The sequence below is a fragment of the Ruegeria sp. YTSA144 genome, assembly GCF_059610125.1.
On the sequence record NZ_JBXWNA010000002.1, the window covers coordinates 281,995 to 393,435 of the forward strand.

The 111,441-nt window shown below is 58.1% G+C and carries 92 protein-coding genes (1 of these 92 only partly in view); 53 read left to right on the forward strand and 39 right to left on the reverse strand.

The window, feature by feature from the left end:
- Positions 1–396, forward strand: partial view of a 1,2-phenylacetyl-CoA epoxidase subunit PaaE gene (gene paaE / locus AC2FF8_RS08340; protein ID WP_496879423.1) — the 3' portion only. The gene continues 678 nt to the left of window position 1, outside the view; the window shows 396 of its 1,074 coding nt (coding positions 679–1,074); the start codon falls outside the window, past its left edge; the stop codon is at positions 394–396.
- A gap of 13 nt (positions 397–409) precedes the next feature.
- Positions 410–1,171 (forward strand): Phenylacetic acid catabolic protein, encoded by a 762-nt coding sequence (locus AC2FF8_RS08345; RefSeq protein WP_170346881.1) that lies wholly within the window; start codon positions 410–412, stop codon positions 1,169–1,171.
- Positions 1,172–1,425: 254 nt separating this feature from the next.
- Here the strand turns inward: AC2FF8_RS08345 and AC2FF8_RS08350 are convergent, their stop codons facing one another.
- On the reverse strand, positions 1,426–2,478 hold the full coding sequence (locus tag AC2FF8_RS08350; protein WP_496879424.1) for a zinc ABC transporter substrate-binding protein: 1,053 nt from the start codon (positions 2,476–2,478) through the stop codon (positions 1,426–1,428).
- Between the two features lie 57 nt (positions 2,479–2,535).
- Here AC2FF8_RS08350 and AC2FF8_RS08355 point away from each other — a divergent pair, with 57 nt between their 5' ends.
- From AC2FF8_RS08355 to AC2FF8_RS08365, 3 genes are read left to right on the forward strand one after another with little or no spacing between them, the layout of a single operon-like run.
- Positions 2,536–3,048, forward strand: a complete 513-nt coding sequence (locus AC2FF8_RS08355) for a Fur family transcriptional regulator (RefSeq protein WP_170346883.1) — start codon at positions 2,536–2,538, stop codon at positions 3,046–3,048.
- Between the two features lie 2 nt (positions 3,049–3,050).
- Positions 3,051–3,791, forward strand: coding sequence for a metal ABC transporter ATP-binding protein (locus AC2FF8_RS08360; protein ID WP_496879425.1), 741 nt, complete (start codon positions 3,051–3,053; stop codon positions 3,789–3,791).
- On the forward strand, positions 3,791–4,588 hold the full coding sequence (locus tag AC2FF8_RS08365) for a metal ABC transporter permease (protein ID WP_496879470.1): 798 nt from the start codon (positions 3,791–3,793) through the stop codon (positions 4,586–4,588). Before AC2FF8_RS08360 ends, AC2FF8_RS08365 begins: the two co-directional genes overlap by 1 nt.
- A 117-nt stretch (positions 4,589–4,705) precedes the next feature.
- Here AC2FF8_RS08365 and AC2FF8_RS08370 read toward each other — a convergent pair whose 3' ends face one another.
- The 7 genes from AC2FF8_RS08370 to xdhA all read right to left on the reverse strand — a co-directional run bounded on the left by AC2FF8_RS08370 (position 4,706) and on the right by xdhA (position 14,090).
- Positions 4,706–5,779, reverse strand: coding sequence for a BMP family ABC transporter substrate-binding protein (locus AC2FF8_RS08370; protein ID WP_170346885.1), 1,074 nt, complete (start codon positions 5,777–5,779; stop codon positions 4,706–4,708).
- 31 nt (positions 5,780–5,810) lie between these two features.
- Positions 5,811–6,731 carry an ABC transporter permease gene (locus AC2FF8_RS08375; RefSeq protein WP_170346886.1) on the reverse strand — a complete coding sequence of 307 codons (921 nt, stop codon included), beginning with the start codon at positions 6,729–6,731 and terminating at the stop codon, positions 5,811–5,813.
- 3 nt (positions 6,732–6,734) lie between these two features.
- Positions 6,735–7,817: an ABC transporter permease gene (locus tag AC2FF8_RS08380; RefSeq protein WP_170346887.1), complete on the reverse strand. Its 1,083-nt coding sequence runs from the start codon at positions 7,815–7,817 to the stop codon at positions 6,735–6,737.
- A 63-nt stretch (positions 7,818–7,880) separates the two neighbouring features.
- Positions 7,881–9,398, reverse strand: coding sequence for an ABC transporter ATP-binding protein (locus AC2FF8_RS08385; RefSeq protein WP_170346888.1), 1,518 nt, complete (start codon positions 9,396–9,398; stop codon positions 7,881–7,883).
- Positions 9,395–10,330 (reverse strand): xanthine dehydrogenase accessory protein XdhC, encoded by a 936-nt coding sequence (gene xdhC / locus AC2FF8_RS08390; RefSeq protein WP_496879426.1) that lies wholly within the window; start codon positions 10,328–10,330, stop codon positions 9,395–9,397. Before xdhC ends, AC2FF8_RS08385 begins: the two co-directional genes overlap by 4 nt.
- Positions 10,330–12,732 carry a xanthine dehydrogenase molybdopterin binding subunit gene (xdhB, locus tag AC2FF8_RS08395; RefSeq protein ID WP_496879427.1) on the reverse strand — a complete coding sequence of 801 codons (2,403 nt, stop codon included), beginning with the start codon at positions 12,730–12,732 and terminating at the stop codon, positions 10,330–10,332. The genes xdhC and xdhB overlap by 1 nt, the downstream gene beginning before the upstream one ends.
- On the reverse strand, positions 12,729–14,090 hold the full coding sequence (gene xdhA, locus AC2FF8_RS08400) for a xanthine dehydrogenase small subunit (protein ID WP_496879428.1): 1,362 nt from the start codon (positions 14,088–14,090) through the stop codon (positions 12,729–12,731). The genes xdhB and xdhA overlap by 4 nt, the downstream gene beginning before the upstream one ends.
- A gap of 344 nt (positions 14,091–14,434) precedes the next feature.
- On the opposite strand from xdhA, the gene dnaE reads away from it, so the two are divergent.
- The 3 genes from dnaE to AC2FF8_RS08415 all read left to right on the forward strand — a co-directional run bounded on the left by dnaE (position 14,435) and on the right by AC2FF8_RS08415 (position 18,624).
- Positions 14,435–17,935: a DNA polymerase III subunit alpha gene (gene dnaE / locus AC2FF8_RS08405; RefSeq protein WP_496879429.1), complete on the forward strand. Its 3,501-nt coding sequence runs from the start codon at positions 14,435–14,437 to the stop codon at positions 17,933–17,935.
- An 85-nt stretch (positions 17,936–18,020) separates the two neighbouring features.
- Positions 18,021–18,239, forward strand: a complete 219-nt coding sequence (locus AC2FF8_RS08410) for a YMGG-like glycine zipper-containing protein (protein WP_170346894.1) — start codon at positions 18,021–18,023, stop codon at positions 18,237–18,239.
- Positions 18,240–18,255: 16 nt separating this feature from the next.
- On the forward strand, positions 18,256–18,624 hold the full coding sequence (locus AC2FF8_RS08415) for a hypothetical protein (protein WP_254440087.1): 369 nt from the start codon (positions 18,256–18,258) through the stop codon (positions 18,622–18,624).
- Between the two features lie 4 nt (positions 18,625–18,628).
- On the opposite strand, the gene AC2FF8_RS08420 is transcribed toward AC2FF8_RS08415, so the two are convergent.
- The gene (locus AC2FF8_RS08420; RefSeq protein WP_170346895.1) at positions 18,629–18,823 is read right to left on the reverse strand and encodes a SlyX family protein; all 195 of its coding nucleotides are present in this window, start codon (positions 18,821–18,823) and stop codon (positions 18,629–18,631) included.
- Positions 18,824–18,952: 129 nt separating this feature from the next.
- Between AC2FF8_RS08420 and hisS the strand changes: the two genes are divergently transcribed.
- The 3 genes from hisS to hisG are packed head-to-tail and all read left to right on the forward strand — an operon-like array spanning position 18,953 to position 22,218.
- The gene (hisS, locus tag AC2FF8_RS08425; protein WP_496879430.1) at positions 18,953–20,440 is read left to right on the forward strand and encodes a histidine--tRNA ligase; all 1,488 of its coding nucleotides are present in this window, start codon (positions 18,953–18,955) and stop codon (positions 20,438–20,440) included.
- A 3-nt stretch (positions 20,441–20,443) separates the two neighbouring features.
- The gene (locus AC2FF8_RS08430; RefSeq protein ID WP_496879431.1) at positions 20,444–21,532 is read left to right on the forward strand and encodes an ATP phosphoribosyltransferase regulatory subunit; all 1,089 of its coding nucleotides are present in this window, start codon (positions 20,444–20,446) and stop codon (positions 21,530–21,532) included.
- Positions 21,529–22,218 (forward strand): ATP phosphoribosyltransferase, encoded by a 690-nt coding sequence (hisG, locus tag AC2FF8_RS08435; protein ID WP_257601235.1) that lies wholly within the window; start codon positions 21,529–21,531, stop codon positions 22,216–22,218. Before AC2FF8_RS08430 ends, hisG begins: the two co-directional genes overlap by 4 nt.
- Here hisG and AC2FF8_RS08440 read toward each other — a convergent pair whose 3' ends face one another.
- A complete protein-coding gene (locus tag AC2FF8_RS08440; RefSeq protein ID WP_496879432.1) occupies positions 22,219–22,650 on the reverse strand; it encodes a DUF1489 family protein in 432 nt (143 codons plus the stop codon).
- A 260-nt stretch (positions 22,651–22,910) separates the two neighbouring features.
- On the opposite strand from AC2FF8_RS08440, the gene AC2FF8_RS08445 reads away from it, so the two are divergent.
- The 4 genes from AC2FF8_RS08445 to AC2FF8_RS08460 all read left to right on the forward strand — a co-directional run bounded on the left by AC2FF8_RS08445 (position 22,911) and on the right by AC2FF8_RS08460 (position 27,046).
- Positions 22,911–25,193 carry an adenosylcobalamin-dependent ribonucleoside-diphosphate reductase gene (locus AC2FF8_RS08445; protein WP_496879433.1) on the forward strand — a complete coding sequence of 761 codons (2,283 nt, stop codon included), beginning with the start codon at positions 22,911–22,913 and terminating at the stop codon, positions 25,191–25,193.
- Positions 25,194–25,549: 356 nt separating this feature from the next.
- Positions 25,550–25,735 carry a hypothetical protein gene (locus AC2FF8_RS08450; RefSeq protein WP_170347595.1) on the forward strand — a complete coding sequence of 62 codons (186 nt, stop codon included), beginning with the start codon at positions 25,550–25,552 and terminating at the stop codon, positions 25,733–25,735.
- Between the two features lie 148 nt (positions 25,736–25,883).
- Positions 25,884–26,282: a hypothetical protein gene (locus tag AC2FF8_RS08455; RefSeq protein WP_254440127.1), complete on the forward strand. Its 399-nt coding sequence runs from the start codon at positions 25,884–25,886 to the stop codon at positions 26,280–26,282.
- A gap of 17 nt (positions 26,283–26,299) precedes the next feature.
- Positions 26,300–27,046: an outer membrane protein gene (locus AC2FF8_RS08460; protein ID WP_257601260.1), complete on the forward strand. Its 747-nt coding sequence runs from the start codon at positions 26,300–26,302 to the stop codon at positions 27,044–27,046.
- Positions 27,047–27,304: 258 nt separating this feature from the next.
- On the opposite strand, the gene AC2FF8_RS08465 is transcribed toward AC2FF8_RS08460, so the two are convergent.
- From AC2FF8_RS08465 to AC2FF8_RS08480, 4 genes are all read right to left on the reverse strand, one after another.
- Positions 27,305–28,375, reverse strand: coding sequence for a DUF2793 domain-containing protein (locus AC2FF8_RS08465; RefSeq protein WP_496879434.1), 1,071 nt, complete (start codon positions 28,373–28,375; stop codon positions 27,305–27,307).
- Positions 28,376–28,544: 169 nt separating this feature from the next.
- Entirely contained in the window at positions 28,545–29,984 is a 1,440-nt protein-coding gene (locus AC2FF8_RS08470) for a mannose-1-phosphate guanylyltransferase/mannose-6-phosphate isomerase (protein ID WP_496872692.1), read from the reverse strand.
- Positions 29,985–30,053: 69 nt separating this feature from the next.
- Entirely contained in the window at positions 30,054–30,947 is an 894-nt protein-coding gene (gene galU, locus AC2FF8_RS08475; protein WP_170347094.1) for a UTP--glucose-1-phosphate uridylyltransferase GalU, read from the reverse strand.
- Between the two features lie 660 nt (positions 30,948–31,607).
- Positions 31,608–32,843, reverse strand: coding sequence for a lytic murein transglycosylase (locus AC2FF8_RS08480; protein WP_496879471.1), 1,236 nt, complete (start codon positions 32,841–32,843; stop codon positions 31,608–31,610).
- A gap of 187 nt (positions 32,844–33,030) precedes the next feature.
- On the opposite strand from AC2FF8_RS08480, the gene AC2FF8_RS08485 reads away from it, so the two are divergent.
- The 5 genes from AC2FF8_RS08485 to AC2FF8_RS08505 all read left to right on the forward strand — a co-directional run bounded on the left by AC2FF8_RS08485 (position 33,031) and on the right by AC2FF8_RS08505 (position 37,604).
- Complete coding sequence (locus AC2FF8_RS08485) at positions 33,031–33,990, forward strand: cytochrome ubiquinol oxidase subunit II (protein ID WP_496879435.1); 960 nt, start codon at positions 33,031–33,033, stop codon at positions 33,988–33,990.
- Entirely contained in the window at positions 33,987–36,077 is a 2,091-nt protein-coding gene (locus AC2FF8_RS08490; RefSeq protein ID WP_496879436.1) for a cbb3-type cytochrome c oxidase subunit I, read from the forward strand. The genes AC2FF8_RS08485 and AC2FF8_RS08490 overlap by 4 nt, the downstream gene beginning before the upstream one ends.
- The gene (locus AC2FF8_RS08495; RefSeq protein ID WP_170347099.1) at positions 36,074–36,706 is read left to right on the forward strand and encodes a cytochrome c oxidase subunit 3; all 633 of its coding nucleotides are present in this window, start codon (positions 36,074–36,076) and stop codon (positions 36,704–36,706) included. Before AC2FF8_RS08490 ends, AC2FF8_RS08495 begins: the two co-directional genes overlap by 4 nt.
- Complete coding sequence (locus tag AC2FF8_RS08500; RefSeq protein WP_254440049.1) at positions 36,699–37,025, forward strand: cytochrome o ubiquinol oxidase subunit IV; 327 nt, start codon at positions 36,699–36,701, stop codon at positions 37,023–37,025. Before AC2FF8_RS08495 ends, AC2FF8_RS08500 begins: the two co-directional genes overlap by 8 nt.
- A gap of 321 nt (positions 37,026–37,346) precedes the next feature.
- Entirely contained in the window at positions 37,347–37,604 is a 258-nt protein-coding gene (locus AC2FF8_RS08505; protein WP_496879437.1) for a hypothetical protein, read from the forward strand.
- Here the strand turns inward: AC2FF8_RS08505 and crcB are convergent.
- Both crcB and AC2FF8_RS08515 read right to left on the reverse strand, forming a co-directional pair.
- Positions 37,601–37,963 (reverse strand): fluoride efflux transporter CrcB, encoded by a 363-nt coding sequence (gene crcB / locus AC2FF8_RS08510; RefSeq protein WP_170347103.1) that lies wholly within the window; start codon positions 37,961–37,963, stop codon positions 37,601–37,603. The genes AC2FF8_RS08505 and crcB overlap by 4 nt on opposite strands.
- A complete protein-coding gene (locus AC2FF8_RS08515) occupies positions 37,960–38,328 on the reverse strand; it encodes a fluoride efflux transporter FluC (protein ID WP_257601267.1) in 369 nt (122 codons plus the stop codon). The genes crcB and AC2FF8_RS08515 overlap by 4 nt, the downstream gene beginning before the upstream one ends.
- A 249-nt stretch (positions 38,329–38,577) precedes the next feature.
- Here AC2FF8_RS08515 and AC2FF8_RS08520 point away from each other — a divergent pair, with 249 nt between their 5' ends.
- Positions 38,578–40,158, forward strand: a complete 1,581-nt coding sequence (locus AC2FF8_RS08520) for an FMN-binding glutamate synthase family protein (protein WP_425079084.1) — start codon at positions 38,578–38,580, stop codon at positions 40,156–40,158.
- Between the two features lie 86 nt (positions 40,159–40,244).
- Here the strand turns inward: AC2FF8_RS08520 and AC2FF8_RS08525 are convergent, their stop codons facing one another.
- From AC2FF8_RS08525 to AC2FF8_RS08540, 4 genes are read right to left on the reverse strand one after another with little or no spacing between them, the layout of a single operon-like run.
- The gene (locus AC2FF8_RS08525; protein WP_170347110.1) at positions 40,245–40,901 is read right to left on the reverse strand and encodes an ABC-type transport auxiliary lipoprotein family protein; all 657 of its coding nucleotides are present in this window, start codon (positions 40,899–40,901) and stop codon (positions 40,245–40,247) included.
- On the reverse strand, positions 40,898–42,214 hold the full coding sequence (locus AC2FF8_RS08530; protein ID WP_496879438.1) for an MlaD family protein: 1,317 nt from the start codon (positions 42,212–42,214) through the stop codon (positions 40,898–40,900). Before AC2FF8_RS08530 ends, AC2FF8_RS08525 begins: the two co-directional genes overlap by 4 nt.
- Positions 42,215–42,219: 5 nt before the next feature.
- Positions 42,220–43,035 (reverse strand): ABC transporter ATP-binding protein, encoded by an 816-nt coding sequence (locus AC2FF8_RS08535; RefSeq protein WP_170347114.1) that lies wholly within the window; start codon positions 43,033–43,035, stop codon positions 42,220–42,222.
- 1 nt (position 43,036) lies between these two features.
- Positions 43,037–44,161, reverse strand: coding sequence for an ABC transporter permease (locus tag AC2FF8_RS08540; protein ID WP_257601272.1), 1,125 nt, complete (start codon positions 44,159–44,161; stop codon positions 43,037–43,039).
- Between the two features lie 261 nt (positions 44,162–44,422).
- Here AC2FF8_RS08540 and AC2FF8_RS08545 point away from each other — a divergent pair, with 261 nt between their 5' ends.
- From AC2FF8_RS08545 to AC2FF8_RS08555, 3 genes are all read left to right on the forward strand, one after another.
- Positions 44,423–45,955, forward strand: coding sequence for an alkaline phosphatase family protein (locus AC2FF8_RS08545; protein ID WP_496879439.1), 1,533 nt, complete (start codon positions 44,423–44,425; stop codon positions 45,953–45,955).
- A 158-nt stretch (positions 45,956–46,113) separates the two neighbouring features.
- On the forward strand, positions 46,114–47,979 hold the full coding sequence (locus AC2FF8_RS08550) for a PAS-domain containing protein (protein WP_496879472.1): 1,866 nt from the start codon (positions 46,114–46,116) through the stop codon (positions 47,977–47,979).
- Positions 47,979–48,680: a response regulator transcription factor gene (locus tag AC2FF8_RS08555; RefSeq protein WP_170347119.1), complete on the forward strand. Its 702-nt coding sequence runs from the start codon at positions 47,979–47,981 to the stop codon at positions 48,678–48,680. The genes AC2FF8_RS08550 and AC2FF8_RS08555 overlap by 1 nt, the downstream gene beginning before the upstream one ends.
- 139 nt (positions 48,681–48,819) lie before the next feature.
- Here the strand turns inward: AC2FF8_RS08555 and AC2FF8_RS08560 are convergent, their stop codons facing one another.
- From AC2FF8_RS08560 to AC2FF8_RS08580, 5 genes are read right to left on the reverse strand one after another with little or no spacing between them, the layout of a single operon-like run.
- On the reverse strand, positions 48,820–50,130 hold the full coding sequence (locus AC2FF8_RS08560) for an HlyD family type I secretion periplasmic adaptor subunit (protein WP_170347121.1): 1,311 nt from the start codon (positions 50,128–50,130) through the stop codon (positions 48,820–48,822).
- The gene (locus AC2FF8_RS08565; protein WP_496879440.1) at positions 50,114–52,225 is read right to left on the reverse strand and encodes a type I secretion system permease/ATPase; all 2,112 of its coding nucleotides are present in this window, start codon (positions 52,223–52,225) and stop codon (positions 50,114–50,116) included. Before AC2FF8_RS08565 ends, AC2FF8_RS08560 begins: the two co-directional genes overlap by 17 nt.
- Before the next feature lie 32 nt (positions 52,226–52,257).
- Positions 52,258–53,601 carry a TolC family protein gene (locus AC2FF8_RS08570; RefSeq protein ID WP_496879441.1) on the reverse strand — a complete coding sequence of 448 codons (1,344 nt, stop codon included), beginning with the start codon at positions 53,599–53,601 and terminating at the stop codon, positions 52,258–52,260.
- Positions 53,588–54,421, reverse strand: coding sequence for a SapC family protein (locus AC2FF8_RS08575; RefSeq protein ID WP_496879442.1), 834 nt, complete (start codon positions 54,419–54,421; stop codon positions 53,588–53,590). The genes AC2FF8_RS08570 and AC2FF8_RS08575 overlap by 14 nt, the downstream gene beginning before the upstream one ends.
- A 47-nt stretch (positions 54,422–54,468) precedes the next feature.
- Positions 54,469–58,374, reverse strand: coding sequence for an Ig-like domain-containing protein (locus tag AC2FF8_RS08580; protein WP_496879443.1), 3,906 nt, complete (start codon positions 58,372–58,374; stop codon positions 54,469–54,471).
- 160 nt (positions 58,375–58,534) lie between these two features.
- On the opposite strand from AC2FF8_RS08580, the gene AC2FF8_RS08585 reads away from it, so the two are divergent.
- The 5 genes from AC2FF8_RS08585 (at position 58,535) to rfbA (ending at position 64,312) form a co-directional block, all read left to right on the forward strand.
- Positions 58,535–60,583, forward strand: a complete 2,049-nt coding sequence (locus AC2FF8_RS08585) for a dockerin type I domain-containing protein (RefSeq protein ID WP_496879444.1) — start codon at positions 58,535–58,537, stop codon at positions 60,581–60,583.
- A 377-nt stretch (positions 60,584–60,960) separates the two neighbouring features.
- The gene (rfbC, locus tag AC2FF8_RS08590; protein ID WP_496879445.1) at positions 60,961–61,530 is read left to right on the forward strand and encodes a dTDP-4-dehydrorhamnose 3,5-epimerase; all 570 of its coding nucleotides are present in this window, start codon (positions 60,961–60,963) and stop codon (positions 61,528–61,530) included.
- Positions 61,527–62,567: a dTDP-glucose 4,6-dehydratase gene (gene rfbB / locus AC2FF8_RS08595; RefSeq protein ID WP_496879446.1), complete on the forward strand. Its 1,041-nt coding sequence runs from the start codon at positions 61,527–61,529 to the stop codon at positions 62,565–62,567. The genes rfbC and rfbB overlap by 4 nt, the downstream gene beginning before the upstream one ends.
- Positions 62,564–63,427 carry a dTDP-4-dehydrorhamnose reductase gene (rfbD, locus tag AC2FF8_RS08600; RefSeq protein ID WP_496879447.1) on the forward strand — a complete coding sequence of 288 codons (864 nt, stop codon included), beginning with the start codon at positions 62,564–62,566 and terminating at the stop codon, positions 63,425–63,427. The genes rfbB and rfbD overlap by 4 nt, the downstream gene beginning before the upstream one ends.
- Before the next feature lie 18 nt (positions 63,428–63,445).
- The gene (gene rfbA / locus AC2FF8_RS08605) at positions 63,446–64,312 is read left to right on the forward strand and encodes a glucose-1-phosphate thymidylyltransferase RfbA (protein ID WP_496879448.1); all 867 of its coding nucleotides are present in this window, start codon (positions 63,446–63,448) and stop codon (positions 64,310–64,312) included.
- Between the two features lie 73 nt (positions 64,313–64,385).
- On the opposite strand, the gene AC2FF8_RS08610 is transcribed toward rfbA, so the two are convergent.
- Entirely contained in the window at positions 64,386–65,240 is an 855-nt protein-coding gene (locus AC2FF8_RS08610; RefSeq protein ID WP_170347134.1) for a glycosyltransferase family 2 protein, read from the reverse strand.
- Between the two features lie 697 nt (positions 65,241–65,937).
- On the opposite strand from AC2FF8_RS08610, the gene AC2FF8_RS08615 reads away from it, so the two are divergent.
- The 3 genes from AC2FF8_RS08615 (at position 65,938) to AC2FF8_RS08625 (ending at position 69,722) form a co-directional block, all read left to right on the forward strand.
- Positions 65,938–67,032: a class I SAM-dependent methyltransferase gene (locus AC2FF8_RS08615; protein WP_496879449.1), complete on the forward strand. Its 1,095-nt coding sequence runs from the start codon at positions 65,938–65,940 to the stop codon at positions 67,030–67,032.
- Positions 67,032–68,297, forward strand: coding sequence for a glycosyltransferase WbsX family protein (locus AC2FF8_RS08620; RefSeq protein ID WP_496879450.1), 1,266 nt, complete (start codon positions 67,032–67,034; stop codon positions 68,295–68,297). Before AC2FF8_RS08615 ends, AC2FF8_RS08620 begins: the two co-directional genes overlap by 1 nt.
- Before the next feature lie 129 nt (positions 68,298–68,426).
- On the forward strand, positions 68,427–69,722 hold the full coding sequence (locus AC2FF8_RS08625; protein ID WP_496879451.1) for a glycosyltransferase WbsX family protein: 1,296 nt from the start codon (positions 68,427–68,429) through the stop codon (positions 69,720–69,722).
- 80 nt (positions 69,723–69,802) lie between these two features.
- On the opposite strand, the gene AC2FF8_RS08630 is transcribed toward AC2FF8_RS08625, so the two are convergent.
- Entirely contained in the window at positions 69,803–70,738 is a 936-nt protein-coding gene (locus AC2FF8_RS08630; protein ID WP_496879452.1) for a LysR family transcriptional regulator, read from the reverse strand.
- A 103-nt stretch (positions 70,739–70,841) separates the two neighbouring features.
- Here AC2FF8_RS08630 and AC2FF8_RS08635 point away from each other — a divergent pair, with 103 nt between their 5' ends.
- Both AC2FF8_RS08635 and AC2FF8_RS08640 read left to right on the forward strand, forming a co-directional pair.
- Entirely contained in the window at positions 70,842–71,876 is a 1,035-nt protein-coding gene (locus tag AC2FF8_RS08635; protein ID WP_170347144.1) for a phosphotransferase family protein, read from the forward strand.
- Positions 71,877–71,887: 11 nt separating this feature from the next.
- Positions 71,888–73,129 (forward strand): acyl-CoA dehydrogenase family protein, encoded by a 1,242-nt coding sequence (locus tag AC2FF8_RS08640; RefSeq protein ID WP_170347145.1) that lies wholly within the window; start codon positions 71,888–71,890, stop codon positions 73,127–73,129.
- A 93-nt stretch (positions 73,130–73,222) separates the two neighbouring features.
- Here AC2FF8_RS08640 and AC2FF8_RS08645 read toward each other — a convergent pair whose 3' ends face one another.
- A complete protein-coding gene (locus AC2FF8_RS08645) occupies positions 73,223–74,818 on the reverse strand; it encodes a GMC family oxidoreductase (protein ID WP_496879453.1) in 1,596 nt (531 codons plus the stop codon).
- Between the two features lie 109 nt (positions 74,819–74,927).
- On the opposite strand from AC2FF8_RS08645, the gene AC2FF8_RS08650 reads away from it, so the two are divergent.
- From AC2FF8_RS08650 to AC2FF8_RS08665, 4 genes are all read left to right on the forward strand, one after another.
- Positions 74,928–76,166, forward strand: coding sequence for a TRAP transporter substrate-binding protein (locus tag AC2FF8_RS08650; RefSeq protein ID WP_170347147.1), 1,239 nt, complete (start codon positions 74,928–74,930; stop codon positions 76,164–76,166).
- A 64-nt stretch (positions 76,167–76,230) separates the two neighbouring features.
- On the forward strand, positions 76,231–76,896 hold the full coding sequence (locus tag AC2FF8_RS08655) for a TRAP transporter small permease (RefSeq protein WP_170347149.1): 666 nt from the start codon (positions 76,231–76,233) through the stop codon (positions 76,894–76,896).
- Entirely contained in the window at positions 76,896–78,254 is a 1,359-nt protein-coding gene (locus AC2FF8_RS08660) for a TRAP transporter large permease (RefSeq protein WP_170347151.1), read from the forward strand. The genes AC2FF8_RS08655 and AC2FF8_RS08660 overlap by 1 nt, the downstream gene beginning before the upstream one ends.
- Positions 78,255–78,265: 11 nt before the next feature.
- The gene (locus AC2FF8_RS08665; protein ID WP_496879454.1) at positions 78,266–79,045 is read left to right on the forward strand and encodes an IclR family transcriptional regulator; all 780 of its coding nucleotides are present in this window, start codon (positions 78,266–78,268) and stop codon (positions 79,043–79,045) included.
- Between the two features lie 217 nt (positions 79,046–79,262).
- Here AC2FF8_RS08665 and amaB read toward each other — a convergent pair whose 3' ends face one another.
- A complete protein-coding gene (amaB, locus tag AC2FF8_RS08670; RefSeq protein WP_496879473.1) occupies positions 79,263–80,759 on the reverse strand; it encodes an L-piperidine-6-carboxylate dehydrogenase in 1,497 nt (498 codons plus the stop codon).
- An 18-nt stretch (positions 80,760–80,777) separates the two neighbouring features.
- Positions 80,778–81,884 carry a saccharopine dehydrogenase family protein gene (locus tag AC2FF8_RS08675; RefSeq protein WP_496879455.1) on the reverse strand — a complete coding sequence of 369 codons (1,107 nt, stop codon included), beginning with the start codon at positions 81,882–81,884 and terminating at the stop codon, positions 80,778–80,780.
- Between the two features lie 519 nt (positions 81,885–82,403).
- Here AC2FF8_RS08675 and AC2FF8_RS08680 point away from each other — a divergent pair.
- The 3 genes from AC2FF8_RS08680 (at position 82,404) to AC2FF8_RS08690 (ending at position 88,814) form a co-directional block, all read left to right on the forward strand.
- Positions 82,404–84,878 (forward strand): CoA transferase, encoded by a 2,475-nt coding sequence (locus AC2FF8_RS08680; RefSeq protein ID WP_496879456.1) that lies wholly within the window; start codon positions 82,404–82,406, stop codon positions 84,876–84,878.
- Positions 84,879–85,118: 240 nt separating this feature from the next.
- Positions 85,119–86,369 (forward strand): aminotransferase class V-fold PLP-dependent enzyme, encoded by a 1,251-nt coding sequence (locus tag AC2FF8_RS08685; protein WP_496879457.1) that lies wholly within the window; start codon positions 85,119–85,121, stop codon positions 86,367–86,369.
- Between the two features lie 27 nt (positions 86,370–86,396).
- Positions 86,397–88,814 (forward strand): GcvT family protein, encoded by a 2,418-nt coding sequence (locus AC2FF8_RS08690; RefSeq protein ID WP_496879458.1) that lies wholly within the window; start codon positions 86,397–86,399, stop codon positions 88,812–88,814.
- A 61-nt stretch (positions 88,815–88,875) separates the two neighbouring features.
- On the opposite strand, the gene AC2FF8_RS08695 is transcribed toward AC2FF8_RS08690, so the two are convergent.
- Positions 88,876–89,493: a UbiX family flavin prenyltransferase gene (locus tag AC2FF8_RS08695; protein WP_496879459.1), complete on the reverse strand. Its 618-nt coding sequence runs from the start codon at positions 89,491–89,493 to the stop codon at positions 88,876–88,878.
- Positions 89,490–90,998: a UbiD family decarboxylase gene (locus tag AC2FF8_RS08700; protein WP_496879474.1), complete on the reverse strand. Its 1,509-nt coding sequence runs from the start codon at positions 90,996–90,998 to the stop codon at positions 89,490–89,492. The genes AC2FF8_RS08695 and AC2FF8_RS08700 overlap by 4 nt, the downstream gene beginning before the upstream one ends.
- 137 nt (positions 90,999–91,135) lie before the next feature.
- Here AC2FF8_RS08700 and ubiT point away from each other — a divergent pair, with 137 nt between their 5' ends.
- From ubiT to AC2FF8_RS08720, 4 genes are read left to right on the forward strand one after another with little or no spacing between them, the layout of a single operon-like run.
- Positions 91,136–91,678, forward strand: coding sequence for a ubiquinone anaerobic biosynthesis accessory factor UbiT (ubiT, locus tag AC2FF8_RS08705; RefSeq protein WP_306980657.1), 543 nt, complete (start codon positions 91,136–91,138; stop codon positions 91,676–91,678).
- On the forward strand, positions 91,678–92,655 hold the full coding sequence (ubiU, locus tag AC2FF8_RS08710) for a ubiquinone anaerobic biosynthesis protein UbiU (RefSeq protein WP_496879475.1): 978 nt from the start codon (positions 91,678–91,680) through the stop codon (positions 92,653–92,655). Before ubiT ends, ubiU begins: the two co-directional genes overlap by 1 nt.
- Before the next feature lie 4 nt (positions 92,656–92,659).
- On the forward strand, positions 92,660–93,577 hold the full coding sequence (ubiV, locus tag AC2FF8_RS08715) for a ubiquinone anaerobic biosynthesis protein UbiV (protein ID WP_496879460.1): 918 nt from the start codon (positions 92,660–92,662) through the stop codon (positions 93,575–93,577).
- Positions 93,574–94,818, forward strand: coding sequence for an NnrS family protein (locus tag AC2FF8_RS08720; protein ID WP_496879461.1), 1,245 nt, complete (start codon positions 93,574–93,576; stop codon positions 94,816–94,818). The genes ubiV and AC2FF8_RS08720 overlap by 4 nt, the downstream gene beginning before the upstream one ends.
- A gap of 162 nt (positions 94,819–94,980) precedes the next feature.
- Here AC2FF8_RS08720 and AC2FF8_RS08725 read toward each other — a convergent pair whose 3' ends face one another.
- From AC2FF8_RS08725 to AC2FF8_RS08740, 4 genes are all read right to left on the reverse strand, one after another.
- Complete coding sequence (locus tag AC2FF8_RS08725; RefSeq protein ID WP_425079061.1) at positions 94,981–95,115, reverse strand: hypothetical protein; 135 nt, start codon at positions 95,113–95,115, stop codon at positions 94,981–94,983.
- Positions 95,116–95,454: 339 nt separating this feature from the next.
- Positions 95,455–96,708: an MFS transporter gene (locus AC2FF8_RS08730; protein ID WP_425079060.1), complete on the reverse strand. Its 1,254-nt coding sequence runs from the start codon at positions 96,706–96,708 to the stop codon at positions 95,455–95,457.
- Between the two features lie 141 nt (positions 96,709–96,849).
- Positions 96,850–98,022 carry a diaminopropionate ammonia-lyase gene (locus AC2FF8_RS08735; protein ID WP_496879462.1) on the reverse strand — a complete coding sequence of 391 codons (1,173 nt, stop codon included), beginning with the start codon at positions 98,020–98,022 and terminating at the stop codon, positions 96,850–96,852.
- A gap of 14 nt (positions 98,023–98,036) precedes the next feature.
- Positions 98,037–99,179, reverse strand: coding sequence for an amidohydrolase (locus tag AC2FF8_RS08740; RefSeq protein ID WP_496879463.1), 1,143 nt, complete (start codon positions 99,177–99,179; stop codon positions 98,037–98,039).
- Between the two features lie 82 nt (positions 99,180–99,261).
- Between AC2FF8_RS08740 and AC2FF8_RS08745 the strand changes: the two genes are divergently transcribed.
- Entirely contained in the window at positions 99,262–99,750 is a 489-nt protein-coding gene (locus tag AC2FF8_RS08745) for an Lrp/AsnC family transcriptional regulator (protein WP_217355951.1), read from the forward strand.
- A 132-nt stretch (positions 99,751–99,882) separates the two neighbouring features.
- On the opposite strand, the gene AC2FF8_RS08750 is transcribed toward AC2FF8_RS08745, so the two are convergent.
- On the reverse strand, positions 99,883–101,901 hold the full coding sequence (locus AC2FF8_RS08750; protein WP_425079057.1) for a CocE/NonD family hydrolase: 2,019 nt from the start codon (positions 101,899–101,901) through the stop codon (positions 99,883–99,885).
- A gap of 86 nt (positions 101,902–101,987) precedes the next feature.
- Positions 101,988–104,027, reverse strand: a complete 2,040-nt coding sequence (locus AC2FF8_RS08755; protein ID WP_496879464.1) for an oxidoreductase — start codon at positions 104,025–104,027, stop codon at positions 101,988–101,990.
- Between the two features lie 450 nt (positions 104,028–104,477).
- On the opposite strand from AC2FF8_RS08755, the gene AC2FF8_RS08760 reads away from it, so the two are divergent.
- On the forward strand, positions 104,478–104,822 hold the full coding sequence (locus tag AC2FF8_RS08760; protein WP_496872741.1) for a RidA family protein: 345 nt from the start codon (positions 104,478–104,480) through the stop codon (positions 104,820–104,822).
- Positions 104,823–104,898: 76 nt separating this feature from the next.
- Here AC2FF8_RS08760 and AC2FF8_RS08765 read toward each other — a convergent pair whose 3' ends face one another.
- Positions 104,899–105,825, reverse strand: a complete 927-nt coding sequence (locus AC2FF8_RS08765) for a LysR family transcriptional regulator (protein ID WP_496879465.1) — start codon at positions 105,823–105,825, stop codon at positions 104,899–104,901.
- 157 nt (positions 105,826–105,982) lie between these two features.
- Here AC2FF8_RS08765 and AC2FF8_RS08770 point away from each other — a divergent pair, with 157 nt between their 5' ends.
- The 6 genes from AC2FF8_RS08770 (at position 105,983) to AC2FF8_RS08795 (ending at position 111,326) form a co-directional block, all read left to right on the forward strand.
- A complete protein-coding gene (locus AC2FF8_RS08770) occupies positions 105,983–106,999 on the forward strand; it encodes a TRAP transporter substrate-binding protein (RefSeq protein WP_425079055.1) in 1,017 nt (338 codons plus the stop codon).
- Between the two features lie 67 nt (positions 107,000–107,066).
- Positions 107,067–107,603, forward strand: coding sequence for a TRAP transporter small permease (locus AC2FF8_RS08775; protein WP_170347177.1), 537 nt, complete (start codon positions 107,067–107,069; stop codon positions 107,601–107,603).
- Positions 107,604–107,620: 17 nt separating this feature from the next.
- A complete protein-coding gene (locus AC2FF8_RS08780; protein ID WP_170347178.1) occupies positions 107,621–108,961 on the forward strand; it encodes a TRAP transporter large permease in 1,341 nt (446 codons plus the stop codon).
- A gap of 17 nt (positions 108,962–108,978) precedes the next feature.
- Positions 108,979–109,473 carry a universal stress protein gene (locus AC2FF8_RS08785; protein ID WP_170347179.1) on the forward strand — a complete coding sequence of 165 codons (495 nt, stop codon included), beginning with the start codon at positions 108,979–108,981 and terminating at the stop codon, positions 109,471–109,473.
- Positions 109,474–109,499: 26 nt separating this feature from the next.
- The gene (locus AC2FF8_RS08790; RefSeq protein WP_217355952.1) at positions 109,500–109,886 is read left to right on the forward strand and encodes a nuclear transport factor 2 family protein; all 387 of its coding nucleotides are present in this window, start codon (positions 109,500–109,502) and stop codon (positions 109,884–109,886) included.
- A gap of 36 nt (positions 109,887–109,922) precedes the next feature.
- Positions 109,923–111,326: an NAD(P)/FAD-dependent oxidoreductase gene (locus tag AC2FF8_RS08795; RefSeq protein ID WP_496879466.1), complete on the forward strand. Its 1,404-nt coding sequence runs from the start codon at positions 109,923–109,925 to the stop codon at positions 111,324–111,326.
- Positions 111,327–111,441 lie beyond the last annotated feature (115 nt).

The following is a 111,441-nucleotide window of genomic DNA, read 5'->3' on the forward strand; positions in this document are numbered from 1 at the left end:
GCCGCTCTGCGGGAACACGGTCTTGAGGACAGCCAGATCAAGTTCGAACTCTTTGCCAGCGCCCAGCCGGGTCGGGCCAAGCGCGAGACAAGTGCGGCCGACGCAGGCACGCAGGCAAACCAGACCAGCGCTTTGATCACATTGGATGGCGCGACGCAGACCGTGACCTTGCCGAAAGATCAGTCCATTCTGGATGCAGCCTTGGAAAATGCCATGGACGCGCCTTACGCCTGCAAAGCCGGGGTTTGTTCGACCTGCCGCTGCCGTGTTCTTGAGGGCGAGGTCGAGATGCTCGCCAATCACGCGCTGGAAGATTACGAGGTCGAAAAAGGTTACGTGCTGAGTTGTCAGGCTTACCCGGTGACCGACCGCGTGGTCGTGGACTACGACCAGTAAAGGGAGAGGATCAATGACCGACGCCATGACACTCGACAGCTACCTGGCCGCAGGCGGAGTGCTGACCAATCCGACCAACGTACCGCCGCGTTACCGCGCCGAGCTGATGAAACTGATGGCTACGTTTGTGGACAGCGAACTCGCAGGTGCCGCAGGCTTTGCTGATGTCATCAACCAGGGCCCTGGCATAAAGGAACGTATCGCGGCGGCGAAGATCGTGCTGGAAAAGACGGACCACGCGGACCGGGTTCTGAAAATCATGGGTGAGTTCGGCGCCGACACGGATCGTTATGCCACGCATCACCCCTGGACTGCCCGGTTGGATCGAAAAGCGGATATCGGCGCGACCCGCAGCGAACATGACATGCGGCTTGCGGTGTTCAATTATCCGATTGCCGGTTGGACTGACGCCGTCGTCATGAACCTGCTGATGAGCCGTGCCGTGGCAGAGCAACTGGCGGAGTTCTCGACCGTCTCTTATCAACCACTCGCCGAGGCTTTCCGGCAGATCGCACCGATCGAGGCGCATCACGGCGAACTGGCGTTGGAAGGTGCTGTTAAGCTGGTTGAAAACGGAGAGTCGCAAGATATGCAAGACGCTGTGGACTATTGGTGGCCCCGCGTAGCTGTGTCTTTCGGGAGGGATGACCCGAAACGATTTGAGCATCTGAGATCACTTGGCTTGCGCCACAGCACCAACGCTGCCCTTCGGGAAAGGTGGACGCGGGCAGCGGATGCAGCCCTGAAAAAGCTGGGTTTGAAATCACCTTCCTAAAAGCACGTCTCAAGGAGTGAGACCAATCCGTTTCCGAGGCGATCTGACAAGCGCGTTGGCGATTGAGATGTGTTCCTGAAGGATCGTTTGGCTGCAACACGCTGGGTCAGAGAAGCGGTAGTGTCAGGTTTCCCTGACATTGCCGTCGGACATGATGCAGCTGCTGGTTTTTTCGGTCTGCGCGCTGATCCGCCCTGTTTCCTGAAAGGTTGAACCCGGCCGGTTTCTCAACCCGAGCCGGGTTTGCAACGGGGTTAGAGACACTCGGCCAGAGTTTTTGCCATGTTGAGAATGACTTGCGGGTAGAGATCCGCTCCGGGTTCCAGATCAGAGCCCAGCGGATCGATTACGCCCGTTTTGGCCTCGGTCCCGTCCAGCACGGTTTTGACGATGCCGGGGTTGAACTGTGGCTCGGCCAGAACGCAGCTGATACCTTCTTCGCGGATACGGCTTTGAATCTCGGCGATACGAGCCGGGCTCGGGTCCGAGGCGTCGGCGATGGAAATCGCACCTGCGGCTGGAAAGTCAAATGCATCCTCGAAATACTGGTAGGCGTCGTGGAACACGACGAAGCTTCCTCCGCGAACCGGTCCAAGCGTCTCGGCCACTTGTGCAGACAGCGCGGCCATTTCAGCGCGCGCGGCTGCGGCATTGGCAAAATATGCACCTGCATTGTCCGGATCGGCAGACGACAGCTGTGCGGCGATCAGGTTCAGCCAGGTTTCTGCATTTGCGGGTGAAAGCCATGCATGTGGATCGTGCTCGCCATGCGCGTGATCGTGATGCTCATCATGCTTTTCTTGATCGGCATGTTCTTCGTGATCGTGGTCATCATCCTTGGCGTGGTCGTCGTGACCATGTTCATGATCATCATGATCGTGCCCGTCGTCTTCGACGTGCTCATCTTCATGATCATGTTCCTCTTCGCCGGCATGATCATGTGCCTCGAAAACGGCGCTTTCGCGGAACTCCAGAAGAACCGTACCATCGGCGTCAAGTAGGGACGTGACCGTCGCACTGTCGGCAAGGGTTTCGATGGCACTTTCCATCCAAGGTGTCAGGTCTTCTCCCACCCAGAACACCAGATCGGCATCCTGCAATGCGGCCGCCTCGGACGGGCGCAGGTTGTATTCATGAGGCGAGGCACCTGGTGCGACGATCAGGGCCGGTGTTCCGACGCCGTCCATAACCCGGGAAACAAGCGAGTGGATAGGCGCGATATCGACCGCAACGTTCGGAACGTCCGCGATGGCGGTTCCTCCCATCAATGCAACCGTGATCGAAACTGGAAGAAGCTTTCTGGACATCAGACCCTCTGTGTGATTTTATAACGTTACGAGTGGCAATACATGAAATGAAATAACATGACAAGTGATACGAATCCTGTCTCTGTCGATGAGGCGGCCCCGGTCGGGTTTCAGGAACATGACCACCAGACTTGCGTCAAAACGGCGTTGCTATCCGCCGAGGCACGGTGCAAGGGCGAGGGGCTGCGCCTGACGCCGGTTCGCCGCAAGGTCTTGGAAATGCTGCTGCAAGAGCATCGGGCCCTTGGTGCCTATGCCATCCTTGACCGATTGCGAGAGGAAGGGTTCGGATCTCAACCACCGGTCGCCTATCGGGCGCTTGATTTCCTTGTTCAAAACGGGTTCGTTCACAAGATCGAGCGCCTGAATGCGTTCGTCGCCTGTTCTCATCCCGGCGCGTCGCATTCTCCGGCATTCATGATTTGCAGGAAGTGCGATGCGGTTGCCGAGGCGCAGTCCGCGCCGGCTAAAGGTGTTCTTGGTGCTGCTGCGCGCGCTGCGGGTTTCGAGATCGAGCGAACGGTTGTAGAAGCCGAGGGACTTTGCCCCGACTGCACCGAAAAGGCCTGAAAATGACGCTCGTCTGTGTCGAGAATCTCAGTGTGCGCTACGGCGCCAATACTGTTCTGAGCCATGTGGATATGGCAGTCGAACCTGGTGAGATCGTCACCATCGTCGGGCCAAACGGATCGGGTAAAACCAGCCTGTTGCGCGCCATCATTGGCGCGACCAGGCCATGTGCCGGGCGTGTATCACTGAAACCCGGATTGAAGGTCGGATATGTGCCGCAGAAACTGCATGTGGATCCCACCTTGCCAATCTCGGTCGAGAGGTTCATGCGCCTGACGGATCGCGTTTCACGTCGCCAATGCGTCGAGGCGCTGGAAACGGCGGGCGTCCCGGATCTGTTGAAACGTCAGATGTCGCAACTGTCGGGCGGTCAGTTTCAGCGTGTGTTGCTGGCGCGGGCGCTGATCAACAAACCTGACCTTCTGCTGCTGGATGAGGCGACCCAAGGGCTGGACCAGCGCGGTTCGGCGAGTTTCTACCAGCAAATCGAGGCCGTACGCCGCGAAACCGGATGTGCAATCCTGATGATCAGTCACGAATTGCACGTGGTCATGAGCGCCTCGGACAGGGTGATTTGTCTCAACGGGCATGTCTGCTGTGAAGGATCGCCGGCGGTGGTCGCTTCGGCACCCGAATACCGGGCCTTGTTCGGAACGGGAACAGGCGGTGCGCTTGCCCTGTACCGGCACGAGCACGATCACAATCACGACCATGATGCAAACCCTCAGGAAGCGGCGGAATGATGCTTGACGATTTCATGATGCGGGCAACGCTCGCAGGTATCGGTGTTGCGTTTGCGGCTGCTCCTCTTGGGTGTTTCGTGGTGTGGCGCCGCATGGCGTATTTCGGTGACGCAACCGCACATGCCGCAATTCTGGGCGTGGCCCTGTCGCTGACCTTTCAGATGTCGATCTTCACCGGAGCGCTGGCCGTTGCACTGATTATGGCGCTGACGGTCACCTTGTTGGCCGGTCGTGGCTATGCGATGGACACGCTGCTGGGGGTCCTGGCGCATTCCGCTTTGGCCTTCGGTCTGGTTGCTGTCTCGTTTTTGTCCGGCGTCCGCATAGATTTGATGGCGTATCTGTTCGGGGATATTCTTGCGGTTTCCCGATCGGATCTGCTGGTGATCTGGGGCGGCGCCGCGCTTGTCGTGGCGCTGATCGCCTGGCGATGGGCTCAGCTTTTGACGGCCACATTGAATGAGGAACTGGCCTATGCCAGTGGTTTCGACCCGAGACGGGAACAGTTGATCCTGACCCTGTCTCTGGCGGTAACCGTGGCTGTTGCGATCAAGGTCGTGGGGGTATTGCTGATTGCGGCGATGTTGATCATTCCCGCGGCGGCGGCACGAAATCTGGCCCGATCGCCCGAAGCAATGGCATTGATAGCGGCCGCAATAGGCGCGTTTTCCGCGATTGCGGGGCTCAGAGCGGCTTATGTGTTCGATACTCCGGCGGGGCCTTCGATAGTCTGCGTGGCCGCTGTTTTGTTTGCCTGTCTCAGCCTGGTGGGGTGGCGAACGCAGGGCAGGGCTTGATCGACCCGGGCGGTATGCGAACGTCATTCACGCTAACCAGATTTTGTCCGATGCCGGTGCGCATAAAAAAGGCCCGCAGACCAGGTGCGGGCCTAATTCATTCCTTGATGAAAAAGCTTACTGCGGAATCTCGCCTTCCAGCCCTTCAACATAGAAGTTCATGCCAGCCAGCGTGCCATCGTCAGCGGTTTCGCCTTCAGCCAGCCAGTCGCTTCCGTCCTGCTTCTTCAGCGGACCGGTGAACGCGTGATAGCTGCCATCTGCAAGCGCCGCCTTCAGGGCCAGCGCCTCTTCTTTGACATCTGCGGGAACCGCGTCCGAAATCTCGCCGATTTCGACCATTCCTGCTCCGATACCGTCCCAGGTGTTGGAGGATGTCCATGTCCCGTCCATTACCGCTTTAGTCCGCGCGATGTAATAGGGGGCCCAGTTGTCGATGATCGATGACACACGCGGGAGCGGTGCGTATTCGCTCATGTCCGATGCCTGACCGAAGGTGATCACGTTGCCGGCCTCTTGCGCCGCTGCTTGCGGTGCTGTCGAGTCGGTGTGTTGCAGGATTACGTCCGCGCCCTGTTCGATCAAAACGGTGGCGGCGTCAGCTTCTTTCGCCGGGTCGAACCACGTGTAGGCCCAGACGATCTTGAACTCGACATCCGGGTTCACCTTCTTGGCGTGGATATAGGCCGAGTTGATGCCGCGGATCACCTCGGGGATCGGGTAGGACCCGATATAGCCGATGATGTTCGACTTGGTCATTTTACCGGCGATGTGGCCCTGAACCGCGCGGCCTTCGTAGAAGCGGGCCGAGTAGACCGAGACGTTGTCGGCGGTTTTATAGCCGGTTGCATGCTCGAATTTAACGTTCGGGAATTTCTTGGCCACGTTGATGGTCGGGTCCATGTAACCGAACGAAGTGGTAAAGATCAGATCCGCGCCTTCCAGCGCCATCTGCGTCATCACACGCTCGGCGTCCGGGCCTTCGGGAACCGATTCAACGAATACGGTTTCAACCTTGTCGCCGAACTCTTTTTCAACGGCCTGCCGGCCCTTGTCATGTTCATAGGTCCAGCCGCCATCGCCGACCGGGCCGACATAGACGAAACCGACTTTGGTCTTGTCTTCGGCCATGGCCCCCGAGGCCAGACCCAGCGCCATGGCGGCGCTCGTCAGAAGTGCGGTGAATTTCATGTGTTACTCCCCAAATTGGTACTGTTGGCCCCTAGTGTGAGGCATGGAATATCCGGCCCAGCGAAGCAGGCGCGCTGCTCTTGTCGGCCGAAAGGATCACAAGCACAAGGATCGTGATGATATAGGGCGACATTGCCAGATACTCGACGGGAATGGCAACGCCTGCCGCCTGCAAATTAAGCTGCAACACGGTAATGCCGCCGAACAAATAGGCACCCAACAGGACCCGCCACGGTTTCCAGCTTGCAAAGACAACAAGGGCCAATGCGATCCAGCCGACGCCGGCGGTCATGCCCTCGGTCCACTGCGGCACGCGGATCAGGCTGATATAGGCCCCGCCCAGACCGGCGCAGGCGCCGCCGAACATGATGGCCAGAATGCGGATCTTGATCACCTTGTAGCCAAGCGCATGCGCGGCATCGTGGTTTTCACCGACGGCCCGCAGGATCAGACCAACACGCGTGTATTTCAGCACCGCCCAGACGGTCGCCGTGATCGCGATGCCCAGGTACAGGATCGGGTCATGTTGGAACAGGATCGGGCCGACAACCGGGATATCGCTGATCAGCGGAATATGGATGTCGCCCATACTGGGGGGTTTGATCCCCACATAGCTCTGCCCGATCAGTGCGCTGAACCCAAGGCCAAACAGGGTCAGAGCCAGACCGCTGGCCACCTGATTGGCCAATGCAAACTGCGTCAACAAGACGAACAGCAGCGAAAGAACAGCGCCGCCGATGGCGGCAGCGACAAAGCCCAGCCAGGGCGAGCCGGTCTCGACCGAGATGGCAAAGCCGCTGATCGCACCCACGATCATCATGCCTTCGACGCCGAGGTTCAGAACACCTGACTTTTCGACGACCAGCTCTCCGATTGCTGCAAGCAGCAGGGGCGTTGCGGCCACCATCAGTGAGGCGACCAGAAGTACGGGGTTGATTTGGCCAAGATCCATGAGTCACGCCACCTCTTTTCGGGCCGCACGGATGCGGTAGTTGGTCAACAGGTCTAGGGCCAGCAGGAAGAACAGAAGCATGCCCTGGAACACCTGAATGGCGGCGGCTGGCAGGCCCAGCTGAGACTGCGCGATTTCACCGCCGATATAGGTGAGCGCCATCAGAAACCCGGCAAGAAGTATGCCTACCGGGTGCAGGCGGCCCAGAAAGGCCACGATGATTGCTGTGAAACCATAGCCGACGTTGAAATCAATGCTGACCTGACCCGAAGGCCCGGATACTTCGAACATCCCGGCCAGACCGGCCAGAGCGCCGGACATCCCAAGACAGAACAGGATCAGGCGGGCGGGGTTTACACCCGCAAACTTGGCCGCACGGGGTGCTTCACCCGTCAAACGAATGTGGAAGCCCAACATGTGACGATTGAGCAGCACATAGGCAAAAATCACCGCGATGAAAGCCGCGACCACACCCCAGTGCATCCCGGAACCGATGATCAATTCAGCATTGTGAGCACTTTCATAAGATTGCAGGTTGCGCGATCCCGGAAAGCCGAACCCCTCGGGGTTTTTCAGCAACCCCAGCGAAACCGAGGCCAGCATCTGCTCGGCCACGTAAACCAGCATCAGCGACACGAGGATTTCGTTGGTGCCAAAGCGTACTTTCAGAACAGCCGGGATCATTGCCCACAGCCAGCCACCGAAGGCACCTGCGATGACCATGATCGGGAAAATGTACCATGCCTCAAGCGGGTAGAATGCCAGCCCGGCACCCGCACCGAAGATGGCGCCCATGATATACTGGCCTTCGGCCCCGATGTTCCAGATGCCTGCCCGAAACCCCAACGAAAGGCCGATGGCGATCAGCACCAGCGGCGCGCCTTTCACCAACAGCTGCGGGCGGTAATAAAAGGCGAATTCACCAAAAAGAGGTTCCCAGAAGATGGTGCCGATGGCCTCGACCGGATTCTTGCCCAGTATGGCGAACAACAAACCACCAAAAAACATCGTCGCCAAAACTGCAACCAACGGCGTCGCATAAGACCAGACCCTGGAAGGCTGAGGACGTTTCTCCAGCACAATCATCAGCTCGTTCCTCTGACTTCTTCATCTTTTTTCAAATACTCTCGCCGAAGGCGGCCCAACAGATCACACATGCGCCACCTCCATTCCGTGGGCACCGCCCATCATCAGCCCGATCTCGTCCACTGTCAGTCCGGTCGTCGGACGTGGCGCGCTCAGGCGGCCCTCGTTCAGCGCAGCAAAGCTGTCCGAGATTTCCATCAACTCATCCAGATCCTGAGAGATGCAGACAACCGCCGTTCCCTTTGCCGCCAGGTCGAGGATTGCCTGCCGGATCGACGCGGCCGCTGCGGCATCCACGCCCCAGGTTGGCTGGTTCACCACCAGCACATCCGGGTTTTGCAGCACTTCGCGTCCGATCACGAATTTCTGTAGGTTCCCCCCGGACAAAGACCGTGCCGCGTTGTCCGGGCCGGGTGTCCGGACGTCAAAAACCTCGATGATCTTCTCCGCAAAGCTCCTGGTCTCGGTCCATTTCAGAAAGCCGTTGCTTTCCAGACCCTCTCGAACCGAACCGGTCAACAGGGCGTTTTCGGTCAGGCTCATGTTCGGGGCAGCGGCATGGCCCAGCCGTTCTTCGGGCGCGGTCAACACGCCAAGTTTGCGTCGCGCTGTTGGGCCCAGCTTACCAATCGCCTGACCGTTGAATTTGATCGCATCGGCCGTCGTCAGGATTTCACCAGATAAAACGCCCAGCAATTCATCCTGCCCGTTGCCCGCAACACCACCAATGCCCAGAACCTCGCCCTTGCGGACGGTCAAATGCACGTTGCGCAATGCGGTACCGAATTCTGACGGAGAAGGCACCGACAGCCCGCTGACATCCAGCGCCACAGCGCCAAAATCACGCCCGGAACGTTCCGGGGTTTGCAGGGCCGTTCCCACCATCAGTTCGGCCATGTCGCGGGCCGAGGTCTCAGAGGGGACGCACTCGCCGACATTTTTCCCAAGCCGCAGGATCGTGGCGTGGTCACACAGGGTCCGAATCTCTTCCAGCTTGTGCGAGATATACAGGATCGACGTACCCTCGGACCGCAACTTGTTCAGCGTTTCGAACAGGATCTCGACCTCCTGCGGGGTCAGTACCGAGGTCGGTTCGTCCATGATCAGCAGTTTCGGGTCTTGCAGCAGGCAACGGATAATTTCGACACGCTGGCGTTCGCCGGCGGACAGATCGCCCACAGTACGGAACGGATCCAGCGGCAGGCCGTAGGTTTCGGACACTTCGCGGATGCGCGAGGCCAGATCACCCATGGCGGGCGGGTTTTCCATCCCCAAGGCGATGTTTTCGGCCACGTTCAGGGCGTCAAACAGCGAAAAATGCTGAAACACCATCGCAATTCCGTCAGCCCGCGCGGCGCGGGGTTCAGGCGGCGCAAAAGGCTGACCGCGCAACAGCATGGTGCCACTGTCAGGTTTCACCAGCCCATAGATCATCTTGACCAGCGTGGATTTCCCGGCCCCGTTTTCCCCCAACAAGGCGTGAACTTCGCCCTCACCGATGTCAAAGGACACCTGATCATTGGCCACGACACCGGGATAGGCTTTGGTCAACCCTTGCAGGCTCAGCAATGGAGTGGTCACGCGCTCAGGTCCTTCTTCAACTCGTTCTGCCGGGCCGGACGCAGCAGGTGCGCTGCGACGCCCACGGCGATCATCTGCGGGTGTTTGCCCAGCGACGGGTCACCAATTGGGCAGGTTATCCGGCTTATCCGGTCGGGCGGATGCCCAAGGGCCGCCAGCCGCGATCGGAACCGCGCCCATTTGGTAGCCGAGCCAATCAGTCCCGCAAAGCGGAAATCGTGCAAAAGCAGCCTGTTGCACAGTTCCAGATCCAGATTGTGTGAATAAGTCAGCACAAGGTGCTCGGCATTGGCCGGTGCATGTCGCACAAGGTCGGCCGGTTTCGTCGCTGGCAGATCGGTCACGCCTTGGGGAATCACGTCGGGAAAGCGCTCGGGGCCGGTATCGACCCAAGTGATCGCAAGATCGGGCAGGGGGGACAGAACATCCACCAGCGCCCGCCCGACGTGACCTGCGCCCCAGATCCACAGGTTTCGCGCCGGTTTATGCACCGGTTCGATCATCCAGCCGTCGATCAGGCGCGGTTCGGGTGCAATGCCCTGACTGCGTGCCGCCGCCAGCATTCGCTTGACGGAAAGAGGCATGGCGCCCCCCGAAGCTGATCGTGCAATGATCGTATCATCCAGCGTTTCAACCGTCTTGAGATCATAGACCTCGCTGAACAAAGAGACTGCTCCGCCGCAACATTGCCCCATGTCCGGTCCCAGCGTGTGATGCGTCAGGCGCGTGGCCACTGTTTGCGTTCGTGCGGCCTCTGCGGCCTGGTATTCCAGCGTTCCACCGCCGATGGTTCCGCTTTGCCCGTCTTTCCAGACCAGCATTGCAGCACCCACCTCGCGCGGGGACGACCCTTTGATCCCGGCGATGACCACCCGAACCACTTTCCCGTGGGTTTTGACCGCCTCCCTCAAAGCCTCAAGGTCAAATCCCATCAGATGCCTCCCTTCATCCTCTGGACCCCGCGCCAAACCTCTTCGGCCGTGGCCGGAGCGTTCAGGGCCGGGTACTTGTCTCCGCAGGCGGCAACTGCGTTCGACAGCGCCAGCCATGCGGAAATACCAAGCATGAAAGGCGGCTCGCCTACAGCTTTCGAGCGATAGATCGTGTCCTCGCGGTTTTCGCCATCCCAAAGCGTGACGTTGAAGATGTCCGGCCGGTCCGAGCAGGCCGGGATCTTGTAGGTCGAGGGCGCGTGCGTGCGCAGGTTTCCTTTGCCGTCCCACACGAGTTCCTCGGTCGTCAGCCACCCCGCGCCCTGCACATAACCGCCTTCGACCTGACCTATGTCCAAAGCCGGGTTCAGCGACGCGCCCGCATCATGCAGGATATCCGTTCGCAGAATGCGGTTTTCACCGGTCAGAGTGTCCACCGCCACCTCGGTAACGGAAGCGCCGTAGGCAAAGTAGAAGAAGGGGCGACCGCGCCCGGCGATCCGGTCCCATTCGATCTTGGGTGTTTTGTAGAAGCCCGTGGCCGACAGGCTGACGCGCCCTTGATAGGCCAGTGCGGCGGCTTCGGCGAAAGTATAGCGTTCTTCTGAGACCGAGACATACCCATCCGTGAACGTGACCGTCGATGGATCGGCCTGATGACGCTCTGCAAGATAGACGGCCATCCGATCACGGATCGTGTCGCAAGCGGCCTTCACCGCCATACCGTTCAGGTCACTTCCCGAAGATGCCGCCGTCGCAGACGTGTTTGGTACTTTCGCCGTGTCGGTTGCGGTGATTTTCACCATCTCCAGCGGTATGCCAAAGCGCGACGCGGCGACCTGAGCGACCTTCTGGAACAGGCCCTGGCCCATCTCGGTGCCACCGTGATTCAGGTGGACTGATCCGTCCTGATAGACATGTACCAGCGCACCCGCCTGATTCAGGTGAGTCAACGTGAACGAGATACCAAACTTGACCGGGGAAAAGGCGATGCCCTTTTTGATTACGCTGTTTTCGGCGTTCCATTGCGCGATGGCCGCCTTACGCGCGGCATAGTCGCTGGATTTCAGCAACGCCTCGGTCATGCCGTGCAGTTCGAAATCGCTGACCTCCATCCCATAGGGTGTGGTGTTGCCGCCGGCGGGCAGAGGACGCACCGGTGCGTCGCCCATTTCAACGGCGCCGCGGCTGGTCAGGTCTTCGTGCGGATCGGGATGCCCCAGTGGTTTTTCTGTCGGTGTGCTCTCGGCCACGGCGTGCGCGGGTGCATAGTAATTCCGGCGGCGCAGCTCAACGGGATCCAAACCCAGTTCATGCGCGGCATGGTCCATGACCCGTTCGATGCCGACCATGCCCTGGGGGCCGCCGAACCCGCGATAGGCCGTGGCAGATTGGGTGTTGGTCTTCAACCGGTGGCTTTCGATCCGGGCGTTCGGCAAAAGGTAGGCGTTGTCCGAGTGCAGCATCGCCCGGTCCGCCACGGGCAACGACAGGTCCTGCGCCCAGCCGCAGATCGCATAGTGGTGGAGTGAGAGGCCCTGTATATGTCCATTCTCATCGAAGCCAGCACGGTACGAGATGCGAAAGGCGTGGCGCTTGCCGGTGATGATCATGTCATCGTCGCGGTCATAGCGCATCTTGCACGCCTTGCCGGTTGCGCGGGCGGCCACGGCGCAGGCCACGGCCAGCGCATTGCCCTGACTTTCCTTGCCGCCAAATCCTCCGCCCATGCGGCGGGTCTCGACCCGGACGGCGTGCATCGGAACGCCCAGAGCGTCGGCCACTTTGTGCTGAATCTCGGTCGGGTGCTGGGTCGAGCTGTGCACCAGCATATCCGCACCTTCATTCGGCACGGCCAGCGCGGCCTGACCTTCCAGATAGAAATGCTCCTGCCCGCCCAGTTCAAACGAACCTTCGATCACATGCGGTGCATTGGCAATGGCCGCATCCGCATCGCCCTTGGCATAGATGCGTGGACCGTCTTCAAACCGGCTGTCGGCGGCCAGCGCCTCTTCGATCGTCAGGATCGGCACGTCTTCGGCGTAGTCGACCTTACCCAATCGCGCCGCTTTGCGGGCTGCCAGATGGCTGGTGGCAACGACCAGGAACACGGGCTGACCGATATAGTGCACCGAGCCGTCCGACAGCAGCGGCTCATCGTGGATCGAGGGCGAGACATCGTTGGCAAATGGCAGATCCTGTGCCGTCATGACCATCACGACACCCTCGGCGTTTTTGACAGCCGACAGATCCATTGCGGTGATCTTGCCCCTGGCGATCGGGCTCAGGCCAAAGGCCAGATGCAGCGTGCCCTTGGGTGTCGGGATGTCATCCACGTACCGTGCCGCGCCCGAAACGTGCAATGGGGCGGCGTCGTGGGGCAGGGCTTGCGTCACACTCATGCCGACACCTCCAGCACATTGGTGATCTCACCCTGATCTTCCAGCAAATACCGTTGCAGCATCGCCTTGGCGGTTTCCAGACGATACAGGGCCGAGGCGCGCATATCCGTGAGTGGCGAAAAGTCGTCGGCAAAGGAAGGCAGCGCGGCGTCTACGGTCTTGCGCGTCCACGGTTTGCCGATCAAAGCGGCCTCGACATGGGTTGCCCGTTTCGGAGTACCGGCCATGCCACCAAACGCGATGCGCGCCTGTATGACGCTGCCCTCCGAAACGGTTATGTTGAAACAGCCGCAGACGGCCGAGATATCCTGATCGAACCGTTTGCTGAGCTTGTAGACCTTCAGGCGATCTGGTTGGCGCGGGAAGCTGACGGCTTCGACAAACTCGCCCGGAACCCGATCCTGTTTGCCGTAGTCGATGAAGAACTCTTCCAGCGGGATCGACCGCCGATCGTTGCCCTTGCGCAGGTGCAGTGTCGCGTTCAATGCGATCAGCGCGGGCGGGTTGTCCCCGATGGGCGAGCCGTTGGCGATATTGCCTCCGACCGTGGCCGCATGGCGAACCTGAACGCTCGCATAGCGTCGGATCATCTCGGCATAGGAGGGATGCAGATCGACCAATGCATCTGCCATGCGATTCATGTCGACCATGGCACCAAAGCGGACTTCTTCACTGCCGAGCGTGATCTTCTTCAAATCATCACAGCGGTTGAGGAAGATCACCGGGTCAAGTTCACGCAATTGTTTCGTGACCCAAAGGCCCACATCGGTCGCACCAGCGACCAGAGTCGCATTCGGGTTCTCGGCATACACGGCGGCCAATTCGTCGGATGAGGTTGGCAGCATGCGCGAAGCGGCAATCGTTGCAGGTGGGCTATCTTTGACCCAAACCGGAACGGGCTGTTCCTCGGCCGCTTTCGCCGCGCGAATGATCGGCGCATAGCCGGTGCAGCGGCAAAGGTTGCCTGCAAGCAAAGTGTCATGGTCCGTTGCACCATTCGTGTGCCCGGCGACCATCGACATGACGAACCCGGGTGTGCAGAAGCCGCATTGCGAGCCGTGCAGATCGACCATTGCCTGCTGGACCGGGTGCGCTTCGCCATTCGGGCCACTTGCGCCTTCAACTGTTCGGACGGCCTTGCCATGCAATTGCGGCAGAAACAGAATGCACGAGTTCAGGGCCTTGGCGCCTTGGTCATCCGTCACCATCACGGTGCAAGCCCCGCAATCGCCTTCGTTGCAGCCTTCTTTGGTGCCGGTCAGACCGCGATCTTCGCGCAGCCAATCCAGCAGGGTGGCTGTCGGATCAACACCAGCCAACTCCACTGTCTCTCCGTTCAGAAGAAACGTGATGTTCATTCGAGAAACCCGTCGCCTTACCCAGTTGCGCCCCTGCGGCCCTCCTTCGATGCGACGTAGAAAGAGTGGCGGGCGAATTGCTTGCCATGAGATGTTAGAAACAGCGCGGCTTGTCTGGCAAGAAAAACCGCCTCTGTTATACACCATTAGACGTATTCGGCCTGTTGCCGTCTTGTCTGATTAATGGGCAGCCACTTGTAAATAAAGCAGTTTTTAATTGCGGCGCCCAGTCAATCCCGAAGCACCTTCTGAAAAAGCCGAATAATCAATGGCGATTTTTTTTGCGGCAAACGTGGCGCGGTTCCGCCTTTTGTCGCGCAGCCGGCTGGGGTAGCTTGGGTGTCATGAGCAGCTCTCCACGATTCATCCACCTCCGCGTTCACACTGAATATTCCCTTCTGGAAGGCGCCGTGCGGCTGAAAAAGCTGCCGGGCCTGTGCGAGAAGATGGAGATGCCAGCCGTTGCCGTAACGGATACCAATTCGATGTTTTCGGCGCTGGAATTCGCGGTCACCGCAAGCGGGGCCGGGGTGCAGCCGATCATGGGGTGCCAGGTCGATCTGACCTATGTTCAGGCCCAGCCCGGCGAGAAGCCGAAGACACCCGCGCCTCTGGTGCTGCTGGCGCAGTCCGAGACCGGGTACGAAAACCTGATGAAGCTCAGCACTTGCCTCTATGTGGACAAGGGCGGGCAACTGCCTCAGGTCACTTTGGAAGAATTGGCTGAGCGATCCGAAGGGTTGATCTGCCTGTCCGGTGGACCCGACGGCCCGGTCGGGATGCTGCTGCAACAGGGTCAGCGTCCGGCGGCCGACGCGTTGGTCGATCGGTTGGCGGCAATGTTCCCCGATCGGTTTTACATCGAGCTCCAGCGTCATCCGGGTGAGGATGGCCAGCCTGAGGCCGAGCGCCTGACCGAGCGCGGCCATGTCGAGATGGCCTATGCCAAGAACCTGCCGCTGGTCGCCACGAATGACGTCTATTTCCCGACGCCGGACATGTACGAAGCTCATGACGCGCTGATCTGCATATCGGAAGGGGCCTATGTCGACCAGCAGGAAGGCCGCCGTCGCCTGACGGCTCAGCACTATTTCAAGTCGCAACAAGAGATGGCGACCCTGTTCGCGGACTTGCCCGAGGCCATCGAAAACACTGTCGAGATCGCCAGACGCTGCGCTTTCATGGCCTATCGGCGCGACCCGATCCTGCCGAAATTCGCGGATGACGAGGTGGCCGAGCTGCGGCGCATCGCCAATGAGGGCTTGCAGAAACGTCTGGCCGTGATCCCGCATGCGGTGACGCCCGAGGAATACCAGGAACGTCTGGATTTCGAACTGGGCATCATCGAAAGCATGGGTTTCCCCGGCTACTTCCTGATCGTCGCGGATTTCATCCAATGGGCCAAGGATCACGACATTCCCGTCGGGCCGGGGCGGGGCTCGGGCGCGGGGTCACTGGTGGCCTATGCGCTGACGATCACCGACCTCGATCCGCTGCGCTACAGCCTGCTGTTCGAACGCTTCCTGAACCCCGAACGGGTGTCGATGCCCGACTTCGATATCGACTTCTGCATGGACCGCCGCGAAGAGGTGATCCGCTATGTGCAGCAGAAATACGGGCGCGACAAGGTGGGGCAGATCATCACCTTCGGGGCCTTGCTGTCAAAGGCCGCCGTGCGCGACATCGGGCGGGTGCTGCAAATGCCGTATGGGCAGGTGGACCGCCTATCCAAGATGATCCCGGTCGAAGGCGTCAAGCCGGTCTCGATCGAAAAGGCCCTGAAAGACGAACCCCGCCTGCGCGAGGCCGCGCGCGAGGAAGAAGTGGTCGACCGCCTGCTGACCTATGGCCAGCAGGTCGAGGGGTTGCTGCGGAATGCTTCGACCCACGCGGCGGGGGTGGTGATCGGCGACCGGCCTCTGGATGCGCTGGTGCCGATCTATCAGGACCCGCGTTCCGACATGCCCGCGACCCAGTTCAACATGAAATGGGTGGAACAGGCCGGGCTGGTGAAGTTCGACTTTCTGGGTCTGAAGACCCTGACCGTGATCCAGAACGCGATGGACCTGATCTTCAAATCCGGACGTCCCTTGCACATCGCCGCCGATGGAACCGAGCTTTATGAACCCGCCGAGGGGGCTGAAAACCAGATCAACGCCATCCCGCTGGATGATGAGGCGACCTATAAGCTTTACTCAGCAGCCAAAACCGTGGCGGTGTTCCAGGTTGAAAGCTCGGGCATGATGGATGCGCTCAAGCGCATGAAACCCACCTGCATCGAGGATATCGTGGCCCTTGTGGCGCTGTATCGCCCCGGCCCGATGGAGAACATCCCGACCTATTGCGAGGTCAAGAACGGCCAGCGCGAGATCACCTCGGTCCACCCGCTGATCGACCATATCCTGGAAGAAACGCAGGGCATCATCGTCTACCAGGAACAGGTGATGCAGATCGCGCAGGTCATGGCGGGATACAGCCTTGGCGGCGCCGACCTGCTGCGCCGCGCGATGGGCAAGAAGATCAAGGAGGCGATGGACGCCGAACGCCCGAAATTCGAGGCCGGCGCGGCCAAGAACGGCGTGGACGCCAAGAAGGCCTCTGAGGTGTTCGACCTGCTGGAGAAATTCGCCAATTACGGCTTCAACAAATCCCACGCGGCGGCCTATGCGGTGGTCAGCTACCAGACCGGATGGCTCAAGGCGAACCACCCGGTCGAGTTCATGGCCGGCGTCATGAACTGCGACATCCACCTGACCGACAAGCTGGCAGTGTATTTCGAAGAGGTCCGCAAGGGGCTGGGCCTGCCTTACGTGCCGCCCTGCGTGAACCGCTCGCTGGCGACCTTCGACGTGGTGGATGGTCAGCTGGTCTATGCGCTGGGCGCGCTCAAAAATGTCGGCGTCGAGGCGATGAATCTGGTGGTACAGGGCAGGGGAGACAAGCCGTTCGTCAACCTCTTTGACTTTGCCCGCCGGGTCGATCTGAAAAAAGTCGGCAAACGTCCGCTGGAAATGCTGGCGCGTGCCGGGGCCTTTGATGAGCTCGACAAGAACCGCCGCCGCGTGTTCGAAAGCCTTGACCGCCTGGTGCAGTATTCGGCGGCGATCCATGAACAGAAAAACTCCAATCAGGTGTCTCTGTTCGGCGAGGCAGGCGATGACCTGCCCGAACCGCGCCTGTCGCCGACGCCGGACTGGCTGCCGGCCGAACGCCTCAGCGAGGAATTCAAGGCCATCGGCTTCTACCTGTCGGGGCACCCGCTGGACGATTACATGCCCGCGCTGAAACGCAAGCAGGTTATGACGCTGGACGAGGTTACGGAAAAGGCCCGGTCTGGCCCGTTCATCGCCAAGATGGCCGGGGTTGTCGCCGGTCGGCAGGAGCGGAAATCGGCCAAGGGCAACCGTTTTGCCTTCGCTCAGCTGTCTGATCCCACCGGCGCCTATGAGGTCACGCTGTTTTCGGACACGTTGGAGAAGTGTCGCGAGTTTCTGGAAACCGGCGCGCAGGTTGTCCTGACTGCCGAGGCGACGATGGAAGCCGATCAGCTCAAGCTGCTGGGCCGCTCGGTTGGCCCTGCGGATTCCCTCGTGGCCGAGGCCGGGGCAACCGGGCTGCGAATTTACGTTGACGAAGCGCAGGCTGTGCCAACGGTCGCCAAGGTGCTGGAAGACGCCGCCTCTGCCGCGAAAGGGGCCGCACGGGGGCCAATCCAGTTCATGTTGCTGGACCCAAGCCTGCCCGGCGATGTCGAAATGGATCTGGGGCGCGAGTTCCCGATCAACCCGCAGATCAAGGGCGCGATCAAATCCCTTGAAGGCGTGATGACCGTCGAAGAGATATGACGCCGCTTTGTTGCCAGTTGATTGGCGCCTCGCTAGGCTGACCTGACAGAGATGTCATTAGGTCATGCCACGGGAGGGCGTTGTTATGGCAATAGCAGGTCTCAAGTTCAGAAAGATTGTATTTGTTGCAGCGGCATCGCTGGCCTTGGTTTCGGCCTCAGCTGGGCTGGCGGATGACAAGAAAAAGGAAAACACGATCAAAGGCGCTGTGATCGGCGCAGGTGTCGGTGCCCTGATCGGCGACGGCAAGGGTGCTGCCGCAGGTGCAGTGGCTGGTGCGCTGATCGGCGCAAATTCCAAGTGAGTGGAGGAGAAGGAAGATGCGTATGAATTCGCTGAAGCGAGCGGCCTCTGCCTTGCTGATCGCAGCCCCCGGATTGGCCTTTGCTGACGAGGAAGCCGAACAGATGATGCAGAACGCGCTGCCGGTGATGTATCACACCTGCGCCTCTGTCGTCGAAGAGGCTGACGGGAACGAAGAGTACATTCTGGACGTGGTCGGGAAGATGACGGCCCTGTCGCTTTACAACCGACAGGTCGATATCGAGGCCCACGCGACTTCGGACGAGGAAAAGGCCGCTTTGCGCGAAACTTTTTTGGCCGCTTTGAAAGAGGGCTGTGCCGGGGACGAAAACGCCTTGTTGGGTGGTGTCGTGGACAATGCCGTGAAATCGACATTGGGGCTGTAATGTATCAGTAGTGAGGCGGCCGTTCGTCACCAAGGACTATGCCGCCGGATCCTTCCTGCGCCCGTTCTGCTTCGCGCTGCAACAGCAATTCAACCCGTTGGGTCAGCCGGTCGATTTCCGTCTGCTGTCTGGTGACGACCGTGTTCAACTCGTCCACGGTACGGGTCAGATGGGCGATCTCTTCTTCCAGATGCTGCATAAGTGACTCCTGTCTTGCGCTGGTCATAGCGACACAGTCGGCCCAAGGCCAGAGAAAGCGCGCCTTGCCCCGATGCGGACCTTGGGATAGACCGCGCGCGGAACAAGGACTCTCCCAAGGACGCCCCACATGGCCAAGCCCAAGAAACAGCCCCGCCCCAAGGCCGTCACGCCGAAAGGGTTCCGCGACTATTTCGGTGAGGAAGTCACGCAGCGCACCGAGATGCTGCGGACGATTGCGGGCGTGTATCATCGTTACGGGTTCGACGCGTTGGAAAGCAGTGCGGTCGAGACCGTCGAGGCGCTGGGCAAGTTCCTGCCTGACGTCGATCGCCCGAACGAAGGCGTATTCGCCTGGCAGGAGTTTGACGAGGGCGGCAATGGCGACTGGATGGCGCTGCGCTATGACCTGACCGCGCCGCTGGCCCGGGTCTATGCCCAGCACCGCAACGATCTGCCCACGCCCTATCGCCGTTATGCGATGGGTCCGGTCTGGCGCAACGAAAAGCCGGGGCCGGGGCGGTATCGCCAATTCTATCAGTGTGATGCGGATACGGTGGGGACGGCCAGCATGGCCGCCGATGCCGAAATCTGCGCCATGCTGTCGGATACGCTGGAAACCGTGGGCATTCCGCGCGGTGACTATCTGGTGCGGGTCAACAACCGCAAGGTTCTGAACGGCGTTCTCGAGGCCATGGGCTTGGGCGCGGAATCCGCGGCGCGCGATGACGTTCTGCGCACCATCGACAAGTTCGACAAAGTGGGCGAGCAGGGCGTGCGCGAGTTGCTGACCAAGGGCCGGCTGGACGCCTCGGGCGCGTTCATCGACGGGGTGGGCCTGTCCGACGATCAGGCCGAGCCGGTGATCGCCTTCCTGACCTCCAAGGCCGATGACGCCGCCGGAACGCTGGCCAACCTGCGCGCGGCCGTGGGTGACAGCAAGATCGGCGCCGAAGGCATCTCGGAACTGGAGCAGATCGGCGATTTGCTGGCCGCGGGCGGCTATGGCGCCAATCGCATCCAGATCGACCCTTCCGTCGTGCGCGGTCTGGGTTATTATACCGGGCCGGTCTATGAGGCCGAACTGACCTTTGAGATCTTTGACGAGAAAGGCCGCAAGCGGCAGTTCGGCTCGGTCTCGGGCGGCGGGCGCTATGACGACCTGGTCAAGCGCTTCACCGGGCAGGAAGTGCCTGCGACAGGCATCTCTATCGGCGTTGATCGCCTGCTCGCAGCGCTGCGCGAAAAGGGCCGGGTCACCGCACAGGCGACGGGTCCTGTGGTCGTGACCGTCATGGACCGCGACCGCATGGCCGATTATCAGGCGATGGTGGCCGAGCTGCGCAATGCGGGCATCCGGGCCGAGGTCTATCTGGGCAATCCCAAGAATTTCGGCAATCAGCTAAAATACGCGGACAAGCGGAATTCTCCGATTGCAGTGATCGAGGGCGGCGACGAAAAGGCCAAAGGTATCGTGCAGATCAAGGACCTGATCCTGGGGGCCAAGATTGCCGAAAGCGCCACGCTTGAGGAATGGAAGGAACGCCCCAGCCAGTTCGAGGTGCCGCGCAGCGCTCTGGTCGCCAAGGTGCGCGAGATTCTGGACAGTCAGGACTGAGCCATGCCCAACCGATCCCAGATCAAGGCCCGGGCCGCGATGATGCGCGTGCGCTTCGAGGCCGCCGGGGCGCAGGTCGTCGACCCGCCGCTGCTGCAATCGGCCGAGACGCTGCTGGACCTTTACGGCGAGGACATCCGCGCGCGGGCCTATGTCACCTCGGACGCGCTGCGCGGAGAACAGATGCTGCGCCCGGATTTCACCCTGCCGGTGGTGCAGATGCATATGCGCGACGGGGCCGAACCGGCGCGCTATACCTATTCCGGCGAGGTGTTCCGCCGTCAGGAGCACGACCCCGACCGCGCCAATGAATACATCCAGGTGGGCTATGAGGTCTTTGACCGGGAAGACCCCGCCGGGGCCGATGCCGAGGTGTTTTCTCTGATGGCGCTCCAGTTGCGTGGGTTGGCCCTGCGCGCGGCGACCGGGGATATCGGTATCCTCACCGCTGCTGTCGAGGGGCTGCGCACGACCGACCGTCGCAAGGCTGCGCTGATGCGACACCTGTGGAGACCGCGCCGATTCCGTATCTTGCTGGATCGGTTTGCAGGTCGCAAGGCGCCCTCGGAAGGGCGCGCCGCGCTGCTGGACGCAGCCGACCCGATGGCCTTTGATGCCCCTATGATCGGCAAGCGCCGCAAGGCCGAAATCGCGGCGCGCATCGAAGCCCTGCGCGAAGACCGCGATACGCCGCCGATTTCCGACAATGAGCTGGCCGGGCTGGAAACGTTGCTGAATGTGCGCGAGACCATGCCATTTGCGCTGGAACAGCTGCGCGACGTGGCGGTGGATCTGCCGCAGATCACGCCCGCACTGGACCGGTTGGAAGCGCGCGTGGCTGCGCTGCAAGCGCGTGGCGTCGATGTGGATCGGTTGGATTTCGAGGCCGCCTACGGCCGGACATCGATGGAATATTACGATGGTTTCGTATTTGGGTTTTACGCGGAAGGTCGGCCTGACCTGCCTCCGATCGCCACGGGTGGGCGTTATGACGCGCTGACCCGCCAATTGGGCAACGGGGACGAAATCCCGGCTGTTGGTGGCGTGTTGCGCCCCGACCTGATGCTCGAGATCGAGGAGGGCGCTGTATGAGCCTGAAACTGGGTGTGCCCTCGAAGGGCCGGTTGATGGAAAAGACCTTCTCGTGGTTCGAAAAACGCGGCATCACCTTGTCACGCAGCGGGTCGGATCGGGAATATGCGGGCAAGGTTGAAGGGATCGACGGTGTCTCTCTGATCCTGCTGTCGGCGGGGGAGATCCCGCGTGAACTGGCGGCGGGGCGGATTCATCTGGGCGTCACCGGGATCGATCTGGTGCACGAGAAACTGCCGCGCTGGGAACAGCAGGTTGAAGAGGTTTCGCAGCTTGGCTTCGGCAAAGCTGATCTGATCATCGCAATCCCGGCATGTTGGGTCGATGTCGATACGCTTGATGACCTGGACGCGGCAGCCGCTGCGTTTCGCAAGACCCACGGCCACCGGTTGCGGATCGCCACCAAGTACCACCGTCTGGTTCGGGAATTCCTGACCGAAGCGGGCGTGGCCGATTATACGCTGGTCGACAGTCAGGGCGCGACTGAAGGCACGGTGATGAATGAAACCGCCGAAGCCATAGCCGACATCACCTCGACCGGAGAGACCCTGCGCGCGAACCATCTGAAGATCCTGTCGGACGGTCTGATCCTGCAATCGCAGGCCACGTTGTGGCGCAGTCGCGTTGCAAAATATGATCCGACGGAAAAAGAGGTTCTGTCCGAATTGCTGGATCGGCTGCGGTAACTACAGCACACCTATTTCTGCCAGGGCGCGGTTCAGATCGTCGGGCAGGGCATCGTCCTGCTCGCGGTTTTTGGGCAAATCGGCAGGAGTATCTTCTGGCTTGAGATAACGCCATCCCTGAAACGGGCGTTTCAGGGCGTTCTGGGTGCGGTGCAGCTTGGGGTCCAGCACAATGGCACAGCGGCGGATACCATCGTCTCCGATCACTTCATCCAGCCGCAGGATCCGCTGGCGACACTGGATTATGCCCTTGATGACCCAGTAGATCGATCCGCCGTTCAGAATTTCGGCTGCGCGTTTGGGCCACATGCGGGTGACGTGGCGTGGAAGGCCATCTGCGAACCGCTGGCGATAGCTGTCCTGCCAGACGATCAGCGAGTCGACGCTTTCCGACCCGACCGAGAGTTTTATGAGGTTTACGTAATTATCCACAGCTTTCCCACAGAGTCGTCCCGAGGATGATCTTTATATTGTAGCTTGGTTCCAGTTGTCATCAAGGTGTTGTGGGCTGGGGTGCTACTGCTGTAGTCTAGGGCTCCGCCGACGAATCGGCGGTGTGGCGAAGCTCAACGGATTGAGCGCCCCGTGCTCTAGTTAGTTAATGGTCTGAACATCCAATAACTACGGCGGGGAGGTTGCGGGTTCAAGTCCCGCCGCCACTTCCAATCAAGTTTATCGCTAATGGAGCACCAATGAGCCGCTTTGCCGCCCCCATCGCCGAGCAGATCTGGGATATGAAGTACCGCTTTAAACAGGCGGATGGCACACCCATCGATCAAACGGTTGAAGACAGTTGGCGGCGTATTGCCCGCGATCTGGCGCGGGTGGAAAACGACCCGGGGCACTGGGAAGAAAAATTCTATGAGGCGCTGGAGGATTTCAAATACCTGCCTGCCGGGCGCATCACAGCAGGTGCCGGCACCGCGCGTCAGGTGACCCTGTTCAACTGTTTTGTCATGGGAACGATCCCTGACAGCATGGGCGGAATTTTCGACATGCTGAAAGAGGCCGCGCTGACCATGCAGCAGGGCGGGGGGATCGGCTATGATTTCTCGACCATCCGCCCGCGTGGCGCTGACGTGAAAGGCGTCGCGGCGGATGCCTCGGGGCCGCTGAGCTTCATGGATGTATGGGACGCCATGTGCCGCACTATCATGTCCGCCGGTTCGCGCCGGGGTGCGATGATGGCGACCATGCGCTGTGACCACCCGGATATCGAACAGTTCATCACCGCCAAATCCGACCCGGCCCGACTGCGCATGTTCAACATGTCGGTTCTGGTGACCGATCCGTTCATGGAGGCGGTGAAGGCTGATGGACCGTGGGAACTGGTGTTTGGTGACAAAGTCTATCACACGGTTCAGGCGCGTGATCTGTGGAACAAGATCATGCAGGCCACCTATGACTATGCCGAGCCGGGCGTGATCTTCATCGACCGGATCAATCAGGCCAACAACCTCAGCTACGTTGAAACCATCGCGGCCACGAACCCGTGTGGCGAACAGCCGTTGCCGCCTTACGGGGCCTGCCTGTTGGGTTCAATCAACCTGGCGCGGCTGGTGTCTGAACCGTTTGAGGCAAACGCCCGTTTGAATGACGCGGCCCTTCAAGAACTTGTCGCCACGGCTGTCCGGATGATGGACAATGTCGTTGATGTGTCAAAATTCCCACTGGCCGAACAAGAGGCTGAAGCGCAGGATAAACGCCGTATAGGATTGGGTGTGACTGGATTGGCGGATGCGCTGCTGATGCTGGGCCTGCGTTATGGGTCCGACGAGGCGGCGCGTCAGACCGAGCGCTGGTTGCACGCGATCGCCCGCGCCGCGTATCTGGCGTCGGTCGACTTGGCCAAGGAAAAAGGGGCGTTTCCCCTGTTCGATGCCGAGAAATACCTGGCCAGCGGCACGATGCAGCAGATGGATGACGATGTACGCGAGGCCATCCGCGAGCACGGGATCCGCAATGCGCTGCTGACCTCGATCGCGCCCACTGGGACGATCTCTCTGTACGCGGGCAACGTGTCGTCGGGGATCGAGCCGGTCTTTGCCTATGCCTACACCCGCAAGGTGTTGCAGAAAGACGGCTCGCGCACCGAGGAAGAGGTGGTGGATTACGCCGTTCAGATGTGGCGTGACAAGTTTGGCGACGTCGAACTGCCCGACTATTTCGTGAACGCCCAGACGCTGACCCCGGCCGAGCATGTCAAGATGCAGGCAGCGGCGCAGAAGTGGATCGACAGCTCGATCTCGAAAACCATCAACTGCCCCGAGGATATCTCGTTCGACGATTTCAAGGACGTGTACATGCAGGCCTGGGACCAGGGCTGCAAGGGCTGCACCACCTATCGGCCGAACGAGGTGACGGGTTCGGTGCTGACCGTTTCGGAAAGCGACGACAAGGTGCCGGGCGAAAGCGCGGATGCCCCGCACGAGGTGGACGGCGGCGACGTGATCTACATGTCCGAACCGCTGGATCGCCCGCAGTCGCTGGAAGGGTCGACCTACAAGTTGAAATGGCCCGACAGCGAGCACGCGATCTATCTGACCATCAACGACATCGTCATCGGTGGCCGCCGTCGCCCGTTCGAGGTGTTCATCAACTCCAAGAACATGGAGCATTACGCCTGGACGCTGGCCCTGACCCGGATGATCTCGGCCGTGTTCCGACGCGGTGGCGACGTGTCTTTCGTGGTCGAGGAACTGAAGGCCGTGTTCGACCCGCGCGGCGGGGCCTGGGTGCAGGGCAAGTACATCCCCTCGATCCTGGCGGCCATCGGCGGCGTGATCGAGCAGCACATGATCGCGATCGGGTTCCTTGAGGGGGAAGGGATGGGACTGAAATCCGACCCGCAGGCGCAGGTGGTCAACCTGGATGCCCCACGCGGCAAGGCCTGCCCGTCTTGCGGCCAATACGATATGGTGATGATTGAGGGCTGCATGACCTGCCGCAGTTGCGGACACTCGAAATGTGGCTGAGGCGCGGGGTGGGGGCTTGTTGATGCACCAAGCAATTGAGACCCAAATCAGCGATTTTTTCGCCCAAAGACAAGGTCTTTGTCGCCCAAGTATCAAAATCCCCTTGTTATCATAGGGGCGGGAAAGCGTTTCATTTTCTTAACAGACGCTTTCTCAGTCAGTATCAATAGTACGAAGGTATTGACGTGCGTCCGGTAATAGGGCTGTTTCATCCTATGACGACATCGCAGCATATCTTTCTCATACGGTTTCTCTGATCTGCCCCTGTTAGGGCAGACCGTTGGCTGCTTCTCAATTCTACTCTTCTTCGCACGTTGTCGGTCGGTTTTTCTCACTGGATAGATGAGGGAACTGCTATGAAGACCATCAAACTCCTACTCGCCACTGATTCCAATTTTGAAAAAGGTGCTCTTACGCATCGGTTCACTGAATACTTGAAGAAATTGCGCAAAACGCGGCTGGCCAGAGAATTCATCGGAGACGATGAGCATTCGGTCGATCTGTGTGACGTCAGCGCCCACCGGACAAATTTAGGGGTTTGAGCAACGGAGGATTTCTGGTTCATCGAAGCCATTATGGAGCGAAGATGAACAGGCTTTGGCGCAGGCGCTTTGGCACCTGGCGCAAACAGTCGTGCGCGCGCCCGATGACGGCTTTGTCACAGCCGTTTCTCTACGTCCCGGAAATCGAGTGTCCATTGCACAGGGGGCGATCTCTTTTGTTGTCCCCGATGACCGCCATCTGATCGCAAGTCTACCGCAATCAAGCCGTATGAATGTTGCCGTCGGCAGCAAGATACGCCTTGCTCTGCGAACCTTGCCGGGCAGCGAGATTTCTGGGACAGTCGTATCGCTGCCCGTGGGAACGGCAGAGGGCGTTGTTGACTCGCGGGAGGGCCTTCCATCACTGCGCGATTTGGCCGGCGTGTCCAGTTATCCGGTGCTGATCGAAGTTCCGGACCAGATCAATGTCGAAGATTTCCCATTCGGGACTTCTGGCTCTGCGCTGGTGATCACGGACAAGGCGGGCGCAATCGGTGTGTTGGCGGAAATCCTGTTCTGGATCACCAAAAAGCTGAATTACATTTGAAATACTGGAGGGACGAAATGAATATAGAATATGTGATTAAAGGGATCGGTTTAGCCTTGGTTATGGCGACTGGAACAACCGCTTCCGCGCAGCAAAGCGATTGGTCCCATGAAGCGACGATTTATCTTTTCATGCCTGAAACGGAAACGTCTATCGAAACGCCGTCGGGGACATTGGACGGCACGTTGAGTTTTTCTGACGCTCTGAGCAACTTGGATTTCGCATTCATGGGCGCGTTTGCGGCATCCAATGGTCGTTGGAGCCTGCTGGCTGACTACAATTATACAAATCTATCCTTCAGCAACAGTGGTTCCGGTCCGTCTGGATCCACTCTCAACACATCATTCACCACTCAGTTCCTCAGCGGGTACGTGGCCTATCGGGTCTATGAGGACCCCGCTGTTCAACTGGACATTGCCGGTGGTTTCAGATGGTTCAGCACCGAAACAAATTTCACGCTGACGCCCAGCTCGGCACCGGGGCGTACGACTACAGTTGACGACGATTGGGTCGATCCGGTCATTGGCGCAAGAGCACGTTTCGTATTCTCTGAAAAATGGACAGGAACCGGGTTCATCGACTATGGCGGCTTCCGCAACGGCAGCGAAACGTGGCAGGTTCTGTTGACGGCAGATTATGCCATCAACGACAGATGGGTGATCCGTGGCGGATATCGCTATATCGCCTTCGACCATGAGATCGGCGGCAATGATTTCGAGTTCCATCAGTCCGGGCCGTTGATCGGGGCGACCTACCGATTCTGATTGATTGTAAACGAAAATTGTTTTCGGTTTCTACATGGCACGAAACGTCAGACGGGCAGATCGCGCAAGTATGGTGTGTGTACCTGCCTTTTTTGCGTTGTTTGCTGCGTTCCGTGAGCGGGCGTTCCAGCAACCATCCTGCTTTTCCGGCGTGATGAAGGGCTGCGTACCCGGTAACGCGGGGATGGCGCGGAACGGGTTGCAAGCGATCTGCGGTCGGAATGGCCGCCTGATCCGGTATCCAGGCGGCCCTGCCTGTCAGAACCAGCGGCCAATGGCTGTGACGGATGGCGCCAGGGCTGCCGAATCCGAGATCGCCGAGAAGACGATGAATGTCGATTGCGACGACGAAGGCGTATCAAACCCGGTAAACCGGGTTGCAACGCCTCCAGTGCCGTTCAGGTTCGGGGGCGTCGAAAAGTCAGCCGGAAAATCCCAGGTTATTGGGCCGCTTTTGAAAAGAGCACCCTCAGCAGTCGTGCATGCCACGGGTGCAAGCGTGGCGGTACAGATCTGAGTACCGTCAGCGAACCGAACATAATCTCCGTTGGCGTTGCTGCCGCGCTCAATGACAGCGCCGGTCGGAACACCAGCGTTTTCCGTCACTGTTCCAAGAAGGTTTCCGGGGCCGTATCCATAGTCGGCGCGCATCAGTCGGCCCGAAGTGGTATCGCTGGCGTCGGCCTGAACAGCTGTCCCCGACACGGTTCCGGCATCAGGATCAAAGGTCATCACTTCAGTCCAGTTGCCGCCGTCGGGAGACACTTTGATGGAAAATCCGGTAGTGCCAGACAGTCCCATTTCGGCGTGACCCGTCCAGTTCGATTGGAACAACAGCGACGCGGTATCACCGGCGCTGGCTTTGTTGATCTTCAGCTGATGCCCGCCGCCTTCGTGGCTCAGCAAGGTCGCCGGGCTGCGAACGGACAGACGGTTCGTACTGTCTGAATTGGTCGCAACCCCGACTCCGTCCAGGTTCTGAGTGCTGACAGGCAGGGGGGCCCAGGCTGTTCCTGTCCAGAATTTCAGATCTCCGGCCGCTTCATCCCAGGCGCGCCAGCCAATGTCGGGGGTAACGAAATGCCAGGCGTTGTCCAGCCAGACGGCAAGTTCACCAGCATGTCCTGCCCAGTCCCCGGTCGGGTTGGCTCCAAGAGCATGAACTTCGCCTTGCGCGGGAACAACAGGAGGTGTCCCGGAATCTGTTGACCGTACCGAGAGTTGCACGACCAGATCGAGCCGTCTCAGGGCTTCGTTGTGGGTAACGTGTTTTTGCGCCTGTGCCGGTTGCAGCAAAGGCAGGTTCAATCGGGGGGATGGTTGTGACACGGGGGTCCTCCTGTGGCGTCGGTCCGAAGCTTCGGTTGCGCGCTACCCTGCCGCAAAGCGCGTCAATCCTGTCTGACCGGGCCGACCGCCCAGGGAAGGTTTTGGTAAGATTCTGGTGTCTGCGAAGAACCCGCCGATGGGTGTTCTCGTGCAGAGCAATGCCCGAGAATCAATCTCGGGCGTAGATGTCGTCGTATCGGATGATGTCGTCTTCACCCAGATAGGTGCCAGTCTGAACTTCGATCAAAACCATGGGAACTTTCCCGGGGTTTTCCATTCGGTGTGTCGCTCCCAGCGGGATATAGACGGATTGGTTTTCGGTTACCAAACGCTCCTGATCACCGATGGTGACCTTGGCCGTGCCTTCAACCACGATCCAATGCTCGGAACGATGATGGTGGGATTGCAGGCTGAGCGACGCGCCGGGATGAACATGGATGCGCTTGACCTGAAACCTGTCTCCGATCACCAGGCTTTCGAACCAGCCCCACGGACGATGATCCACCGGCAGGGATTCTGCCTGTTTCACCCCTTTGGCCTTCAGTGCCGTAACGGCCTGTTTCACGTCCTGGGCCTTGTCCATGCTCGCGACCAGAACCGCATCGGGCATCGCAATGGCGATTACGTTTTCAAGACCCATTGCCACGACTTCCTGCGCCGGCGACTCGGACCGTATCAGTGCATTGCGGCAGTCGATTGCCGTTACTTCTCCGTTGGTCGCCACACCGTCATCATCGGGGTTCGACAGCTCTTGAACCGCGGTCCAGCTTCCGACATCGGACCAGCCAGCGGAATAAGGCACCACGCTCAGGTTTAGGGCCTTTTCCATCACGGCGTAGTCTATTGAAATATCTTCCACGCCCGCCCATGCCGCCGGGTCCAGTCGAAGAAAGCCCAAATCCGTTTTTGCCTCGGCAACGGCCTTTTGAACCGGCGGGATCAGTTCGCTCGCATGCTGTTCAAAAGCTGCCAGGATATCGCGAACGGCAAACAGGAAGATGCCCGAGTTCCAAAGATAGCTGCCATCCGACAGCATCGCCTCGGCCGTTTTCCGGTCAGGTTTTTCCACAAAACGATCCAATGGGACAACCTTATGGGTCGATTCCGGAGGATGGCGGAGTTTGAGATAGCCGTAACCGGTTTCCGGGTGTGTCGGAGTGATGCCAAAGGTAACCAGATCGCGTCGTTCATTTATTGCCCGTACGCCTTCGGCGACGGCTTGATGAAAGGCGTCCATGTCCGGAACCACGTGATCAGACGGCGCCACCAGCATGATGCCATCCGGATCTCGTGCCGCCAGATACAAGGCTGCGGCAAGAACGGCGGGGGCGGTGTTTCGACCTTCGGGCTCGATCAGAACTGGGCCGGGGTCAATTCCGACGGCCATCAATTGTTCGGGGACAATAAAGCGAAATGCCTCGTTGGTCAGAATCAGGGGCTTTGCATATGGCTCTTGAGATGGCCCGCGCATCCGTTCCGCGCAATTCTGCAACAGGCTTGTTTCGCCGACCAGAGGAACGAATTGCTTGGGATAGCTTTTGCGTGACAGGGGCCACAAACGTGTTCCCGATCCACCGCAAAGAATGACGGGGTAGACTGTATTGGTCATGCACGTGCCTTCGAATTGCGGGTGACTGACGGTATTGCCATGTTTTTAGACAAGTAAAACAATCTGTGGCTACTGAGCGGCTTTCCCCGTGGCGACAATGTCATTCAGATATTGGCTCAGATCATCGCGCAGGTCTTCGCGGGCAAGAGCAAAGGCAACGGTGGCTTGCAGAAAGCCTGATTTTGAACCGCAATCAAAACGCTGACCGTCGAATTTGTAACCGAAGGCCGGCACTCCGGCGGCAATGTCCTGGGCGATGGCGTCGGTCAGCTGGATTTCGCCGCCGCTTCCGGTTTTTTTTGCGTTGAGGTTGTCGAAAACGGAAGGCCGAAGCACATACCGGCCGATGACCGCCAGATTGGACGGTGCTTCCGATGGGTCAGGCTTTTCAACCATGCCTCTGGTGGGGACGACAGACCCGATATTGTCGCCAACATCGAGCACGCCGTAAGAACTTGTCTTCTCCTTCGGAACTTCCATCGCCGCGACCATGTTGCCACCGGTGTCTTCGTAAGCCTCGATCATCTGTTGCAGACAGGGTTTGTCGGCGGCGATGACGTCGTCAGGCAGCATGACGGCAAATGGTTCATCACCGATCAGCCGACGGGCACACCAGACCGCGTGTCCAAGCCCCAGAGCTTTATGCTGGCGGATATAAGCGATCGCGCCGCTTTCCATATTCGTTTTGTTCAGCACTTCCAGAAGCTTGTTCTTGCCTTTGGCTTTCAGCTCCTGCTCCAGAACCAGGTTGTGGTCGAAATAATCTTCCAGCGCGGATTTTCCGCGTGACGTTACGAAAATGAACTCCTTGATCCCGGCTGCACGGGCTTCGTCAATGGCGTATTGCACCAATGGACGATCCACCAGCGTCATGATTTCTTTTGGAACGGATTTGGTCGCTGGCAAAAAACGCGTTCCCATGCCCGCTACTGGAAAAACCGCTTTGGTAACTTTGCGTGTCATGGTGCCTCTCAATTATCAAGTTTTGCCAGCAGAGCAGGATATGTCCGGAATGTCCTCATAGGCCGCAATACCCTGTCAATCAATGATGCCTGATGGATCAGGCTGCTATCAGTCAAATCGTGCCACCTTGCCAGGGAGGAGTCAAAAGCCCGGTCTGATGCGGTATCCATACAATGTTTGTGTACCATGTGCTTGGATCATTGGCTGACTGCACGGTGAAGAGCGGGATAAATCGCTTCGGTCCGTCACGAATAATTCATAGGCCTGTTCCCCACGGCGTGTTTTGCAGATCATGGCGTTCCCCGAACCGACCCGACTGTGTTGCCGCGCCGCGTATCATGTTATTTTTGCGTGGTTTTCCCAACCTGAAAACCGCAACCCGCCCAAAGCCGCCCATAACCCTCCTTTTCGGAAGCAAGGGGCCTGAAGGACATACCGCGTCAAAGGATGCAGACGGACAGAGTATCTTGCTTCGCATAAGGGCGGCTGACCGCCTTGTTCAACGCGTCCGTGTTTTTGATTTTCCCTTTCTAATTCTGTTTTCGATTGGGCAACAATTGTTGCCTGGTTCCAGGGATAGGTTCTGGGAACGCCTGATTGTTTCACAATGGATCGATGAACTGGCCGAGTGTCAGAGTCGGCTGGGCACCATGGTTTGCCTCACGGGGCCAGGCTTGTTTTCATCGGCGCGTCCGGAAAACAGGTCGGTGCGATCCCCAGAGTCTCTTGCCACCGACCTATCGAACGACGGGTTTTGAACCCTGGCAGCCCATCGACCCCTCCGACATCATGCCCTTTTTGTTCCAGCGCCTGCTGCATCTTGGCGATATCGGATCTGTACAGCCCGCCGACCTTTCCCCAAGTGCCGCTGAAATCGCCGATACCGTATTGAATGCGGTCGCCAACATGGCCGACAAACAAGGCATACAGGTCGCTTTTGTTGTATTCCTTTAGAACGTAGAAGTTTGGCGTAACAAGAAAAGCCGGACCATGTCGTCCTGCGGGCATCATCAAATACCCGTCACCACGCAGCTCATGGGCCGGAAAGGGTTTGCCCGAGACGCGACGTATCCCCATCTCAACCCAGTCCTGGATAGGCCGTCCCTGATCTGGGCCTTCCAAAGCGCACGAGACGTTTTTGGGTACGAAAACCTCGAATCCCCAGTCCCGTGCAGTGACCCAGCCATGTTTCTTGAGGTAGTTTCCGATTGAAGCAATCGTATCTTCGGGTGACCCCCAAATATCAGCCGCCCCGTCGCCGTTGCCGTCAGCAGCATACGACAAGTAGCTGGACGGCATGAACTGAGGCTGGCCCAAAGCGCCAGCCCAACTGCTTTTCATTTGTCGCGCGGGCTGGTGCCCTGCTTGTGCGATTTGCAGGGCGGCAACAAGTTCGGTTGTGAAATAGTCTGCACGGGTGCTCATGAAGGCCTTGGTCGACAGTACCCTGAAAGCATCATGACGGATTGGAACTTGTCCGTATCCGCTCTCTCTTCCCCAGATCGCCAGAATAATGCGGGCTGGAACGCCGGTTTCGGCTTCGACCGCCGCCAGGGTTGCGGCATGGCGCCTTGCCATTTTACGGCCTTCCGATGTTGCGCCTTGCACCGACCCCGGATTGAAATAGCGACCGGGTGAGCCAAACTCGGCCTGCTTCTGGACCTTGGGAGTTTTGCGTGCGCTTCCCGGCGGCACCAGATCCGGCAAGTTCCACGCAAGGGTCACGCCGGAGAGGGCTGCTTGCATTGTCTCGCGTGTCACACCCTTGGCCCTTGCCCGGGGCCAAATCGTTTCCTGCAACCACGATTGAAACTGGCGTTCAATCGCCGCACGATCCTGTGCCAGCGTGGGTTGAGAGAGGAGGATTAACCCTAAAGAGAAAAACAGAATACGCATCATTGTTTTGTCTGTCCCGGCTGGGAATGCAAGTCAACGGGAAGATATCGCGCATCCCCGGACCCGTTACACCCGAAATTGAGTTGGGGCCTGACCTGGACAATTTGCGGTTTGGAAAAACTCTTGAGAAAATTCACACACTTGCCGATAGTCGAATGGAAATTGTTTGAGGAAAGGGCAGTCTGTTATGGCACGAGTCAATATGCCCAACCCAATCCCTCTGCTCATGGTGGCCGTGATCCTGTCGGTGTCGATGTCGCAAATGGTTTCCGCCAGCGACAGTTTCATGGACCCGCAAGGACCCATTGCCGCCATCCAGAATACGCATCTGCTGCGGGCGACCGCTGTGATCATGGTGGCTGTTATCCCTGTGCTGATACTGGTGCCGTTGATCGCGTTTCGTTATCGCCGCCGAAGGACCAGTCACGCAGCTTACCGACCGGATTGGGATTTTTCCGCGAAACTGGAATTCCTCATGTGGGGTGTGCCCGTTGTGATCGTGGCGCTCCTGTCGTTCTACCTTTGGAAGGCCACCCATCGGCTTGATCCTTACGCGTCGACCTTTGGCGAAGACCCGGCCTTGCGTGTGCAGGTTGTCGGACTGGATTGGAAGTGGCTGTTCATCTATCCCGATCTTGGTATTGCCAGTGTGGGCGAGTTCGGCATTCCCACCAAAAGGCAAGTGGCCGTGACGCTGACCACCGATACCGTCATGCAATCCTTCATGATCCCTGCGCTGGCCGGCCAGATATACGCAATGCCGGGCATGACCACCCAACTGCATCTGGTCGCGGACGCGCCCGAAGTCATGCAAGGCGAGAACACGCAGTACAACGGGCGCGGCTTTACCAAACAGAAATTTCGCACCGTAGCGATGCACAATGATGAGTTCGAAGCATGGGCGCAAAAAGTTCGTGACAATGGTATCCAACTGAACCCTGCAACTTATCAGACGCTTGCGATGCGGACGGACAGGGATGAGGTGCAGGCGGCACTGGGCACTGACAAGATGCCAAAGGACGCGCTGTACTTCACGATGGAACAAGATTTGTTTCAAAGGATCCTGCACCGCTATCACAAAGGCAAAGCGCTGCCGGTGGATCAACAGCCGGGAACGGCATCCTTCGGGCAGGAGGGGCAGCAATGACGCCGTCCTATTCAGGGTTCCTTGGCCGCCTCGACTGGGATGCGCTTCCGATCACAGGGTTGATCCAGAACCCGAACGCAAATGAGATCGTTGCCAACGCCGCTGCCGCAATCGTTTTGGTTGGCGTTGTCGTCGTGGTCAGCCTGCTTAGCTGGTTTCGGTTGTGGACGCCCCTTTGGCGCGATTGGCTGACCAGCGTTGATCACAAGAAGATAGGGATCATGTATGTCGTCTTTGCCATCGTCATGCTGGCGCGCGGCGTGTTGGAAGGCGTTGTCATGCGTGCGCAGCAGGCCGCGGGCCCGGGCGACGGGTTCCTGGAAGCCGAACATTTCGCCGAGTTGTTCAGCACCCATGGCACGATCATGATTTTCTTTGTCGCGGTGCCCTTTGTCTTTGGTATCGCGAACTATGTCGTTCCGCTGATGATCGGGGCGCGGGATGTGGCGTTTCCTCGGTTGAACCAGATCAGTCTGGGCCTGACGGTGTCCTCCGGCATGATGCTTATGGTTTCGCTGGTGGTGGGGCGGTTCTCGACCGGCGGCTGGACGGCCTACCCGCCGTATACCGGGGCCGCCTTCAATCCGGGCGTTGGGCCTGACTACTGGATCTGGGCGATCGTTGTTTCGGGTGTCGGCACAACGCTCACCGGGATTAACTTTGCCGTCACGATCTACAAGATGCGCGCGCCGGGCATGACCTTCATGCGGCTGCCGATGTATTGCTGGACCATCATATGCAGTTCGATCCTGATCGTCTTTGCCATGCCGCCGTTGGGCGTCGCGGCGCTGTTGCTGGCGGCGGACCGCTATTTGGACTTCCACTTTTTCACCAATGACCTCGGCGGCAACATGATGAACTATGCCAATCTTTTCTGGCTGTTCGGCCACCCCGAGGTTTACCTGCTGGTTCTACCTGCCTACGGCATCTACTCTGAGGTTTTTGCGACCTTTTCGGCCAAGCGGCTCTACGGCTACAACTCGCTTGTCATCGCCACGATGTCCATCGCGGTTCTGTCGTTTACGGTATGGCTGCACCATTTCTTCACCATGGGGCAGAGCGCCCTGATCAACGCTATATTTGGTATCGCAACGATGCTGATCGCCATTCCCACCGGTGTAAAAGTCTATGACTGGATGGCGACTCTGTGGCGGGGTCGCATCCGGTTCTCGGTGCCGATGTTGTATGGCTTGGCGTTTTTGATGTTGTTCGTGATTGGTGGCCTGAGCGGGGTGATCCTGGCCAATCCGACCGTGGACTATCAGGTACACAATACGCTGTTCCTGGTGGCCCACTTCCATAACGTATTGTTGCCGGGGGTGCTGTTTGGTCTTTTGGCCGCCTATAACTACTGGTTCCCCAAGGCGTTCGGCTTTCGCCTGAACGAGGTCTGGGGCCGCGTCACGGTTGCCCTCTGGACCATAGGGTTTTTGCTGACCTTCATGCCGCTCTATTTCGTTGGGCTGATGGGGATGCCGCGTCGTTCTTTCAGTTACGATGACCCATCCTTCCATCCTTTCATGATGGTGGCGATCATTGGGGCGCTGGTGATTACCTGCGCGTTGTTCTCGGTTCTGATCCAGCTTTGGGTCAGCATCCGCGACCGCGAAAAGACCCGCGTTCCCGTTGGGGATCCATGGGATGGGCGGACGTTGGAATGGTCAATCCCGTCGCCGCCGCCGCCATACAACTTTGCGATCATCCCAACCGTTACGGATCGGGATGATTTTGCGGCAGCAAAGGACAAGGGTGCAGCCTACCCAACGCCTGACGCCTATGAAGATATCGAATTGCCGCGCAATACAGGCATTGGCTTTGTCCTGTGTGTTCTGAGCGGTATCTGGATGTTTGCGCTGGTCTGGTGGATCTGGTGGTTGGCTGCATTGATGACGGTTCTGATGATCCTGGCGGTGATCGTCTGGACGTTCGATGACAGCACCGAGCTGACCATACCAGCGGAAGAAGTGCGCAAGGATCACGAAGCCTGGCTTGCACGGGTTCACGGCGAAAAGGCGGTGGATCGCGATTTTGAAACGTCTCCGGAAAATCGCGGCCTCGCCCGCCCCGATCTGGAGGCGGTGACATGAAGCGCGCGCCCACCCACAGCTATCCAGGTATCAATCTGGGGGAACGCCACGCGAGTGCTCATAAGGCGACCGAGGTCGTCACCTTCGGGTTCTGGGTCTTTTTGATGAGTGACCTGGTCTATTTCGGCCTGATGTTTGCGATCTATATCACGATGATCGATGCGCAGGCCGGTGGTCCCGGCCCGCACGAGCTGTTTGATCTCAAAAGCATCTTTGCGCAGACGCTCATCCTGTTGACAAGCAGCCTGACGGTTGGCCTTGCCATGCTGGCGCTGAAATACAATCTGCCGCGCGCTCGGATTGTCTTGTGGTTTGGCGTCACGCTTTTACTGGGGATCAGTTTCCTTGTGCTTGAGGTGCGTGATTTCATGGCCATGGCGGAACAAGGTGGCATTCCGCAGCGCAGCGGTTTCTTGTCGGCCTTCTTCGGACTCGTTCCTCTGCATGGTCTGCACGTCGCCGCAGGATGCTTGTGGCTGATCGTTCTGGGAATCCAACTGCGCATGAAAGGGATGACGGACGTCATTATCTCACGCGTAGTGCGGTTGGCACTATTCTGGCATTTTCTCGACCTGATCTGGATCGGGATCATCACCATCGTTTATTTCGGAGGTCTGACCTATGGATAAGCGCTCTGAAATGCACCGTCGCGAGCGTCGGCGCTATGTGATCGGATACGGTGGCTCGCTATTGCTGACGCTGGCAATGTTCGGCGCGGCCTACCTGTTTGGGATCGAAACCCCCGGTGTCTACCTGACCATTGGATTGCTGGGTCTGGCCCAACTTGTTCTGCAACTCGTTTATTTCCTGCACATCGATCGCCGGCGCAGCAGCCGCGAAGACCTGCATCTGGTTCTGTTTTCCACCATGGTTCTGTTGATCATGATCCTTGGAACGGTCTGGGTGCTGGGCAATCTGGCAGTTCGAATGCATATGCATGTGATGTAATTTTCGTGGATTGCAGAAAAAAGGGGATGTGAGAAAGAAGCCACTCAAAACTAAGGCCGTGGCTTTGGTAATCGCTGCAATTGCGGACGGGCTTGTTCTGTTCTGGAGGCACTGAAAAGCGGGTTGAAAGCGAAACAGGATGATATTTTGTTTTCGCGGGCACAGTTTGAAATAGCGGAAACCAACCTTGCCTGGGCCAAGATCCGTGCTGCGGCCGATGGATGGGTCTCCAACCTGACCCTTCGCCCCTGATCCTCGGTGTCCGCCGACGCGCCGCAATTCTCGTATAGTCGAGTCTTCCGATTGGTGGGTGGACGGCAAATGACCCCTGCGGCGGTGCTCAGCCAGAACGTGACGCCTTACAACCCTGCGGCCCAAGCTTATCGGCCGCACGGCCTTGCACCAGACAGCGCTGAAGGTGCTGCCATTCTGGGCCGGGAAACCATGAAGCAGGCCGAGATGATTTCCTATCTGACCGTGTTCAACAATCTGGGTCTGCCTGCCTTGGCGACAATTCCATTGCTTTTCTTCTGTCGTGCTCCGAATTCCGGGCCACGTGTTGCCCCTCATGTGCATTAGCGCGTCAAGGTCAGCCCAAGCCATAGGGCGAACCAGCACAGCGCCAGGCTGATCAGGATATTGCCAGCCGCCAGAACCAGAGTGCGCTCGCGCCGAAGTTCAAGAGATTGATAGGCAAAGCTGGAAAACGTGGTAAACCCGCCGCAGAATCCAAAGACCAGCCGTCTTTGGTCCTCGGGGATGTCGACAGGGCCGCCCAGATAGCCGATCCAGACCCCCAGCAGCAGGCTGCCCACTACATTGACGATCAACGTTGAAAAGGGCAAGTCGTGCCGCACCTTCAAAGCCAGCCAATGACGTAGGACCGCCCCCAGGCCTCCGCCCAGTCCGAACATCGCATGAAGATAGAGGTCATTCATGACGGTGACCTTTCGGAATGAAAACGGTTGCCCAGCTTCTCTCCGACCAGCGCGGCGCCAATGCCGAAAGCGATTTCCAACCCGACGGCAAGCGGCACGGCCCACGGATCACTTTCGGCAATACGTTCCAGATCAGCCACAAAAGACGAAAAGGTGGACAACCCACCACAAAACCCGACCGCGCCCAGATGCAGCACATGCGCGTGCACCTTGTGACGTATAGAATACAGCCACCCCAGGACGAAACAGGCCGCCACGTTGATGCCGAAGGTCGACGTCAGGAAACCGAGGCCGGGGATTTCCAGCGCAAATACTTCGCGCAGCAACGATCCCAGCGCCCCGCCGGCAAAGACAGCGAGAAACATAAGGCTCTTTCGGTCGCGCCGGGGTTGGGAATGCGTCTTTGTCACGTGTATGCCTGTCGTGTTCTGGTATGCGTGGCATATCCACTGGCGACACCCTGTTCAACTGTCGAGCGGTCGTAACGCGTTTTCACGTTTTCGTCTTTGAGCGGATAAATTCCTGCGAAAGCTTGCAATTAAAAATCAATCTGTTTCACGTTGAGTGCTGTTGGAACGCGCAACGACCGGTCGGAAACACAAGGAGACAGGAACATGATTGTACGCAGGATCTACTATTTTCTGAGCTATGTCTGCCTGCCGCTCGTGTTGCTGTTGGGGTTCTTCTGGCCACCCCTACATTGGCTTTTGGTCATCTTGGTGCCCTACGCGGTCATCGGCCTTTACGACATTCTGACAACCAAGCACAATGTGCTGAACAACTATCCGGTTCTGGGTCATTTCCGGTACATGCTTGAATTCGTCAGCCCGGAAATCCGACAGTATTTCGTTGAAACCAACGAAAGCGGCAGACCTTACAACCGGATCATTCGCGGGCTGGTTTATTCTCGCGCCAAGGGCCAGATGGACACGCAGGCTTTCGGAACACAATACGATATAAACGAGGTTGGATATCACCGCGCAAATCACTCACTTGCGCCCAAACACGTAGATGAAAGTGAACTCCGCGTGATGCTGGGTGGACCGCAATGCACAAAGCCATACAGTGCCTCGCGTCTCAATGTTTCGGCCATGAGTTTCGGCGCGCTGAGCGCCAACGCCATCCGCGCGCTGAATGGCGGGGCAAAGGACGGAGGCTTTGCCCACAACACCGGCGAAGGCGGATTGTCTCCTCACCATCTGGCCGAAGGCGGCGACATCATCTGGCAGATCGGGACGGGCTATTTTGGGTGTCGAACGCCGGAAGGCGGATTTGACAAGGACAAGTTTGCCGAAAGGGCCACAAAGGATGTGGTCAAGGCAATCGAGATCAAATTGTCCCAAGGTGCCAAGCCTGCGCATGGGGGCGTTCTGCCCGCTGCCAAGGTCGATGCCGAAATTGCCGAAATCCGCGGGGTGCCCGAGCATCAGGATGTGATTTCCCCCCCAACTCACAGTGCTTTTGACGGGCCCTCGGGGTTGATGCATTTTGTTCAACATCTGCGCGAAATGTCAGGCGGAAAACCTGTCGGCTTCAAATTGTGTATTGGCAACCCGTCCGAATTCATGTCGATCTGCAAGGCCATGCTCGAGACAGGGATTTTGCCGGACTTCATCACCATTGATGGATCGGAAGGGGGAACGGGCGCGGCTCCGGTCGAGTTCACCAACCGTCTGGGCATGCCCCTGAACGAGGCGCTGATTTTCGCAAACAATTGCCTGCGTGGGGTTGGGCTGCGTGACAAGATCCGGATCATTTGTGCGGGCAAAGTGGCGACCGGATACGACATGGTCGAGAAATTCGCGCTTGGTGCAGATATGTGCAACGCCGCGCGGGCGATGATGTTTGCCGTAGGTTGCATTCAGGCCTTGCATTGCAACACCAACCGTTGCCCGTCCGGGGTCGCCACCCAGGATCCCGTTCGCGGGCGCGCGGTGAACATCCCGCAAAAGCGGCGGCGCGTTCACCGGTATCACGATGCAACACTGGAAAGCTTCCGCGAACTCTTGGGTGCGATGGGAAAGGAAAAAGTGTCCGAGCTGCATCCACGCGATATTTTGCGACGCACGGCGGACGAGCATGAGCGCACCTATGGCGAGCTTTACACCTATCTCGAGGATGGTGCATTGCTGGCAGATGTGGTTCCCGAGGAATTCGCGGCGGATTGGAAACGCGCTTCGGCATCTCATTTCTGAGGCGGGATCCGGAACAAACAACCGTTTACCCAGAAGGGGTGTGGGCGAATTGCGCCCGCGCCCGCCGTTTCGACATGTGGCTTACCTCAACTGGGGTTCGATCTGGGATTGTTGGCCACATGCGTGTTGATCCTGCGAATGCTCCATTCAACGGCATCCCGCATCGCGCGCCCCAAGGCCAAATCAAACGCTTTGATCAGATCTGATGTCTGGTCGCTCGCTGAAATGACGTTTTCCTGAAACGAATTCGAGGCGATGATCTTGTCGTCGTATTCATCGATGACCTTGATGTTCATGCGCACTTCGATACGGATTTTGTCTCCGTTCTCGGGATCCGCGACAACAATGCCCTGAAACTCGCGCAGGTCCGGTGCGATCACGTAATCAGCGCGCAATCCAACCGTTGACCGGCCAACGGCGGCGACTTTGCCAGAATTCTCAAAGCTTTCGATCAACAGCGTCTGAACGATCAGAGGTGCCCGATCCACCCAACGTGCCTGTGGCAGATACTGGACCTGAAACGGGGTGGGCTGAATGGCGATCTGATCCGTGTTCACCGCGGCGGTTGCTGTTGGTTCTTCAACGACGATCTGTTTCTGTATTCGCGGCAGCGCCGACGAAAACGTGCTTTTGGGTGTCAACAGATACAGATCGTTGGGTTTCGCGGCTTGTTTCAAAGTGCCCAACCCGGCACATCCACCGACCAATGCAAACGTCAGAATTGCAATTGCTGGCTTGATCATTGACGGAACTCCGATGCTTGGGTGCCCAGCAGAAACCGCGCAGGATCACGTTCGACCTTGTCCACCAGACGGTCGAGGCTGATCACCAGACGTTGGGATTCTTCGATGAAGCGGATGAATTGCGGCAGACCCACGCGCAGGAAGTCTGACACCTGGCGGCGGTTGGTCTGAACGATGCCGTCAATTGTCCCCAGCAGCTCTGAGGCAGAGTTCGAAGCGCTTAGGACATCGTCTGAAATCTGATCGATCTTGCCGGTGATGTTCGAGACTGTTTCGGTGACCTGGTTGGCCGCCTTCCGGATATCTTCCGCAACGGGCGCCACGTCTTCTTCCATGACGCGGTTGGCTGATTCAAAGGCCGTTTCCGCCGAAGATAACGCCCCTTTGGCCGTGTCCATTGCGGATGTTATCGAACCAAGTGTCGTGTTGGCGTTCAACACGGTCTCGTTCACGATCCCCAAAGTGACGCTGCCCTCATCCGACAAGAGGGTCAACCGTTCGGCCAGTTGCGACCCGCGTTCGATGAAAGGTCGAACGTCCTGCTGCAAGATGCGGTCTGCTGTTTCGATCGTCGTTTTCGCTTCGTCCAGCGCGGCCCTGGCTGACTCGGACGCGGATTTAACCGAATTGAGCGTCTCCGTGCCGGTCTTGAGGGTCGTATCGGCCGTTTCGATCAGAGGGTCCAGACGTTTCGAAAACTCACCAATATCCTTGGCTGCACTGCCAATGTCGCTGGCCACGGATTCAAAACTTGTCAAAGTCTTGTCCAGCCGGCCCGTCGCAGAGGCAAGGTTGTCCAGAATGCTGTTCACGGCTTGGCGGTTCTTGTCGTCAACGACCTTGTTCAGGCTTTCCAGTAGGGTTACGGCTTCGTCCAGCACCTTCGGTGCGCCTTCAAACAATGACTGGATGGTGCTGCGCTTGCTTTTGATCACGCTGTCCTGCGGCAGCCTTTTGGCGTTCGGCGACCCGCCGGTAAGTTCAACGTAACCGACGCCCGTTACACCCAGCGATTGAAGCTGGGCGATCGTTTCTTCGGTGATCGGAATATCTGCATCCACTTCTATACGCACGCGAACCTTGGACGGATCGTCCTTGTCCAGGTTCAAAGAGAGCACCTGCCCAACAGGAAGACCGTTGAAATTCACCCCGCCCGCCGCCGAAAGCCCCGAGACGTTGTCGAACAATACATCGTAATAAGCGTATTGGCGGGTCACTTCGAATTTCGCCAACCACAGGAAAAAGCCGAATACGCCCAACAGCCCCGCAAGGGTGAACGCGCCGATCAGGATGTAATTTGCTCTGGTTTCCATCGCTTTTACCTGCCCTGACCCTTCTGTTGCGCCGCGCGGGCGCGGGGGCCTGTGAAATATTCCTGCACCCAAGGATGGTCCACTTTGGTCATATCCTCAATCGGACCTTCAACCAGCACGCGTTTTTCTGCAAGCACTGCAATTCGGTCGCAGATGGCGTAAAGGCTGTCCAGATCGTGGGTGACCATGAAAACAGTCAACCCAAGTGCCTGCTGCAATTCGCCGATCAGTTCATCATATGCAGCCGCGCCAATCGGGTCCAATCCGGCAGTCGGTTCATCCAGAAAAACGATTTCGGGATCAAGTGCCAGCGCCCGCGCCAGTGCGGCGCGCTTTCGCATGCCGCCCGACAGTTCCGATGGAAACTTGCCGCAACTCAGCTGGGGCAGACCCACGAGGCTGATCTTCAACGCACCCAGTGACTCCATCAGTTTTTCACTGATGCCCGTGTGCTCTCGCAGTGGGGCCATCACGTTTTGCAATACGGTCAGCGATGAAAACAGCGCGCCGTCCTGAAAGGCCACGCCCCAGTGGCGTTCGATCCTGCGGCGATCTTCTTCAGGGCCGTTCAAGACATCCACGCCCAGCACTTCGATACTGCCGGCGGCTGGCTTGTTCAGACCCACAATCGTACGAAGCAAAACGGATTTTCCGGTTCCGGACCCGCCAACGATGCCCAGAACCTCGCCACGCCAGACATCAAGGTTCAGATCGTCATGAACCACCTGCGTTCCGAATTGGCTTCTGAGACCGCGAACGCGGATCACGGCGTCACGCTGCGATGCGTTCTGTTCCGTTTCGTGTTGCGTGCTATCGTTCATGTCAGATTCCGATTTCGGAAAAGAAAATCGAAAACAATGCGTCGATTGCAATCACCATGAAAATGGATTGCACGACCGATGCGGTTGTGCGCTGCCCCACACTCTGGGCCGACCCTTTGACCTGCAAGGCCTGCCAGCAGGCTATGACCCCGATGACCAATGCAAAGAACGGTGCCTTGATCAAGCCAACTGCAAGTTGCCAGACATCGGTGTTTTCTTTCAGACGAGTGACAAACATGCCCGGGCTTACGCCCAGATCGATCCAGCTCATCAGGGCGCCGCCGAATAGGCCGGCCATATCTGCGACAAAGCCAAGAATGGGTAGCATGATCAGCAACGCCAACACACGCGGAATGACCAGAACCTCGATCGGGTCAAGGCCCAGTGTTCGCATGGCGTCGATCTCTTCCTGTACTTTCATCGAACCAATCGAGGCCGTGAATGCCGAACCCGAGCGGCCGGCGACGATAATGGCGGTCAGCAAAATTCCCAGCTCTCGCAGAATCGAGATCGAAATCAGTTCGACCACAAAGATTTCGGCCCCGAACTGTTTCAATTGTGTCGCACCCTGAAAGGCCAGCACGACACCGATCAGAAAACCCATCAGGGCCACGATGGGAAGGGCTTTGACCCCGGTTTCCTCCATATGAGTGACAAGGGCCGCTTTGCGCAGGCGCCACGGCATGATCAGGGTCCGAAACAAGCGGTGCAGGGTGAGGCCCAGAAATTCGAGGATCGACAGGGTATCCTTCCAGGCTCCGAATGTGCCCTGACCCACATGAGCAACCCAGTCCAGAAATCCACGAGGGTCCTCGAGCTTGCCGGGTTTGTCCGGGATACTGCGGGTCACGGTTTCTATCAGCGCCGCATGCGCGGGTTTCACGCCTTGAATTTCCAGCGTGGCACCGTTTGACGTGAACCTCCGGCCCAGGTCTGCAACCAGCCAGGCTCCGCCCGTGTCCAGTGCTTCGACGCCGGACAGATCAAAAATGACATTGCCCCCGCAAGGTTGGACCGCAGCAAAATCACGCTCCACGGTTTGCAGGGATTGTGTGAGCAACTCACCAGAAATGCGCACTTGATTGCCGCTGGCGTCGCGCTCTGATGTTATCGTTGGCTGCGTCATGGTGCCATGTGAAGTAAAACATTCAATGCCCGCAATGACTTTGTGCCATGTGACCCGGTTTTTGCCGCAAAGAATGGCCTTGGCGTCACGCCGGACCATGAGTTGGAGCAAGCGTAACTGGCCACCAGGAACGTATTTTTTTCGGTTCAAGTCAGGCCGGAAAAGAAAACGCAGGGCTGTTCGACTAATCGGTTGCGCGAAGATCGGAAGCGGGACACATTCCGCTGCGGAACCCTGGGTGCGGAATTCGGAGAAGTCGGTATGCATAACGCCAAGAACGTTCTGTTCATCATCATCGACCAATTGAGGGCAGATTGCCTGAACGGCGCTCTGGCCGAGCACGTGAAGCTACCGAACCTGCGGGCTTTCATGGACGAAGCGGTGAGTTTTACGCGCCACTTCTCTGTCACCAACCCCTGTGGGCCATCCCGCGCATCGATTTTGACCGGCCAATACGCGATGAACCATCGTTCCGTGCGAAATGGTACGCCGCTGCGTCATGATACGCCGAACATCGCCACGGAAATGCGAAAGGCGGGTTATATGCCGATGCTGTTCGGGTACACCGATACGTCCGCCGACCCCCGAGTCCATGATCCCAACGACCCCGTGCTCAAATCTTACGAGCAATCGATGAACGGGTTCCTTGAAGTTGTCGAAATGCGCCTGGAAGAGTCATACCCCTGGCAATCGTATTTGATGAAGAAAGGCTATACGTTCGATACATATTGGGATGTCTACAAGCCTGTCTCTCCGGATGGTCAAACGCCCAGGCTGAACGACCCGGCCATGTATCGGGCGGAACACAGCGACACAGCCTTCCTGACCGATGCGTTTCTGGACGGTATTGCACCTCATCGTGGCCAGGGGTGGTTTGCTCATCTGACGTTCATCCGTCCGCATCCACCTTTGGTTGCGCCTGCTCCGTATAACGACATGTACGATCCGGCGGATATACCGCTGCCGCAGCGATTGCCGAGTGAAGCCGCTGAGAAGGCGCTTCATCCGTTTTTCGGGCCAAAGCTGGACGCCTATACGGCAGAAAAGTTTGTTCATGGCTTTGCTGATGTTGAGCCAACGGATGAAAATATACGCACATTGCGCGCCGTTTATCTGGGATTGGCGACCGAGGTCGATCACCATATCGGGCGCGTTGTTCAGTATCTCAAGGACAGCGGGCAATACGACGATACCATGCTGATCATAACGGCTGATCATGGCGAAATGCTGGGCGATAGGTACAGCTGGGGGAAAATGACTGTGTACGATGCGGCCTATCACACACCGTTGATGATACGCCTGCCGGGGAACGAGGCACGGGCCGGCGCAAAAGTCACCGTTCCTACCGAATCAATTGATGTCACGCCGACAATCCTTGATTGGATTGGGCAGACAGTTCCAAACGCCATGGATGGCAGGTCTTTGCTACCCTTGTTGCATGGCGACGTTCCCGATGACTGGCGCAGCTATTCCTTCAGCGAGCTGGATTTCTCGGAACCCGAAGAACCGACCGTCTGGCAACAGCGGTTGGGAACGGGCAACAGTGATTCATGTCTGGGAATATTGCGGGACGAACGATTCACGTTGATCGAATTTGCAGCTGACCTCCCGCCGATCCTGTTTGACCACCAGGGACAGGGAGAATTCGAAAATCTTGCGGAAAACCCCGAGTTTGCGGACGATCTTGCCCGGTTGGGCAGACAGATGCTGCGCCATCGGATGCGAAACATGGATCATACCTTGTCGTTGCACTCCATCACGTCCGAAGGCGCGAAGTCCCGTTCCAGGTATTAGGATCACTGCCCGCTTTCGTCCTCTTTTCAGTTGGATCAGGCAAGTTGCATGGGACGTTTTGTCGTTCATCAATTCCACTACCGGCGCATCAATTCTGATGGTACCCATGGGGTGTGGAGAAGACGAACCTGGACATCACCGAACAGCGCATAAAGGCGATGACGACTGCCGGACTGAATCTCATCGGTCAGGCGCTTTCGATCTATGACAGCAACCTGAAACTGGTGGTGAGCAATCGTCGGTTCAAGGAAATGTTCGACCTGCCGGACGAGCTGGTCGAACGCGGAGCCTTGTTTCGGGATACCATCCATTTTCTCGCCAGCCGTGGCGAATACGGTGACGAAGAAAGTGTGGAAGAAATGGTGAACCTGCGCGTCGAGCAGGCTTTGGCGTTTGAGCCTCATTACATGGAACGCGTAAGGCCCAACGGGCAGGTTATCTCGATAGAAGGCGCGCCGCTGCCGCAGGGTGGATGGGTTGCGGTCTATACCGACATAACCGGCACCCGGCGTGCAGAAAACCTGCTGCGGGCGCGATCGGAAGAACTGTCGGAACAATTGCTCGGCCACGCCGAAGAACTGTCAGCAACCAACCGAAAGCTTGCGGCCACCATCAAGGCATTGGAAGAGGCCAAACGCGAGCTGACCGAGATCGAAGCCCGCACACGCATGATGACGGAAATGATGCCGGCTCATATCGCGCATTTGGATAGCACTGGTCGATATGACTACTCCAACCGCCGTTTGAGTGCGGTCCTGCCCGGGCGCCCGTCGGAAATTCTGGGGCTTCACATATCTGAAGCGCTTGGTGCCGCCGCGTTTAGGCGGGTCGAAGCGCATCTGGCAAAAGCATATGGCGGAGAAGCTTCCGTATTCGAGTTCAACGAGGATCAGGATTCCCGCCGCATCCGGGTTTCGTTCACGCCGGATGACGCCGGAGGCGTCTATGTAATGTCGGTTGATATCACCGAAGAAACGCAGGCGCGCGTCGTTCTGCAGCAAACGCGCCGGCGGGCCATGGCCGCCCAGATGACCAGTGGATTGGCTCATGACTTCTCCAATTTGCTGACGATCATCCTTGGGATGCAGTCCAAACTGAACAAAATGGACCTGCCGGATGAAGCACATGAACTGGTTGCCGCGACACAGCAAACCGCGCGTCGGGGTGGGCAATTGCTGAACCGAATTGCAGACATGACCGGGAACCGAACGCCACAGCCTCAGGCCACGGACATGAAGGCGCTGCTGGAAGACCTGAGAATACTGGCCTCGCCTTCCTTGCCGCGAGGCGTCGGTTTGTCGGTGGTCAACACTTTGCCGGACCGGGCTTTGATGCTGGATCCGGGAATGGTGCAGGATGCGTTGCTGAACCTGGTGCTGAATGCGCGGGATGCCTGCGGCAGTTCGGGCCAGATTACAATAAGCGCGCACACCATCGGAGAAATTTGGGTTGAAATCGCCGTATCAGACACTGGCCCGGGCTTTACACCCGAGGCGCTGGAAAAGGCGCTGAACCCGTTCTTTACCACCAAGGGAAGCGACGGGTCGGGGCTGGGTCTGCCCATGGTGTATGACACTGTGAAGCTCGCCGGTGGCGATTTGCATCTCAAAAACACGCCATCAGGCGCGTCCGTTGTTTTGCGGCTGCCCTATCGGCCAGCTCCGCCCGTGCAAGGCGGTTTGGTGCTTCTGGTTGAAGACAGCGAAGATCTGCGGGGGCAGTTTCGGGATATGCTGGTAGAGCTGGGCTTCGCCGTCATCGAGGCCAATTCGGTAGATGAGGCGCTGGCGTTGATAAACAGCGTTGAAGACATTTCTCTTGTCCTGTCCGATATCCGTCTGGAAGGAAGTGGTACCGGTCTGGACATTTTGCGGCAGGTGAAGCCGGGATTGCCATGTATCCTTATGACGTCGCTGCCCAGTTCGGACCCGTTGTACCAGCGCGCCCTTGCGTTGGCCCCGGTGTTGCGTAAACCGTTTTCGCAGGCTCAATTGTCAGCTCTGATCCAAACCGAGGCCGCCTGATGACGCAACCGCTGGTTACCATCCTCGACGACGAACCCGAAATCCGACGCATCCTGACGGACGCTCTGGAGGATGCCGGTTTCCGAACGCAGAGTTTTTCCCGCGCGCGAGAGTTCGAGGCTGCGCTCAATCGTGTGACGCCTGATGTCTGTCTGGTCGACCTGTCTTTGCCGGACACGGATGGGCTGGCGTTGGTTCATCGTCTGGCGCTGGAACAAGGCGCGGCCGTGATCATCATTTCGGGGCGGGCGCAGGTGCAGGACCGTGTTACGGGGCTGGAACTTGGCGCAGACGACTATATTACGAAACCGTTTGACCCTGCGGAAGTCGTGGCGCGGATCAGGGCAAGGTTAAGAACACCCCGCACTCAGACCTCACATTCGGATACGGCGGAATTCAACGGCTGGACCGCACATTTTGACCGATATGTTCTTGAAAGTGACACAGGTGAGGAAACACCGTTCAGCCATGCCGAGGGGGAAGTCCTTCGGCTGTTTCTGGAAAGCCCCAAGCGGCTGATCAGCAGGGGGCAAATGCAGGAGTCCCTGGGCGGTGCAGCCGGCGACAGTTTTGACAGGGCGATGGATGTTCGGATTTCCAGGTTGCGCACAAAGCTGGGAGAGGACCCCAAGAACCCGCGGTTGATCAAGACGATCTATGGAGCAGGGTATATATTCTTGGGTGATGTTGGTTGGAAGTAGATGCAGATCCGACCGGTAGAAACTTGGTCAGATGAGTTGTTTTCCATGTCTGTTTGAACCGCCCCGGTTTTCCCGGAGGCTGCTGACACCGTGATATCCATATTGGAACCCGCTCGTCTATCCCCAATTGCCCCATCGCTCATTCGCGCAATGCCTGATCCTTTATTTTAACAACCGGTTGCAGAACATAATCCAGCACTGATTTCCGGCCAGACAGAATGTCCACTTCGGCGATCATTCCAGGTATGATTTCGACTGCTATGCCATTCCCGTCAAGCATGGTGCTTTTGGTTCGGATTTCGACCACAAAGACCTCTTCGTCATTCCGCTCTGATCGTGTGACCGTGTCTGCACCGATGCGGATGATTTCACCATCCAGCGCCCCGTATCGTGCGAAATCATAAGCCGTGATCTTGACCTTCACGGGCTGACCCGCGTGCAGAAACGCAATGTCCTCAGGCTTTACATAGGCTTCAACCAGCAATGTGTCGTCCAGCGGTACGATTTCAACAAGGTCCTCTCCACTGCGGGCGAGACCGCCGATGGTTGAGCGATGAATCCGGTTTACAATGCCGCGTACCGGAGACCGAACCTGAGCCCTTGACGCCCGGTCGCGCAAAGCGGGCAGGGCGGGTTGCAAGGCAGCCAGCTCGGCAGTGGCGAGCGCCAGGTCCGTCAGCGCGGCGCTGCGAAACCGGCTTCGCACCGCCTGAATCCGATCGTCGATTTCGTCCAGGCCCGTTTGCAACCTGTTGGTTACAGCTTCTGCCCGCACCTTGCGACCGCGCCATTCGGCTTCACTCCGCCGCAACGCAAGCAATGTTGTTGCAGGCTCCATTTGACGCTCGACCAGCGGCGCCATGATCGCCCTTTCTTCGGCCAGGACCAACAGGGTTTCCTCTGCCGTCACTTGATCGACCAGGCCTTCCTCAAACTCTCGCTGTTTTTGCTGACGCTGACGCTCCAGGATGGCTATTTCTGCCTCCAATTCGGCCCGCCGTCCTTGGTACAGCGCGGTTTCAGATTGCACGACGGTAGGCGCGCCGTTGATCAGTTGAACATCGAAATCCAGTTGTGTCCCATCAATTTCAGAGCGAAGACGTTGGATGCGCGCCATCAGCCCGAACGCGCGTTGCTGTTCCTGACTGAGCTGACTGTCAATTTGAGTTGTTTCCAGTTCCATCAGCAGTGAACCTTTTTCGACCAGCTGGCCTTCGCGCACGTGCAATGACTGCAATACGCCGGGCTCGGTGGCTTCGATCAGCTGAATGTCGCCGGAAGGCACGATCCGACCGTCCACGCGCGTGACATCGTCCAGTTCGGTCAGATGCGCCCACAGTACGGCGGCGATCAGGCAGAGCAGAATCACCAAAAGCAGCAAGGAACTCCGAACAGGAGAGCGTCCCTGCATCTCTCGTGCCAGAGTGGCCAGATCAGGATGCTGCGACATTCAGGTGCCTCCCTGTCCGACGAACATGTTGCGTCAGCATGCTTTTGGGGCCATCCGCCGCGATTTTCCCGTGTTCAAGGATGATGACTCTGTCAACAAGCTCCAACAGGCTGGTTCTGTGTGTAATGACAACCATGGTGGACTCTGCCGTGCATTCTTTCAGACGTTGGATAACCTGGGCTTCGGTTTTGACATCCATCGCGCTTGTTGGTTCATCCAGCAGGAGAACCGGCGGACGGCCTATGAGCGCCCTTGCCAGGGCAATGGCTTGCCGCTGTCCGCCAGAGAGGCCTTCGCCGCGTTCCGCGAGTTGAAGATCGTAACCCCCGGGATGGTTGGCTAAGAAATCCTCAACCCCGGCGGCGCGGCCTGCTTCGATCAGTTCGCGATCTTTGGGCCGGATTGCGCCACTTGCGATATTGTCTCGGACAGATCCGGAAAAGAGCCATATGTCTTGCAGGACGGATCCGATATTGCGGCGCAGATCGCCAGGATCGATCTGGCGTATATCAAGGCCGTCGAACGTAACAGATCCAACACGCGGCGCATACAATCCCAGCATCAGACGTGCGATGGTGCTTTTTCCGCAGCCAATCTGACCCAGGATCGCCACTTTTTCACCCGGTTTGATCGTGAATGAAACGCCTTGCAGGGTATCTTCCCCCTGGTCAGGGTAGGAAAAATACACGTTGTTGAAGGCGATCTCTCCTTTGAAATGGGGCCGGTTCACCCATGTTCGGCCTTGTGGGCGTTCGCTTTCCGCCATCATCAGCGCGTTGAGGTTTCGGTATGCACTTCGGGCTTGGTTAAGCCTTGTCAACGTCTGAGCCAGTTGCCCCAAAGGTGCCAGGGCCCGCCCTGTCAGCATCACCGAGGCAACCAAAGCGCCCATGCTGGTCTGCCCGTCTGTGATCAGAAAAACACCATAAAAAACGATCAACACCTGAGCAGCTTGTTGCGTAAAACCGGTCAGGTTGAGGGCAAATTGTGTAACGGCCCGGCTCTGAGCACCGTGCGAGGATTGCCGTTCTATCGCCTGCTCCCAACGGGAACGCATTTGCCGGCCAGCGGCCGTTGTCTTTAGGGTTTCCAGGCCCGAGACAGCTTCGACGAGGACCGATTGTTTGGATTGCCCGTCAGACAGGCTCTTTTCTGCCATGCGGGACAGAAGCGGCTGTACGGCCAAACCTGTCAGCAGAACCACTGGTACGGCCAGAGCCGGGACCAATGCCAGTTGTCCGCCGACCAGGTAAATTACAAAAACGAACAACCCGATGAACGGCAGATCCACGACGGCAACAAGCGTTGCGGACGTAAAGAACTCGCGCAGGGTCTCGAATTCACGGATGGTACTGGTCATGGCGCCGGTGGAACCCGAGCGCGACTTCATCTGGATATTCAGAACGTGGTCGAAAATTCGCCGTCCCATCAGCAAGTCGGCTTTTTGCCCGGCCTTGTCGATGAACGCGGCCCGCAGCAGTTTCAGCGCGAAGTCAAAAAGAAGCGCCAGAGCCACGCCTGCCGTCAAGGCAATGAGCGATTCGGTTGCCTCATTGGGCAACACACGGTCATAGACGACCATAATGAAAATTGACGTCGACAAGCCAAGTAGGTTTGCCAGCGCCGCAGCAAGAGCAACCTGTACGTAAGTCCATCGATTGGCGGACAGTGCCGCGCGAAACCAATGACCTCGGTAAGCTGTGTGGCCGGCGTCCAGTTCATCTGTATGATTTCGCCGAAACAAGACAGCGAAACCGGTGTAGGATTTGGCCAGCCGTTCTTCTGAAACTTCGCCGATTCCTTCGCCAAGTTCCGGGTCATAGACCAGCAAGGCACCGTTTTTTGTGCGGCCATGGTACACAACGGCCTTGTTTTCGGTCATCAGCAACAAGGCCGGAGCCAATGCTTCGTCAAAACTCGTGATGCGCCGCTCGCCATAGCCCGCCTGTAGACCTGTGTTTTCCGCCACCGAGATGATGTCACGAACAGTCAGATCCCCGTCTGAACCGGTCTGCGATGCCTGGATCGTTGCAAGGGTCAGAGGGCGTTCAAGCGTCGCGGCAATGTTCAAAAGGCAGGCTTCGTAGCATGTCAAGCGAGCGCGGTCTTGCATTGATTCCAACGTGCTCATTTCACCTCGTTCCAATTGCCAAGCGAAATTCCGAGCAGGTCCAGAATGTCTCCGGTAAGGCTCAGAGCCGCGTAGTTGGTCAGAAAATAACTCTGTTCGGCCAGAATCAGGCGTTCTTGCGCATTTACGTAATCGCGTTGAGCGTCCAGGATTTCGATCAGGCTGCGACGCCCAATCGAGAACTGTGCGCGGGACGCAGTAACGCTGTCGGCATTGGCACTTGCCGCAATACGGGCCGCGCGCAGCCGTTCCGCGCCTGCTTTTTGATCGGATCGAATAAAGCCCAGCTCCCGCATGATTTCGCGAACCAATTGCTCTCTCGCGAATTCCGTTTCTTTCACTTTGGCTTCTGCTGTTGCGATGGCGGCGCGGCGTTGGCCGGTGCTGTCCAGCTCGTAGTTGAAAGAAAGATCGACGCCAAAATTTGCATCCCGAGTGTCATCCTGGTTGGCAAATGCGGCGACCCGAACACTCGGTTTCCGCCGCGCCTGAGCTGCCGACCACTCCGCTTTGGCTGCCAGCAAGCCAGCATCCGCCCTGCGGATCTGAGGGCTGTTCATCACGATCTGGGCATCACTTCTATTCAGCAGTGGGGCCGGTACAGGAGGGGGCAATGAGCCAGGAAAAGTCCCGAACACTTCTCGAAACCGCGCTTCGGCCCGATCAGTTCGTGCTCGTGCGTCAGCAAGTCTTGTACGTGCATCCGCCATTCTGGATTGTGCGGTCAGAACATCTGCATTTGAACCGGCGCCACTCGCTGTGCGTTCCGAAATCTGACGCACCAGTTCTTCATGGACCGAGACATTGTCGGCCGCGATGCGGAGCAACTTTCGTTGATCAAGGACAAGCACATAGGTCTCGATGGCGGCCAGAGCCGTGGCCGATGCCGTCTGAATTTGATCGCCCCGTGTTTCCAGAACACGTGCCCGGGCTGCCGTCAGATCCCCCGAGGCAGCCCCACCGTCATAAACCAATTGTGAAATTCTCAGATAGGGTGAAACATCTGCAATATCCGATTCGACCCGTTCGGACCGTGCATTTATTCCCAACGATATCTGTGGAAGAAAGGCGCCTTCGGCCGCATCTTGATTGGCTGATGCGATATCCATCCTGGTATTACTTTGCGCCAGTGTCGGGCTTGTCTCTACCGCCTGGCGCACGCGTTGCCCGAATGCACTGCTGCTGAGCTTTGCCGATGGCTTTGCTGCCCCGGCACCGGTGGTCCCGGGTGCAAAGGATACTGCCACTGAAGTCAAATCAGGAGGCGGCGTGCAGGCAGACAACGGTATTGCAAGCAGAGCGAACGCAACCCAGGACAACACTGCTTTACAGGAACGCATGGTGACCCTCCTGGCTGCAACGGTCCATGGCTTCTTCTTTCTGTTGTGCCGCAATCAACGCGTCCATGAACCCAGAAACACCGGTGGTCTGTTGTGTCAGAGAACCATCAGCTACCCGATCTGCGCGGGCATGAGCATGTGTCAGCCAGATACTATGGGTCAGCGAAATCTGATGAGCGTGAATCAGTCGCAAACCCCCATTCGAAGTAAGTAGTGACAAGTGCGCGCGGGGAATTTTCTCCAGGGCGTTCTGCGTGACGCCAAAATGCCCGCACGGGAACTCAACTCCCTGAAAAGAGTCAAGCGGACCAAACAATCCCATGTCAGCAAGAACACGACACAGATGAGTTGTGTTTTTCATCGACTCTTTCAGGGCGCGAAAGAAAGCGGCGACTTTTTTCAGTTCCGGCGCAAATTGACCTGATTTGTCGAAGAAAGCTTCGTTCTCCGGATTGTCGGTGATAAGCCCCGCCGTTTCGTCGATAAGCAATTCGTCACTGCCGTCACCGTCCGGTTCAATCAGTTGTGGCCGAAACGGAGCACAGCGCAAGACGCAAGGGACATAAGTCGCGAGCCATTTGCCATGTGCTGATACAAATGGCGTAGGCTGGTTCGGCTGCATGGACAAAACAGCTATGGGGTAAAAGCCGTGTTCGGATTTCCGAAAAGTGATTGGAAATGTGGCGGCGGCCTGAAGAATTTCTGTTTCGACCACGGGGCAATCTGCCATAGCCCGTGCGAAATCGAACGAGGTGAACCGCCTCCAGAACCGATGACCATGTCGTCCAAGACTTACCGGAGTTAAGCCATTCTGTGCCATAACCGCCTCATGATGTTGAATTACGTCTGTATGTGCGCCGGTCCGGATCAGGCCGTTGCCCCGGTTGGGTCGGTGTGCAGGATGTTATCTGCGGTCAGGCCGCTCAGATCGCTCAGGTCTTGGAACGTGGCCACGGTTTCAACGCTGGCATCGTTCGCCGCCTGGAAATCTGCCTTGACCAGAACACTGTTTGTTCCGTCGGTTGCCATCACGTAAAGCTCATCGCCCGCCATGGCTCCGGCAAGACTCTCGACAGCGGCTTCGATTGTGCTGAGGTTGAGGTCTGCGAGTACCGTGCTGAGGCCGACAAATCCGGTGTTTGTGCCCAAGGTGTCTCCTGCGGAAAGCAATTCGAAGCTGGTGCCATCACCGCGAAGCGTATTGGTGTCCAGCCCGTGGAACATCAGTGCGTCGGTTACATCCGCAGCCGGGCCAATCGTAAAGCCAGTCACAGTGTCCGTACCATTGTTGGTCGGGTCCGCCTCGAAGACGACGATGTCTCGCCCTGGCGCAGAAACATCAATGGTATCGTCGCCGTCACCGCCGCGCGTGATGGTGTCCGTATTCGCAGCGGTGAGTGTGTCATCGCCATTGGTGCCAAACTGAACTGAGGTTGGCCCGCCATCAGACGTTTTGATTGTCAGCTCAATAGGTTGGCCGGAGTCCTGGATTGTCATCGTGAAGGTAACAAGCGGCTGAGAAAGATCTGTAAAGGTTGTCGCGGCGCCGGCAAAATTCATCGCGCCCCCGGCGCCCGGGCTGGCCAAGAACAAATCGAAGGCGTTGTTTTCCGAAACCGACGCCGCGTTGAATGTGACAACCGAAGGGTCAAATCCGAGCTCTGCCGTCAAAGCCAGACCGTCAGAGATATCGCGGTCGGCTTCGGCATAGATTGCGAATGTCACCGTAGATCCCGAGCGCCCAACTTCAGAGATCACATAGGCGGCGGATTCGTGCGCAACGGCTTGATCGGAAACCGGCAGCGGATCTGGTCCACCCGCAACTGTCGCCTGCGCGGAAAAAACAAGGTCATCACCTGCCTCCACTGCCGAAAAGTTGGACGCCGCGACAGCCAGTGACCAGGATCCGTCTGCGGCCACCGTTGCAGATCCGACCGAACTGCCGTTTAACGTGACATCCACCGACTGGCCGATTGACAATCCGGTCGATGAACCGCCGAGAGTTATTCCGGAAGCTTTGGCATCGGTAAGAGCAATCGAATTGTTGACCCCGACATCGTTCAACGTCAACAGGGGGCGAAAATCTGTGGAAAGTGAGTTGTTCGCGGCTGCGGAACTGTTTCCGGCCAGATCGTCAACGGTGGCGGAAATGGAATAGGTCGTTCCGTCAGAGAGCATTCCAAGATCACTTGCTGGAACGGTAACTGCCCACGCGCCATTTGATGCAACGCCTGTATAGGTTTGCCCGCCGAATGTGACCGAAACGGTCTGGCCATCTTCAGCCGTGGTCGTGCCTGAGATTGCAAGATCCAAGCCCCTCTCGGTCACGTCCAACACGGCACCCACAGGCAGACTGTTTATGGTTATCGAAGGTGCTGTGAAGTCAGTGGCAAAGCTTGTCGTGGTTTGATTGTTGTTTCCCGCCGCGTCCGAGATCGACGCATTGATATTGTAAGTCTCGTCGTCTTGCAGGGCAGACAAATCTGTCACGGTTGCCGTATAGGTCCAAGTACCCCCGGTTACCGTTGCCGTTCCGGTGACGTCCGTAGTGCCGTCAGCGCGCGTGATTTCGACGGTAACAACGGTTCCGTCCGGCGCATCGGAGGTTCCTGACACGGTCAGGTCGGTTCCTTGTTCAACGGCGTTCATGACGGCCCCGTCGGATACGGTTGAAATTCCGATCGTCGGTGGCGTGAAATCGGTGGTAAAGCTGTTGTTCGCTTGCAGAGCCGGATTCCCGGCAGCGTCCGTGACATCCGCGGTTACGGTGACGGTCGCCGCGTCAGAAAGCCCCGACAGATCCGAAGCAGGTACAGTTACGCTCCAGTTGCCGCCAGTAACCGTTCCGCTATAGGACTGCCCGTTCAGACTGACGGTTACGATTTGTCCGTCTTCAGCTGACGTGCTGCCCGAGATGGAAAGATCCGTGGCGCGCTCGGCTGCGTTCATGACAGCTCCGTCCGAAAGACTGTCGATGCTGAGCGTCGGCGCGGTCACATCCTTGGCAAGTGTCACTACGGCCTGCGGTGCCGTCAGGCCACTGGCGTCGTCGACATCCGCTGTAACAGAGAAGTTGCCCCCATCCGACAAGGACGCCAGATCCCCAGCTGGCACAGTCACGTTCCAGGCCCCGCCGGATACTGTTCCGGAATATGTTTGACCATCGAGGGTTACGGTAACTTGCTGACCATCTTCAACATTTGACGTCAGTCCGCTGATGGTCAAGTCGGATCCGGCTTCGACTGCGTTCAGTACGGAACCAACAGGAAGCGGTGATATCGAAATGGAAGGACCGGTCAGGTCCACGGGAACCGATACAAGAAGCGGTACTGCCGGATTGCCCGACACGTCTTCGACAGCAACCAGAACAGATGCCGGGACTCCGGTGGAAAGACTGCTCAGATCGGAATTGGGGATCGTTACACTCCAGCTTCCGCCAGAAGCGGTGCCGGTATGCACTTGTCCGTTGAACGTGACGACAATGGTCTGCCCGTCCTCTGCCGTGGTGGAACCGGTCAAGGCCAGGTCGCCGACTACGTCGATCAGTTCTATCGAGCCGCCAGCCACGGGATCCAGAGAAACAGTTGGTGCAGTAAAGTCAGTATCAAAGCTTCCGCTGGCTTGTTGAGCGGGATTTCCCGCCGCGTCGGCAACATCAGCGGTAACGGCAATCGTCGCGCCATCAGGAAGGGCCGAGAGGTCTGCTGCCGGAACGGTGACGCTCCATTGTCCGTTGGATACCGTGCCCGAATAGTCTTGCCCGTTCATTGAGACGGTGACGGTCTGCCCGTCCTCTGCATCGGTTGTTCCGGTGATCGTCAGGTCCGTTGCCTGTTCGATCGAATTCAAAACAGGGCCATCGGAAAACCCGGTGATCGACAGGGTTGGCGGAATTGAATCAATATCGAACTTGACGGATTCGCTTGACAGTTCCGTGCCTGAATCGTCCAGATGTCTGACTGTCACCGTAGAGACGCCTTGCGGAAGCGCATTTGCTTCGGCCGCAGTGAGAGAAACGCTCCAGCTGCCGTCATCGTTGGGCGTTACGCTTTTGACAAGCGAACCTATCGTGACCTCGACTGTCGATGTTCCGTCTGGTGCGGCGGCATTGGTAATGGCGCTGTTCAATGCCGTTGCCTGAAGTTCGGCCAGGTTCAGGCTGGTATAGCTCGGTTCCGGTTGGGGTTGGGGTCCAGGCGCGACAGGTTCCGGGGAATCGCCGCCGCCGCCGCCACCTCCGCCCGCGGCGGCAGCTGCACCAGCCAGCCCGAGGCCGCCCAGTGCAGCCCCGGCGCCGCTGATTCCGCCAGCTGCTACGCCGGCTTCTGCTGCGCTGAACTGGGCGATTTCAGCAACCGCCTCTTCTGCGATCATGATTGCGCCGCTGTCCAGGACCTGTACGTTTTCCGCCGCCACGATCATCGTCCGACCGTCAGCCATTTTCAGAAGAACATCGCCGTTTTTCAGCAACTTGGCGGATCGCACACCCGGAATAGTCTCTGCGAACTGGAAGGCGTAAAGCTCTTCGATGGTTGCCTGTGACAAGGCAGGCAAGGCCATCAATGTGGACATGAGGCCGCCAGCCGCGCCGCGACCCGCCCAACGACCAAGCTTTCCATTGATCCACTGTTGAACTTGAGATTTGCGATCTCCGTCCGTCGAGTCAACCGCCGAACGATTGTTGGCCTCAGGTGCTTTGGTCATCTTGCCCTCGCATGTGGTGTCCGCGATCATCGCAACAGGAAAGGATGTGCTGTTTGGCGTTTTGCTCATCTGTCTTTCCCATTTGTTGCCGTTGCGATCGGACCTGAAAAAATTGAGTTAAACTGAAACCGAACTTCTCGTTTTCACCACAATTCTGCTTCGGTTTCGGTCTGCTCATCTGGTCATCTTGCCGTAACTGCCAGGGGTGGCGTGTGAGGTGATGGCTGTGATGCTTCAGTTCGAAAGTGTAGTGGCAACGGGGAGCACGGCGCTCGATTCAGGTATCGGCGATACGGCTTTAAAAACGCTTAACGGGAATACGTATCTCTACTCGGTGACCGGCCCAGGTGGCGGCGTCGCGGTCTGGCGGTTGGCCGAAGGTGCCCTGCCGCAGCTGGTTGATACAGAGTATTACAGCGGTTCGATCACCTTCCAGGTGGGGCGCAGTGCCACGCCGATCACGCTGGCGGGAACCGAGCAGATTGCGCTCGATATCAACACTGCCGTGGGCCTGGTCGGGTATGACGTGAACGCGGACGGAACGATCGGCGGCCTGAAGGAAACAGGTGTTCTCAACGGAGGCGGGGATATCTCGGCCATCGTACAGTTTTCACTTGGGTCTTCGGATGTCCTTGCGATGGCGCATGAGGATACCGGCAACATCGGAACCTATCATGTGAACGCGAACGGGACGCTCAGTCTTGCGGGTTTGATTGCCGGCACAGCGGATGCCATGCAGACGTTGCGGTCGGGTTCGGAACATTTTCTGGTCTCAGGTGACGCGGCAACAAACTCTGTCTCGACGTATCGCATCGACTCCGGCACCGGCACGTTAACCGAGATCAACAATGATTCGGCCCTCGGAACCCTTGGTGTTTCTACCCCAACTGCTGTCGAGGCAGTCGAGGCATACGGTAAATCCTGGGTCGTGGTGGCGGGGTCCGGCAGCAACTCTCTCAGTGTTCTTCAATTGAACAGCGACGGAAGTTTGAAGGCGACGGACCATGTGCTTGATACGCTTCATACGCGGTTTGAATCGGTTCAGGATCTGGCGGTCATAGAAGTGAACGGGCGGGTCTTCGTGGTTGCAGGCGGGGGCGATGATGGCCTGTCTCTGTTCACTCTGACACCCGAAGGTCAACTGGTTCATATGGACAGTTTCGCGGATACGGTGGCGAGCGGCTTGCAGAATGTCGAATCGATCAGCGTTGCGCATGTGGGTGATGAGTTGCAAATTCTCGTGACGTCACAACAGGATGCCGGACTGACAGTCCTGACTGTCCCGGTTGATGATCTTGGTGTGGTGCGCAAGGGGTTCGGTACCGTGAACGGGAGCGCATCGGACGATATCCTCAGCGGCGGTATTCTGGACACGACCCTTCTGGCTGGCGCCGGAGACGACATTCTCATCGCGGGGAAGGGTGCGACGACGATGTCGGGTGGTGCAGGGGCCGACATCTTCGTGATGCAGTCGGGTAGTGGTCTGACCACAATCACCGATTTTCAGGCGGGCCTGGATCGACTGGACATGTTCGATTACCTGCTGTTGCGGTCGCCTCAGCAACTGACCTTTACCAGCACGGCAAACGGGGCTCAGATCGAATATCGTGGCGAGGTCGTGCAGGTCCAATCCGCCTCGGGCGGCGCTTTGACAAGCACGGATATCTTTGGCGCAGGCTTCGCCGGACCGGATCATATTCCGGTGGATTTCGGGGACCTGGGCGGGCAGACCCCGGGCAGTTCTGATGGATTGGTCGGGCAGATTACGGTGGACAGTGGGGCCGCTAATCCGGGGCTGACGGATGCGGAAATCCGGTTCACGCCGGACGGCGGGGGTACGGTATCCGCCACCGCAGATGATCAGGGGCGGTTCGATCTGGAATTGCCCGATGGTACCTTTCCCGGAGTGCTGGACATCACCAAACACTATTCCACGGCAAGCGGAAAGATTGACGCGCTGGACGCTTTGCAAGTGTTGCGCATCTCGGTTGGTCTTGATCCGACATGGGGTCCCGCGACCGCGGAAAACCTGATAGCCGCAGACGTCAACAGGGATGGCACCGTAAACGCCCTGGATGCGCTTGCAATTCTGCAAGTCGCCGTCGGGCAGCCCACAGCCCATGACCCTGAATGGGTCTTTCTGGATGAGAACGCGGACCTTTCCGGAATAACCAAGGACAATGTAACCTATCAGACGGGTGTCGACATCGTGGCGGTGGATGGGGTCATCAACGTGGACATGACCTCCATCTTATTGGGAAATCTCGAAGCGGCCTGAGCGCCGAAAGACATCTCGACCAAAGCAGGGTTGTACCTTTTTAAGCAGTAAGGTGCGGATTGGTTTTTGCGGCCAAATGGACGTGCCCCAGCCTCAGCGCTTGGATACCGCCCCATGTCGCGGTGCTTTTGGTTTCGGCCCAAGCGTTGTCGCGCCTGCGGCTTCACTATCTGTTCCATTCTTGTGCCTTAATGCAGAGATGGCCCAATAATTTCAATGGATTCTACCAGAATCGCAACTTGCCTGCGATAATCGCCTGACCTTCGGAACCGATGAGCCGCTCAAATTGCTGGTCGGACAACATAGGTCTTGGCGTCGGTGGAACAAATGTGACATAGCAGGCCGAGACATCAACACAGAGATGAAAATTAGTAACAATGGAAATATTGGCGCTTTCCATTCCGGAAGTGAAACTGATCACCCCGAAGCGTTTTGGCGATCATCGCGGGTTCTTTGAAGAAACCTACAATGCCGACAGTTTTGCGGCACAAGGGATTCATACGCAATTCGTTCAGGACAATCATTCCCTTTCGAGCACGGTGAACACGGTACGCGGATTGCATTTTCAGGCTCCGCCAAGGGCGCAGGCCAAGCTGGTGCGCTGCGGTCGTGGGCGGCTGTTTGATGTCGCGGTCGATATCCGCAAAGGCTCGCCCACCTATGGTCACTGGGTCGGTGAAGAACTGAGTTTCGAGAACGGGCGGATGCTGTTGGTTCCAGCGGGGTTCGCGCATGGGTTCGTGACGTTGGAGCCGGAGACCGAGATCGTCTACAAGTGTTCCGACACCTACGCGCCGGAAACGGAAGGCGCGGTTCGTTGGGACGATCCCGATATCGGCATTGAATGGCCACAGAGCAATTCAGAACCCCAGCTGTCCGATAAAGACCGGATCGCACCACTTCTGCGCGAAATTGAATCTCCTTTCGTATTCGAGGGCACACAATGAAAATTCTGGTTACGGGCGGGGCGGGCTTTATCGGCTCTGCCGTTATCCGTCGCGCGATTGCCGATGGGCATTCGGTCGTCAATGTCGATGCCCTGACCTATGCGGCCTGTCTGGACAATGTTGCCTCTGTTGCGGATGCGCCGGGATACGTTTTTGAACACGCGGATATCCGGGATGCGGCCGCCATGTCGGCGATACTGGACAGGCACCAGCCCGACGCGATCATGCATCTGGCCGCTGAAAGCCATGTCGACCGTTCGATCGATGGTCCGGCCGCGTTCATCGACACGAACCTGACCGGTACTTATGTATTGCTGGAGGCCGCACGCGCCTATTGGGTGGGTGCCGGCCGACCCGAGCATTTCCGGTTTCACCATATATCAACCGACGAGGTCTTTGGGTCCTTGGGTAAAACCGGGTTTTTCACCGAAGACAGCCCATACCAGCCGAACTCACCCTATTCGGCCTCGAAAGCGGGATCGGATCATCTCGTGCGGGCGTGGCGCGAAACATTCGGCCTGCCAGTGGTTCTTACCAATTGCTCCAACAACTACGGCCCTTACCAGTTTCCGGAAAAGCTGATCCCCGTGGTCATCCTCAGCGCGCTGGCGGGCAAACCGATCCCGATTTACGGGAAAGGCGACAACATTCGCGACTGGCTGCATGTCGATGACCATGCAGAAGCCCTGTTGCTGGTACTCGAAAAGGGTGAACTGGGCCGCAGCTACAACATCGGTGGCGAGAATGAGATGACCAATCTTGATCTTGTCAGAATGCTGTGTTCGATCCTGGATCGCCTCAAGCCGGGTGAAACGCCCTATGCGGATTTGATCACGTTCGTCGCTGACCGCCCCGGTCACGATCAGCGCTATGCCATCGATCCGACACGGATTCGCACGGAACTGAACTGGCGCCCTTCCTATACGCCCGAAACCGGGCTGGAACAGACGGTTCAGTGGTATCTGGACAACAGCGCGTGGTTGAACGCCTTGCAGGCCCGCAGCGGTGTGGGTGAGCGACTAGGTGTTGCCAAATGAAGGCGCTGGTATTCGGCCACGGGGGGCAGGTGGCGACCGAGTTGCGACGTCGCGGACAGGCGCATGGTGTCTTGGTTGAATCCTTGGATCGCGCCGCGGCGGACCTGTCTGACCCGTCGCACTGTGTAGACGCTATCCGGCATACGGATGCGGACGTGATCATCAATGCAGCAGCCTATACTGCCGTTGACCAGGCCGAAGAAGAAAGCGACCTGGCGCAACGGATCAACGGAGATTCTCCCGGAGCAATGGCGCGTGCCGCCGCTGCCCGTGGCCTGCCCTTTCTGCATATTTCCACGGACTACGTTTTTGACGGTTCTGGTACGACCCCCCGGAGCACCGATGACCCGACCGGGCCTTTGGGGGCTTATGGTCGAACCAAACTGGACGGCGAACGCCAGATCGCAGAGGCTGGCGGCCACCATGCCATTTTGCGCACAAGCTGGGTGTTTTCGGCCCACGGAAAGAACTTTGTAAAGACCATTCTTCGACTGGCAGAGACCCGTGACAAGCTGACCATCGTCGCAGATCAGATCGGTGGGCCAACACCTGCTGCCGACATTGCTGAAACCTTGCTGAAAATGGCCAAGGCCGGCCCCGCAGCCAAAGGTGGCGTGTTCCACTATTCCGGGGCCCCCGATGCCAGCTGGGCGGATTTCGCCCGTGAAATTGTTTCTCAATCCGGCTTGTCGGTCGAAATCGAGGATATTCCAACCGAGGCGTACCCAACGCCGGCGCCCAGGCCGCTGAACTCACGTATGGACTGTTCGCGGCTTGAAAACGTGTTCGGAATTCAGAGGCCCGACTGGAAAGCTGGACTGGCCGAGATATTGAGCGAGTTGAAGTCAGCGACCAGCTGAACCTTGAAAGGACAGATTATGCAGCGCAAAGGCATTATTCTTGCCGGTGGGTCCGGAACCCGGCTTTATCCGATCACCATGGCGATATCGAAGCAATTGCTGCCGATCTACGACAAGCCGATGATCTTTTACCCGCTGAGTGTTTTGATGCTGTCGCAGATCCGCGAAATCGCGATCATCACCACCCCCCAGGATCAGGATCAGTTTCAGCGCCTTTTGGGGGATGGCAGTCAATACGGGTTGTCCTTGACCTGGATCGTGCAACCGTCTCCTGACGGTCTGGCGCAGGCTTACACATTGGCCGAGGATTTCCTGGATGGTGCGCCGTCGGCGTTGATTCTGGGTGACAACATTTTCTTCGGACATGGCCTTCCGGACCTGCTGCTCGAGGCGGATCAACTGGAGCGCGGCGGGACGGTTTTTGCGTATCGGGTCGCTGATCCCGAACGCTACGGCGTTGTGGATTTCCAAGGGAACAAAGCCCGCGCGATCGTCGAAAAACCCAAGGTGCCTCCGTCGAACTACGCGGTGACGGGTCTATATTTTCTGGATGGCGATGCTCCGGCCCGCGCGCATGAGGTCAAACCGTCAGAGCGTGGCGAGCTGGAAATCACATCGCTGCTGGAGATGTATCTGGACGAAGGTTTGCTGGATGTGCAGACCATGGGGCGCGGTTTTGCCTGGCTGGATACCGGCACGCACGGGTCCTTGCTGGATGCGGGAAACTTCGTGCGCACCATCACGGAACGTCAGGGTATGCAGACCGGAAGCCTGGACGAAATTGCCTGGGCAAATGGCTGGATTGGCGACGAAGCGCTTGATGAACGCGCGCGCCTGTTCGCCAAGTCCACGTACGGCACCTATCTGAAGGGGCTGTTGAGCTAGGCCGCGAACTGTCTCATGGTTACGTGTTCAGGCTTGATTTTGCTTGAGCCGCAAACGGCTTCGCGCTTTGCGATCAAGGTCTGAACGGGGCTGGTCGGGCATTCCGGCCATGCCAGACACCGCGCAAGAAGGCCCATTGCTTGGCGCGTTTTCTCGCTGAAAACAACACAGCCGGAGACAGCAATTGCAGCAGCGCCGATGCCAGGGCCCGACCAAAGGCCATCGGGACTTCATGTTTGCGGGCGACGTAAACCCGCGATTGCCCCATATACCAGCCTTTCAGGCCAGCGATGGCTGGACTTCCCGGCGAAGATTTGCCTCTGGCGTGGCGCATCCGAGCGTTGTGAACATAGAAAAGTGGCCCGCAAACGGCTTTGAGCCGCAGGCTCAGGTCATCGTCCTCATGATACAGAAAGATTTCGGGATCAAACCCGCCGACCGCCTCGAATGCTTCGCGGCGGACCAGGAAGGCCGCGCCGACGAGGACCGGCAATTCAAAATCGGAATCGGCTGTTTTCCTGGGCAGGGTTTCATTTCGGGGAATGATCACACTGTATCGCCTGAAACGAGGTGCCCCCTTCCGGTCCAGAATTGCAGGGTTGAAGGCTGACGCATCCGAATGATTGTCGGCCCCCTCTTGCAACGCATCCAATGCTCCGGGCAGCAAGTGAGAATCCGGGTTCAGAAAAAAAAGCAGGTCCGTTGTTGCCTTGGCTGCACCAAGGTTGCAGGCGCGGCCAAACCCGATGTTGTCGGGGCTTTCGATCAGAGTTGCGCCATGTGCCCTGGCCATTTGCCGAACCGCTTCAATATCATCCGAACCATTGTCGACCAAAATCGTCGGCACGCCTTTCGGAATGGAACTCAGCATCTCCGGCAGTACACCACTGCTGTTGTAACAAACGCTTATGACCGTAATCTGTGACAAACCTGCCTGCCGTGTCTGTGGAATGGGCCTGATCGTTACTTCCTCTCAAACACGGTTAGGGTCAACCCCGGTTCCAGTACGGCGGATCCGGGCTGCTGAATGCGGTCCGTGATCTTGTGCACTCAGTCACGGCAATCTGAGAAATGTTTGAATTGGTTGTTCTCCGCTGAAGCGACGACAGCAAGCCGATCATCAAGCGCGGCCGGATGGCAAAGCCGCGTTTGGGGGGGCATGCCTTTTGGATCGGAGCGGTAAGATCTACCCCGTTGGGATTTTTCGATTTCCGGTGGCCGTGGTGAATGAGCAGATTGTTGCCTGTCGTCGGGTCGAAACCAGTAAGTCGCGACATGCCCTGAAGGCGGTATCGGAATTCTGGCGCCGACCGCTTGCCAGAATGAAGGCGTTGGCGGTTCTCAGAAAGATCCGCAGATGGTTGCAGACGTAAGCTTGTGCGCTCAACACCCTGCGCGCGTTTGCACGACCTCACAATGCCCAAAGCCGTGGCGTCCCGCGATATCGGTAAGCTGTTGAAAACTGTATCAAGCATACCTCAACTGAAGTGCGGCACAAGCCCAAGAGGTTCGACCCGACGCCCACGCGGATGCCGCTTCTTTTGCAGATAAGGCCACGAAACAGAACCCGGTCAAAACATGTTTCTCTGAAGATGGTTGCAAAACGCCCTTGGTGTGATTGACCCTTGGGCGAGTGGTCATTGCTGCTGGGGGAGTTTTGTGCAACATTAACCTCTGAGTTGAACATTATCTGGGTGCAACATCCAAGGCCTTGTGTATCGGTTTGGTATTGGGGATTGCAGAACCAGACCAAACTATATAGCAGCCGAATTGAAGCACGAAATAAGCATCACGGAAGAATTACAGTGAGCGATAGACATACTTACGAATACGACATTGATATGAACAGTGATGTAGCACCCGCACGTGTGCTGCGCATGGTAAAGCCCGGGTCCAAGGTGCTTGAGATCGGGGCCGGGCCTGGTTCGATCACGCGCCATCTTTCCGGTACTTTGGAATGTGATGTTGTGGCGCTCGAGATCGACCCTTCGGCGATCGAAAAGCTAAAACCGTTTGCCCGTTCGGTGTACCCGATGGATCTCAACGATGCTTCATGGAGTGACATCGTTCGCGAAAAAGACGGGGTATTCGACTACGTGATCGCAGCAGACGTTCTGGAACACGTTTACGACCCGTGGAGCGTTCTTTCAGGCATGAAATCGCTGTTGAACGACACGGGATCTGTTATTCTATCGCTGCCGCATGTTGGCCATGCAGCGATTGCCGGTTGTCTTGTCGATGAAGATTTCGAATATCGTGACTGGGGCCTGTTGGATAGAACCCATGTCCGGTTCTTCGGCATCAAAAACGTTCAGCACCTGCTCAATTCGCAGGGTATGAGCATTGAGCAAGCCGAATTTGTGGTTCGTACGCCAGAGATGACGGAGTTCTGTCACCGGTGGAGTCGTCTGCCACAGGATGTCCAGACCGCCTTGCAGCGCAATCGCTATTCCCACGTCTTCCAGGTCGTAAGCAGATCGGTCCCCAAAGAACGTGCCGAGAATGATATCTACCTGATGGGCTTGCCCGTCGAACAACCCGATGAAGAGACCAGGCAGCATTGGACCAACATGATGGCAGGTCTGCCCCTGTCCGCAGAGATTGATCTGCAATCGACTATCGGGCCGGTGGACGCGAGCGCCGCTTCCCGAGTCGAGCCCGGCCCACTGGCGAAGAAGAAAAAAAAATCTCTGGCGCGGCTGTTGGGGTTGAAGAAGTAATGTCCTCGACAATCACGGATCGTGAATTCGGCAATATCAGGACAATTGCCTTCTACCTACCTCAGTTTCATCCGATCCCGGAAAACGATGAATGGTGGGGCAAAGGGTTCACCGAGTGGACAAATGTTGCAAAAGCCAAACCGCTTTTCACCGGGCATTATCAGCCTCATCTTCCTACGGATCTGGGGTATTATGACCTGCGTGTCCGCGAAACGCGGCTTGAGCAGATCGAGATGGCCAAGGCCAGCGGAATTGATGGTTTCTGCTACCATTACTATTGGTTTTCCGGAAAGCGCCTGCTCGAACGTCCCGTCGACGAAATGCTTGCGGATCCCGAAAGCGATATGCCGTTCTGTCTTTGCTGGGCGAATGAGAACTGGACGCGCCGCTGGGATGCGGCCGAGCACGAGATTCTCATTGAACAGAAATACAAGCCCGAGGATGATCTGGAGTTCATCAAGTCGATCGAGCCGTTTTTCCGGGATCCCCGCTACATTACATTAGATGGCGCTCCGTTCCTGATTGTTTATCGGCCGCAGCATCTGAAGAACTCGCGCAAGACCGTGCAGGTCTGGCGTGATTATTGCGCCTCTGTCGGAATTCCGAAAATCCATCTGGCTTGTGCGCTGACGCATCGAAACTGGGACTACGCGTCATACGGGTTTGATTCCGGTGTGGAATTTCCGCCCCACGGCATCAAGGTGCCCAACCTCTCGCCGGAAGTGGACCTGTTCGACGATTTCCAAGGCCACTGCGTAGACTTTTCCGCGGTGGCAGAGCAGTACCTGGGTCACAGCTATGGGCCTGAGAACAACGTTTATCGATCGGTTTTTCCGTCCTGGGACAACACTGCCCGGCGGAAGGAAAATGCCCAGGTCGTTTTGAACGGAACACCGGAAAACTACGAATACTGGCTTTCGCGTGCCTTGCGTCAAACCGCTCAGGATTTCCCTGACCAGGAACGTTTCGTTTTTGTGAATGCATGGAATGAATGGGCAGAAGGATGTCATCTGGAACCGGATCGCGAGTACGGGCATGGGTTTTTGCACGCGACCAAGGCCGCTCTCCAAGGTTCAAAGCTGACCGACTGGACGCATGTGGGTGTGCCCAAGATCTCGCGCCGTGGCGAAACTACGAAAGGCATCGCGCATCCTGTTCCATATGGTGCCAATAAATCATTGGCCAAACGTGCTTTCCGCCTTTTGCGCGATACGGTCAGCGGTCGCTTGCTGAAGCAATGGCTGTCCGCAGCCCGTACAAAATAGAAAACCACGCTGGATTGAGTTGCATGAAAGTCCCAAGTAGTTGTCGTGCAACTCTGCCTCGTGCTTTGCATGGAAAAATAGGTTTTCTTTGTCATAGTCGGCACGACGCGCCTTAGTACGAGAAACTGCATGTCCATCAAAGATACCCTGCTTTACCATCTGCTGACCGCTGCGTCGAAACTCAGCCCACCTTTGTCGCCACGTACGGCAAGACGGTTCAGAAATTCAGCCAAGAAAAGAGACCCCAAACGGGGTTGGGACAAACCGGGGCAGTCAAACAGGCAGGGATTTGAAGCCGTTGGTCAGGCTGAAGAGTTCAAACCCTTCGACCCGCCTGCGAAAGCTGATCCCGCAGTGCGGGCGATCGCGCATTACCTGCCGCAATTTCACCCATTCAAAGAGAATGATGAATGGTGGGGCAAAGGCTTTACCGAATGGACCAATGTCGGAAAGGCCGTTCCGAATTTTCCGGGCCATTACCAACCTCATTGTCCGATTCATCTGGGTTACTACGACTTGCGGTTGCCAGAGATCATGGTCGAACAGGCGCGGATCGCGAAGTCTTACGGGATAGGAGGGTTCTCCTATTACTACTACTGGTTCGGCGGAAAGACCCTGATGGAACACCCGCTCGAACAAATGTTGGACAATCCGGAGGTTGACATGCCTTTTTGCCTGACATGGGCAAATGAAAACTGGACGCGCCGATGGGACGGGCGGGCGCATGACGTTCTTATCGCGCAGAACCATTCGATCGAGGATTCCCTGAATCTTCTCCGCCATATACGCAAGTACTTTGATGATCCGCGCTACATTCGGATAGATGGGAAACCGGTTTTCATAGTTTACCGTGCGAACATCATACCGAATATCGAAGAAACAACCGCAGCATGGCGAAAAGAGGCGCAGAGCTGGGGCGAGCCGGACCTGTATCTCATCGCTGCCCAGACTTTCGATATTGGCGATCCCGAGAAACTGGGTTTCGACGCTGCTATGGAGTTCCCTCCGCATCAGGTAAAGCGCACCGACATCACGGATGAGATGGGGATCTACAATCCAGAGTTCACAGGAGCCGTTCTGGATTATCAAGCCGTGGTCGAGGCAGAGCTTCAAAAGCCGGAACCTGAATACAAGTTGTTTCGGTCCTCCACGCTTTCCTGGGACAATACCGCGCGCAATCAGGATGCTCCTCGGATTATGGGCCGGTTTTCAATCGATGCCTACAGGCGCTGGACGGAACATTTGTGTCGTCAGGTTCTCGCGCAGGAAAAATACAGTGCCGACGAAAAAATCGTTTTCATAAACGCATGGAACGAGTGGGCAGAGGGGACTCATCTGGAGCCTGACCGAAAATATGGCTTTGCCTATCTTCAGGCGACGTATGACGCGTTACCCAAGAAGTCTGAAAGTCAGATCAATACGTGATGTTTCCGACCTTGAGGTTTCGAGGACCTGACGGTTGGCGCCTCTGATATCCTGATGTCACAGTTGCCCGGGGTTCCGTATCAATTCTGATCGACCCTATGATGCTGTTCCGTATCGTTCGCTCTGACGGTGCGACCTGCGATCTGGTCGAACATCCATTGTACGGCTTCGTCGCCGTCGGACCGGATATGCCGATAAAGGCGAAGTTCGATCGGAGGCACTTCAACCGGCAGCCTCAACATGCGCAGCCCCATTTCACGCGCGCTGCATTCGGTCAGCGTGGCAACCATATCTGTCTTGTGCAGAATGTCCCGGATGTTCAGATAGCTTTGCATCTGAAGCCCGAGTTTGCGCCGCGCACCCAGTTTGCGCAGGACGATGTCGACCGGACTCGCCCCCTGAGGTCGTGAGGAAACATGCAGATGTGTCAGCCGAAGATAACGCTCCAGCGTCAATGGGCCCGAACCCAGCGGGTGGTCGGGTCGCATGGCACAGACATAACGGTCCTTCATGATGGTCCGGCTGATCAGATCCGAACTGTCCGGCATCGGAATGTCCGACGCGATGTCGATCGTGCCCTGCTGCAACGCCTTGCGCGTATCCCGGCGGGGAATGCGCACGAGGCTGAGTTCGACCTGCGGTGCCGTGCGTTGAAATCCGGACAAAAGCCCGGGCAGGATGATGAGGCTGTGAAGGTCGACCAAACTGACCCGGAACAGCCGTTTGCTGGTAAACGGGTCGAACCGTTCACCCTGTGCCGATGCGGCTTGCAACTGGTGGAGAGCGGCTGAGATCCTGTCCGAAATGCTCTCTGCCAGGGCCGTGGGTTGCATCCCCGTGCCGGTTTTCACGAAAAGCGGGTCGTTCAGTGTCTTGCGCAGCCGGGTCAGGGCGTTGCTGACGGCCGGTTGCGTGATCGACAGGCGTTCGGCAACACGGGTCAGGTTTCGCTCGGTATAGATGGCGTCGAAAACAACAAAAAGATTCAGGTCGATCTTGTTGAGCTTGGTCGTCATGTCATTCACCAGATTTATGCCGACGATCATGCAAGTAAATTTCACAAATGTCATTGGTGGCGGTAAGCTGTAAGACATCCCGGCGGAAAACGGAGATTTGTGCATGACATCATCCGGCCTCGAACTCGATACCGAGCGGCTTTCGACATATTTGGGGCGCCACATCGAAGGTTTCGCCGGTCCGTTGTCCTATCAAAAGTTTTCGGGCGGGCAGTCGAACCCAACCTATCTGCTGAAGGCCGGTGGTTCGAAATACGTGCTGCGCCGCAAACCGCCGGGCGACCTGCTGCCTTCGGCCCATGCCGTGGATCGGGAATATCGTGTTCTCAAGGCACTTCATGGCACTGCGGTTCCGGTCGCCAAACCTTACGTGCTGTGTGAGGACACGGATGTCATCGGTTCCATGTTCTATGTCATGAGCTTCCAGGAGGGTCGGATCTTCTGGAACCCGGCGCTTCCCGAGTTGGACGTGGCGAACCATCGCCCGATTTTCGACGAAATGATCCGCGTTCTGGCCGCGCTGCATTCGGTTGACACAGGTGCCGTCGGCCTGTCTGATTTCGGCAAACCGGGGAATTACTTCGAACGCCAGTACAGCCGCTGGACCAAACAGTACCGCGCTGCGGAAACCAGTAATCTTCCCGAGATGGAACAGCTTATGGGCTGGCTGGCCCGCAATCTGCCGGATGGTGACGGTTCGGTCAGTCTGATCCACGGCGATTTTCGCATCGACAACTTTATCTTCGCTTCGGATACCCCGCAGATTGCTGCGGTTCTGGATTGGGAGCTGTCGACGCTGGGCCACCCGATGGCTGACCTGGGCTATTTCTGTGTCTGTCTCCGGTTGCCGCCGACCGGTCTGATCCGGGGGCTGCAAGGGCTGGATCGCGCTGCTTTGAACATCCCTTCCGAAGCTGAGATGATCGAGCGGTATTGTTCGCTGCGTGACCTGCCAGAGATTGAAAACTGGACCTTCTATCTGGCGTTTTCCTTCTTCCGGATGGCTGCGATTGCACAGGGTGTTTACAGCCGTGCGCTGGCGGGAAATGCATCGAACGAGAACGCGATGGCGTTCAAGGGTCTGGTGGCCCCTCTGGCGCAAATGGCGCTCGACGAAATCGCCGCTGCAACGCACTGAAGAGGATCACTATGGATTTTGCCCCATCACCACGCGCCGAGGAAATGCACGACCGGCTAAAAGCCTTCATGCAGGCGCATATCTATCCGCGCATTCGCGACCACAAAGAGGAAATTGAAGCCGGCCATTTCCCGGTTTCGTTCATGGAAGACCTCAAGTCGCTGGCCCGCGCCGAGGGGCTTTGGAACATGTTCCTGCCCTCCTTGCGGGATGATGAGCCCGGTACGCGGCTCAGCAATCTTGATTACGCGCCCCTGGCCGAGTTGATGGGGCAGGTGAGCTGGTCTTCGGAAGTGTTCAACTGCAACGCGCCGGATACCGGGAACATGGAATTGCTGCACATGTTCGCCACGCCCGAGCAGCGCGAAGAGTGGTTGGTGCCGCTGTTGAACGGCAAGATCCGCTCGGCCTTTGCCATGACCGAGCCGGATGTGGCGAGTTCGGACGCGACCAACATAACGACATCCATCCGGCGCGCGGGGGATGAATACGTCATCAATGGCCGCAAGTGGTTCATCACCAATGCGTGCCACCCGAACACCAAATTGTTCATCGTCATGGGCAAAACCGACCCGAACGCCGATCGCCATAAACAGCAAAGCATGATCATCGTTCCAAAGAATACGCCCGGTTTGGAGATCGTGCGCAATCCGACGATCCTGAACATGCACGATCCCGAAGGGCATGCTGAACTGGTTTTCAAGGACGTGCGCGTCCCGGCCGGCAATCTGCTGGGTGAAGAGGGCAGCGGCTTTGCACTGGCTCAAGCGCGGCTTGGGCCGGGGCGTATTCATCATTGCATGCGTTCGATCGGGGCGGCGGAAATGGCGCTGAACCTGATGGTGGAACGTGCCCAGGAACGGAAGACATTTGGCAAGCAGCTTTCGGAACAAGGCGTGATCCGTGAATGGATCGCGAAATCCCGGTTGGAGATCGAACAGGCCCGGCTGTTGACCCTGAAGGCGGCCTGGAAGATAGATCAGGTGGGCGCGAAAAAGGCGTTCCGCGAAATATCCCTGATCAAGGTTGTGGCGCCGCAGGTGCATGCAAAGGTTACGGACCGTGCAATGCAGGTTTTTGGCGCAATGGGCATGACGCCCGACACGCCATTGGCCGACAGTTACACCTGGGCCAGGGCGTTGCGCTATGCGGATGGGCCGGATGAGGTCCATCTTCAGGCTATTGCCAAACAGGAGTTGAAGAATTCCAATTATGGGATGTCCGCGCAATGGCTGACGCCGCCTCTGCGCTAGGTCAGGGCAGGGACGGCATCACCGGAATATCCCGAAGATATGCAAGCCGAATTGCCCCGTTTTCCTGGGCATTCGGATACGCAGCGTGCCGCGCTATGCTCCGGCGGCAAGCAAGTCGCTCGCCTTTTCTCCGATCATAATCGCGGGGGCGTTTGTGTTGCCGCTGACGATTTCCGGCATGATCGAACAATCCGCGACCCGAAGGTTTCCGATGCCGTGCACCTTTAGCGCGGGGTCAACGACTGCGGTTTCATTCGTACCCATCGCGCAGGTCCCTGTTGGGTGATAGATCGAAACGGAATTCGATCTGACCCAGTCCAGCGTGCCCTCGTAATCGTCGGTCGAAAGTTGTGACGTCGGGCGGAACTCTTCGGAAATCTTCGATGCCAGCGGATTATGCTGAGCGATTCTGCGGGCGATGTTCACACCGTCAACGATGGTCCGGCAATCCGTTTCCGTCGACAGATAGTTCGGAATGATCTTCACATGCTGTGACGGGTCCGGGCCGTTCAGATGCAGTTCACCCCTGCTTTCCGGCCGCAGCTGGCATACGGACATGGTGAAGGCGGAAAACGGATGTACGCCTTCGCCGGGGCTGTCGGCGGACCACGGCTGCACATGGAATTGAATGTCGGGTGTTTCCACGTCCGGGCGCGTTTTCATGAATCCGGTCGCAAGGCTGGCCGCCATGGTCATCGGACCGGCGCGGAACAAAGCGTATTTGAGGGCAATGCGGGCCTGATTGATAAGGCTGCGCACCTCGTCATTCAATGTGGGCTCATTGCATTTGAAAACGAGACGGGCCTGCAAATGATCTTGTAGTCTTTTGCCGACATTGGGCAAGGCATGGACCGGATCGATGCCGTTTTTCTTCAGGTGGTCCGGGTCGCCGATACCCGACAGCATCAGAATCTGAGGAGAGTTGATTGCCCCACCGGACAGGATGATTTCGCGCCGAACCTTCAGGGTTTTCTCATTGCCTGCGCGATCCCGATAGACAAGTCCCGTCGCCTGTTTCCCATCCAGCGTTATGCGTGTCACCAATGCGTTTGTGATGATGTTCAGGTTTTGCCGGTTTCGAATGGGTTTCAGATACGCCACGGCCGAGCTGCACCTGCGCCCGTTGCGGGTGGTCAGCTGAAAATACCCCACGCCTTCCTGATCTGCGCCGTTGTAATCCGGATTGAACGGGTATCCGGCGGCTTGCGCTGCCGCGACCCATGCGTCGCAGATCGGTCGCTGAATGCGCATGTTCGACACCGATAGCGGCCCGCCGACACCGTGATACGGGTCTTCGCCGCGCTCTTGATCTTCGCTGCGTTTGAACAGCGGCAGCACGTCTTCCCAGCCCCAGCCGACATTCCCCATCTGGCGCCAGCGGTCATAATCTTCCTTTTGGCCGCGCACATAGAGCAGACCGTTCAGTGAGGATGAGCCGCCCAGCACTTTCCCGCGCGGCCAGTCGATCGAGCGCCCGTTCAGACCGGGATCAGGCTCGGTCCTGTAACACCAGTCCACCGAAGGGTTGTGCATGGTCTTGAAATAGCCAACCGGGATGTGGATCCAGGGGTTGGTATCGCGGCCGCCGGCCTCCAGCAACGCGACGGTCGTGTTGGGGTCGGCGCTGAGCCGGTTGGCGATGACACAACCCGAAGACCCCGCGCCAACTACCGCATAATCCACTTCCATGACCGCCTCCTTCCAACGTCGTTGAAAAAAACTCTATGCAAGATGCAAGAAATATACTAGCCTTTTTTGATACAAAACGTCTCAATAATTGCGAACAGGGAGGTAAGCAATGGAGATTGGTCGGAAACTGAGTGGTATTTCGCGGCGGGATTTTTTCCGGGTGGCGGGGCGCTATGGCATGAGCTCGACGCTGCTTGCAGCAGGAGGGTTTGGCGGGGCGATGAGCCTGGCCAACCTGGCGCAGGCGGCGGAATCCACTTATGAAAAACGCTTTTCGAAAGAACCGAAGCACACGTTGAAATTTGGTGCGTCGGGCTTCAACACCCGCAACCTGCTGATCGAGCGCGCCGGCGCCATCGAATTCGCACGCGACCTGGAAGAACGGACCGATGGCGAGATTCGGATCGAGTTCATCGGCGACAACCAGATCTGCGGACAACTGAGCTGTGTTGAAAAAACCCAGCAGGGAATCGTCGATATCTACGCGGCCTCGACCCAGAATTCGGCCGGCGGTGCGCCTTATCTGAACGTTTTGGACTATGCCTACATGTTCCCCAGCCGGGCGGCGCAGTATCATTTCTTCTACAGCCCCGCCAGCCAGCGCATCCTGCGCGACCCGCTGGAAAAGCGGCACGGGCTGAAGTTCCTGTTCACCCATTGTGAACTGCGCGGTCTGCAAATGGGCTCGACCTTTGCCGACAAGCCGACCGTCACCAAGCTGGAAGAGTTGTTCGGCACCAAGAACCGCGTGACGGGCACGCAGCTTGGCCGGATCGCGATGCAACTGCTGAACCTGAACCCAGTGCCGGTGGCATGGGAAGAAACGCTGGATGCGCTCAAGACCGGTCTGATCGACGGTGCGGAAACCTGGGCTTCGGCGGTGGCATATGCGAACATGGCGCCTGTGGTCTCGCAATCGGTGAACCTGAAGTTCTTCTGCGGTACCGAACACACTTCGATGTCTGCCAAAGTGTTCGACGGGCTGGGCGGCGAGTTGCAGGATGCCGTGATGGAATCGTCCTACTTCACGCAGGCCCTGATCCAGGGCGCGAACGAGGCGGCGCTGCTGAACACTGTCGGATTCTCGGATCCGCAATTGCCGCATACCATATTCGCGGAAAACGGCGTGCGCCCGGCCTTCCTGCCGGAAGACCAGATCAAGCTGGCCGAAGAAATGTGCGCTCCGAACTACAACCCCGAGCCATGGGCGCAGTGGCGCGAGCGGCTGAACAAGTGGGCCGGTGGCATCGACACATACCAGGAGATCTACGACATCGCGCGCGAGATCCCCGCGGACACGCTGCCGGAAAATGTCGAGCCGCGCCGCTGGTGGAAGGGCGAGGCCTGATTAGACTGCCAGAACCGGCCCGAAGGGGCCGGTTCAATCAATACCCACTGGGAGGACGGGCTTCATGTCACTTTGGGCAGACATTGGCGCAATATTCAGCGCTTTTCTCAGCCAGGATTCGTTTGAGATACAACTCGCTCTGGAATCCGACGCCGCTTGGATCGTTGGTGCGGTCGTTGCCGCGATGGGGGGGTTGCTGGTCATGCTGATCTATCGCAAGGTGCCGTTGATCGAGCGTCAACTGGAACGTTCGGTCATGGTGTACTCTTATCTTGCTATCGCGCTGATCATTTTCTGGGGCGTGATCGACCGGTTTGTTTTCAATGATCAGGAACCCTGGTCCACGACCATTCCTCCGCTTCTTTTCATGGTGATGGCCTGGTTTGGAGCGTCCTACAACGTACGCTTGCGTACGCATCTGAGTTTCAGTGAATTCCGCACCGCTATGCCCCGCGGCGGGCAATTAGCCTGCCTGTTTCTTGACGCCGTGCTGTGGTTCATCTTTGCGGTGATCGTCATCGTGACCACCTCGCGACTGGTGGCGCTTTCTGCCTCGAACTTTCAGATCGTTCTGGGCACGGACAATATCATGCAGTGGTGGTTCCTGCTGGCAGCACCATTGTCATTCTTCTTGATGGTCGGTCGCGTGTTTCAGAACCTCGCCGATGATTTGCACAACTGGAAAACAGGCGAGCCGCTGATCAAGCAGGCCGTGATCGGGGCAGACTGATGACAGACGGAACACTTGTTACACTGATCTCGTTGGGGGTCACCTTTCTGTTCATGCTGGGCGTACCGGTGTTGCTGGTCATCGGTTACTGGGTCATAGGTTGTTCCTTTGTCCTTGGCCTGACGCTGGACAATATGGGGGCCGAACTGCTGAACGTCTTCAACAAGGGCTTCGCCCTGTTGGCGATGCCGCTGTTCATCCTGACCGGAGACCTGATCAACAAATCCGGCATCGCGCGACGGCTCAGCGATTTTGCCTATGCCTGCCTGGGCTGGATACGCGGCGGGCTTGCAATGGCGTCGCTGGGTGCCTGCGGGCTTTTTGCGGCGATTTCCGGGTCGAATTCGGCCACGACGGCGACCATCGGGTCGATGCTGCACCCCGAGATGGTAAAAGGCGGCTATGACGAACGGTTCAGCGCAGCGACCGCTGCTGCGGGCGGCACTGTCGGTATCATCATCCCCCCTTCGATCATCTTCATCGTCTATGGCTTTCTGATGAACCTGCCGATTTCCGAATTGTTCGTGGCCGGTATTCTGCCCGGTGCGCTGATGGTCATCGGGATGCAGGTGGCGTGCTGGATCATCTGCCGCATGAACGGGTGGGGCTATCTGATCCCACTGCAATTGAACCGGGTGCTGAAGACAGCCTTTGGTGCCTGGCTCGGCTTTTTCGCCATTGGTCTTGTGCTTTGGGGCATTTATACCGGCAAGTTCTCTCCGACAGAAGCCGCCGGTGTGACCGTGGGCTTTTGTGTCATTGCGGGGCTGGTCAGCTACCCGATCAACCGGATCATGGGGGCGCGGAACGATATTCCGCCAACCGAAAAGAGTTTTGCGGAAATGTTCGTGGTCGAAGGGTTCACGATTCCAGAGATCCCCTCAATCGTTATCAGGTCTGCGCAGATTACGGGTATCCTGGCACCTTTGATCGCAATTTCGGTGGTGATGCAGCAAATCCTCTCCCTGCTTGGTGCTCAGGAAACAATCGGAAACTTCGTGACCTCCATGGGGGGCTACCATGCGGTTCTGTTCACATCGATGGTAATCGTCTTCTTCTCGGGCATGGTGCTGGAAAGCCTTCCGGTCACGATCATCCTGGCCCCGATCCTTGCGCCAATCGCGGCCTCGGTCGGAATTGATCCAATCCATTTCTCGGTCATCTTCCTGGTCGGGGCGTCCATCGGGTTTATCACGCCACCATATGGGCTTAACCTTTACGTTGCTTCAGGCGTGACGGGTGTGCCGTATTTCCGGTTGCTGCGCTATACGGTGCCGTACTTGGTGGCCCTGCTGTCGGTCTGGATATTGGTGTCGCTGGTGCCCGGACTGGCCTTGATCCTCCTGCCAAATAACTAGAATGTGAAGGGATGGCCGAAACCGACACAAAAGACCGAGAAACTCAGATTCCCACCAACCTGCGCCTGTTGCTGATCCTTGAAGAGGTGGCACGGCGCGGGGTGGCGGTCAAACCCTCGGACCTGATCGACGCATTGGGATTGGCCAAGCCCACAATCCATCGTTTGCTGCAAACGGCAGAGGCAGAGGGGTTTCTGCAACGTGATCTTGACGGGCGGTCTTATGGTCCGGGCAGACGATTGCGGCTGTTGTCCGTGAATACCATGTCCGCCGAACACCTGCGGACTGCGCGTCTCGCCATCCTGCGCGGTGTGGCCGACGAAGTGGGCGAAACCTGCAATCTGGCGATCCCGGATCGCGAAGGCATGATCTATCTTGACCGGGTGGAAACCAAATGGCCGTTGCGGATTCAATTGCCGATCGGAACCCAGGTGCCGTTCCACTGTACGGCCAGTGGCAAGATGTACCTTTCCACCTTGCGTCCCAAAACTCTGAACGGTTTTCTGTCAGCCGGAAAGCTGAAACAGCAGACCGCCCGTTCTTTGACAGAGCCAACGGCTCTGCTGAGCGAAATCAAGATCACCGCCGAGCGGGGATTTTCCACCGACGACGAAGAATTCATGGCGGGCATGGTGGCGATTGCCGTTCCGGTGCAGGACGCGCAGGGCAGGCTGGTTGCCACGCTTTCAGTTCATGCCCCGACGCAACGGCATGATGTCGGCAGTCTGAAGTCATTTCTCGACACTTTGCGCCGGGGTGCAGAAAAACTGTCGCTGCTTTTGGGTGAGTAAGTGGCGCAGAGGGGTGACCGGCAATGATCAGGCCGACAGCCTCTTGCCGAAACACATGACAATCCATCAGCACCGGAATGACCGTCGCCGCGGCGGCATCGGAACCCTTGGCCAAAAGACCGCCTCAACCTGCAGGACAAAACACCCGGGACTGGCCGTCCCGGGTGACGTATTCGCGGGCCTTTCACGTTTATGCCCGACAGTTTTCCGGCGACACTCAGATGTCGAATTTGACACCCTGAGCCAGTGGAAGTTCGGCTGAGTAATTCACGGTATTGGTCTGACGGCGCATATAGGCTTTCCATGCGTCCGAACCGCTTTCGCGCCCGCCGCCGGTTTCCTTTTCTCCGCCAAAGGCGCCACCGATCTCTGCCCCTGAGGGCCCGATATTGACGTTGGCAATGCCGCAATCGGATCCGGCCGCGGACAGGAATTGCTCGGCCTCGCGCATGTTCAGGGTAAACACGCAGGATGAAAGGCCTTGCGGTACATCATTCTGAAGCCCCACCGCGTCGTCGAAATCGTCATAGCCCATGACGTAGAGGATCGGTGCAAAGGTTTCGGTTTTCACGGTCGCTGTCTGACCCGGCATTTCGACGATCGCAGGTTCCATGTAAACGCCTGCCGGAACGCCTTCGGTAACGCGGTTGCCGCCGAATACCGAACCACCTTCCGCTTCGGCCGCTTTCAAGGCTGCGGTCATCGCCGCGCCCGCCGCTTCGTCCACAAGCGGCCCAACCAACGTGCCGTCCGTCAGAGGATTGCCAATGGGCAGACCCGAATAGGCTTTTTTCAGACGGCTCACCAGTTCTTCGCGGATCGAGTTGTGCACGATCAGGCGGCGCAGCGTGGTGCAGCGCTGACCGGCGGTACCAACTGCCGAAAAGACAATTGCGCGCACGGCCATCTCCAAATCAGCCGAAGGGCCGACGATCATTGCGTTGTTGCCACCCAGTTCCAGAATGCACTTGCCAAAGCGCTGTGCGACGATGGGGGCGACAGCGCGGCCCATGCGGGTCGATCCCGTGGCCGAGATCACCGGAACATCTTCGCTGGCCACCAGCCTTTCCCCAAGATCGGTACCACCGATAAGCGTTTGCAGCAGACCGTCCGGCGCATCGCCAAATCGGGCCAGGGCGCGTTCGAAAATCTTTTGACAGGCCAGCGCCGTCAGCGGGGTTTTTTCGGACGGTTTCCAGATCACCGGATCACCGCACACGATGGCCAGAGCAGCATTCCACGACCAAACCGCGACCGGAAAATTGAACGCGGAAATCACGCCGACCGGGCCAGCAGGATGCCAGGTTTCCATCATCCGGTGGCCGGAACGTTCGGACGCGATGGTCAGACCATAGAGCTGACGCGACAGACCGACGGCAAAGTCACAGATGTCGATCATCTCCTGCACTTCGCCCAGACCTTCCGAGGTGATCTTGCCTGCTTCCCAACTGACCAGTGCGCCCAGGTCATCCTTGGCCGCGCGCAGCTCTTCACCCAACAGGCGGATCAGTTCACCCCGGCGCGGGGCAGGGACCACGCGCCATTGCTTGAACGCGGCCTTGGCACGGGAAAAGATGGTGTCCATGTCCGAGATCGGCGTCTCGTGCACTTCGGCCAGCAGGCTTCCGTCAATCGGCGACGTGACCTTTAGCGTGCCGCCTTTCAGTTGGGCCTCGGTCAGATCCAGATTTGCAAGCGTGGTTTGGGCTGTCATAACGATGTCTTTCATATCTCAGGCCGCCTTGTTCTGTTCGGTGACGTCACCAGCGCGATACAGCTGGCCGAATTCAGTGTTGAGGAAATCACCCAGCTTGACTTGTTCCTGCCGGACAAAGCCTTTCGAGGGCAGCGCTCCGATCCGCATCAGATCGACCACGCCCAGCACGCCTGCGGCGGTCGTGACCTGAATGGCGCTCCAGACCTGTCCGTTGATGGTGCGGGCAAAGGATTTGTTGATCAGGGATTTCTCGCGCAGCACACCGTCGATCTTGCCCTTTGCGGTGCAATATACCAGCACCACGTCCTGATCGGTGCGGGGCAGGGCGGCCTCGAATATCTCCTTCAGCAGGTCGCGGCGGCGTTCCAGTCCCAGATCGTTCAAAAGCAGTTTCAGGATATCGCAATGACCCGGATAGCGGATCGAGCGATAGGACACATCCCGCGCCTTGCCTTCCAGCGTTTCCGGCAACGTGCCCAGACCGCCCGAGGTATTGAAGCATTCGTATTCCACACCGTCATGGCCCAGTACTTCGTAGTTCTCCAGCGGCGCGGTCTTGACCAGCTTGCCATTCACGATGGCATCGCATGGGTTGCAATATTCGTTGATCAACCCGTCGGTGGACCAGGTCAGGTTGTATTTCAGCGCGTTGGTCGGATAAAGCGGCAATGCCCCCACCCGCATGTGCAGGCTGTCAATCTCGTCAAACTCCGCCGCCAGCGAAGCCCCGGCGATGCCGACAAACCCTGGTGCCAGACCGCATTGCGGCATAAACGCAGTTGCGCTGTTCCCGGCCAGTTCACGCACCGCATTCGTGGCCGCGACATCCTCGGTCAGGTCGAAGTAATGCGCGCCGGCCGTTTTCGATGCTTTCGCAATCGAAGGGGTCAAGAAGAACGGCGCTGCCGAGATGACTGCATCGAAACCGGTCAGTTCCCGGGCCAGCCCGTCCGCGTCATTGGCATCGATCTGTTTGGTTCCAATGCCCATCTTCGAGATATCGCCAAGCGCTTTCAGATCATGATCTGCCACTGTCACAGAGTAATTCGGCGACCCTTTCAACAGGGTTGCGATCATCTGCCCGATCTTTCCAGCGCCGACAACGCACACATTCCAGGACATAAAAATCTCCGCTTCTTCCTATCCTGTACCAAGCGTGACAAGTAGCCGTGACACTTCATAGGTACGAAATTGACGAATTGATGTACGAATGTGTCAAAACATCGGAAAAAACGACATAATGACGAAATTGCGATTGCCGCTGGCATGTCGCGCCGTGACCATTTGTTTTGCGCCGTTTGCTACCTTGGAAGGTCCGCTTTCATCCGGGGCTCAGAGCGCTTCCAAATATGCGTCAAACGTGGAATTTTGAACGATGTTCCTCGTTTGCGACACAGCTTGGTCAAATCGAACAACTTCTTGGCTTTGCACGGCTGCATGCTACGTCCAGCGGTCGCCGGAGAAGGCTGTGAAGCTCGGTCGCGGCCGCCTTGTCGCGGGTTGAACAAGGGCAGGTGTTGCATTGATCGCGTTATGTCCCAAGCCTGGAACTTCAGCCTGCTCGGGGCAGGGGGTTGTGACCTCATGCCCGCAAGCCGCTTCGCAACAAACACACCAAACACCCTGGGAGGGTTGCAAGGAATGACTGCAAGGCCGCTCGATCATATTCGTGTCCTCGATTTCGGTCAGTATTTGGCTGGCCCCCTGGTTGGCATGATGCTTGCTGATTTGGGGGCAGAGGTGATCCGCATCGACCCTCCCGGTGGCCCGCGATTGAAAGAACCGGCCACCGATATGCTGTCCCGTGGCAAAACCGCTGTGACGATCGACCTCAAATCGGACGCGGGTTTGAAGGTCACACGCGAACTGGTGGCACGGGCTGACGTGGTGATCGAGAACTTCCGGCCCGGCGTGATGCAGAGGCTGGGCCTGGGTCCGAAAGCTCTGCGCGACATAAATCCGCGCATCGTGTCATTGTCACTTCCGGGGTTTGCCTCGACCGATCCCGCGCTGGCACATTTTCCCGCGTGGGAAGCCGTGATCGCGGCCCGCACCGGGCAGTTCACGGATATGGGGCTGAACCGGCGCTTGATGGGCATCAACCCATCCTTTTCACCTTTGACTCTGGCATCCGCCTATGGCGCTTCGTTCGGCGCGATGGCCGTGCAGTTCGCTTTGGCTGCACGTGACCGGAACGGAGGCGATCACATCGAGGTGCCTCTGGCTTCGGCCTTGCTGGAGGGGTTGGTGTACAACTGTGAGCAGATTGAAGATTATCCCGAACGCTACAAGTCTCCGCGCGAAGTGGAACTTGACAGGCGCGCAGCCGAAGGCTTGCCAACGGATCTGAGCTTTGCGGAACTGGAAGAGTTCCTGGACCCTTTCTATCGAACTTATACCTGCGCCGACGGGCGCGGGTTCTATGTGGTGGCGGGCAGTGTGAAAACACATCCGCGGCGGGTGTTGGAGACGCTTGGCCTAAAAGACCTTGCCGATCAATTGCCGGACTTCGACGCCTATCTCGATACCGCAGACTGGCCGGATGAATGGTCATTGCGCAACTACCCCGTCGGAGCAAGGGATCGCGCGCGTATATCCGAGGCGATGAAAAAGGCCTTTCTGACAAGGCCCTCTCATGAGTGGGAAGCCCTTTTCGGGTCCGCCAAGGCGCCCGGAACGGCGCAGAGGTTCAGCAAGGAATGGCTGGCCGATCCGCATGCTTTGGCCTCGGGTCTGGTGTTGGAGGTAAAGGACTCGCGTCATGGGAACATGAAGCAGATGGGAAATGTTGCGTGGCTTGCGGATGATGGCGCTGCGCTGGTCAAAAAACCGGGCCCCGATCCGGATGACGCACCCGTTTCAACGATCCTTGCCGAACCGCCGCGCAGCGGGCCACCAGCCGCAAGCGGCCAAGGCTGGCTGGAGGGGTTGAAGGTGCTGGACCTGACCAATGTGATCGCCGGTCCGACGATTGGGTCCACGCTGGCGCGATTTGGCGCTCAGGTGACTTCCGTCCAGCCGGCCGAGCCATCAGTCGATCCGTGGAACACCGTGGTTTTCGGCCTGCACGCACATCGTGGAAAACAAAGCGTTTTGCTGAACCTGAGCTCGGATGACGGAAAGCAGGCGTTGCGGCGGCTCATCGATTCTTCGGATGTGGTCACCATGAACGGCACGGATGAGCAGCGCGATGCCCTGGGGTTGAGCGAAAAAGAGCTGACGGCGATCAACCCCCGCCTCATACTGGTGCAACTCGATGCCTTTGGCGGCCCTGCGCGCGGACCGAAGTCGGACCATCTGGGGTATGACGACCTGGCGCAGGCGGCGACAGGGGTCATGGTGCGTTTTGGCGGTGGCATGGCCACGCCCGAAGAACATGCGCATTTCGGTACGATTGATGTGCTGACCGGCTATTGCGCATGTGTTGCGCTTGGCGCGGCCCTGCTGAGATTGCAGAAAACCGGCAAAGGCGGGATCGCGCGGGCTGCTTTGGCGGCGGCCGGCAACCTCATTCAGGCGCAGTTGATGTATGATTTCGAAGGCCGCGCGCCCTTTGACGAACCAGCTGGGCGCACGGCTATGGGCTGGGGACCATTCTACCATTGTTACCGCGCGGCGGACGGGTGGATGTTCTTTGCCGCACCCACCGAACAACGCAAAGCCCTGCGCCGTGTCTCGGACTTCGCGAGCGTGGCCGATATGCCGGAAAAGGAATTGCCGGATGCGCTTGCCGATCATTTTGCCAGGCAACCTGTTGAATGCTGGCAAAAGGCGTTTTCCGGTTCCGCCAGCACCGTCATGCCTCTGGGATCATTGCATGACACGCGCGACGCCGTGTTGCAGCCGGAAAGTGCCGGAAATATCGACCTGACGCGGGGAACACTCAGCGTCATTCGGCATGACATGCATCCCATGGGCCGGTGGTGCGATCTGGTTGCCCCAAATGCCGTGCGACCCGAACGCGCCCGGATCGTCATTCCCGGACCGATGCCGAAATACGGCGCGGATACACGCAGCATTCTGCGAAACGTCGGTTATGCAGATGAGGATATCGACGCGATGATCTCTGCTGGATCGGCCGCTGAAAGATGGTCGGAAAAGTATTTGCCCGAATAATCAACCAGCCACAGATGGCTCGGAAATCAACGATATATGCCATCCGCTGCCGCAGGCCCGGAGTCCCGGTTCCGGCAACGGGTGGTATCTGTCGTGACAAGCATTGGCCGGCACCCGCGCGACTTGCAAAGAATATTCAACCGCTTTGCCACAGTTTTTTTTGCATGTCTTGCGGCAGGAACCGTTCTAGGTTCGGCAAAGCATTGCCTTGCATTCACAACGAAACAAGAACCACTGACCATGAGCCAAATTTCAGAGAGCCTGCTGAAACAAATCCGCAGCCGCTTTGCCCAGATCGATCATTGCCCCGAACAGGGAGAGCGGATCTTTTTCGAGAATGCCGGAGGCGCACTGACATTGAATTCAGTGTTGGAAAGTTCGGTGCGCCATGCCGCCATCCCGGACAATCAAGGGCGCGACAATCCGGGATCTCATGCGCTGGTTGCCACGATCAACGCGGCCAAGGCGGATTTGCGGGACTTCATGAACGCACCCTGCGGGCAGTTCTTTGTGGGTGAAAGCGGCACAGAGCTGTTGTTCCGGCTAATCATGAACGCATGTCTGGGAACGGGTCCGGGCGTTGTGCTGGGGTCCACATTGGAACACCCGGCAACGCGTTCGGCCTGTGATCGTTGGGCCCGCATTTCCGGGCAAACCCACGTTTTGGTGCCCCATGATGACGCCACCGGCACCGTCTCGGCTGAAGCCTATGCCGCGGCTGTGACACCGGATACCAAAGTGGCGACGATCCTGCATACCTCTCCGGTGACGGGAATGGGCGTTGATGTCGCTGCGGTTTCTCAGGCCATCCGCACCGTGGCTCCGGACTGTTTCATCATCGTCGATGGCATCCAGCACGCAGCGCATGGCCAGATCGATCTGACCGCCTATGACGTCGATGGCTATGTGATTTCGCCCTACAAGGTGTTTTCGCGTCATGGTTACGGTGTGGCGTGGATCTCTGACCGGTTGACCGCGCTGGACCACAACGCCTTGCTGGATGGCCCTGTGGGCAATTGGGAGATGGGCACGCGCGACACCGGGGCATATGCCACGATGTCCGACGTCGTGTCCTATTTCGAATGGCTGGGCAGTCAGATCAGCGATGCCGAAGATCGGCGCGGCAAGTTTCTGGCGGCGGGTGATGCGATCCATGCGCAGGAAAAGGCGCTGACCGACGCGATGATTCACGGCACCGGCAACCTGAGCGGCCTGGCCGAAATGGAGAAAGTCACCATTCTGGGCGGGGCCGACAACCCGGCCCGAGAAGGTCTGGTGTCGCTGCGTGTCGAAGGTGTGGCCTCGTCCGAGGTCGTCAAACGGCTGAACGAAAACGGTATCCGCACGCATCTGCGCAAGGCGGATCACTATTCCGGCAATATCCTGACGCCGCTTGGCTATGACGCCTGTGTGCGGGTCTCGATGTGTCACTACAACTCGATCGGCGAAGTCGCCAAATTCCTTGCCGTCATGAAAGAAATTGCCGCCTGAGCCGCGCCATATCCAAGGACATATCTCATGAAAACCCATGCACAAGCTGTTGTCATCGGCGGCGGCCTTGCCGGTACGTCGATCCTGTATCACCTTGCCAAGCTTGGCTGGACGGATTCGATCCTGCTGGAACGCGACGAGTTGACGAGCGGATCGACCTGGCATGCGGCGGCCAACATCCACGGTCTGCATGACAACAACAATATCACCCGCATCCAGCACTATACGATGAACCTGTACAAAGAGCTGGAGAAGGAAACCGGCCAAAGCTGCGGGGTGTTCCAGCCCGGATCGCTCTATCTGGCCCAGACCGAAGAGCGCGAGCAGCAGTTGCGCCTGCAAGAGGCGAAGGCCCGGTTCTATGGGCTGAATTTCCACGAGGTCAGCCGGGAAGAGGCCAAAGAGCTGCACCCGCTGGCGCAGTTTGATGACATCCGCTGCATCATGTACGAACCCGATGGCGGAAATGTGGACCCGTCCGGCGTACCGCATGCCTATGCCGCCGGGGCCCGTGCGATGGGGGCCACCATCGAACGGTTCTGCCCGGTGATCGCCACGGAACAGCAACCCGATGGCAGTTGGATCGTCCGTACGCCCAAGGGTGACATTCATGCCCAATGGGTGGTCAACGCGGCGGGTCTCTGGGGCCGCGAGGTGGCGGCGCTGGCGGGCCTGACCCTGCCTCTGCAACCGACCGAACATCAGTATTTCGTGACCGAGAGCATCGGCGAAGTGGCCAGTCTGGGCCGTCGTCTGCCGTCTATCGCCGACCGGGACGGCGAGTATTATTTCCGACAAGAGGGTAACGGCCTGCTGATCGGGGCCTATGAGAAAGACATGAAGTTCTGGGCCGAAGACGGCACGCCGCTCGACTTTGCCCATGATCTGTTCCCCGACGATCTGGACCGGATCATGGAAAACGTGATCCGCGCCACCGAACGCGTGCCGGTCGCCGCCACGGCCGGGGTGAAACGGGTGATCAACGGCCCAATGATCTGGTCGCCCGATGCCAACATGCTGTGGGGGCCGGTGCCCGAGCTGAAGAACTATTTCCTCTGTGGCGGTCTGATCCCCGGCTTCTCGCAATCCGGCGGGCTGGGGCTGCTGGCGGCGCAATGGATGATCGAGGGTGAGCCGCAATATGACATGTTCGCCTGGGATCTCGCCCGCTTTGGCGACTGGGCCGACAAGAAGTTCACCAAGGCCCGGGTCGAAGACGCCTATACCCATCGCTTCAAAATCCACTTCCCGAATGAAGAACGCAGCGCAGGCCGCCCGGCCCGTGTGCGCCCCGCCTACGAGATGCAGAAACAGATGGGCTGTGTCTTTGGTCTCAACTGTGGTTGGGAACACCCTTTGTGGTTTGCAGATGAACCCGGCACCGAAGAGACCGCTGGCTTTACCCGTCAGAACTGGTTTGATCCGGTCGGGCGCGAGGTGCAGATGCTGCGCGACAGCGTGGGCGTGATCGATATCTCGAACTTCGCCAATTACGTGATCAAAGGACCGGGCGCTTATGACTGGCTGGATCGTCTGGTTGCCAATCGCGTGCCCACCGAGGTTGGCCGCAGTTGCCTGACGCCGCTGATCTCGGTGCGCGGCGGCGTGGCGGGTGATTTCACCATCACCAAGCTGGCCGAAGACGAATACATGATGATCGGCTCGGGCATGGCTGAACGCTATCATCAGCGCTTCTTTCAAATGGTGGAAATGCCCGAGGGCACAGCTTTTGAAGTCGCAACGGACCGCGTTGCGGGGTTCAACATCGCCGGCCCGAAATCTCGCGAGGTGCTGGCGCGCCTGACCAATGCTGACCTTTCCAACGAAGGTTTCCGCTTCATGCGGTCCCGGAAGATCACCGTTGCAGGTGTTGATTGCGTGGCCATCCGGGTCAGCTTTACCGGCGATCTGGGTTGGGAACTGCACTGTGCCGAGTCCGATCAGGTCGCGCTTTACTCTGCGTTGGTGGAAGCCGCCAAAGACTGTGGTGGTGGCCCCGTGGGCGGGCGGGCGCTTGGGTCGCTGCGCATCGAAAAGGGTTATGGATCCTGGGGGCGGGAGTATTCTCAGGAATACTGGCCGCAAGAGGTCGGGCTGACGGGTCTGATCAAGCTGGACAAGGACTTCCTGCACAAAGACGCCTATCTGTCCATCAAGGACAAAGCACCGCGCGAGGTCCTGTCCATCTTTGAACTGGACGTGAACGAGGATGCCGACGCCACTGGCAGTGAGCCTATCTTTACACCTGATGGTGCGCCCGTGGGCCGTGTCACATCGGGTGCGTACGGGTATTCAGTCGGGAAATCTTTGGCCTTGGGTTTCCGCAACCCTGACGTGGCGCAGCCAGGGGATGAAGTGGTGATCCAGGTGATTGGCAAACCGCATAAGGCTCGGGTGCTGGCAGAAGCGCCGTTCGATCCTCTGGGCGGCAGGCTGCGCGGCTGAAGCAACCGGCCCGCCGGATCAAGGGTTTCGCGAGGCCACAGATCTCATCCGCGATCTGTGGCTATGGGATGTGCAATTTGCTTTCGGACCGATCGACAGGGTCCGCCTCGTTTCCGGGATGCCACTGTTTCGCGGCCGGTTCGCAAACCTTCAGACAATCAACTGCGCGCGCTGCGATCTGATCTGCGATTTCAGTTATGTTGACCGGATTCAAATAGAAGGCAGGCACAGGGGGCAGGATGATGGCTCCCATTTCTGCGGCGGCCGTCATATTGCGCAAATGCGCCAGTGTCAGCGGCGCTTCTCGTGTCAGCAGAACCAGTGGGCGTCGTTCCTTGAGCTGAACGCCGGCCGCGCGTGTCAACAGGTTGTCGTCCAGTCCGTGCGCGATCGCACCCAGTGAGCGCATGGAACAGGGCGCGACGATCATCCCGGATACCGGCACCGAACCGGATGCTATACTGGCCCCAACATTCGCGGACGCGTGATGACGGGTTGCCGACTGCCGCAGTTCCTTCAGGGCATCCGGGCCGCATTCCTGTGCAAGCGTCAGGCGGGCGGCGGGGCTGACGACCAGGTCGATTTCGATATCCGCCGATGTCAGATGTCGTGCTACCGCAAGGCTCAGAACCGCACCGGAAGCGCCTGATACGCCTAAGACTACACGGGTTTTCGTCATGTTCTCAGCTCCGGCATCAATCTGTTTATCAGGTCTTCCGCGAATGTTTGATCGACATTCGCGGTGCGCATGACCGTCCCCCATTCCCGCCGTGTTTCACTGCCTGTTTTCGTCGTGGCGTCGATGCCCAGCTTTCCGGCCAGACCGGGTTCGGGTGAGGCGAAATCCAGATAATCCATAGGTGTCCTGTCCAGGGTCATCACATCACGGCTCGGGTCCATGCGTGTGGCAAGCGCCCAGGCGATATCGTCCCAGTTTCGGGGGTCGATATCAGCGTCGACCGCAACGATCATCTTTGTATAACTGAATTGCGGCAGCATTCCCCAAAGCGCCATCATCACACGTCGGGCCTGGCCCGGATATCGCTTGTCGATGGCGACGATGGCGATGCGATAGGAACAGGCGGAAGGCGGCAGCCAGAGGTCGTGTATTTCGGGGATCTGAGCGCGAATGGTCGGCAAGGCAAGGCGATTGAACACTTCGCCGATGATGGCAGGTTCGTCCGGCGGGCGTCCGGTATAGGTCGACAGATACAGCGGCGCTTCGCGATGGGTCACGGCCGTGACATGCATCACCGGAAACGGCTCGGCGGGATTGTAATACCCGGTGTGATCCCCGAACGGCCCCTCGGGTGCTGTCTCGTTTGGCGACACCCAGCCTTCCAGAACGATCTCGGCATCTGCCGGCACAAGCAGAGGGACGGATTTGGCCGGAACCAAACGTGGCCGGTTCTGGTTCAGGGCCCCGGCAAATGTCAGCTCAGACACCATTTCGGGCAGGGGCAGGGCCGCCGACAACAAGGTCGCGGGGTTTGCGCCCAGAACAATCGCGACCGGCGTTTTTTCGCCGTGCCGCGCCCAACTGCGATGATGAGCGGCCCCGCCGCGATGTGGCAGCCAGCGCATGATCAGACGGTTCCGGTCCAGCACCTGAACGCGATAGACGCCGGCGTTGTAGGTCTGTGCCGCGTCGGGTTCGCTGCCACGGGGCCGGGTAATGACCACGGGCCAGGTGATCAGAGGCCCCGCGTCCCGGGGCCAATGTGTCTGGATCGGCAGCGCACAGAGATCAACATCGGCCCTGCGGTGGCAAACCTGCTGAACAACGGCGGTTTTGACCTGCTTCGGTCGCGTGGACAATGCGGCCTTCAGCATCGGCCACCGGGACAGCGCATCCCGCAACCCGTCCGGGGGCGTCGGGGCCCGAAGCGCAGCCAGAAATGCGCCCAGATCATCCAGCCCTTCGGAAGAAACGCCCAGTCCGGCGGCGACGCGTTCCGTAGTTCCGAACAGGTTGACCACAACCGGTATGTCGCACTGCCCCGAGGGCACACCTGTCGGTGTGTCAAACTGCAACACCGGCCCATTGGCCTCCAACACGGCGCGGTGGACGGCGGTCATTTGATGGCACACGGAAACCGGGTCAGGGATGCGCCTGAACTGCCCTGTTTCCTGACACCATTTCAGAAAATGTCGAAGGCTGGGATATGGCGGCAGAGTGCGAATGGGTTTGCTCCGGCGGTGGTGCCCACCCTCTAGCAACGAAAGAGGCCGGTCGAATTGACAACCGTCAAGTCCCGGGCGCCGGGGCGGCTTTAGGAAGGCCGCACCGGTTCACTTTATTGAGACAGCAGGAGGTCTGTTTGTCCGATCCCCGAAACCCGATACCGCAATGCCCTGCCGCTTTGGCCGCGGCCCTGCGGTTTGTTCCGCTTGCGCCCTTGTCGCTGTCACTGACAGTGTTTTCCCGCAAAATAACCAAGAAACACCCCGACCTGCTCAACCGGCTCGGTGAGTACAGCCGGGCAGCCTTTGTGCTTGATCCAACGGATCTGCCGGTTGTCCTTCTGCTCGAACCGAATGGTGGCACGCCGAGAATAAGACTGAGCCGAGGGCGCGTGGCTGGGGCTGCGCGAATATCCGGCCCGCTGGCCGCGCTGCTGGGGCTGGTGCATGGTGCGTTTGACGGGGATGCCCTGTTCTTTTCACGCGATCTGGTGATCGAGGGCGACACAGCCGCGGCACTGGCGCTGCGCAACGCAATTGACGACGCAGAGCTGGACCTCGCGCACGAGGCCGCAACCCTTTCCGGCCCGCTTGCACGCCCGCTGAAGCAGATCATCGCCTTTGCAGAGCGTCGGACCGGCCTGTGCCTGACCCGACCCGAGGACGCGATCCTATGGTAATGGAAATCGTTTGCCCGGCGGGAACGCCCGCGGCCCTGCGTGCAGCTGTCAAGGCCGGGGCCCACACGGTCTATTGTGGGTTCAATGATGAAACCAATGCGCGGAACTTTCCGGGGCTCAACTTTGACCGCGCTGAAATGCGGGCCGGAATTTCCTTTGCCCATGATCACGGATCGAAGGTGTTGGTTGCAATCAATACTTTCCCGCAGGCGGGCAATGAAGGGATCTGGAAACAAGCGGTGGCGGATGCCGAAACCTGCGGTGCAGATGCTGTCATTCTCGCCGATCTGGGCTTGCTGGACTACGCCGCGAGACACCATCCCGGATTGCGCAGGCACCTGTCCGTGCAGGCCGCGGCGGCCAATGCTGACGTGATCAATTTCTATGCCGAAACCTTCGGTGTGAAACGGGTGGTCTTGCCGCGCGTTTTGTCCGTGCCGGAAATTGCCGCGATCAACTCTGAAACCGACGTCGAAACCGAAGTCTTCGTGTTCGGTGGTCTTTGTGTCATGGCCGAGGGGCGATGCTCGCTGTCCTCTTATGCCACCGGGTTGTCGCCAAACATGAACGGTGTCTGCTCTCCTGCCAGCCATGTGCAGTATCAAGAAGAGCAGGGCGCGCTGAACGCGCGCCTTGGCGGGTACCTGATCCACCGGGTCGAACGGGATGAGCCCGCACCGTATCCGACTTTGTGCAAAGGGTGTTTTTCCGCAGGTGAAAAAACCGGGCACCTGTTCGAGGATCCCGTCAGCCTGAACGCAGAACGGCTGATCCCGCAATTGCAAAAGGCAGGTGTGACGGCCTTGAAGATCGAAGGGCGCCAGCGGTCAAAATCCTATGTCGCGCAGGTCGTTCGGAATTTTCGCGCCGCGGTTGATGCGTTGGATTCAGGCCAGCCGATGCCTGAAGGAATGCTGGCGCGATTGTCCGAAGGGCAGGCCATGACGACCGGCGCTTACAAAAAGACGTGGAGGTGATCCGATGGAACTGACAGTAGGCCCGAACCAGTTCTTCTGGCCCGCCGAAACCTGGGCTGCGTTTTACGATGATCTGGCCCGATCCCCCGTCGACCGCGTCGTGCTCGGAGAACTGGTCTGTTCCAAGCGCTTGCCATTTTATCAGGATCGTATCCCCGAGGCGATTTCCCGATTGGTCGAAGCGGGCAAAGAGGTTGCACTGACAAGCCTGGCCCTTGTGACCCTGAAACGCGAGCGCAAACTGACGGCTGAGCTTGCAGACATGGGCGTCACGGTCGAGATCAATGATCTGACCGCGCTGGCACATTTGCCCGGCACCTGCACGTTTGCCGTTGGCCCGTTGGTAAATGTCTACAACGAAGGCACTTTGAGATGGTTGGCAGCTCGGGGTGCGCGCCGGGTGTGTCTTCCGCCGGAACTGCCCATCGCTTCGGTCAAAACGTTGGCGCAAGCCGCATCGGACTTGGGTGTCGCGATCGAAATATGGGGGCATGGCAGGTTGCCGCTGGCTATTTCCGGGCGCTGTTACCACGCGCGATTGCATGGGCGCAGCAAGGACAATTGCCAGTTTGCCTGCGAAGACGATCCGGATGGGTTGGACGTTCTTACCGGTGACGGCAAGCCGTTCATGGCAATGAACGGTGTGCAGACTCTGTCAGACAGCCATGCCTGTACGGACCATCAGATCGACCTGCTGCAACAGGCTGGCATCTCGGCATTGCGTCTGTCGCCGCAATCTGGCGGTTTCCATCAGCTGTGCGAACTGTATCGAAAACGTATCGACGGCGATCTTCCCCAGGGCGAACTTGAGCGCGCCCTGCGAGGCGCTGATCCTGCCATTCGGTTGAGCGACGGATTTCTGACGGGGTCCTTTGGCGCTGAATGGTCGGGCGATTCCGGTACGGGGTCTGCTGCCTTATGATCACATCGGCGGGTGGGGGCAGGGCGTTTGATGCGTTCTGGAAAGCCCCCTACCGCCCGTTGTTTCTGGCCTCGTATGTCAGCGCTTTGATTACGGTGGCTTGGTGGCCTCTTGGGACAGCCTTTGGACTTCCCGGTCCGGCATGTACACCGGAGGTCCTCTGGCATATCCACGAGCTGATCTTTGGTTTTGCCGGAGCGGCCATTGGTGGGTATCTTCTGACGGCATTACCCGGTTGGACAGGAAAGCCACCGATTCAGGGGACACCCCTGAAATGGCTGCTGGGTTTTTGGCTGTCCGCTCGGGTATCGACCGCGCTGATGTGTGATGTGGCCCCGGCTGTGCCAATCGCTCTGAACGCGGGTTATTTCGTGCTGCTGGCTGCGGTAATGGGCACCCATCTGTTCCCGGCCAGAGCATACAGAAAACTCGGCTTTTTTTGCACTGTCATAGGGCTTGGTATCGGGGAAATCCTGTTTTTGTGGCCCATTGGGGCCGGGGCTCTGTGGGTCAGTCTGGACACGGTTCATGGGCTGCTCATTGGACTGGTCATGCTGATGAACAGTATCGCAATGCGCGCCATTCCGGCCTTTTCGGCAAACTGGATGCTTCAAACCGGCCATTTGAACGACCTCAGGCAAGGATTGCCCTTTGCGGTGTTTCTGGTTCAGACAGGGTTGATTTCCAGCATCCTTGCCCAACTGTTTGAATGGACCATTGTTGCAAATCTGGCGATGATCGCTGTGGCCTTGGTGCTGTGCTGGGAAATGCTCGGATGGCGAACACTGCGGGTGCGTTCCAACTTTCTGCTCGTGGCGCTTCACATATCTTTCTTATGGTTGCCGATCGGGCTTTTGGTTGTAGGGGTATCGGGGCTTGTCCCGACACTTTATCCAGCAAGTGCCGCTCTCCATGCGATCACCATCGGCGGGATGTCCGGGCTGATCATGGCCATCTCGGGCAGAGCGGCGGCGCATTCGGATACAGGTGGAATGCAGGCCAACCTTGGGTTCATCACTGGTCTTGCTTTGGTCTGGCTGGCCGCCGTGGTGCGGTTGGCTGTGCCGATCTTCCCGGATCTTCAGGTTGAACTCGCGGGCGCGGCTTTATGGTGCGCAGGCTGGACGGCATTTATCATCGGCTTCCTGCCTGCTTTGACCGGCCCAACCCGTCGACCAGTTTTAAGCGGTCAGAAATACGCTGTTTCAGAATCCTCTGATCCTGTGCCGTCAAGCGAATGAAGAAATGCGCCTAATTCTATGTCAAACAGGGATTTCTTCCAAATGAAGCGGACGGACAACCTTTGCCACCTCTTCGATTTCCTTGGCAAGCGGACGGTCGGCATTTAGGACCCGAGATTGATTTCTTGCAGAAACGGCCCCGATTGATCACTGGTGCGCGCGCTATTCGACTGCCTGACAGGCGACCTTCACTTCGATGGCTGCCAGTGTCGACAGGGCACCGGTGATCTCTGGATCTCTGACAGCGGTATCCGGCGCAACAGAATAGCCGATGGAGATCGAGGCCTGATCCCACATCCCCGTCAGTGCTCTTCAGTCCTTGGCCCAAAACCGGGTTCGCCCGCCATGGCGCGGATTCGGGTGTGTTTCCCGGACACGGGAATTGACCTGTGCATAACACACGAGGACCGCCTTTACCCGCAGCATGAACATATTTCCTTGTTTAAGGACGCCGCCTATCCCTGCTGCACAAAGCGATTTTTTGACCGATATATCTCGGATGGCGGGATGGGAAACGCCCCGGATCATCTGTTGGTCCATACGGACTGGAGTGCGTAATCTGCCTGTCACCCGACCTGGACCAACTGGTTCCGCGACGGGCAATCCCGAGGCTTCATAACGCCAGAGCCAAAACTGTCATGAAGTTTGCGCGTTTGCCCTGGTTTCTTCTTCCTGAACCCAGGTTTCGGCCTGCAAAACCCCGGGTTGCCCGGTGCCGATAATCCCCACGACCTGCACATCGCCGGTGTCGGCGGGCGCGGCCACCTGAACACGCCGGATCAATGCGAAAAGGGCGACCGCAATACCGATAGCCGCCAGAAGAAACTGAAGACCGCGCCCGCCGAACAATGAGATGGAGTTCGGTCCCAGCATGGTTCCCACCAGCAGTCCGACATTCAGCAACAGCACCATCGTGCCACTGGCCGGAACGATCTGAGATAGCTTGAGCTGATCATTGGCATGCGCCGTCAGGATCGAATACGCGGGATACAGCCCGATTGCGATCAGTACAAAACCATAGACGATATGAGACGGAGACGTGTCGATGGCCATCCAAAGACTGGACAGGGTCGTAACGACACCCAGCCCGATGACCACATAGCGTCTGTCGGTGTGATCAGACAGCCAGCCGATCGGGTATTGCACCACCGCACCGGCGATCAGCGCAGCCACCAGCGCCCCTGACGCCTGCGCCGTCGTAAAGCCGTTTTGCAATGCATAAAGCGGCAACGAGATATAGGACGCCGCGACACCGATGCTAACCAGAACGATGCCGATGACTGCGATGGGCGAAACCTTGTAAAGCACGGGAACCGACATGCGTTCCGGCGCGGCATATTCCGGCGCCTTGTTGCCCGACAGAAGAAGCGGCACGATCGAAAGCGAAATCAGGATGGAAACAAGGCCGAACAGCAGGTTCCCGGTGGGGTCGGGAAAGCCGACGATGGCGGTGCCAAGCGCCGGGCCGGCAAGCTGGATAATGAAATACAGCGACAGAACCTGAGCGCGCATGTTGTTCTCGGATTTCGCGTTCAGCCAGCTTTCGGTGATGACGTAGAGCCCTGGATAGCAAAACCCTCCCAGCAAGCGCATCACGCTCCAGCTGATCGCGTCGCTGGTCAGCAGATGCACAATGGCCGCAATCGAAACCAGCGAGGCGAGGGCCGAAAATGCCCGAATATGCCCGACATTTTCGACCAGCCTTGGGGCAAGCGCCGTCCCCGCAAGCGCGCCCAAGGGATAGCTTGCCTGCATGACGGAAATCGTGAAGTCACTAAAGCCCAGGCTGGCCCCCCGGATCGTCAGCAACGTCGCCAACAGACCGTTGGCAACCATCAGCATGAACATCCCCAGGAACAGCGCCCAGTTTTCATTCAACGCGCGTATCATGGCCAACGGCTACTGATGCGGGACTGACCTGTATACAACTCGTACGACATCGGGATGTCGTTTGATGGTACTTCTCAGTTGCAGGCCTATATGCCGGGTTCAACCGTCTTGGTGGCCATTTCAAATGGGTTTTCGGCTGAGCTACACGTCGCCTTGCATGATCCGGGCATAGATATCGGGATCCGTCACACCTTCGGAGCCGATCGTCAAAACACGAGACCGCGCCGTCAAACCAAGCTTCTGGAAAAGCTCGTGGTTGTTGGCCGCTTCGATCAATGCGGCCAATCCGGCAACGCCGCTCTCTCCGGCTTCGATCGCCGGATCACTGCCTTGCGGACGCGCAAGGCGACGGACGGTTGGCGGTATCAGCTGATCGTCGATTGCCAGAAAGTCCGAGGCTTCGCTGCGCAAAACCTCCCACGCCATCGGAGATGGCACCCCGCAGGACAAACCCGCCATGATGGTTTCTTCATCGATTTCTACAGAGGCGGCTTGCCCCTGCCTTGCGCTTTCGAACAGACACGCCGCCAGATGCGGTTCCACGACCACGACGCGCGGCGCGGCATCACCCCAGGTCTGACGCAATGCTGCCGCAACTGCCGCGGCAAGCCCTCCAACTCCACCTTGCAGAAAGACATGTGTCGGTGCCGTGTCCATTGCATTCACGACTTCTTTGATCATGACGCCATAGCCCGACATCACGTCGCGCGGCGGGTCGGTGTAACCTGGCCAGGATGTGTCCGAAACCACGAACCAGCCGTTCTCGTCGGCTTCCTGCCGACATTGATTCACCGAGGCGTCATAGTCTCCATCGATGCGCACGACGTCGGCCCCCAGATCGCGCATGGCCTGCGCGCGGCCTTCACTGACCTCGGCGTGAATGTAGATCCGGCAAGGCGCGCCGAACCGCTTGCACCCCCACGCGAGGGACCGACCGTGGTTGCCATCGGTCGCCGAAACAAGCGTGATACTGGCAACCATGTCGGCGCAGCGGCCAGTACGGATATCTTCCAATGACACGTCCTGACTGGTGCGGCGCGATATTTCACGTTGCAGAACACGCAAGGCGGCAAAGGCCCCCCCCAATGCCTTGAAACTGCCAAGCCCAAACCGGGGACCTTCATCCTTGTAGTGGACCTCCGCGACGCCGATCTCGGCTGCCAACGCGGGCAAGGAATGCAACGGCGTGGGCGCATACCCCTCCCATTGGGTGATTTCCCTTGCTGCGCGATCGAAATCCCGTCGTGCCAAAACGGTTTCGGCAGCGGGGCCGAAGCTCGGCCTGCCTGCCTGATGGGCGATGTTTTCCGTCATGGTCGTGTGTCCTGTCAGGGTTTCAGCGGCAGGCGCTGCCGCACCAGCTCTGCCCAGAATTCTGCACCCAGCGGGAGCAGTTCGTCGTTGAAATCGTAATCAGCCGAGTGCAGCGGACGGCCATTTGATCCTTCGGCCCCGTTGCCGATAAGCAGGAAACACCCGGGCACAACGGCAGCAAATTCGGCAAAATCTTCAGAAAAAGACATGGCAGGGCGGTCTCCGTCCACCTCTAGACCCATGGCCGAAGCTGCTGAAACGACATGCGATGCAGCATCGGCATCATTGTTTGCCTCGATGAATTCGGTGCGGAAATCCACGCTCACCTCGACGCCATGGCTTTCGGCCACACCGGTTGCGATCTGGCGCATATTGCGCTCGATCAGCCTGCGGTCTTCCGGTGACATGGCCCGCGCGTCACCTTTCAGAACAGTGCGCCCCGGAAGCACATTGCGCTGTCCGTCGGTGATGAACTCGGTCACTGACACCACGGCGCCGGAAGAAGGTGCAAGCTTGCGTGAAACGATGGTTTGCAGGGCCAATACCAGTTCCGCGGCAGGCGTGATCGTTTCGCGCCCGACATGGGGCATCGAGGCATGACCGCCCTGACCGGTAATCGTGATCTCGAACAGGCTTTCACTGCAACAGATGACACCGGCGCGGGTGGAAACCCGCCCGACAGGCTCACCCGGAAGATTGTGCGCGCCGTAAACCTCTTCAATCGGGAAGGTCTGCAAAACCCCTTCATCGATCATCGCCCTTGCACCAAGCCCATGCTCTTCATTGGGCTGGAACAGAAAGACAACCGTGCCGTCAAACGCCGGATCCTTGGCCAGCAATTCGGCGGCCCCAAGCAGCATCACCGTGTGGCCATCATGGCCACAGGCATGCATGACACCTTCGTTCTGCGACGTGTGCGCAAACGTGTTGACCTCGGTAATCGGCAGCGCGTCGAAATCCGCGCGCAGCCCGATGGCGCGATTGCCGTTGCCTGCCTTCAACACGCCCACGACACCGACCCCTTCAAACACCTCGATGCCCAAGGCTCGCAGATGCCCGGCAATCCGGGCCTTGGTCCAGACTTCCTGAAACCCAAGCTCGGGGTTGCGATGAAACTCATGGCGCAACTCACGCAGGCGTTCTGTCAATGCTGTCACGGCAAAACTTCCCCTTCGACGTGTTGCTTCACAGGTGTGAAACAAGTTTATTGCAAGTGACCTGAAAAAAGGGCTCTAGTTGGTGGCTACCCATGCAAGTTTCTTTCACATGACGCAATTGGATGACTTTGACCGCGCGATCCTGCGGATTCTGCAACAAGACAACAGAACCACGCAGCACAAGATTGGCGAGGCGGTAAACCTGTCCGCACCCTCTGTACAGCGCCGTATCCGCCGGATGGAGGCAGAAGGCGTGATCCGCGCCAATGTCGCCATTGTTGATCCGGCAGCCGTCGGTCTTCAGCTTACCATCTTCGTCGAACTTGAACTGGTCAGCGAAACCCCTGACGAGATTGATGCCGTCAAGAAAACCCTGCTGAATGCTCCGGAAGTCCAGCAATGCTTTTACGTGACCGGAGAGGTGGATTTCATGGTTGTCGTAGTCGTCGAAAGCATGGCGGTCTACGAAGATTTCACCCGCCGGATGTTCTTTGAAAACGGAAATATCCGAAAGTTCAAAACCTTCGTTTCAATGGATACCATCAAATCCGGCAGCGCTTTGGGTTTCTGACCGGAACATGGTGCAGTGCCGAACCCGACGAGACGTGTTCGTCCTACGCCTCGACCATTTGGTTTGATCGACGGAACCGCAAAGGCAAGTCCCGTCAAGGGTTTCAACGAAGGTGTTCCACCGTGTTTTCACCTACATTCCATTGCGCGGAATGACATGCGCGTTCTCTTCTTCAAAGATCAGCTCCTCCCCCGACCATGCCTTCAGGCGCGAGATCAAATGAAACTCGGTGGCCGTTGCCCGTTGTTCGGAATAGGTCCAGATCCGGGCTGACCAGTCCTCACGGTCGAAACCGGCGGTCTGCTCCATTGTGGCGACAGCCGAAAGCGGGTCGCCCGGAAGGATTGTATACCTTCGATCTGACACGTCGCTGAGCACCGTCCCAATATCGTCCAGGCGGAAGTCACCCACTGGCCCGAAGACGCCCCCGTCAAGAAAAGACCTGTGAGTTACTTCGCCATTCGTCAGGTCCGTGTGGACCGAGCGTTCCATCGAGCCCGAGCGCACCTTGGTCTTTCTGGGCCGGGAACCGGACGCTGCCGGTTCGGGCAGCGGGCGGGGTTCCGTAGTGTCAACGCCTGGGTTTCGGATGGGCAAGTGCAACTGAGACTGACCCGGACGGATCGTAAGTGTCACAGGTTCGGGGGCGGGCCAAAGTACGGGCCAATAAGCCGAAGCGATCTGCAAGACGATGCGATGACCTGACAGAACCCGATATCCTGTTCCATACATCGGGACGGTTACAGCCATCTCCTCTCCGGGTGTGATCGGTGTGGGTTCTGTATCGCTGATCCGGTGGTTGAGGTTGCAGAATCCCCGTGCAATCAACGTCTGCGCACCGTTCGGGGCTTCGTCCACCAGCAATGCAACGACAAAGCCCTGAGCCTGATCTGCGGACACTTTCAGATCGACGGACGGTTGCCCCAGGATATCAAGCGCGTCTGCAAGTGGCGCCGCTTTGAACTGCAACGCGCCGGCGGCGTCGATCCGGCAGTCTGCCGCCATGTCTCCGGGTATGGCGAAAGAGCACATATCACCTGCGGCCGCCCCGAAGCTTTGCGGCGAGCAAATCGCAAGCTCTGCTGCGGAAACGGGGTCTGCCTCAAGCGTCAGCTGATTCAGCCAAAGGGACGTGTTGGTGATATTCGGTGACGGCCAGCTCGGCTCTTCAACCCAGCGCCCCGTGCGTTCGATATGCGTCCCGGTCGGCGCTGCGCTGTCTTGAAGGAAAAAACGCAAAGGCGGTTCGTCCATCAACCCTGTGTCTTTTCCTTTCAACCAGTGATCCCAGAACCGGATGACCTCTGCGACGAAATCAGCCTTGGGGCCGGGCACCCCTTCGTGCGGGTACAGATGCGCCCATGGCCCCATCAGGATCTTGACCGGCCCGCTGAGGTGTTCGGCGATGCGGAATGGTGTATCGCGGTACAGATCCATCCAACCGCCGAAAAAGTAGACCGGCACATCCACGTCGGCATAGTTTTCGCAGATCGAACCGCGCCGCCACATCTCGTCATGGGTCTGGTGTTCCAGCCACATGGCCGGCCAGAACGCCGCGCCTTCCAACCGCTCGCGCCACATGTCAAGCCAGCGGTCCGCGCCGACAATCTGTGGGTCCGGTGGCATGGCGTTGTACAATTGCATGATCGAGCCCCACCAGAAATTGTCGTTGGCCAGACACCCGCCGTAAAAGTGGATGTCCTCGCGCCACCGGTCGTCTGTGCCCATCACCGGTGCTATCGCCTTCAACGCCGGAGGGCGTGTCGCCGCCACCTGAAACGCGTTGTATGCCCCCCAGCTTTTGCCGAACATTCCGACATTTCCATCGCACCAGTCCTGATCGGCGATCCACTGGATGAGGTCGTGACCGTCCTGAATCTCCTGATGCGAATACTCATCTTCTGCGACACCATCACTGTCGCCATAGCCCCGGATATCAACGCGGATCGACGCGTAACCGGCGGCGGCAAACTGCGGGTGCATGCTTTCATCCCGCATGCGTGTCCTGTCCCGGCGGCGATAGGGTATGTATTCCAGGATACAGGGCACAGGGGCGTTTTTCGCGCCTTCCGGCAGCCACAGGCGCGCCGCAAGTTTCGTGCCGTCTGGCAGCGGTATCCAAACAGTCTCGATGACCTCGATATTGCTCATGTCCGGTCCTTTTTGTTCGCGCCTAAGGGGTTTCATGCCGTACAGGCAATCGGTGGTACGTGTTCAAAGCGCATTCTTCGATGGCGTCACCACCGAAGGCCAAGGCGCAGCGCATCATAGACTGCCGCGTGTATGTTGCGCGAGGAAACGGCGTCTCCGATCCGATACAGATCAAAGCCCGCCTTCGGGTTCACCTGCGGAAACACGTCGCCCGAACTGGCGACCAGAGCGTCGTGATCCACAGCGCCAAGATTTCGCGAAAGCGGTTTGAGTTCGAAATAGAGATCGTCCAGAGGCAAGGTGCCCTGATTGACGATCACCTGATCATACATGCGCTTTTCAACAAGATCCGAGTAATCCGTTCCAATCGCCGCTTCCAGTTGATTGCCTGAGCGTACCAGCGATTTCAGCGTCCGGGTTACGGTGAACAGCGCCCCCGTTTTTTGCAGCGCCCGCATATATGGCACCAGATTCATGCCCATGATCTCGGGCGCAAAGCTGCGGTCGCGGGTCATGATCTCAACCCGCGCACCTGACCCGGCGATGATCTCGGCCGCCATCAGGGCCGGGTGGTCGCCCGCATCATCGTAGATCAGCACGTTTTCGCCCGGGTGCGCGTCTGCGGACAGGATGTCCCACGCCGAAACCGCCAGATCGTTGCCGGTTTCCAAGATTGTCGTCTCGGGCAAGCCTCCGGTCGCGATCACGACCATATCCGGGGCAAGGGCTGTTACGTCATCCGCGTCTGCAAAGGTGTTGAATTGGAACCTGACATCGCGTGCAGCGCATTGCGCCATGCGCCAGTCGATGATCCCGATCATCTCGGCCCGGCGTCGGGACTGCGCGGCCAGACGCACCTGACCGCCGGGTTCAGAGGCCGCTTCCAGAACGGTAACGTCATGCCCGCGCTCTGCCGCAACCCGTGCCGCTTCAAGCCCTCCGGGCCCTGCGCCCACGATGACCGCCCGGCGGCGGGACTTGGCCGCGGTGATCACATGCGGCATCGACAATTCGCGCCCGGTGGCAGGGTTGTGAATGCACAGGGCTTCACCGGCCTGATAAATCCGGTCCAGGCAGTAGGTTGCGCCGACGCAGGGGCGGATGTCATCTTCCCGACCGGCCCGGATTTTGGACACGATCATCGGGTCGGCCATATGTGCGCGGGTCATGCCGACCATATCCAGCAACCCGGACGCCACGGCATGTCGTGCGGTGGCCACATCGGGAATGCGCGATGCATGAAAGGTCGGCATCTCGATTTCGGCTCGTACGCGCCCGGCAAAATCCAGATGCGGTGCGCTTTTCATGCCCTGCACTGGGATCACATCCGTCATGGCCGGATCCGTATGAATACGGCCGCGAATGACGTTCAGGAAATCGACCTGACCGCTGTCGCGCAGCCTTCGGGCGATTTCCAGCCCGTCTTCTTCGGTGATGCCGCCTTTTTCAACCTCATCTGCCGTGTAGCGGACGCCAACGATGAAATCCGTCCCGACACGGTCGCGGATCGCATCCAGAACCATGAAGCCGAACCGCAACCGATTGTCGAGACTGCCGCCATAGGGCGCGTCCATCGTATTGGTCAGCGGTGACCAGAACTGATCGATCAGGTGGCCATAGGCTTGCAATTCGATTCCGTCGAGACCTGCGGCCTTCATACGCTCGGCTGCATCGGCATAATCGCTCACGATCCGTTCGATATCATGGTCTTCCATCTTCTTCGCAAAAGCCCGATGGGCCGGTTCACGATAATGCGACGAAGAGACCGACGGCAGCCAATCGCCCTTGTTCCAACCCGTGCGTCGCCCCAGATGGGTCAATTGGATCATCACTGCGCAACCATGAGCATGGCAGGCGTCAGTCAATTCAGCCATCCAGCGCACGACCTCGTCCTTGTAGGCAAGGACGTTGTTGAACACCGGCGGGCTGTCGCGGCTGACGGTGGCGGAACCAGCCGTCATGGTCATGGCAACACCAGCTTTCGCACGTATCTCATGATAGGCGCGATACCGCTCTTTCGGCATGCCGTCTTCGGGGTAGGCGGGTTCATGACTGGTCGTCATGATCCTGTTCTTCAGTGTCAGATGTTTCAGCTGATAGGGTTGCAGCAGCACATCGCGGCTCATGACCAGCCGTCCTTTGTGGGAACCATTGACGTCAGTCGACCAACACCGCTGTCCTGCATCGGACATGCAAATGGCAGTGTTTCGGCAGTGTCGGGTGGCATATGGCGCTCCGATATTGGGGTGAGCCGAGGAGCTCTTTGCCGATTGAAAGCAGACTGGGAAATCTCCGTCAAACGCCTTGTGAGCCGAGGCCGCGATGTTTCACCGAATACGTTGGCCGAGAAGCGCAAGACAGGAAGGAAAAGCCATCAGTGAAAACGACCTGTCCGCATGGCGCGGGCAACTGAATGTCACATCACCGCGCACCGGACATAAGCGTGCTGTCGGGCTGAAAAACCCCGCGCGGCAGGTTGGCAATTATTCGATTGTTGAGGGTCCGGGCTGGCGGTTGGCGTCGTTTCACTCTATCGCCCAACCGGAACGTACCTTTCGTGACAGGAGACAGCAGTCGTGACCATCACCCGCATCGAAACCGGCCAGCGCATGAGCCGCATCGTCAAACACAACGGAACCGCCTATCTGTGCGGTCAGGTTTCAGATGCCGCGACCGTTGCGGATCAAACCCGTGACATCCTTGCCAAGATCGAGGACCTTCTGGCCAAGGCCGGCAGCGACAAGACGCGTATCCTGCAATGCGTGATCTGGTTGTCGGACATGGCCGATTTTGCCGAAATGAACGCGGTCTGGGATGCCTGGGTGCCAGAGGGCCACGCCCCGGCCCGTGCCTGTGGCGAGGCGAAACTGGCCCGTGATGTTCTGAAGGTCGAAATGATCGTTACCGCAGCCTGCGATTGATCCGGCCGCGCGTCGTGCGCTGAATTCGGGCGCGGGTGGGTTCGGGCTTGGGAATCAAGACGCCGTGAGCACGTTCCTACTGTACCTGAGAATGCACCTTTACCAGAGTTTCCAGAAACAGCTTGGCCACGCGTGTTGGCGCAGGTTGTTTTCTGGCCACGGCCGCGAAACGGGTTCTGTATTTGATTTCTTTGGGCAGGACCTTTTTCATGAGCCCCTGTTCGACAAATTCCTGCGCCAGATGATCGGGAAGAAACCCAAGGTAGCGACCTGAAAGTATCAGAATGACAAGGGCCTGTTCGTTCTGCACTTTGGCTGCACGCCGAAACCCAAGTTGTTGACCAACGATGAGGTTCGGAGAGTTCACGTTCAAACCGGCGTAGTTGAACTTGCGAAGATCGCTCAATTGCAACTCCGGATCTGGGCGATCAAACAGCGGGTGTTCCTGCCCGCAGTACAAGAACATGTTTTCCCCGTAGAGCGGCGTGTAGTCCAGGCTTGCCGATGGTCTGTGCAAAGCGATGATGCCGACATCCAGATGCCCGGTGATGACCATGGTTTCGATCACGTTGGGCGGTTCCAGCGACAGCTCGATGTGAACCGCCGGTGCGGCCTCATTGAACTTGTGAATCGTGCGGGCAAGTCCGGCTTCGGGGTTGGTGGTGCACTGATCGAACAGAGCCACGCGAATACTGCCGGCCAGTTGCTGTTTGACTTCGTTGACCTCGGTTCTGAACTGCGCAACGGAAATAAGCAGGTCTTCCGCCGCTGCCAGCACCTTCTCGCCGTCTTCCGTCAGTGAAAACCCTGACGGCCCCCGGTTGCACAGCTTCAGGCCAAGCCTCAGTTCCAGGTCAGACAAGTGTTTCGAGATCGTTGATTTACCGATGTTCAGCTCGATCTCGGCGGCCGTGATACCACCACTTTCCGCGACGGTTTTGAACACGCGCAGCAGACGGATGTCGGTGTCCCCGATCCGGGTATCAAGTTTGTTCTGTCTCATATCGTATGTTTGATATCTATGAAACCTTTCACGCAAATATTAACAACGACGAAACCATTTTGGCAAGCTAGCTATACGTCGCCGAGGTAGAATCGGACTGGCCTATTTCTCCCCAGGTCAGCGCGCACCTCGAAACACGACAAATGGGAGGAAATCCATGTCATTTCTCAAAAAGCTTGGCACTTTCAGCGCAGCCGTTTCCGTTGCCGCACTGATGGTCGCCGGCACGGCCGAGGCGAAGAACTTCAAGATCGCTGTCGGCGACAGCGCGGGCAGCGCTCAAGAGGCGCTGGGGCTCGCTTTCGTGAAAGCACTCGAAGAAAAATCGGGTGGTGAGCACACCGCGACACTGTTCCTGAACGGTCAGCTCGGGTCCGAGCAGGACACCGTGAACGAGGCCGCCATCGGCACGCTCGACATGTCGCTGCTGGCGATCAACAACATCACACCCTTCTCGCCTTCGGTCGGCGTTTTCACCTTGCCTTATGTCATTCTCAGCCTGGAAGATGCTGAAAAGCTGACCCAGGGGCCAATCGGTCAGGAACTGGTCGAAAACACCATCCGTGATGCCGGCGTCCGTATCATCGGCTGGACGTATACCGGTTTCCGCCGTCTGACCAACTCGAAGAAGCCAGTCAAATCGGTTGCGGACCTGCAGGATCTGATCATCCGCGTTCCCAAGAACGAAATCATGATCGAAACCTACAAGGCATGGGGCATCAACCCGACCCCAATGGCCTGGTCCGAAACCTTCACCGGCCTACAGACCAAAGTGGTCGACGGTCAGGACAACCCTTACCTGACCATCAATGCGATGAAGTTCTACGAGGTTCAGGACCACGTCACCAACCTGCGTTACATCTTCTCGATCGAACCGCTGATCATCTCGGAAGCCATCTTCCAGGACCTGTCCGAAGAGGAACAGCAGATGATCCTGGAAGCAGGGCAGGAAGCCACGCAGGTTTCGGCACAGTTCCTGCGTGATTCAGAGGCTGCCATCAAAGAAGAGCTGACCGCCAAGGGAATGGCAATCATCGACCCCGAGAACGACGAAGCCGAGTTCATTCAACTGGCAACCGAAGCCGTATGGCCGCAGTTCTACGAGTCCATTGGTGGTGTCGAGAAGCTGAATGCAGTTCTCGAAGCCATCGGCCGCGAGCCGGTCCAGCAATAATCGCCCCAGAGCGATAGCGGGAGGAGCGCTGCGGCGCTCTTCTCAATTCAGGGAGGAGTGAAACCACATGTTCTGGAAATTTCTGGACAACATAGAAAGTATCATCTGCCGGATCCTCTTATCCGGCTTCGTCTGCCTTTTGTTCGTGCAGATCATCGCGCGCGAAGTCTTCGGCTTTTCGATCAGCTGGATCGAAGAACTTTCGGTCTACATGTTCGTGTGGTTCGTCTATTTCGGCGCAAGTTACGCCGCTCTGAAAGGCGCGCATAACCGGGTGACGTTCCAGTTCAAGTTCCTGCCTGAGGGGGCGATCAAGTACATCGAAGCTTTTGCCGATCTCTTCTGGCTCTTCTTCAATGTCTACTTCCTGTATCTGGCGACAGATTTTGTCTTCAACAAGATGAACAAATTCTGGAAGTCCCAGACCCTGGGTATCGAGATGAAATACATCTACATGGTGCTGCCCATCGCCTTTGCGCTGATGACCGTCCGCATCATTCAGGTGAACTACCGCCGCCTTATCAAGGGCGAAGATATTCACGATCCCGATCAGATCGACCTCGACGAAATCAAAGCTGCGACTGAAGCAGCAAAGAAATCCTAAGGGCAGGGGGATAAACCATGGAATCCGAAATCGTCACAATCCTGTTTGGGTCTTTCCTGTTTCTGCTGCTCATTGGCGCACCGATCACGGTGGCGCTGGGTGTGGCTTCGCTGGTCTCATTCCTTTATCTGGACGAGAACCCGATCAAGTTCGTGCAGATTGCCTTCACCTCAGTCGGTTCGTTCCCGCTGATGGCTCTGCCCGCGTTTATTCTTGCCGGCGCTTTGATGGAAGCCGCCGGAATATCGAAACGCCTGATCAATGTTGCCGAAAGCCTGGCCGGTCCCTTCACCGGCGGTATTTCGGCTGCAACGGTCATGGCCTGTCTGTTCTTCGGCGCTATTTCGGGCTCGGGCCCGGCAACAACCGCGGCCGTTGGGATGCTGATGATCCCTGCGATGATCGACCGCGGCTATGAGCGCGGCTATGCCTCGGCGATCACTGCGTCCTCTGGCGGCCTTGGGATTATCATTCCTCCCTCTATCCCGATGGTGATCTTCGGCATTGCCGCGCTCGGTATGGCGCCGCCGCCGGAAGCCGTGGAAAAATTCGGTACATTCCAGTCGGTTTCGATCTCGAAACTGTTCATCGCCGGATTCGTCCCTGCCTTCCTGATCGCCACCAGCCTGCTGATCCTGAACTTCTTCATGTCGAAAAAGCGCGGCTACAAGGGCGTTTCCGAAGGTTGGTCGATCCGTCACGTGGGCTGCGAAATGTATCGTGGGTTCTGGTCGCTGATGGCGCCGCTGGTGATCCTGGGCGGTATCTACACCGGCTTCTTCACCCCGACCGAGGCGGCAATCGTGGCAATCTTCTACACCCTGTTCGTGGGCGTGGTCATCTATCGTGAACTGACATGGCAGTCGCTGTTCCAGTCGCTCGAGGCCACCACCTGGCTGACTGGTCGGGTGCTGCTGATCCTGTTCACCGCGACGGTGTTTGGCCGCCTGCTGGTGGAAAACCAGATCCCGGCGATCATCGCGGATTCGATGCTCAGCTTCACGGACAACCTGTATGTGATCTGGGCGCTGATCATCTTCTTCCTGCTGTTCGTCGGCATGTTCATGGAGACGCTGGCCACCATCCTGATCCTGGTTCCGGTGATGCTGCCGGTGGCCTACTCGGTGGGTATCGACCCGATCCACTTTGGCGTGGTGATGGTCTGCACGCTGGGCATCGGTTTCCAGACGCCGCCGCTGGGCGAAAACCTGTTCATCGCGTCAGGTATCTCGAACATCACCATCGAACAGATCTCGTTGCGCGCTCTGCCTTTTGCCGCAGCCAACACGGTGGCGATCTTCATCATCGCCTTCTTCCCTGAACTGTCGCTGTGGTTGCCGCGGCTGTTTGGCTACTGACCTGAAAGGATGACGACATGAAACAACTGGTCACCAACATCCTCTTTGCCACTGATCTGTCCGAAAACTCGGGTCATGCCATGCGCCATGCCGCCAGCATCGCGCAGGCCACGGGGGCTGAAATTCACGTGCTGCATGTGAATGAACCGCTGTCGGACGATGCCAAGATCACGATGGAGATCTTCATCCTGAATGAAGAGACCCGCAAAACCGCCGCTGCGCGCCGTCACGAGATGGTGCGCAAGGTTCTGGCCGAGCGGCAAGCCAAGTTCTGGGCTCAGTTCGATGGTGACGATGAGAGAATTCGCGAACAGGTCACTTCGGTCGAAGTCACCGATGGCCACCCGGCCGAAGTGATCCTGCGCCGCTCGGTCGAACTGGGCTGCGATCTGATCGTGCTGGGCGCGCATGATCACGGCTTTTCGCACACGTTTCTGGGCACCGTCGCAAAGCGTGTTCTGCGGCGCTCCAAGATCCCGACACTGATCGTCCCGAACCCGGACGAAACGTAACAACCCCACTGACAAGGACGTACAAAATGAGCAAAACCCTGACCGCGCAGGACCTGGCGGACACGTTTGACGCGTTCAACCGCCACGACATCGACGGCGTGATGACCCATTTCGCCGACGACTGCGTGTTCTACACCGTGGCCGGCGACGAGAAATACGGCAACAAGATTGAAGGGTCCGAAGCCATCGCCGCCGCGTTTTCAGGCGTTTGGGCAGGCATGAAAGACGCCCATTGGGATCACCACGGCCACTTTGTCCATGGCGATCGTGCGGTTTCGGAATGGACCTTTTCGGGAACCGATGCAAACGGCATGCGGATCGAAGCCGAAGGTGCGGATCTGTTTACCCTGCGTGACGGGAAAATCGTCGTAAAACAGGCGCTTCGCAAAACGCGCCCGATGTTCAAAGCCTGATCCGCCGCACCGCGCGCAGCTTCGGAGAAAACAAGAATGGTGGACAACAGCATCCCGCGTCATTGGCCCAAGGCCAGCTATGACCCGAAATATGACCCCATCATCGATGCGGGTCCCGGTCACAATCGCGACCACGCGCCCACATACTGGATCGGAACGGCCGGTACGCCCCCGGCCGATGATGGTCCGGTGTCCAGCGATATGGATGCCGATGTGGTGGTGATCGGGTCGGGTTATACCGGCCTGTCCACCGCCATTCACCTTGCCAAGGAACACGGTATCCAGGCGGTTGTTCTTGAAGCGAATACTGTGGCCTGGGGATGTTCGACCCGCAATGGCGGGCAGGCCCAGATCTCATCCGGGCGGCTGAAACGGTCGCAATGGATTCAGCGCTGGGGCACGGATGTGGCCAAGGGCATGCATGCCGAAGTCACTGAAGCTTTCGAGTTGTTCAACGATCTCATCGCGTCGGATGACATCGACTGTGATCCGCAGCCGGGCGGCCATTACTACATCGCGCACCGCGAAAAAGTCATGCCGTCGCTCAAGAAAGAGAGCAAATTGTTGAACGATGTGTTCGGCTATGGTTCGCGTATCCTGTCCCGAGACGAGCTGCATGAAAAACACGTGCGGGACATGGAAGCCGCAGGCGCGATGTGGGAGCCGGACGGAACCTGCATCCACGCCGGCAAGCTGGCCTTCGGTTATGTCAAGATGGCGCGCAGGCTGGGTGTGAAAATCCATACGGGCAGCCCGGTCATGGGGTGGCAAACCAAAGGCGGAATACATCACTTGCGGACGCCGGGTGGTATTGTGCGCGCGAAATCGGTGGCCTTGGCAACGGCGGGCTATACCCCGCCGGGTCTCAACAACCGCACCAGGCACCGCCTGATGCCAATCCTGTCTAACTCGATGGTGACACGGCCTCTGACCCGGGCCGAGCTGGATGAATGCGGCATCCAGACCAAATCCCCCCTGACGGACACACGAACGCTGCGCCATTATTACCGCCTTTTGCCGGACAATCGGATGCAGATCGGCAGCCGCAGCGCGGTGACAGGGCGTGATGCCGAGAACGGCAAACACCTGGACTTGCTGAAGAAGGGACTTGCCCGCAAGTTCCCGGCGCTGGCGGATATCAACCTCGACTACTCCTGGTGGGGCTGGGTTGATGTCAGCCACGATATGATGCCGCGCATTTTCCGGCCGGATCCTGAGCAAAGCGTGTTCTATGCCATGGGCTACGGCGGCAATGGCGTCATGTACTCGGCCCAGGCCGGGCGACGCATGGCGCAGTTGGTTGCAGGCAAGAAGGACAAGGCATTCGACCTGCCGATCTTCACGTCCCCATTGCCGAGCCACGGCATCCTGACGCCTTTCCGCCGACTGGGACAGCGCATGGCGTATGTCGGCTATTACCTCAAAGACGAAATACTGTAACTCACAGGGGCTTTGCCGCCCTGAAAAGACAAGGAAGTACCCACATGAAGATGACGACGGAAGAGGCGTTTGTTAAGGTTTTGCAGATGCACGGGATCGAGCATGCGTTCGGGAT

Excerpts from the sequence above, each read along its gene's own strand:
- AC2FF8_RS08520 (WP_425079084.1), top strand. The coding sequence starts at position 38,578 with ATGATTGTACGCAGGATCTACTATTTTCTGAGCTATGTCTGCCTGCCG.
- dnaE (WP_496879429.1), top strand. The coding sequence starts at position 14,435 with ATGAGCAGCTCTCCACGATTCATCCACCTCCGCGTTCACACTGAATAT.
- rfbB (WP_496879446.1), top strand. The coding sequence starts at position 61,527 with ATGAAAATTCTGGTTACGGGCGGGGCGGGCTTTATCGGCTCTGCCGTT.
- AC2FF8_RS08365 (WP_496879470.1), top strand. The coding sequence starts at position 3,791 with ATGCTTGACGATTTCATGATGCGGGCAACGCTCGCAGGTATCGGTGTT.
- xdhC (WP_496879426.1), bottom strand. The coding sequence starts at position 10,330 with ATGGGATTTGACCTTGAGGCTTTGAGGGAGGCGGTCAAAACCCACGGG.
- AC2FF8_RS08735 (WP_496879462.1), bottom strand. The coding sequence starts at position 98,022 with ATGACGGAAAACATCGCCCATCAGGCAGGCAGGCCGAGCTTCGGCCCC.
- AC2FF8_RS08630 (WP_496879452.1), bottom strand. The coding sequence starts at position 70,738 with ATGACGACCAAGCTCAACAAGATCGACCTGAATCTTTTTGTTGTTTTC.
- AC2FF8_RS08555 (WP_170347119.1), top strand. The coding sequence starts at position 47,979 with ATGACGCAACCGCTGGTTACCATCCTCGACGACGAACCCGAAATCCGA.
- hisG (WP_257601235.1), top strand. The coding sequence starts at position 21,529 with ATGAGCCTGAAACTGGGTGTGCCCTCGAAGGGCCGGTTGATGGAAAAG.
- AC2FF8_RS08690 (WP_496879458.1), top strand. The coding sequence starts at position 86,397 with ATGAAAACCCATGCACAAGCTGTTGTCATCGGCGGCGGCCTTGCCGGT.
- AC2FF8_RS08525 (WP_170347110.1), bottom strand. The coding sequence starts at position 40,901 with ATGATCAAGCCAGCAATTGCAATTCTGACGTTTGCATTGGTCGGTGGA.
- AC2FF8_RS08640 (WP_170347145.1), top strand. The coding sequence starts at position 71,888 with ATGGATTTTGCCCCATCACCACGCGCCGAGGAAATGCACGACCGGCTA.
- rfbD (WP_496879447.1), top strand. The coding sequence starts at position 62,564 with ATGAAGGCGCTGGTATTCGGCCACGGGGGGCAGGTGGCGACCGAGTTG.
- AC2FF8_RS08685 (WP_496879457.1), top strand. The coding sequence starts at position 85,119 with ATGAGCCAAATTTCAGAGAGCCTGCTGAAACAAATCCGCAGCCGCTTT.
- AC2FF8_RS08580 (WP_496879443.1), bottom strand. The coding sequence starts at position 58,374 with ATGAGCAAAACGCCAAACAGCACATCCTTTCCTGTTGCGATGATCGCG.
- AC2FF8_RS08675 (WP_496879455.1), bottom strand. The coding sequence starts at position 81,884 with ATGTCCTGGAATGTGTGCGTTGTCGGCGCTGGAAAGATCGGGCAGATG.
- AC2FF8_RS08780 (WP_170347178.1), top strand. The coding sequence starts at position 107,621 with ATGGAATCCGAAATCGTCACAATCCTGTTTGGGTCTTTCCTGTTTCTG.
- rfbC (WP_496879445.1), top strand. The coding sequence starts at position 60,961 with ATGGAAATATTGGCGCTTTCCATTCCGGAAGTGAAACTGATCACCCCG.
- xdhB (WP_496879427.1), bottom strand. The coding sequence starts at position 12,732 with ATGAGTGTGACGCAAGCCCTGCCCCACGACGCCGCCCCATTGCACGTT.
- AC2FF8_RS08445 (WP_496879433.1), top strand. The coding sequence starts at position 22,911 with ATGAGCCGCTTTGCCGCCCCCATCGCCGAGCAGATCTGGGATATGAAG.
- AC2FF8_RS08550 (WP_496879472.1), top strand. The coding sequence starts at position 46,114 with ATGACGACTGCCGGACTGAATCTCATCGGTCAGGCGCTTTCGATCTAT.
- galU (WP_170347094.1), bottom strand. The coding sequence starts at position 30,947 with ATGACACGCAAAGTTACCAAAGCGGTTTTTCCAGTAGCGGGCATGGGA.
- AC2FF8_RS08495 (WP_170347099.1), top strand. The coding sequence starts at position 36,074 with ATGAAGCGCGCGCCCACCCACAGCTATCCAGGTATCAATCTGGGGGAA.
- hisS (WP_496879430.1), top strand. The coding sequence starts at position 18,953 with ATGGCCAAGCCCAAGAAACAGCCCCGCCCCAAGGCCGTCACGCCGAAA.
- amaB (WP_496879473.1), bottom strand. The coding sequence starts at position 80,759 with ATGACAGCCCAAACCACGCTTGCAAATCTGGATCTGACCGAGGCCCAA.
- AC2FF8_RS08625 (WP_496879451.1), top strand. The coding sequence starts at position 68,427 with ATGTCCATCAAAGATACCCTGCTTTACCATCTGCTGACCGCTGCGTCG.
- AC2FF8_RS08370 (WP_170346885.1), bottom strand. The coding sequence starts at position 5,779 with ATGAAATTCACCGCACTTCTGACGAGCGCCGCCATGGCGCTGGGTCTG.
- AC2FF8_RS08660 (WP_170347151.1), top strand. The coding sequence starts at position 76,896 with ATGACAGACGGAACACTTGTTACACTGATCTCGTTGGGGGTCACCTTT.
- AC2FF8_RS08655 (WP_170347149.1), top strand. The coding sequence starts at position 76,231 with ATGTCACTTTGGGCAGACATTGGCGCAATATTCAGCGCTTTTCTCAGC.
- AC2FF8_RS08490 (WP_496879436.1), top strand. The coding sequence starts at position 33,987 with ATGACGCCGTCCTATTCAGGGTTCCTTGGCCGCCTCGACTGGGATGCG.
- AC2FF8_RS08410 (WP_170346894.1), top strand. The coding sequence starts at position 18,021 with ATGGCAATAGCAGGTCTCAAGTTCAGAAAGATTGTATTTGTTGCAGCG.
- AC2FF8_RS08380 (WP_170346887.1), bottom strand. The coding sequence starts at position 7,817 with ATGATTGTGCTGGAGAAACGTCCTCAGCCTTCCAGGGTCTGGTCTTAT.
- AC2FF8_RS08680 (WP_496879456.1), top strand. The coding sequence starts at position 82,404 with ATGACTGCAAGGCCGCTCGATCATATTCGTGTCCTCGATTTCGGTCAG.
- AC2FF8_RS08695 (WP_496879459.1), bottom strand. The coding sequence starts at position 89,493 with ATGACGAAAACCCGTGTAGTCTTAGGCGTATCAGGCGCTTCCGGTGCG.
- AC2FF8_RS08635 (WP_170347144.1), top strand. The coding sequence starts at position 70,842 with ATGACATCATCCGGCCTCGAACTCGATACCGAGCGGCTTTCGACATAT.
- xdhA (WP_496879428.1), bottom strand. The coding sequence starts at position 14,090 with ATGAACATCACGTTTCTTCTGAACGGAGAGACAGTGGAGTTGGCTGGT.
- AC2FF8_RS08355 (WP_170346883.1), top strand. The coding sequence starts at position 2,536 with ATGACAAGTGATACGAATCCTGTCTCTGTCGATGAGGCGGCCCCGGTC.
- AC2FF8_RS08575 (WP_496879442.1), bottom strand. The coding sequence starts at position 54,421 with ATGGCACAGAATGGCTTAACTCCGGTAAGTCTTGGACGACATGGTCAT.
- AC2FF8_RS08730 (WP_425079060.1), bottom strand. The coding sequence starts at position 96,708 with ATGATACGCGCGTTGAATGAAAACTGGGCGCTGTTCCTGGGGATGTTC.
- ubiV (WP_496879460.1), top strand. The coding sequence starts at position 92,660 with ATGGAACTGACAGTAGGCCCGAACCAGTTCTTCTGGCCCGCCGAAACC.
- AC2FF8_RS08415 (WP_254440087.1), top strand. The coding sequence starts at position 18,256 with ATGCGTATGAATTCGCTGAAGCGAGCGGCCTCTGCCTTGCTGATCGCA.
- crcB (WP_170347103.1), bottom strand. The coding sequence starts at position 37,963 with ATGAATGACCTCTATCTTCATGCGATGTTCGGACTGGGCGGAGGCCTG.
- AC2FF8_RS08720 (WP_496879461.1), top strand. The coding sequence starts at position 93,574 with ATGATCACATCGGCGGGTGGGGGCAGGGCGTTTGATGCGTTCTGGAAA.
- AC2FF8_RS08515 (WP_257601267.1), bottom strand. The coding sequence starts at position 38,328 with ATGTTTCTCGCTGTCTTTGCCGGCGGGGCGCTGGGATCGTTGCTGCGC.
- AC2FF8_RS08765 (WP_496879465.1), bottom strand. The coding sequence starts at position 105,825 with ATGAGACAGAACAAACTTGATACCCGGATCGGGGACACCGACATCCGT.
- AC2FF8_RS08585 (WP_496879444.1), top strand. The coding sequence starts at position 58,535 with ATGCTTCAGTTCGAAAGTGTAGTGGCAACGGGGAGCACGGCGCTCGAT.
- AC2FF8_RS08470 (WP_496872692.1), bottom strand. The coding sequence starts at position 29,984 with ATGACCAATACAGTCTACCCCGTCATTCTTTGCGGTGGATCGGGAACA.
- AC2FF8_RS08755 (WP_496879464.1), bottom strand. The coding sequence starts at position 104,027 with ATGAGCCGCGATGTGCTGCTGCAACCCTATCAGCTGAAACATCTGACA.
- AC2FF8_RS08420 (WP_170346895.1), bottom strand. The coding sequence starts at position 18,823 with ATGCAGCATCTGGAAGAAGAGATCGCCCATCTGACCCGTACCGTGGAC.
- AC2FF8_RS08500 (WP_254440049.1), top strand. The coding sequence starts at position 36,699 with ATGGATAAGCGCTCTGAAATGCACCGTCGCGAGCGTCGGCGCTATGTG.
- AC2FF8_RS08665 (WP_496879454.1), top strand. The coding sequence starts at position 78,266 with ATGGCCGAAACCGACACAAAAGACCGAGAAACTCAGATTCCCACCAAC.
- AC2FF8_RS08360 (WP_496879425.1), top strand. The coding sequence starts at position 3,051 with ATGACGCTCGTCTGTGTCGAGAATCTCAGTGTGCGCTACGGCGCCAAT.
- AC2FF8_RS08505 (WP_496879437.1), top strand. The coding sequence starts at position 37,347 with ATGACCCCTGCGGCGGTGCTCAGCCAGAACGTGACGCCTTACAACCCT.
- AC2FF8_RS08485 (WP_496879435.1), top strand. The coding sequence starts at position 33,031 with ATGGCACGAGTCAATATGCCCAACCCAATCCCTCTGCTCATGGTGGCC.
- AC2FF8_RS08790 (WP_217355952.1), top strand. The coding sequence starts at position 109,500 with ATGAGCAAAACCCTGACCGCGCAGGACCTGGCGGACACGTTTGACGCG.
- AC2FF8_RS08460 (WP_257601260.1), top strand. The coding sequence starts at position 26,300 with ATGAATATAGAATATGTGATTAAAGGGATCGGTTTAGCCTTGGTTATG.
- ubiU (WP_496879475.1), top strand. The coding sequence starts at position 91,678 with ATGGAAATCGTTTGCCCGGCGGGAACGCCCGCGGCCCTGCGTGCAGCT.
- AC2FF8_RS08560 (WP_170347121.1), bottom strand. The coding sequence starts at position 50,130 with ATGTCGCAGCATCCTGATCTGGCCACTCTGGCACGAGAGATGCAGGGA.
- AC2FF8_RS08570 (WP_496879441.1), bottom strand. The coding sequence starts at position 53,601 with ATGCGTTCCTGTAAAGCAGTGTTGTCCTGGGTTGCGTTCGCTCTGCTT.
- AC2FF8_RS08530 (WP_496879438.1), bottom strand. The coding sequence starts at position 42,214 with ATGGAAACCAGAGCAAATTACATCCTGATCGGCGCGTTCACCCTTGCG.
- AC2FF8_RS08430 (WP_496879431.1), top strand. The coding sequence starts at position 20,444 with ATGCCCAACCGATCCCAGATCAAGGCCCGGGCCGCGATGATGCGCGTG.
- AC2FF8_RS08645 (WP_496879453.1), bottom strand. The coding sequence starts at position 74,818 with ATGGAAGTGGATTATGCGGTAGTTGGCGCGGGGTCTTCGGGTTGTGTC.
- AC2FF8_RS08795 (WP_496879466.1), top strand. The coding sequence starts at position 109,923 with ATGGTGGACAACAGCATCCCGCGTCATTGGCCCAAGGCCAGCTATGAC.
- AC2FF8_RS08620 (WP_496879450.1), top strand. The coding sequence starts at position 67,032 with ATGTCCTCGACAATCACGGATCGTGAATTCGGCAATATCAGGACAATT.
- AC2FF8_RS08750 (WP_425079057.1), bottom strand. The coding sequence starts at position 101,901 with ATGAGCAATATCGAGGTCATCGAGACTGTTTGGATACCGCTGCCAGAC.
- rfbA (WP_496879448.1), top strand. The coding sequence starts at position 63,446 with ATGCAGCGCAAAGGCATTATTCTTGCCGGTGGGTCCGGAACCCGGCTT.
- AC2FF8_RS08375 (WP_170346886.1), bottom strand. The coding sequence starts at position 6,731 with ATGGATCTTGGCCAAATCAACCCCGTACTTCTGGTCGCCTCACTGATG.
- AC2FF8_RS08535 (WP_170347114.1), bottom strand. The coding sequence starts at position 43,035 with ATGAACGATAGCACGCAACACGAAACGGAACAGAACGCATCGCAGCGT.
- AC2FF8_RS08480 (WP_496879471.1), bottom strand. The coding sequence starts at position 32,843 with ATGCGTATTCTGTTTTTCTCTTTAGGGTTAATCCTCCTCTCTCAACCC.
- AC2FF8_RS08775 (WP_170347177.1), top strand. The coding sequence starts at position 107,067 with ATGTTCTGGAAATTTCTGGACAACATAGAAAGTATCATCTGCCGGATC.
- AC2FF8_RS08725 (WP_425079061.1), bottom strand. The coding sequence starts at position 95,115 with ATGTGGGATCAGGCCTCGATCTCCATCGGCTATTCTGTTGCGCCGGAT.
- AC2FF8_RS08450 (WP_170347595.1), top strand. The coding sequence starts at position 25,550 with ATGAAGACCATCAAACTCCTACTCGCCACTGATTCCAATTTTGAAAAA.
- AC2FF8_RS08345 (WP_170346881.1), top strand. The coding sequence starts at position 410 with ATGACCGACGCCATGACACTCGACAGCTACCTGGCCGCAGGCGGAGTG.
- AC2FF8_RS08650 (WP_170347147.1), top strand. The coding sequence starts at position 74,928 with ATGGAGATTGGTCGGAAACTGAGTGGTATTTCGCGGCGGGATTTTTTC.
- AC2FF8_RS08545 (WP_496879439.1), top strand. The coding sequence starts at position 44,423 with ATGCATAACGCCAAGAACGTTCTGTTCATCATCATCGACCAATTGAGG.
- AC2FF8_RS08540 (WP_257601272.1), bottom strand. The coding sequence starts at position 44,161 with ATGACGCAGCCAACGATAACATCAGAGCGCGACGCCAGCGGCAATCAA.
- AC2FF8_RS08770 (WP_425079055.1), top strand. The coding sequence starts at position 105,983 with ATGTCATTTCTCAAAAAGCTTGGCACTTTCAGCGCAGCCGTTTCCGTT.
- AC2FF8_RS08785 (WP_170347179.1), top strand. The coding sequence starts at position 108,979 with ATGAAACAACTGGTCACCAACATCCTCTTTGCCACTGATCTGTCCGAA.
- AC2FF8_RS08350 (WP_496879424.1), bottom strand. The coding sequence starts at position 2,478 with ATGTCCAGAAAGCTTCTTCCAGTTTCGATCACGGTTGCATTGATGGGA.